The 115,343-nt window shown below is 39.3% G+C and carries 112 protein-coding genes, 1 tRNA gene and 1 pseudogene (2 of these 114 running past the window's edge); 30 read left to right on the forward strand and 84 right to left on the reverse strand.

The window, feature by feature from the left end; genetic code table 11:
- Positions 1 to 500, forward strand: partial view of a response regulator gene (locus EHQ59_RS05455; RefSeq protein WP_135618213.1) — the 3' end only. It extends 592 nt beyond the left edge of the window; only the last 500 of its 1,092 coding nucleotides appear in the window; its start codon lies off the left edge, out of view; its stop codon occupies positions 498 to 500.
- 14 nt (positions 501 to 514) lie between these two features.
- Here EHQ59_RS05455 and EHQ59_RS05460 read toward each other — a convergent pair whose 3' ends face one another.
- Positions 515 to 865: a hypothetical protein gene (locus EHQ59_RS05460; RefSeq protein WP_135618214.1), complete on the reverse strand. Its 351-nt coding sequence runs from the start codon at positions 863 to 865 to the stop codon at positions 515 to 517.
- Between the two features lie 226 nt (positions 866 to 1,091).
- On the opposite strand from EHQ59_RS05460, the gene EHQ59_RS05465 reads away from it, so the two are divergent.
- From EHQ59_RS05465 to EHQ59_RS05490, 6 genes are read left to right on the forward strand one after another with little or no spacing between them, the layout of a single operon-like run.
- A complete protein-coding gene (locus EHQ59_RS05465) occupies positions 1,092 to 3,998 on the forward strand; it encodes an LPS-assembly protein LptD (RefSeq protein WP_135618216.1) in 2,907 nt (968 codons plus the stop codon).
- Positions 3,999 to 4,000: 2 nt separating this feature from the next.
- On the forward strand, positions 4,001 to 5,401 hold the full coding sequence (locus EHQ59_RS05470; protein ID WP_135618218.1) for an undecaprenyl-phosphate glucose phosphotransferase: 1,401 nt from the start codon (positions 4,001 to 4,003) through the stop codon (positions 5,399 to 5,401).
- A gap of 8 nt (positions 5,402 to 5,409) precedes the next feature.
- The gene (gene gatC / locus EHQ59_RS05475; protein ID WP_135618220.1) at positions 5,410 to 5,694 is read left to right on the forward strand and encodes an Asp-tRNA(Asn)/Glu-tRNA(Gln) amidotransferase subunit GatC; all 285 of its coding nucleotides are present in this window, start codon (positions 5,410 to 5,412) and stop codon (positions 5,692 to 5,694) included.
- Entirely contained in the window at positions 5,691 to 7,157 is a 1,467-nt protein-coding gene (gatA, locus tag EHQ59_RS05480; protein WP_135618222.1) for an Asp-tRNA(Asn)/Glu-tRNA(Gln) amidotransferase subunit GatA, read from the forward strand. The genes gatC and gatA overlap by 4 nt, the downstream gene beginning before the upstream one ends.
- Position 7,158: 1 nt before the next feature.
- Positions 7,159 to 7,926 (forward strand): imidazole glycerol phosphate synthase subunit HisF, encoded by a 768-nt coding sequence (gene hisF / locus EHQ59_RS05485; RefSeq protein WP_135618223.1) that lies wholly within the window; start codon positions 7,159 to 7,161, stop codon positions 7,924 to 7,926.
- Positions 7,923 to 9,653, forward strand: coding sequence for a sodium:solute symporter family protein (locus EHQ59_RS05490; protein WP_135618225.1), 1,731 nt, complete (start codon positions 7,923 to 7,925; stop codon positions 9,651 to 9,653). Before hisF ends, EHQ59_RS05490 begins: the two co-directional genes overlap by 4 nt.
- On the opposite strand, the gene EHQ59_RS05495 is transcribed toward EHQ59_RS05490, so the two are convergent.
- From EHQ59_RS05495 to folD, 5 genes are read right to left on the reverse strand one after another with little or no spacing between them, the layout of a single operon-like run.
- Entirely contained in the window at positions 9,650 to 10,747 is a 1,098-nt protein-coding gene (locus EHQ59_RS05495; RefSeq protein WP_135618226.1) for a lipase family alpha/beta hydrolase, read from the reverse strand. The two genes, EHQ59_RS05490 and EHQ59_RS05495, sit on opposite strands and share 4 nt — an antisense overlap.
- Positions 10,734 to 11,507: a 23S rRNA (guanosine(2251)-2'-O)-methyltransferase RlmB gene (gene rlmB, locus EHQ59_RS05500; protein WP_135618227.1), complete on the reverse strand. Its 774-nt coding sequence runs from the start codon at positions 11,505 to 11,507 to the stop codon at positions 10,734 to 10,736. The genes EHQ59_RS05495 and rlmB overlap by 14 nt, the downstream gene beginning before the upstream one ends.
- Entirely contained in the window at positions 11,489 to 12,946 is a 1,458-nt protein-coding gene (gene cysS, locus EHQ59_RS05505; protein ID WP_135618229.1) for a cysteine--tRNA ligase, read from the reverse strand. The genes rlmB and cysS overlap by 19 nt, the downstream gene beginning before the upstream one ends.
- Entirely contained in the window at positions 12,943 to 13,911 is a 969-nt protein-coding gene (locus EHQ59_RS05510; RefSeq protein WP_135618231.1) for an acetylxylan esterase, read from the reverse strand. The genes cysS and EHQ59_RS05510 overlap by 4 nt, the downstream gene beginning before the upstream one ends.
- On the reverse strand, positions 13,895 to 14,770 hold the full coding sequence (gene folD / locus EHQ59_RS05515) for a bifunctional methylenetetrahydrofolate dehydrogenase/methenyltetrahydrofolate cyclohydrolase FolD (RefSeq protein WP_135618232.1): 876 nt from the start codon (positions 14,768 to 14,770) through the stop codon (positions 13,895 to 13,897). Before folD ends, EHQ59_RS05510 begins: the two co-directional genes overlap by 17 nt.
- A 55-nt stretch (positions 14,771 to 14,825) precedes the next feature.
- Here folD and asnS point away from each other — a divergent pair, with 55 nt between their 5' ends.
- Complete coding sequence (gene asnS / locus EHQ59_RS05520; protein WP_135618234.1) at positions 14,826 to 16,130, forward strand: asparagine--tRNA ligase; 1,305 nt, start codon at positions 14,826 to 14,828, stop codon at positions 16,128 to 16,130.
- A 58-nt stretch (positions 16,131 to 16,188) separates the two neighbouring features.
- Positions 16,189 to 16,992 carry a hypothetical protein gene (locus tag EHQ59_RS05525; RefSeq protein WP_135618236.1) on the forward strand — a complete coding sequence of 268 codons (804 nt, stop codon included), beginning with the start codon at positions 16,189 to 16,191 and terminating at the stop codon, positions 16,990 to 16,992.
- Here the strand turns inward: EHQ59_RS05525 and EHQ59_RS05530 are convergent.
- The 6 genes from EHQ59_RS05530 to EHQ59_RS05555 all read right to left on the reverse strand — a co-directional run bounded on the left by EHQ59_RS05530 (position 16,955) and on the right by EHQ59_RS05555 (position 23,991).
- A complete protein-coding gene (locus EHQ59_RS05530) occupies positions 16,955 to 17,818 on the reverse strand; it encodes a hypothetical protein (RefSeq protein WP_135618238.1) in 864 nt (287 codons plus the stop codon). The two genes, EHQ59_RS05525 and EHQ59_RS05530, sit on opposite strands and share 38 nt — an antisense overlap.
- A 5-nt stretch (positions 17,819 to 17,823) precedes the next feature.
- Positions 17,824 to 19,809: an ATP-dependent DNA helicase gene (locus EHQ59_RS05535; protein ID WP_135618240.1), complete on the reverse strand. Its 1,986-nt coding sequence runs from the start codon at positions 19,807 to 19,809 to the stop codon at positions 17,824 to 17,826.
- 116 nt (positions 19,810 to 19,925) lie between these two features.
- Positions 19,926 to 21,515 (reverse strand): sodium:neurotransmitter symporter family protein, encoded by a 1,590-nt coding sequence (locus EHQ59_RS05540; protein ID WP_135618241.1) that lies wholly within the window; start codon positions 21,513 to 21,515, stop codon positions 19,926 to 19,928.
- A 102-nt stretch (positions 21,516 to 21,617) separates the two neighbouring features.
- On the reverse strand, positions 21,618 to 22,013 hold the full coding sequence (locus EHQ59_RS05545; protein ID WP_015678327.1) for a helix-turn-helix domain-containing protein: 396 nt from the start codon (positions 22,011 to 22,013) through the stop codon (positions 21,618 to 21,620).
- A 101-nt stretch (positions 22,014 to 22,114) separates the two neighbouring features.
- Positions 22,115 to 23,632, reverse strand: coding sequence for an LIC12015 family putative lipoprotein (locus EHQ59_RS05550; RefSeq protein ID WP_135618243.1), 1,518 nt, complete (start codon positions 23,630 to 23,632; stop codon positions 22,115 to 22,117).
- Between the two features lie 35 nt (positions 23,633 to 23,667).
- Positions 23,668 to 23,991, reverse strand: a complete 324-nt coding sequence (locus tag EHQ59_RS05555; RefSeq protein ID WP_135618245.1) for a hypothetical protein — start codon at positions 23,989 to 23,991, stop codon at positions 23,668 to 23,670.
- 74 nt (positions 23,992 to 24,065) lie between these two features.
- Between EHQ59_RS05555 and EHQ59_RS05560 the strand changes: the two genes are divergently transcribed.
- Positions 24,066 to 24,422, forward strand: coding sequence for an STAS domain-containing protein (locus EHQ59_RS05560; RefSeq protein WP_135618247.1), 357 nt, complete (start codon positions 24,066 to 24,068; stop codon positions 24,420 to 24,422).
- A gap of 6 nt (positions 24,423 to 24,428) precedes the next feature.
- A complete protein-coding gene (locus EHQ59_RS05565; protein ID WP_135618249.1) occupies positions 24,429 to 25,175 on the forward strand; it encodes a diacylglycerol/polyprenol kinase family protein in 747 nt (248 codons plus the stop codon).
- Positions 25,176 to 25,272: 97 nt separating this feature from the next.
- Here the strand turns inward: EHQ59_RS05565 and EHQ59_RS05570 are convergent, their stop codons facing one another.
- From EHQ59_RS05570 to eno, 8 genes are read right to left on the reverse strand one after another with little or no spacing between them, the layout of a single operon-like run.
- On the reverse strand, positions 25,273 to 25,863 hold the full coding sequence (locus EHQ59_RS05570) for a hypothetical protein (RefSeq protein ID WP_244245399.1): 591 nt from the start codon (positions 25,861 to 25,863) through the stop codon (positions 25,273 to 25,275).
- Positions 25,838 to 26,371, reverse strand: a complete 534-nt coding sequence (locus tag EHQ59_RS05575; RefSeq protein ID WP_135618251.1) for a DUF4416 family protein — start codon at positions 26,369 to 26,371, stop codon at positions 25,838 to 25,840. The genes EHQ59_RS05570 and EHQ59_RS05575 overlap by 26 nt, the downstream gene beginning before the upstream one ends.
- A gap of 2 nt (positions 26,372 to 26,373) precedes the next feature.
- Positions 26,374 to 27,753 carry a TldD/PmbA family protein gene (locus tag EHQ59_RS05580; protein WP_135618253.1) on the reverse strand — a complete coding sequence of 460 codons (1,380 nt, stop codon included), beginning with the start codon at positions 27,751 to 27,753 and terminating at the stop codon, positions 26,374 to 26,376.
- Positions 27,753 to 29,138: a TldD/PmbA family protein gene (locus tag EHQ59_RS05585; RefSeq protein WP_135618254.1), complete on the reverse strand. Its 1,386-nt coding sequence runs from the start codon at positions 29,136 to 29,138 to the stop codon at positions 27,753 to 27,755. Before EHQ59_RS05585 ends, EHQ59_RS05580 begins: the two co-directional genes overlap by 1 nt.
- 28 nt (positions 29,139 to 29,166) lie before the next feature.
- Positions 29,167 to 30,186: a YheT family hydrolase gene (locus EHQ59_RS05590; RefSeq protein WP_135618256.1), complete on the reverse strand. Its 1,020-nt coding sequence runs from the start codon at positions 30,184 to 30,186 to the stop codon at positions 29,167 to 29,169.
- A complete protein-coding gene (locus EHQ59_RS05595; protein WP_012388690.1) occupies positions 30,173 to 30,781 on the reverse strand; it encodes a ClpP family protease in 609 nt (202 codons plus the stop codon). The genes EHQ59_RS05590 and EHQ59_RS05595 overlap by 14 nt, the downstream gene beginning before the upstream one ends.
- Before the next feature lies 1 nt (position 30,782).
- Positions 30,783 to 31,247: an FtsB family cell division protein gene (locus EHQ59_RS05600; RefSeq protein WP_135618258.1), complete on the reverse strand. Its 465-nt coding sequence runs from the start codon at positions 31,245 to 31,247 to the stop codon at positions 30,783 to 30,785.
- Between the two features lies 1 nt (position 31,248).
- The gene (gene eno, locus EHQ59_RS05605; RefSeq protein ID WP_135618260.1) at positions 31,249 to 32,550 is read right to left on the reverse strand and encodes a phosphopyruvate hydratase; all 1,302 of its coding nucleotides are present in this window, start codon (positions 32,548 to 32,550) and stop codon (positions 31,249 to 31,251) included.
- A 122-nt stretch (positions 32,551 to 32,672) separates the two neighbouring features.
- Here eno and lepA point away from each other — a divergent pair, with 122 nt between their 5' ends.
- The 4 genes from lepA (at position 32,673) to EHQ59_RS05625 (ending at position 37,497) form a co-directional block, all read left to right on the forward strand.
- Entirely contained in the window at positions 32,673 to 34,478 is a 1,806-nt protein-coding gene (gene lepA / locus EHQ59_RS05610) for a translation elongation factor 4 (RefSeq protein WP_135618262.1), read from the forward strand.
- Positions 34,479 to 34,602: 124 nt separating this feature from the next.
- On the forward strand, positions 34,603 to 35,661 hold the full coding sequence (locus EHQ59_RS05615) for a 1-aminocyclopropane-1-carboxylate deaminase (RefSeq protein ID WP_244245400.1): 1,059 nt from the start codon (positions 34,603 to 34,605) through the stop codon (positions 35,659 to 35,661).
- Entirely contained in the window at positions 35,661 to 36,644 is a 984-nt protein-coding gene (locus EHQ59_RS05620) for a glycosyltransferase family 2 protein (protein ID WP_135618266.1), read from the forward strand. Before EHQ59_RS05615 ends, EHQ59_RS05620 begins: the two co-directional genes overlap by 1 nt.
- 22 nt (positions 36,645 to 36,666) lie before the next feature.
- Complete coding sequence (locus EHQ59_RS05625) at positions 36,667 to 37,497, forward strand: hypothetical protein (protein WP_135618268.1); 831 nt, start codon at positions 36,667 to 36,669, stop codon at positions 37,495 to 37,497.
- Positions 37,498 to 37,558: 61 nt separating this feature from the next.
- On the opposite strand, the gene EHQ59_RS05630 is transcribed toward EHQ59_RS05625, so the two are convergent.
- Genes EHQ59_RS05630 through EHQ59_RS05640 form a run of 3 tightly spaced genes read right to left on the reverse strand, consistent with a single transcriptional unit; the run spans position 37,559 to position 40,932 of the window.
- Positions 37,559 to 38,290 carry a succinate dehydrogenase/fumarate reductase iron-sulfur subunit gene (locus tag EHQ59_RS05630; protein ID WP_167481378.1) on the reverse strand — a complete coding sequence of 244 codons (732 nt, stop codon included), beginning with the start codon at positions 38,288 to 38,290 and terminating at the stop codon, positions 37,559 to 37,561.
- A gap of 8 nt (positions 38,291 to 38,298) precedes the next feature.
- Complete coding sequence (locus tag EHQ59_RS05635; protein ID WP_135618272.1) at positions 38,299 to 40,224, reverse strand: fumarate reductase/succinate dehydrogenase flavoprotein subunit; 1,926 nt, start codon at positions 40,222 to 40,224, stop codon at positions 38,299 to 38,301.
- Between the two features lie 18 nt (positions 40,225 to 40,242).
- Positions 40,243 to 40,932 (reverse strand): succinate dehydrogenase cytochrome b subunit, encoded by a 690-nt coding sequence (locus tag EHQ59_RS05640; RefSeq protein ID WP_135618274.1) that lies wholly within the window; start codon positions 40,930 to 40,932, stop codon positions 40,243 to 40,245.
- A gap of 276 nt (positions 40,933 to 41,208) precedes the next feature.
- Between EHQ59_RS05640 and EHQ59_RS05645 the strand changes: the two genes are divergently transcribed.
- A complete protein-coding gene (locus tag EHQ59_RS05645; RefSeq protein WP_244245401.1) occupies positions 41,209 to 41,643 on the forward strand; it encodes a hypothetical protein in 435 nt (144 codons plus the stop codon).
- Between the two features lie 104 nt (positions 41,644 to 41,747).
- The gene (locus EHQ59_RS05650; RefSeq protein ID WP_135618276.1) at positions 41,748 to 43,934 is read left to right on the forward strand and encodes a bifunctional SulP family inorganic anion transporter/carbonic anhydrase; all 2,187 of its coding nucleotides are present in this window, start codon (positions 41,748 to 41,750) and stop codon (positions 43,932 to 43,934) included.
- A gap of 10 nt (positions 43,935 to 43,944) precedes the next feature.
- On the opposite strand, the gene EHQ59_RS05655 is transcribed toward EHQ59_RS05650, so the two are convergent.
- A complete protein-coding gene (locus tag EHQ59_RS05655) occupies positions 43,945 to 44,331 on the reverse strand; it encodes a DoxX family membrane protein (RefSeq protein ID WP_135618277.1) in 387 nt (128 codons plus the stop codon).
- 286 nt (positions 44,332 to 44,617) lie between these two features.
- Here EHQ59_RS05655 and EHQ59_RS05660 point away from each other — a divergent pair, with 286 nt between their 5' ends.
- The gene (locus tag EHQ59_RS05660) at positions 44,618 to 45,061 is read left to right on the forward strand and encodes a hypothetical protein (protein ID WP_244245402.1); all 444 of its coding nucleotides are present in this window, start codon (positions 44,618 to 44,620) and stop codon (positions 45,059 to 45,061) included.
- A 23-nt stretch (positions 45,062 to 45,084) separates the two neighbouring features.
- Here the strand turns inward: EHQ59_RS05660 and EHQ59_RS05665 are convergent, their stop codons facing one another.
- Positions 45,085 to 45,993 carry a Rieske 2Fe-2S domain-containing protein gene (locus EHQ59_RS05665; RefSeq protein WP_167481379.1) on the reverse strand — a complete coding sequence of 303 codons (909 nt, stop codon included), beginning with the start codon at positions 45,991 to 45,993 and terminating at the stop codon, positions 45,085 to 45,087.
- Positions 45,990 to 46,958: a hypothetical protein gene (locus EHQ59_RS05670; RefSeq protein WP_135618282.1), complete on the reverse strand. Its 969-nt coding sequence runs from the start codon at positions 46,956 to 46,958 to the stop codon at positions 45,990 to 45,992. Before EHQ59_RS05670 ends, EHQ59_RS05665 begins: the two co-directional genes overlap by 4 nt.
- A gap of 74 nt (positions 46,959 to 47,032) precedes the next feature.
- Here EHQ59_RS05670 and EHQ59_RS05675 point away from each other — a divergent pair, with 74 nt between their 5' ends.
- Positions 47,033 to 47,671: a phosphatase PAP2 family protein gene (locus EHQ59_RS05675; RefSeq protein ID WP_135618284.1), complete on the forward strand. Its 639-nt coding sequence runs from the start codon at positions 47,033 to 47,035 to the stop codon at positions 47,669 to 47,671.
- Here EHQ59_RS05675 and EHQ59_RS05680 read toward each other — a convergent pair.
- Positions 47,609 to 48,475 carry a fatty acid desaturase gene (locus EHQ59_RS05680; protein ID WP_167481380.1) on the reverse strand — a complete coding sequence of 289 codons (867 nt, stop codon included), beginning with the start codon at positions 48,473 to 48,475 and terminating at the stop codon, positions 47,609 to 47,611. The genes EHQ59_RS05675 and EHQ59_RS05680 overlap by 63 nt on opposite strands.
- Positions 48,476 to 48,602: 127 nt before the next feature.
- Here EHQ59_RS05680 and EHQ59_RS05685 point away from each other — a divergent pair, with 127 nt between their 5' ends.
- The 6 genes from EHQ59_RS05685 to EHQ59_RS05710 all read left to right on the forward strand — a co-directional run bounded on the left by EHQ59_RS05685 (position 48,603) and on the right by EHQ59_RS05710 (position 55,238).
- Positions 48,603 to 49,148, forward strand: coding sequence for a YybH family protein (locus EHQ59_RS05685; protein WP_244245403.1), 546 nt, complete (start codon positions 48,603 to 48,605; stop codon positions 49,146 to 49,148).
- A gap of 6 nt (positions 49,149 to 49,154) precedes the next feature.
- The gene (locus tag EHQ59_RS05690; RefSeq protein WP_135618290.1) at positions 49,155 to 50,495 is read left to right on the forward strand and encodes a B12-binding domain-containing radical SAM protein; all 1,341 of its coding nucleotides are present in this window, start codon (positions 49,155 to 49,157) and stop codon (positions 50,493 to 50,495) included.
- Between the two features lie 65 nt (positions 50,496 to 50,560).
- Positions 50,561 to 51,874 carry a B12-binding domain-containing radical SAM protein gene (locus EHQ59_RS05695; RefSeq protein WP_135618292.1) on the forward strand — a complete coding sequence of 438 codons (1,314 nt, stop codon included), beginning with the start codon at positions 50,561 to 50,563 and terminating at the stop codon, positions 51,872 to 51,874.
- On the forward strand, positions 51,852 to 52,928 hold the full coding sequence (locus EHQ59_RS05700; RefSeq protein ID WP_135618294.1) for a hypothetical protein: 1,077 nt from the start codon (positions 51,852 to 51,854) through the stop codon (positions 52,926 to 52,928). The genes EHQ59_RS05695 and EHQ59_RS05700 overlap by 23 nt, the downstream gene beginning before the upstream one ends.
- On the forward strand, positions 52,907 to 53,635 hold the full coding sequence (locus EHQ59_RS05705) for a hypothetical protein (protein ID WP_135618295.1): 729 nt from the start codon (positions 52,907 to 52,909) through the stop codon (positions 53,633 to 53,635). Before EHQ59_RS05700 ends, EHQ59_RS05705 begins: the two co-directional genes overlap by 22 nt.
- Positions 53,625 to 55,238, forward strand: coding sequence for a GH3 family acyl-acid amido synthetase (locus tag EHQ59_RS05710; RefSeq protein WP_135618297.1), 1,614 nt, complete (start codon positions 53,625 to 53,627; stop codon positions 55,236 to 55,238). Before EHQ59_RS05705 ends, EHQ59_RS05710 begins: the two co-directional genes overlap by 11 nt.
- 251 nt (positions 55,239 to 55,489) lie before the next feature.
- On the opposite strand, the pseudogene EHQ59_RS05715 reads toward EHQ59_RS05710, so the two are convergent.
- A pseudogene (locus EHQ59_RS05715) lies at positions 55,490 to 55,978 on the reverse strand (SRPBCC domain-containing protein).
- Positions 55,975 to 56,295 (reverse strand): ArsR/SmtB family transcription factor, encoded by a 321-nt coding sequence (locus EHQ59_RS05720; protein ID WP_135618299.1) that lies wholly within the window; start codon positions 56,293 to 56,295, stop codon positions 55,975 to 55,977. Before EHQ59_RS05720 ends, EHQ59_RS05715 begins: the two are co-directional and overlap by 4 nt.
- A 344-nt stretch (positions 56,296 to 56,639) precedes the next feature.
- Between EHQ59_RS05720 and EHQ59_RS05725 the strand changes: the two genes are divergently transcribed.
- Positions 56,640 to 58,106, forward strand: a complete 1,467-nt coding sequence (locus EHQ59_RS05725; RefSeq protein WP_135618301.1) for a flavin-containing monooxygenase — start codon at positions 56,640 to 56,642, stop codon at positions 58,104 to 58,106.
- 66 nt (positions 58,107 to 58,172) lie between these two features.
- Here EHQ59_RS05725 and EHQ59_RS05730 read toward each other — a convergent pair whose 3' ends face one another.
- From EHQ59_RS05730 to EHQ59_RS05740, 3 genes are all read right to left on the reverse strand, one after another.
- A complete protein-coding gene (locus tag EHQ59_RS05730; protein ID WP_135618303.1) occupies positions 58,173 to 58,769 on the reverse strand; it encodes an LBF_2127 family putative lipoprotein in 597 nt (198 codons plus the stop codon).
- 99 nt (positions 58,770 to 58,868) lie between these two features.
- The gene (locus tag EHQ59_RS05735) at positions 58,869 to 59,444 is read right to left on the reverse strand and encodes a L,D-transpeptidase family protein (RefSeq protein ID WP_167481381.1); all 576 of its coding nucleotides are present in this window, start codon (positions 59,442 to 59,444) and stop codon (positions 58,869 to 58,871) included.
- 188 nt (positions 59,445 to 59,632) lie between these two features.
- A tRNA-Asn gene (locus tag EHQ59_RS05740) sits at positions 59,633 to 59,705 on the reverse strand.
- A 222-nt stretch (positions 59,706 to 59,927) separates the two neighbouring features.
- Here EHQ59_RS05740 and EHQ59_RS05745 point away from each other — a divergent pair.
- Positions 59,928 to 63,554 (forward strand): vitamin B12-dependent ribonucleotide reductase, encoded by a 3,627-nt coding sequence (locus EHQ59_RS05745; RefSeq protein ID WP_135618304.1) that lies wholly within the window; start codon positions 59,928 to 59,930, stop codon positions 63,552 to 63,554.
- 212 nt (positions 63,555 to 63,766) lie between these two features.
- On the opposite strand, the gene gspN is transcribed toward EHQ59_RS05745, so the two are convergent.
- From gspN to EHQ59_RS05815, 14 genes are all read right to left on the reverse strand, one after another.
- Positions 63,767 to 64,729 (reverse strand): type II secretion system protein GspN, encoded by a 963-nt coding sequence (gene gspN, locus EHQ59_RS05750; protein ID WP_135618306.1) that lies wholly within the window; start codon positions 64,727 to 64,729, stop codon positions 63,767 to 63,769.
- A gap of 1 nt (position 64,730) precedes the next feature.
- The gene (locus tag EHQ59_RS05755) at positions 64,731 to 65,255 is read right to left on the reverse strand and encodes a hypothetical protein (protein ID WP_100717035.1); all 525 of its coding nucleotides are present in this window, start codon (positions 65,253 to 65,255) and stop codon (positions 64,731 to 64,733) included.
- Complete coding sequence (gene pilM, locus EHQ59_RS05760; protein ID WP_135618308.1) at positions 65,255 to 66,877, reverse strand: cell division protein FtsA; 1,623 nt, start codon at positions 66,875 to 66,877, stop codon at positions 65,255 to 65,257. The genes EHQ59_RS05755 and pilM overlap by 1 nt, the downstream gene beginning before the upstream one ends.
- A gap of 2 nt (positions 66,878 to 66,879) precedes the next feature.
- Positions 66,880 to 67,980 (reverse strand): type II secretion system minor pseudopilin, encoded by a 1,101-nt coding sequence (locus tag EHQ59_RS05765; RefSeq protein ID WP_244245404.1) that lies wholly within the window; start codon positions 67,978 to 67,980, stop codon positions 66,880 to 66,882.
- The gene (locus EHQ59_RS05770; RefSeq protein ID WP_135618310.1) at positions 67,943 to 68,614 is read right to left on the reverse strand and encodes a type II secretion system protein GspJ; all 672 of its coding nucleotides are present in this window, start codon (positions 68,612 to 68,614) and stop codon (positions 67,943 to 67,945) included. Before EHQ59_RS05770 ends, EHQ59_RS05765 begins: the two co-directional genes overlap by 38 nt.
- Positions 68,614 to 69,141, reverse strand: coding sequence for a prepilin-type N-terminal cleavage/methylation domain-containing protein (locus EHQ59_RS05775; RefSeq protein WP_135618486.1), 528 nt, complete (start codon positions 69,139 to 69,141; stop codon positions 68,614 to 68,616). Before EHQ59_RS05775 ends, EHQ59_RS05770 begins: the two co-directional genes overlap by 1 nt.
- Positions 69,119 to 69,751 carry a prepilin-type N-terminal cleavage/methylation domain-containing protein gene (locus EHQ59_RS05780; protein WP_135618311.1) on the reverse strand — a complete coding sequence of 211 codons (633 nt, stop codon included), beginning with the start codon at positions 69,749 to 69,751 and terminating at the stop codon, positions 69,119 to 69,121. Before EHQ59_RS05780 ends, EHQ59_RS05775 begins: the two co-directional genes overlap by 23 nt.
- Entirely contained in the window at positions 69,726 to 70,187 is a 462-nt protein-coding gene (locus EHQ59_RS05785) for a type II secretion system protein GspG (RefSeq protein ID WP_135618313.1), read from the reverse strand. Before EHQ59_RS05785 ends, EHQ59_RS05780 begins: the two co-directional genes overlap by 26 nt.
- Before the next feature lie 5 nt (positions 70,188 to 70,192).
- The gene (locus EHQ59_RS05790) at positions 70,193 to 71,419 is read right to left on the reverse strand and encodes a type II secretion system F family protein (protein ID WP_135618315.1); all 1,227 of its coding nucleotides are present in this window, start codon (positions 71,417 to 71,419) and stop codon (positions 70,193 to 70,195) included.
- Position 71,420: 1 nt separating this feature from the next.
- On the reverse strand, positions 71,421 to 73,097 hold the full coding sequence (gspE, locus tag EHQ59_RS05795; RefSeq protein WP_135618317.1) for a type II secretion system ATPase GspE: 1,677 nt from the start codon (positions 73,095 to 73,097) through the stop codon (positions 71,421 to 71,423).
- The gene (gspD, locus tag EHQ59_RS05800; RefSeq protein ID WP_135618318.1) at positions 73,094 to 74,851 is read right to left on the reverse strand and encodes a type II secretion system secretin GspD; all 1,758 of its coding nucleotides are present in this window, start codon (positions 74,849 to 74,851) and stop codon (positions 73,094 to 73,096) included. Before gspD ends, gspE begins: the two co-directional genes overlap by 4 nt.
- A gap of 1 nt (position 74,852) precedes the next feature.
- Positions 74,853 to 75,767, reverse strand: coding sequence for a general secretion pathway protein GspC (locus EHQ59_RS05805; RefSeq protein ID WP_135618320.1), 915 nt, complete (start codon positions 75,765 to 75,767; stop codon positions 74,853 to 74,855).
- Positions 75,768 to 75,796: 29 nt separating this feature from the next.
- Positions 75,797 to 76,717 (reverse strand): peptidoglycan DD-metalloendopeptidase family protein, encoded by a 921-nt coding sequence (locus tag EHQ59_RS05810; RefSeq protein ID WP_244245405.1) that lies wholly within the window; start codon positions 76,715 to 76,717, stop codon positions 75,797 to 75,799.
- Positions 76,718 to 76,813: 96 nt separating this feature from the next.
- Positions 76,814 to 77,137, reverse strand: a complete 324-nt coding sequence (locus tag EHQ59_RS05815) for a type II secretion system-associated lipoprotein (protein WP_244245406.1) — start codon at positions 77,135 to 77,137, stop codon at positions 76,814 to 76,816.
- Positions 77,138 to 77,302: 165 nt separating this feature from the next.
- Between EHQ59_RS05815 and EHQ59_RS05820 the strand changes: the two genes are divergently transcribed.
- Positions 77,303 to 78,748: an ATP-binding protein gene (locus EHQ59_RS05820; protein ID WP_135618325.1), complete on the forward strand. Its 1,446-nt coding sequence runs from the start codon at positions 77,303 to 77,305 to the stop codon at positions 78,746 to 78,748.
- On the opposite strand, the gene EHQ59_RS05825 is transcribed toward EHQ59_RS05820, so the two are convergent.
- From EHQ59_RS05825 to rfaE1, 28 genes are all read right to left on the reverse strand, one after another.
- A complete protein-coding gene (locus tag EHQ59_RS05825) occupies positions 78,749 to 78,949 on the reverse strand; it encodes a hypothetical protein (RefSeq protein ID WP_135618327.1) in 201 nt (66 codons plus the stop codon).
- 102 nt (positions 78,950 to 79,051) lie between these two features.
- A complete protein-coding gene (locus EHQ59_RS05830) occupies positions 79,052 to 79,396 on the reverse strand; it encodes a YraN family protein (protein WP_135618329.1) in 345 nt (114 codons plus the stop codon).
- Positions 79,397 to 79,503: 107 nt separating this feature from the next.
- Positions 79,504 to 80,691 carry an HD-GYP domain-containing protein gene (locus EHQ59_RS05835; protein WP_135618330.1) on the reverse strand — a complete coding sequence of 396 codons (1,188 nt, stop codon included), beginning with the start codon at positions 80,689 to 80,691 and terminating at the stop codon, positions 79,504 to 79,506.
- 34 nt (positions 80,692 to 80,725) lie between these two features.
- Positions 80,726 to 80,986, reverse strand: coding sequence for an EscU/YscU/HrcU family type III secretion system export apparatus switch protein (locus EHQ59_RS05840; RefSeq protein ID WP_135618332.1), 261 nt, complete (start codon positions 80,984 to 80,986; stop codon positions 80,726 to 80,728).
- Complete coding sequence (locus EHQ59_RS05845) at positions 80,983 to 81,684, reverse strand: hypothetical protein (RefSeq protein ID WP_167481382.1); 702 nt, start codon at positions 81,682 to 81,684, stop codon at positions 80,983 to 80,985. Before EHQ59_RS05845 ends, EHQ59_RS05840 begins: the two co-directional genes overlap by 4 nt.
- Positions 81,635 to 82,321, reverse strand: a complete 687-nt coding sequence (locus tag EHQ59_RS05850) for a ribonuclease HII (RefSeq protein WP_244245407.1) — start codon at positions 82,319 to 82,321, stop codon at positions 81,635 to 81,637. Before EHQ59_RS05850 ends, EHQ59_RS05845 begins: the two co-directional genes overlap by 50 nt.
- A gap of 116 nt (positions 82,322 to 82,437) precedes the next feature.
- A complete protein-coding gene (gene rplS / locus EHQ59_RS05855) occupies positions 82,438 to 82,869 on the reverse strand; it encodes a 50S ribosomal protein L19 (protein ID WP_167481383.1) in 432 nt (143 codons plus the stop codon).
- A gap of 8 nt (positions 82,870 to 82,877) precedes the next feature.
- Positions 82,878 to 83,531 (reverse strand): tRNA (guanosine(37)-N1)-methyltransferase TrmD, encoded by a 654-nt coding sequence (gene trmD, locus EHQ59_RS05860; RefSeq protein WP_135618339.1) that lies wholly within the window; start codon positions 83,529 to 83,531, stop codon positions 82,878 to 82,880.
- Entirely contained in the window at positions 83,521 to 84,057 is a 537-nt protein-coding gene (rimM, locus tag EHQ59_RS05865) for a ribosome maturation factor RimM (RefSeq protein ID WP_244245408.1), read from the reverse strand. Before rimM ends, trmD begins: the two co-directional genes overlap by 11 nt.
- Positions 84,047 to 84,277: a KH domain-containing protein gene (locus EHQ59_RS05870; RefSeq protein ID WP_012388646.1), complete on the reverse strand. Its 231-nt coding sequence runs from the start codon at positions 84,275 to 84,277 to the stop codon at positions 84,047 to 84,049. The genes rimM and EHQ59_RS05870 overlap by 11 nt, the downstream gene beginning before the upstream one ends.
- A 7-nt stretch (positions 84,278 to 84,284) precedes the next feature.
- Positions 84,285 to 84,542, reverse strand: a complete 258-nt coding sequence (gene rpsP / locus EHQ59_RS05875; protein WP_015675939.1) for a 30S ribosomal protein S16 — start codon at positions 84,540 to 84,542, stop codon at positions 84,285 to 84,287.
- 47 nt (positions 84,543 to 84,589) lie between these two features.
- A complete protein-coding gene (gene rpe / locus EHQ59_RS05880; protein WP_135618341.1) occupies positions 84,590 to 85,252 on the reverse strand; it encodes a ribulose-phosphate 3-epimerase in 663 nt (220 codons plus the stop codon).
- Position 85,253: 1 nt separating this feature from the next.
- Complete coding sequence (locus EHQ59_RS05885) at positions 85,254 to 86,273, reverse strand: PASTA domain-containing protein (protein ID WP_135618342.1); 1,020 nt, start codon at positions 86,271 to 86,273, stop codon at positions 85,254 to 85,256.
- Complete coding sequence (gene fmt / locus EHQ59_RS05890) at positions 86,270 to 87,238, reverse strand: methionyl-tRNA formyltransferase (RefSeq protein WP_135618344.1); 969 nt, start codon at positions 87,236 to 87,238, stop codon at positions 86,270 to 86,272. Before fmt ends, EHQ59_RS05885 begins: the two co-directional genes overlap by 4 nt.
- A gap of 9 nt (positions 87,239 to 87,247) precedes the next feature.
- Positions 87,248 to 89,200 carry a replication restart helicase PriA gene (priA, locus tag EHQ59_RS05895; protein WP_135618345.1) on the reverse strand — a complete coding sequence of 651 codons (1,953 nt, stop codon included), beginning with the start codon at positions 89,198 to 89,200 and terminating at the stop codon, positions 87,248 to 87,250.
- A gap of 1 nt (position 89,201) precedes the next feature.
- Positions 89,202 to 90,020 carry a hypothetical protein gene (locus tag EHQ59_RS05900; protein ID WP_135618347.1) on the reverse strand — a complete coding sequence of 273 codons (819 nt, stop codon included), beginning with the start codon at positions 90,018 to 90,020 and terminating at the stop codon, positions 89,202 to 89,204.
- A 1-nt stretch (position 90,021) separates the two neighbouring features.
- Complete coding sequence (locus tag EHQ59_RS05905; protein ID WP_135618349.1) at positions 90,022 to 91,374, reverse strand: sigma-54-dependent transcriptional regulator; 1,353 nt, start codon at positions 91,372 to 91,374, stop codon at positions 90,022 to 90,024.
- Positions 91,374 to 93,197, reverse strand: coding sequence for an LIC_11548 family sensor histidine kinase (locus tag EHQ59_RS05910; protein WP_135618350.1), 1,824 nt, complete (start codon positions 93,195 to 93,197; stop codon positions 91,374 to 91,376). The genes EHQ59_RS05905 and EHQ59_RS05910 overlap by 1 nt, the downstream gene beginning before the upstream one ends.
- On the reverse strand, positions 93,187 to 93,462 hold the full coding sequence (locus EHQ59_RS05915; protein ID WP_135618352.1) for an HPr family phosphocarrier protein: 276 nt from the start codon (positions 93,460 to 93,462) through the stop codon (positions 93,187 to 93,189). The genes EHQ59_RS05910 and EHQ59_RS05915 overlap by 11 nt, the downstream gene beginning before the upstream one ends.
- Positions 93,437 to 94,405 carry an HPr(Ser) kinase/phosphatase gene (gene hprK / locus EHQ59_RS05920; protein WP_135618354.1) on the reverse strand — a complete coding sequence of 323 codons (969 nt, stop codon included), beginning with the start codon at positions 94,403 to 94,405 and terminating at the stop codon, positions 93,437 to 93,439. Before hprK ends, EHQ59_RS05915 begins: the two co-directional genes overlap by 26 nt.
- A gap of 3 nt (positions 94,406 to 94,408) precedes the next feature.
- The gene (rpoN, locus tag EHQ59_RS05925; protein WP_135618356.1) at positions 94,409 to 95,830 is read right to left on the reverse strand and encodes an RNA polymerase factor sigma-54; all 1,422 of its coding nucleotides are present in this window, start codon (positions 95,828 to 95,830) and stop codon (positions 94,409 to 94,411) included.
- Entirely contained in the window at positions 95,831 to 96,538 is a 708-nt protein-coding gene (lptB, locus tag EHQ59_RS05930) for an LPS export ABC transporter ATP-binding protein (protein ID WP_039927891.1), read from the reverse strand.
- A gap of 49 nt (positions 96,539 to 96,587) precedes the next feature.
- The gene (locus EHQ59_RS05935) at positions 96,588 to 97,925 is read right to left on the reverse strand and encodes an LptA/OstA family protein (RefSeq protein WP_135618358.1); all 1,338 of its coding nucleotides are present in this window, start codon (positions 97,923 to 97,925) and stop codon (positions 96,588 to 96,590) included.
- A complete protein-coding gene (gene lptC / locus EHQ59_RS05940; protein WP_135618360.1) occupies positions 97,922 to 98,467 on the reverse strand; it encodes an LPS export ABC transporter periplasmic protein LptC in 546 nt (181 codons plus the stop codon). Before lptC ends, EHQ59_RS05935 begins: the two co-directional genes overlap by 4 nt.
- Before the next feature lie 13 nt (positions 98,468 to 98,480).
- Positions 98,481 to 99,326 (reverse strand): 3-deoxy-8-phosphooctulonate synthase, encoded by an 846-nt coding sequence (gene kdsA / locus EHQ59_RS05945; RefSeq protein WP_135618361.1) that lies wholly within the window; start codon positions 99,324 to 99,326, stop codon positions 98,481 to 98,483.
- A 1-nt stretch (position 99,327) separates the two neighbouring features.
- A complete protein-coding gene (locus tag EHQ59_RS05950) occupies positions 99,328 to 100,950 on the reverse strand; it encodes a CTP synthase (protein WP_135618363.1) in 1,623 nt (540 codons plus the stop codon).
- 63 nt (positions 100,951 to 101,013) lie between these two features.
- Positions 101,014 to 101,502, reverse strand: a complete 489-nt coding sequence (rfaE2, locus tag EHQ59_RS05955; RefSeq protein ID WP_135618364.1) for a D-glycero-beta-D-manno-heptose 1-phosphate adenylyltransferase — start codon at positions 101,500 to 101,502, stop codon at positions 101,014 to 101,016.
- Positions 101,499 to 102,518 (reverse strand): D-glycero-beta-D-manno-heptose-7-phosphate kinase, encoded by a 1,020-nt coding sequence (gene rfaE1 / locus EHQ59_RS05960; protein WP_425270122.1) that lies wholly within the window; start codon positions 102,516 to 102,518, stop codon positions 101,499 to 101,501. The genes rfaE2 and rfaE1 overlap by 4 nt, the downstream gene beginning before the upstream one ends.
- A 111-nt stretch (positions 102,519 to 102,629) precedes the next feature.
- On the opposite strand from rfaE1, the gene EHQ59_RS05965 reads away from it, so the two are divergent.
- Entirely contained in the window at positions 102,630 to 103,181 is a 552-nt protein-coding gene (locus tag EHQ59_RS05965) for an LON peptidase substrate-binding domain-containing protein (RefSeq protein WP_341867139.1), read from the forward strand.
- Here EHQ59_RS05965 and EHQ59_RS05970 read toward each other — a convergent pair.
- The 3 genes from EHQ59_RS05970 to EHQ59_RS05980 form a co-directional block, all read right to left on the reverse strand.
- Positions 103,165 to 103,836, reverse strand: a complete 672-nt coding sequence (locus EHQ59_RS05970) for an LIC11631 family protein (protein WP_135618367.1) — start codon at positions 103,834 to 103,836, stop codon at positions 103,165 to 103,167. The two genes, EHQ59_RS05965 and EHQ59_RS05970, sit on opposite strands and share 17 nt — an antisense overlap.
- Before the next feature lie 84 nt (positions 103,837 to 103,920).
- Positions 103,921 to 105,855: an AMP-dependent synthetase/ligase gene (locus tag EHQ59_RS05975; protein WP_135618368.1), complete on the reverse strand. Its 1,935-nt coding sequence runs from the start codon at positions 105,853 to 105,855 to the stop codon at positions 103,921 to 103,923.
- A gap of 135 nt (positions 105,856 to 105,990) precedes the next feature.
- Entirely contained in the window at positions 105,991 to 106,524 is a 534-nt protein-coding gene (locus EHQ59_RS05980) for a TlpA family protein disulfide reductase (protein WP_135618369.1), read from the reverse strand.
- On the opposite strand from EHQ59_RS05980, the gene EHQ59_RS05985 reads away from it, so the two are divergent.
- Positions 106,515 to 106,910, forward strand: coding sequence for a hypothetical protein (locus EHQ59_RS05985; protein WP_244245409.1), 396 nt, complete (start codon positions 106,515 to 106,517; stop codon positions 106,908 to 106,910). The genes EHQ59_RS05980 and EHQ59_RS05985 overlap by 10 nt on opposite strands.
- Here EHQ59_RS05985 and EHQ59_RS05990 read toward each other — a convergent pair.
- The 7 genes in view from EHQ59_RS05990 to EHQ59_RS06020 are tightly spaced (at most 22 nt apart) and all read right to left on the reverse strand, a layout consistent with a single transcriptional unit that may run on beyond the window.
- Positions 106,893 to 108,032, reverse strand: a complete 1,140-nt coding sequence (locus EHQ59_RS05990) for a glycosyltransferase family 4 protein (protein ID WP_135618370.1) — start codon at positions 108,030 to 108,032, stop codon at positions 106,893 to 106,895. The two genes, EHQ59_RS05985 and EHQ59_RS05990, sit on opposite strands and share 18 nt — an antisense overlap.
- Positions 108,026 to 108,895 carry a 3'(2'),5'-bisphosphate nucleotidase CysQ gene (locus EHQ59_RS05995; protein WP_135618371.1) on the reverse strand — a complete coding sequence of 290 codons (870 nt, stop codon included), beginning with the start codon at positions 108,893 to 108,895 and terminating at the stop codon, positions 108,026 to 108,028. Before EHQ59_RS05995 ends, EHQ59_RS05990 begins: the two co-directional genes overlap by 7 nt.
- A gap of 22 nt (positions 108,896 to 108,917) precedes the next feature.
- Positions 108,918 to 109,346, reverse strand: a complete 429-nt coding sequence (locus EHQ59_RS06000) for an LIC11625 family surface-exposed protein (protein WP_135618372.1) — start codon at positions 109,344 to 109,346, stop codon at positions 108,918 to 108,920.
- 19 nt (positions 109,347 to 109,365) lie between these two features.
- Positions 109,366 to 111,549, reverse strand: coding sequence for an ATP-dependent helicase (locus EHQ59_RS06005; protein ID WP_135618373.1), 2,184 nt, complete (start codon positions 111,547 to 111,549; stop codon positions 109,366 to 109,368).
- Positions 111,550 to 114,426 carry a BamA/OMP85 family outer membrane protein gene (locus EHQ59_RS06010; RefSeq protein ID WP_135618374.1) on the reverse strand — a complete coding sequence of 959 codons (2,877 nt, stop codon included), beginning with the start codon at positions 114,424 to 114,426 and terminating at the stop codon, positions 111,550 to 111,552.
- A 3-nt stretch (positions 114,427 to 114,429) separates the two neighbouring features.
- Positions 114,430 to 114,861 (reverse strand): ExbD/TolR family protein, encoded by a 432-nt coding sequence (locus EHQ59_RS06015; RefSeq protein ID WP_135618375.1) that lies wholly within the window; start codon positions 114,859 to 114,861, stop codon positions 114,430 to 114,432.
- A 7-nt stretch (positions 114,862 to 114,868) separates the two neighbouring features.
- Positions 114,869 to 115,343 carry the 3' portion of a MotA/TolQ/ExbB proton channel family protein gene (locus EHQ59_RS06020; RefSeq protein WP_135618376.1) on the reverse strand. The gene runs 143 nt beyond the window's last position, so only the last 475 of its 618 coding nucleotides appear in the window; its start codon lies off the right edge, out of view; its stop codon occupies positions 114,869 to 114,871.

Here is a 115,343-nt window from a genome sequence, read left to right on the forward strand (position 1 = left end):
TTACAGAAGAGTCAGAACGAATTGCAAAGATTGTCAAAAATTTAGTGTCCTATTCGCAATCGACCAACTCGCAGTGGACGTATTCAAATCTGGTGAGCATTTTAAGTGACACACGATCTTTTTTACACCAATACTTTTTAAAAGAAGGCATCCAATGTGAATTGGAAATGGGGGACATTCCTCATGTCTATTGCCAACCGCAGAAAATCAAACAAGTCCTTCTCAATCTCATCCAAGATGCAAGGCTTCGTGTGAACACAAGAGAAGACTCGATTGGCAGAAAAATTGCTGTTTCCCTCTCGATAACCGAAGACAACGGAAATGAATTTGTGGAAATCAAAATCAAAGACAATGGGGGAGAAGATCTGATGATGGGAATCTCCCAAATGAACTCCCTGGATGTCACAAGAAGTATCATTGCAGAACACAAAGGGAACCTCAGGCGGGATGATCTACAATCCGCTTGGATTTTCACCTTGCCTGTCGTGAAGCCAATTTAGTTTGGAAATAAGGACTAAGGATGACCCAAGAGAATGGGCTTTTTTTCCTGTTTAGGCATTTCTATCATTTTAAAGAACAACTCAATTCGGTTGGAATGCAACATCCAATTGTCTTCCGATAAAAGACCTGCTAAAAAGAAATTGAAATCTTTGTAGTGCGCAAAGGAAATTTGAGGGTTTTTCGTAAAATCCAGAAGAACGGCTAAAGCCAAACGATTGGCACTCTCCAGAGGTCCAAATCCATCCGTTGTGATTTGGATGGAAGGTTCCGGTACTTGGACACAGTGTTCTTCGATTCCCTCTCTAATTTTTAGAGTGTACCGCAGAGTACCAGGGATTCTTTCGCCAGAGTAGGTTTTCGCCATTCAAAACTCACCTATGCCCAAAGATTCAAGCCCTTAGATTATGTCCATTTCAGAGAAACTTATGCAACCTCTTTTTTGTATGGATGGAGGAGATTCTACCTCGAATTTCTACCTGGTTTTCCATTGATTTTTTCGATAGGTGTAAAACTGTCGTTCTATACTTCTGAAGCCCGCTGTGCAAAAATCCATTCGTTTTCTCATCCCTATTTGTTCTTTGCTCATCGGAATGGAAATTCTGGCACAGGATACGAATGGCTTAAAATTACTCTTTCCTGACCAAACTTTACTCTCAAAAAACCAACAAGAAGAAGAGAGAAAACAAACCACGGCTCAAATCCAACGAGGAATTGTGCGAAAATCCGTGGATGCGATGACGGACAGAGAAGTAGAAGACAATCTTCGTAACTTAGGATTGAATCCAACGGGAACAATTTATAGTAAACGGGAAAGACTTAGGGAAGCGTTAGTCCCACCCGAAGAACAACCGTTAACTCCCGAATCACTCCTCAGCTCTCAACCTAAAAAAGGTCCCCCGATTCAAATCCAAAACGCGGCGGAAGGGCAACTCTTAAACATTGATAAAACCAAAGGTGGTGTTCTTGTTTTAAGAGGGAAAGTTCGAGTCAAAATCAAAGCTGGTGAACTGGTTGCTGATTCTGTATCCATCGATTCGGCAAGGCAAGAAATCTATGCGGAAGGTGGTGTCGAGTACAAAGATGGAAATGCCAAAGTAGTGGGAGATCGTATGATTTACGATCTCAAACTAAACCAAGGTGTTGTATACAATTCGAAATTGAGTATGTTTCCCTCACACTTCATTGGGCAAAAAATCAAACGATTAGATGAAAAACGATATTTATTAGAGATGGGTTACTTTACTGCTTGTAATGCAGAATTGCCACATGAATCGTTTCAGGCAAAACGAATCATCATCCATGATGATCGTACGGTCGTAGCACAATGGGTATCTTATAAAGTAGGTGGAACCACTCTATTTATGTTCCCTCTCCTTTATAATTCGGAATCAGGAAATGGTGTTACCACACAATTTGGTAAAAACAATTCCCAAGGATACTTTTGGCAGAACTCATACCAATGGTCTGACTCTTATCCTAACAACTTATTTTTAGCAAATGGATATAAGTTTCGTTTTGATGTGTATGAAAAAACAGGACAAGCTGCCCAACTGGAGATGTGGAAACTCTCTCCAATCCTCAATTACAATATCAATTTAGGATATGCAAATTATAAAAATAACGCCATCACACCTGTTTATGAAGATCGATTTAAAAACCTTGGAATTGGAAATGTTGCCGTCACAAATAATGTAGATAAAGGAGAGATGTTTCCCAATTCAGGACTCCCTTACCGCAATACAGGCGTTAACTATGATCCATGGTGGAAAGCTGATTTAAGGTTAAACGCAAAATTTAATGATTTTTCAAAAGATGCTACACGTAACTTCCAAGTGCAATATGAAAACTACAGCAATCGATTGTTTGATTATGAATTTGGAAATCGTTACCAACCATCCAATTCCTTACAATCAATGTATACCTATCGAGATGTTCGGTTTGGTCTCATCCGTAACTTACTTAACTGGAACTTCAATTATACGGAAAACAGAGGAGATTTAAGTGTTGGAATTTCGATGAGTCGAACGCTTGTCTACCAAATCCAAGCCAATCAATACTTTGCAGCACAAGATACTTTACCTGCAGTTACTATTCGTAACTCAAGTAACATCGGTCTCGTTCCAGGAACAGCAAGTCCAATTTATTGGGATATGTTATTCCAAACCAATATCAACCGAATTTATGGTCCACCACAACAAAAGGTAAACCCAATCAATGGGGTTGTGGATCCTAGAAGCCAATTTCAAGACTATGTGTTACGTTCCCAAACCAATGTGATTGGGGAAACAGGACTTCGTTCTCCGATTGCAGTGGGAACGTATGTTTCTTTCACGCCTTCTGTTTATATGGGAGCAACAAAACAAACAGTGGAATTTCCTGGAACAGGCAGTGAATTAAATGGACCCGACCGAGATGTAAACCGTGCTTACGCAACATTACTCAAACAACAATCTTATCAATATGTGCGTCAATCCCATACGGTTCGTATGGGAATTCCAGAAATCTTTTTGTCTACCACCTATCGCCGTTTAGATGCTGATAAAGCAGAAGCAAAAGATCCGATCTTAGGAAATTTACGCCAACACGAAGCTGAATTGTCATTAGAAAGTTATGCATTAAATGATTGGGATATTTCTGTAAGAACCATTCGTGATTTAAGACAATTTTCTTCCGCGTACAATCCTGGACTTACAAATATGCAACGTTGGTATTATACTGTTGTAAGAGTGGGTGGTTTTTTTGATTTTGTTGATGGATTTACCACGAGACGACCTAGTTTACTCGAAAGAAAACGGAATTTTTATTCAGGTCTTTTCGTTAACAATGATTATGTTCACCATACTCCCCAAAATCGATCTTTATCAAACAACCTAACTTTATCTTATAAAATGGGTGGTTTTTCTTGGCCTATCATTCGAGCCTTCCGAAGTTTAGAAATTGGTTCTACGTGGTATCATGTTTATAAAGACAGTTTCCTCGACAGTTATCGTTTTTTCTTTAAAACAGATGTGAAAGTAACAAGATATACGGGTGTAGAACTTGAACTGGATTCCCGAGTCACTGAACCTTGGCGCTTAACTGCATTAGCACAAGGGCAGTTTTATGCCCTCAATACAAGTCCGGAATTATATACTTCACAAACAGGAACCAATTACGACCAAACAACAATTTGGGAAGACCTTGCGGCAGGAACGGGTGCCCAAGGACAAAATGAAAGGCAAAAAACTGTATTTAATATCAATCGGTTTATGATGACCTTAAAAATGGACCTACATAACTGGGAATACCGTTTGGGATATAGTATGAATTTACGGGCGTTACCTGGTGGTTTAACACTTAACAACCAATTAACTTTCTATGACCAATCCGTTTATTTATCTGTGAACCTCACCAACTTCAGTTTTGGAGATTCCGCATCCGCTCAAGCGACAAGAGTTCGTTTGTATCGATTTAGAAAACGTCCTTTGGATGGGACAACGACAGACTTAACGGAATAATTATGTTAAAAGAAAGAAGCCAATCCTTTAAACTTTTGTTTCTGGTTACTGACTTTTTTATCGGTTTAACTAGTTTTTTATGTGCTTATGTGATTCGGTACTATCTATCACCTGACTCAAGTTTTCAAATCCAAACCATTGAACCAGTTTACTATTTGATTTTAGGAATCGTTCTTGGGTTTTCTCAAGTGTTATCTTTTTTATCCATCGATTTGTATCATCCCAGAAGAGGTTTATCGTTTTCGGATGAATTATTTGCTATCATATCAGGTGTTGTTTTAAATTTACTTGTTGTACTTTCCTTACTTTTTTTCTTTCGAGGAGAAAGTTTTTCACGCCTTGTCATTGGTTATTTTGCTGTTTGTACTGTCGTTCTAACTTCTTTTTCTCATTTTGTTTTAAGAACCTTTATGCAATATTTAAGAAGTAAAGGTTACAATCTTAAGGCAGTTCTCATCATAGGAACGGGAAAATCTGCTATCAATTTTTCGAAAACATTAGGCAAACATTCGATTTACGGTTATACAGTAAAAGGTTTTGTATCTGGTAAAAAAAACCTCTCACCCAAAATCATTCAAACCGTTACAACGACAAAATCACTGGAATCCTTTGTAGAAAATAACCATATTGATTTAATCGTATATGCTCTTTCTCACGAAGAAGGGGATTCATTGAAAGACGTCATCGATATTGCAGACTTTCATGGAATTGATTTAAAAGTAATTCCTAGTTATGAAGAAATTGTAACTGCCAAAGGAAGAGTGGAAGTTCTGGATGGAATTCCTATCATTTCCATCCGAAATATTCCACTTCGTTTAGGATACAATTTGGTATTAAAACGAAGTTTTGATATTGTTTTTTCCTTAGTTTTTATACTCTTATTTAGCCCTTTTTATCTTCTCATTGCACTGCTTGTCAAACTAACAAGTAAAGGTCCCATCTTTTACAAACAAGAACGAGTTGGTTTGGACAACAAAGTATTTGGAATGATTAAATTTCGTTCCATGGTGGTACAAGCAAAAGAGAAATCAGATACACTTTGGACAGTCAAAGACGATCCCAGAGTTACTGCAGTCGGCGCCATTCTCCGTAAACTTTCATTAGACGAAACACCGCAATTTTTCAATGTCTTGTTAGGTGATATGTCAGTAGTGGGTCCAAGACCTGAACGTCCTTTTTATGTAGAAAAATTTCGAAACGAACACCACCAATACATGCGTAGGCATGCTGCAAAAGCGGGAATTACTGGTTGGGCACAAGTCCAAGGATTTCGTGGTGATACTTCCATTGAAAAGAGAATCGAAGCTGATATATTTTATATAGAAAATTGGTCATTGTTACTTGATATCAAAATCATTTTACTTACACCACTGAAAGCGATCATAGATAGGAATGCATATTAGGAAGCCATATGGATGAAAAAGAACTTAAAAACATTGCAAATTTAGCAAAACTCAATATCGAAGAATCCGAAATTGCTGGGATGTTAAATGATTTCTCTCGTATCGTACAATACGTTGATGAAATCAAAAACTTGGATACATCCAAAGTTGGTGATGATGAAATTTACGAACAAATTTTCTACGAACTTAGGAAAGATCTAAGCGAAAACGCTTTAAAACGAGATGATTTAGCTAAAATTGCACCTTCGTATGAAAATGGTTATGTGGTCGTGCCAAAGGTAATTGAAACATGAAAGATTTAATTTATTTATCCTATTCTGAAATCAAAAAAAAGTTAAATGATGGATCCTTATCATCAAAGGATTTGACATCTGCATATCTGAAACGAATTGAAGAAACCGATTCCAAAATCAAAGCATTTCTGGAATTGGACAAAACTAAAATCTTAAAGCAAGCGGATGAAAGTGATAAACGAAGAAAAGAAGGAAAACTTCTTTCTGAATTTGACGGAATCCCAATAGGAATTAAAGACAATATTTGTATCACAGGTGAGATCACTTCTTGTTCGTCCAAAATTTTAGAAAACTTTCGTTCCCCATATGATGCAACTGTGATCACAAGGTTAAAAGAGAAAGGGTTTGTCCTATTTCCTAGATTGAATATGGACGAATTTGCTATGGGATCTTCCACAGAGAATAGCGCTTTTCAAACTTCTAAAAATCCATTTGATCCAGAACGAATTCCCGGAGGATCTAGCGGTGGTTCGGCGGCAGCAGTCGCAGCTTCGATGTTACCAGTATCCTTAGGATCTGACACTGGTGGATCGATTCGCCAACCTGCTTCTTTATGTGGAATTTGGGGTTTAAAACCTACTTATGGACGAGTGAGCCGTTATGGACTTGTGGCATATGCTTCCAGCTTAGACCAAATTGGACCATTTTCCAATGATATGGAAGGAATCTCTGATTTACTTCAAATTCTATCTGGCCTCGATCCCAAAGACCAAACCACTGCAAAAGTAAATCCATTTGAAAGTAATTCTGTTGTTGAAATCGACTGGAAAGGGAAAAAAATTGGAGTGATGAAAACGGAAGAGTTTAATTTCTCCGAAGACGTAAACACACGTTATCTGGAAGTGTTGAAATCTTTAGAATCCAAAGGAGCAACTCTTGTCCCATTAGACTTTTCTCTCTTGAAGTTTGCAATTCCTGTATATTACCTCATTGCCACAGCTGAATGTTCCTCCAATTTAAGTCGCTTTGATGGAATTCGATATGGACTGCGAAAAGAAGGATCTGGAAAACTAGATGACCTTTATTCTGATTCTAGAACTGCTGGTTTTGGAAAAGAAGTCAAACGAAGGATATTACTCGGAACATTTTCTCTCAGTTCCGGATATTATGATGCATATTATGGGAAAGCACAAAAAGCAAGAGTTCTCATTCGTAAACAATATGCTGAGTTTTTTAAATCAGTAGATGTCATTGTACAACCAACTTCTCCAACTACAGCATTCAAAGTCGGAGAAAAAACCAAAGACCCGATCCAAATGTACCAAGCAGACATCTTAACAACATCGGTTAACCTAGCAGGTGTTCCTGCAATCAATTGCCCGGCTGGTTTAGATCAAAACGGATTACCGATTGGCATCCAATTGACTACTTCACATTTCGATGAATCAAAGTTACTTGGTTATGCTAAGTCACTTGCAAGTTTAGAACTTTGTAAAATTTCATTACCCAAAGAGATTCCATAATATGGACGAACTGACCAAAAGAGTGATTCCCTGTTTGGATATCAAAGGGGGAAGGGTTGTCAAAGGGGTTCAATTTGTAAATTTAATCGATGCAGGGGACCCTGTCTCCTGTGCGATTGCTTACGAAGAAAACAAAGCAGACGAACTTTGTTTTTTAGATATCACTGCCTCTTCTGACAAACGAGACATTCTTTTGCATTTGGTGGAAGAAGTAGCAAACAAACTATTTATCCCATTTACGGTTGGTGGCGGAATTCGAACAATCGAAGACGTTAAAGCTGTACTCAACAAAGGTGCTGATAAAGTATCCATCAATACGAGTGCATTCCAAAATTCAAAGTTATTAAAAGATGCCAGTGAAATTTATGGCTCTCAGTGTATCGTCTGCGCAATTGATGTGAAGTTCCATCCCGAACGAAAACGGTATGAAGTGTATCTCAATGGTGGTAGAAAAGAAACGGGTAGAGAGGCGTTGGATTGGGGAAGAGAGGCTTATGAAATGGGAGCAGGTGAAATTTTACTCACCTCCATGGACAAAGATGGAACAAAAGATGGTTTTGATATCACACTCATGAAAGCATTCACTTCCCATTTATCCATTCCCATCATTGCCTCTGGTGGAGCTGGAAATCCTGAACACATGGCTGAAGTGATTTTACGAGGTGGTGCAGATGCAGTACTTGCGGCATCCATTTTTCACTTTGGAGAATTTTCGATACAGGAAACGAAACAAACAATGAAAGAGATGGGAATCAAAGTGCGATTATGAGTTCGTTTCATCCACTGGATACCCTGTTTTTTATCCTACCATTTTTTGTTATCCTTGTTATCTTAATTCGCTTTCGATCTAAAAACCAATCGACAAAAGAATATTTCCAAGCGGAAGGAAGTTTGAGTTGGTTTGTGGCAGGAACCGCCATGGTAGCAACAACCTTTGCTGCAGACACACCTCTTGCCGTAACAGAGATTATACGAGGTCAAGGTATCTCTGGAAATTGGATTTGGTGGTATATGGCTGTCGGTGGGTTTGTCACTGTATTTTTCTTTTCCAAACTTTGGAAACGATCGGGAGCAAGCACTGACCTTGAATTAATTCAAATTCGTTATAGTGGGAAAGAAGCACATTTTTTAAGAGGATTTAAAGCCTTTGTCATCGGCTTTTTATTAAACCTAGTCATTCTAGGTTGGGTTAACTTAGCCATGTTAAAAATTATCCCGGTATTTTTTCCAGGTTATGATGCCTCTTTCATCCTGATTGCCCTTTTAGTCTTTAGCGTATTGTATACTTCCATCGCTGGACTTCGAGGTATTTCTTACATTGATGTATTTCAGTTTTTTCTTGCCTGGTTTGGTTGTATCTTATTTGCCTATTTTGCCATTCAACTTCCTTCCATCGGTAGCCTTGAACATTTAAAAACCCAAGTACCAGAGAATAAAATTCTCTTTTTTCCCAACGGAGAAAATGGCTCTTTACCATGGGACCATTTTTTGATACTATTAACAGTTCTTTGGTGGTCAAGTTGGTATCCAGGTTCTGAACCCGGTGGTGGAGGTTATATTGCACAAAGGATTCTTGCAACTAAAAATGAAAATGCTGCCCTAAAAGGAAGTCTTTGGTTTGTGATTGCCCATTACTTCGTAAGACCTTGGCCTTGGATTTTAGTGGCTCTCGTATCACTTGTGTTATATCCAAATCTAACGGAAGTGGAAAGTGGGAAAGGGTTCCTCATGGTTTTAAAAGAAGGGATGCCTAATGGTATGATGGGACTTATGCTCAGCGCCTTCCTTGCAGCTTATTTATCTACTTTGGCAACTCATTTGAATTGGGGTGCTTCGTATTTGGTAAATGATTTATGGAAACCAAATGCAAAAGGAAACAAACCTGATTCTTACTTTGTCAAACTATCCTATTACCTCCAATTGATCACAGCGGCTTTTTCTTTTGTTTTAGCGGTGTATGGAATGGACACTATCAAAGGGGCTTGGGTGTTTTTATTAGAAGCCTCTTCGGGGATTGGATTTGTTTTAATCTTTCGTTGGTATTTTTGGAGAATCTCTGCGTGGACAGAAATCCTTGCTTTGGTTCTCTCTCCCATTTTTTATCTTGTTTATTCACATTGTTTTGCAATTCCGTTTCCCTATTCGATCTTATATACTTCTTTCAGTTCCGCGTTTGTTCTGATCCTATCGAGTTATCTATTTCCAGAAACGAAATCGGATATCCTTTATTCCTTTTATGAAAAGACGAAACCTCCATACTTTTTATGGAAAGGTTTTTTTACTAAATATCCAAATTATACGCAAACCATTTATGATAACCAAATTTTAGTATCAGTTCTCGGAACTATGGCTGGTCTTTCGTTTGTCTTTGGTGGTTTGTATTCGGTGCAGTGTCTTTTGTGGAGGGAAGGGAACTTACTTTGGGGAATGGTTTTCTTTGGGATAGGAATCCTTGGCCTATATTGGGCCATACAAAAATCGCAAAACAAATCTTAAGGATAATTTCTGATTTCCGTAATGACTTGTGTAAATAAATTCAAACTTTTTGCATCATCAACATTCACTGTTTGGAAAGCCATCATGGAATGATCACAATCACTGATATTGATTTGTTTATAACTTAAGTTTCCAAGTCTCGCACTATTAGAAGTCACAATACCATCAGAGCTCGTAAAACCAGCATTATTTAAAATACTACAACCTGTGTTGTAATAAAATGTTTCCCCCATCGAACAATTACTCAAAATCCCAGCAAAACTGATGAATTTTTGATTTAGACTTGAGTTCAGATAAGAATCGTTGATCGCATCCAATACTTCATTACTAGCGCCTGTTAGATTTGTTTGTAAATTTCCATGATTGGTATATGCCAGTTCCTGGCCACCTTGGGTGTCGACTAAATAGGAACCTAACTCATTTACAAATGCATTGGAGCTAAAAAAACTTTTCGTCGCAAATGGTGAACCGAATTGAGGGCTTGCTAACGTGACCACCAAACGAACAAAAGGTAAAGATCCTGTTTCCTTGGCTAATGCCACTCTTGTCACAAGGCCACCCATAGAATGGGCAATGATGGCCACAGAATCGGAATCAGAAAAATGGCTCCGTAAGGTAGAATGAAACTGCCTTCCATTCACAAGAATGCTATTCGAAGTGCGATAGGTATACACATACAAATCAAATTCTGAATTCGCAGAAGCTTGTCCTTCTTGGAAATGAACCAATCCGTTTCTAAACGTATTTTTGATATTTTGGATTTTCTTTTCATCGTTTGTAATGGGATCGGAATCTCGTTCCGCAGGATTCCAACCATGAATGAGAACCAACTTCTTTTTGTTAGTTTTTGGAAACCATTCCGCATTTAAAAATTGTGAATTGGAGAGATCTCTGGAAGCTCCAGGAATAAATCCAAATAGTTTTTGATTGGGATTGGGAAGGATTCCGAGAAGTGCGAGAAGTAATACTTCATCATTTTTCTGTTTTTCCGAAACAAATTCCTTTCGGTAAAAATCATAAATACATGTTTGGAATAAAAAAGAGAAAATAAAGCAGTGAATTGCAAAAGAGTAGGTTCGCTTATTGCGAAACATGATGAAGCCTATCGAATGTAATTCCACATGCTACCACAACGTTGAGTGAGGTAACAGCTCCATACAAAGGAATCCTAGCAACATAATCCGCATCTTCGAGTAAAATTCTTTTGACACCTTCCCCTTCATTGCCCATGATCACTGCCATTTGTGATACATCAGGTAAAGTTTTCCAAATGTCTTCATCACCTTCTTCATCCGTTGCCAGAATCCAATATTCATTTTTCTTTAAAAATTCGATTCCATGTTTTAAATTGGCAACTCTGTAAATTTGCAAATGGTGAATCGCTCCGGCAGAAACTTTTTCAACAACAGGTGTAATGGGGGATGTATCCCGATCCGACATTAACACATGTTTTACGCCCATACATTCTGCTGTACGTAGTAGATTTCCCATATTGCCAGGATCTTGGATTCGATCTAAAATCAGAATAGGTCCTTCATTTGGTACAATGTTTTGTTTGAATTGTTCAAATCCGAGAGAGGAATACGATTTTTGTTTGGTACGAATGATCACATAACCTTGGTGGTTTTTGTCTTGGGCGATCCGATCCAATTCCCGGCTCGAGACAGTTGTGAACTTAATGGAATTGGGAATATAGGACTTAATTCTTTGTTTTTCTTCGTTCCCAATTCCATCTTTTACAATCACTTCTCGAATCGTTTTAACCCCTCGTTCGGGAGCCATTTGTTCCAATGATTCTAAAAATTCAAAAAAGTTACGTTTTCCAAAAAGTATTTCTACTGGGCTTTTTTCCATGTTGTTTTTCCTTCTTTAGTATCAGCGAGAAGGATCCCTTGGTTTTCCAACTCTTTTCGGATCGAATCTGCGGTAACAAAATCTTTGTTTTGTTTTGCTATTTTTCGTTTTTCGATTTGTTCCAAAATCCAATCTTCTGAAATTCCATTTAATTCTTCTTTTGGTTTTTCAAATTGGAAAACGGCAAATAAGGCATTCATTTTGAAAAACAATTGGAGACACTCTTTTTCGAATGTGAGATCCGAATCTGATGTTTTTTGGTCCAAGGATTGGTTTGCAATCCTCACAAGTTCAAATACAGTCGCCAATGCTTTTGGTAAATTCAAATCATCGGCAATGGCATTTAAAAAATCAACTTCCAGTTTTTGGATCTCTGGTAATGAAAACACAATTCCTTCCCAAGTGGCAGGGATTGGATCGGTTAAGATGTGAGATTCTAGTAATCGATAAATTGTATTTTGAATGCGATCTAAGGCTACTTTTGATTCTTCTAATTTGGATAACGAGAAATTCAACTTACTTCTGTAATGCGCCGAAATTAAATGGTAACGAATGACTCTCGATTCAAAACCTTTTTCTAATATATCTCGTAAGGTATAAAAGTTTCCCTTACTTTTAGACATTTTTTCCCCATCCACTAAGAGATGTTCGCAGTGAAGCCATGTGCCTACAAACTCTTCCTTGGGGTATGCTCCTGTTGTTTGTGCAAACTCGTTTTCATGGTGGGGGAATAGTAAATCAATTCCACCTGTATGAATATCAATGCCTGATCCATAAATTTTACGAATCATTGCGGAACATTCCAAATGCCAACCTGGCCTGCCTGTTCCAATCCTTGTATGCCAACATTTTTCGGTCTCAGACTTTTGGTTTTTCCAAAGGACAAAATCTCTTACATCATCTTTTTCATATTCGTCGGCATCATAACGAACACCAGACTTCATTCCAGAAACATCAATTTTTGATAACTCACCATACCTTTCAAACTTCTGAATGGAAAAATAAACATTACCATCCCGCTCATAAACAAGACCATTTTTTTGTAAGGTTTCAATAAGAGACACCATATCTTCAATGGATTCAGTGGCTTTTGGATAATGTTCTAATTTCTGAACTTGAAGTGTTTCTAAGTCTTTAAAAAAAGCGTCTGTCCATGGTTTGGTAAATTCTTCGACACTGATGTTTTGTTTGATGGATTCATTGATGATTTTGTCATCAATGTCAGTGATATTCATGGATTGGTTTAATTTGTATCCACCAAGTAGTAATGACCTACGAAGTACATCTACGAACAAAAATGATCGGATATTCCCAATATGAGCAAAGTTATAAACCGTTGGCCCACAGGAATAAATCGTTACTTGATTTACATCTTTTGGTTGAAACAGTTCTTTTTTACCTGATTTGGAATTCTGAAAGAAAAAGGGAATGGTTGTCATAGGGCAAAAATTTCTTTCACAAACTCTAAGTTCGCTTGTGGTTGTTTCTCTTTTCCTGCTTCATTTCCTTCTGTTGGATATAACTGCATCCTTTTATCACAATTCATATGATTAAACAAAGCAAATGTAGATTTTGGATGTGACATTTGGTCTTCCATTCCACAAGAAAAGAGGGCAGGGATTTTGATTTTTTTTGCAAAATTCATTGCATCAAAATAGGCGAGTTCTTTCTTATAATCGATTTTTTTCGTTGCTCGTTTCTCAAAAAAAGGAGTAAGTTCTCGCACCCAAGGGTTTCCTTTCAATGACATTTGTTCTTTATCAATATAACAAAAAGAAGGTGTTTCCAAAATTAATCCCTTGATCCGATCCGAATATGCAGCACCAAATACAGATAATGCGGAACCCAAAGACTTTCCATGTAAAATGATTTGGTCTCCATCAATTCCATCTGTTAGCCTTAAAAACTCAATGGTTCGAATGACATCCAAATAGAGTTTTCTCATATAAAACTCTTCTTTTTGGTCGAGTCCATGAGCAAAGTAATTGGGAGTCCAACCAATTGGAGATTTTCCTGTAGTTGGATCCACTGGCATTTGGATCATTTCCTCTCCATGACCTCGAAGGGTAATATGGAGTTGAGCCACACCTAAATCGGAATATCCTTTTTGGATTTCTTCTGGAGTCGCAAGATAATCATGAAAATAAACAACTACTGGACGGTTTCCACGTTTTCTGGGAATCGCCAATTTGCCATATAACACATGATTGTCGATACTTTGAAAACTAACATCGTTTAAAGATTCCCAAATAAAAGATCCTTTGAGAACTGTTTTATAAGTTGCTTTGATCGGGATTTTTTTTAATTCTCCGATTCCTGTTTTCCAAAAGGTATCTAAATCACTTGGTGGATCCAGTTTTGGAACTGTTTGAAAACATTCATCAAAACTAACGGTTTGAGACATGAGAATCCAACTTTGGAGAAAATTGACCTAAAAAACTATACATGGTTTGCAAAAGAAGAACTGATATGGTCATCGGTCCCACTCCACCTGGTACTGGTGTGTAATATGAAGACTTATCTTTTGCTTTGGAAACTTCAATGTCTCCTACATTCCCCACATTATAACCCGCATCCAAAATGACTGCTCCCTCTTTGATCCAATCCGCTTGGATGAATTCCGGTTTGCCAACTGCTCCTACCACGATATCGGCTTGTTTCACAAGTTCTGGTAGGTTTTTGGTTTTAGAATGACAAAGGGTGACAGTCGCATTTAAATTCGTTAACATAATGGCCATTGGCTTTCCTAAAATAGGAGACCTTCCCACAACCACTGCATGTTTTCCCGTTACATCAATTCCATATTCCTGTAATAACAAAACCATTCCGTACGGAGTGCACGGATAATACGCTTCGCTATCCATGGATAACTTTCCAAAGGAGATGGTAGTCACACCATCCACATCCTTCTCCAATGCAATTTCATCAAAGGCTTTTCTTTCATCAATTTGATGTGGGACAGGGTGTTGTAATAAGATTCCATTGACCGAAGGATCCGCGTTTAATTTGCGAATTTCCAGAAGAAGTTTTTCTGTGGTGGTCTCTTCTTTTAAGCGGATGTATCGCGAATTCATTCCTACTTTTTCACAGGCTTTCACCTTCATATTCACATAGGTTTCCGAAGCAGGGTTATTCCCAACAAGGATTGTCGCAAGGGTAGGAATTCCCTTACCATCTGCTTTTGCTTTTGCTAATGTTTCTTGGATTCGATTTCGGATTTTTTCGGAAATCGCTTTACCGTCTAATAGGATGCTAGATTTCATTCTGTAAGTTCAAAATTTCAGAGAAAATTGAACTGGCAAACAGAAAAAACCATCCATGATTCCAAGTTTAGATCCAAAAGAGTCCCAACCATCCCTCACACAAGTTTCCCTACCATTACGTGGTTGGGTGCAAGGCCTTCGTGGCAATAACCATGTCCAATTTTTACAACTACGGACGAATGGTGAGATTTACCAAGTTGTCTGTGAAAAAGAAAAACTAGGGGAAGACTTGTTCAAACAAATCAAATCCCTTCCACAAGAAACCTCTCTCGTTGTTACAGGAAATTGGCAAGAAAACCCAAAAGCTCCTGGTGGTGAAGAACTTCTTTTGTCCTCTTTTGAAATTGTAGGAACCTCTGCGGATTATCCCATCACACCCAAGGAACATGGACCTGATTTTTTACACAACCATAGGCATTTGTGGTTACGTTCCAAACGCCAACTTGCCATCCAACGGGTTCGCTCCGAATTGTCTTTTGCTATCCGTGAATTTTTCCGTAACGATGGTTACACCTTAATTGATACTCCAATCTTAACGGGATCCATTGGTGAGTCTGCTGGGACCCTTTTTTCCACCGAATATTTTGATTTGGGTCAAGCCTACTTAGCCCAAACAGGACAATTGTATTTGGAAACAGCTGCGTTTGCCCATTCGAAGGTATATTGTTTTGGTCCCACCTTCCGTGCCGAAAAGAGTAAAACGAAACGCCATCTCACTGAATTCTGGATGTTGGAGGCAGAAACCGCCTTCCTTGGCCAGGAAGGGAATTTAGACCTCCAAGAACGATTTGTGAAATCGGTTCTAAAAACCACGGTCGAACGAACCAAAGAAGACTTAAAAACCCTAGACCGAGATCCGTCTCCACTTTTGCAGTATTTGGAAAAACCCTTTCCCCGGGTGGATTATGGAGAAGCAATCCGCATCCTAAAAGAAGTGGGGGAAGTCATTGAATGGGGGGAAGACATCAACGCAGAACGCGAACAAATCCTTACCACTCATTTTGGAGGCGCCATCTTCATCCAAAATTTTCCTCGTGCGATCAAAGCCTTTTACATGAAACAAAATCCAAACGATCCCAAAACTGTTTTGTCAGCAGATCTAATTGCCCCAGATGGAATCGGTGAAATCATTGGAGGTTCTGAACGCGAAGAATCCTATGACAAAATTGTAGAACGTTTACAAGAAGAAGGTCTACCACCAGAAGATTATTCTTGGTATTTGGACCTACGCAAATATGGATCTGTGCCACACGCCGGTTTTGGAATGGGGCTTGAACGAGTGATCGCTTGGGTTTGTGGTTTGCCACATATCCGAGAGTGTATCCCGTTTCCTCGTATGATTTACCGATTGGCTCCTTAATTTTTTTTAGGGAAAAAATGCCATAAGACCGATCCTTTTAAAGAAAGAGAGGTACCTTATGGCACAACAAGCAACCCAAGTTTTAACAATATCCGTCGAAAAAGAAGCTTGGGAATTATTTGAAGTAGGTGCAAACGAAGATGTTGTGGTCCTCGCCAAACGCCATCCTGACCATTTTTATGTACAACACTTAGGGTATTTAGCTCTTTATGAACTGACTGGTCGTGCCACAATCCAAGCACCAAAAGGGATTTCCAATTTAGCACCCCTTGTAGATGCGATTCAAAATTTTGAATTGGGAAAAACGGGAGAGGCAGTTAAAAACCTAAACCTATATTTCCAAACCCAAACAAACCCACTTTGTTTTTCCATCATCCAAGTAGCGATCAAAATCTATTTCCGAAACGAAGCATATGAAGATGCTAAGGAAATCATCACTCGTTATAAAAAACAAAAGAATGATCTTTCCTTTCTCAAAGAAGAATTAATTTGTTCGTATTACCTCAAACGATATGACGAAGTCATCAAATTGTTTCGTGACAACATGAAACTTTTAAATGATTCCGACATTCACAAACTCGTAGGTATGGCGTTACTCTTTTTGGATCGTCACAAAGAAGCGAATCTCATCTTTGAAAACATTCCCAATAAATTAAATTTACCAAGTTTTGAAGAGAAACGTAAGATGTATGATTCAGTGTATCGTAACATTGCTGAGTTAGAAAAAAAATCCAGTTCTCTTGGTCATAAAGATTTAGAAGACATGGGTTTTGCGTATCTCTTCAATGGAGAATATGGCAAAGCAGAAAAAATGTTTTTGTCTCTTACTGCGAAACTAAAATCAAAACTCTGCAACGTGTAATGTTTTTTCTGGATTCGGGGTGGCTAAGAAATTTAGTCGCCTCATCCGTTGGGATTACAAGATCGGTTTGGTTTTTTCCTGATGTGGAAAGCGCCAATACAAAATAAGGATTTTTCCCCACCTTCGTTTCATACGCCTTTCCATTTTGATCAGCACGGTAAACAATATATCCCGTTTCAATGGCATAAGCATCTTTCACATAGAGTGGAGAATAGACATCAAGTCCACGGTCAGTTTGAATTTTTGGAAATAACGCACGTTTTACGGGAAGATGCCTTGCGTCCACTACAAGTCCAGTAAATTCTACTGGTATCATCTCTTCACTAAATTCAGGAACACGTTCAGTACCATATTCCATGGGGATATGTGCAAGGATTCCATCCTTACCTTTGATGGGTAAACTTGCTTTTGCTTCTAAAACATTTTTGACAAACTGAAAATCATATTCTTCTTTTTCAGCTCCAATATAAGAATTGAGTCGCAAACGTGCTTGTTGGTTGACTTGTGTGTATTCAAAAATTGTATAATCAGCGTTAAAGAGAATGGATTCTAGTCGTTGGCTAAGTCTTATTTTCAGTTTTTCTTTGGCTTTTTTTCTCGCCATGGAATGTGCTTTGCCTTGGCTAGTAGCAGTATTTTTTCCCGAAAACTCTGGATCATCTTCATCAAACACAATTTTGGGAATGGTTTCTTTGACATTGGATACAATGACTTGGTCAGTCCAATTGACCACAGAAGCATAAATGTCCTTATCCTCAATCGGTTTTGAACCCAAGGAAACAGAAACTAACGAGAAGAGTGAGAGACAAACAAAATAACGCTTCATACAATTCACTTCGGCAATAAATGGAATTTTCTTTCTAAATCATTGAATTCCGTAATGAGAGGAACGCCTTTCGGTAAACTTTGCAAGACGTTTTTTCCATAAGATTTTGTGTGAATTCGTGGATCGAGGATACTCACCATTCCTGTATCGGACCCGGAACGAATGAGCCTTCCAAACCCTTGCCTAAGTAGAAGACAGGTTTTTGGAACTTGCATTTCCCAAAATGGACTTTTGCCCTTTTTTTCCATGTCTTCCATCTTTGCCTGTAGAACAGGTTCCGTAGGCACTTGGAAAGGGAGTTTTGTCACGATCACATTTCGAAGTTTATCTCCCTTAATATCTACCCCTTGCCAAAAACTGGAAACACCAAAAAGGACACTATTCTCATTGGCAAGAAACTCTCGTTTGGCGGCAATAGGTCCCATTTCCGTTTGGGCAAAAATAGGATATGGTACTAAATGGCGAATCTCTTCATAGAGTTCTGTCAAAAGTTTATTCGAAGTAAAAAGTACAAATGCATCTCCCTCGGAAAGTTTCAAAAGCCTTGTGATCCAATACGATAAATCTGTTTTATTTCGTTTGGGGTCTATCACTGGATCTGCAATTTGTTTGGGTACAAACAATAGAGAGTGAGTATTGTATTGGAAGGGAGAATGAAGTGTTTTGGTTTTGACTTCAGTTGTTCCCACTTCCTTAAGAAAGTATTGGAAGTTACCTGCTGTTGGTGATAAGGTAGCAGAGGTCATCACCACAGAGTCCATATTGGGAAAAAGAGTATTTGCTAATATTTCATCTGTGTTTTTCGGTTGGGAAAATAAATAATAAAACGGATCTTTTGAAACTTGAGAAGGTGGTTCAATCCAAAATACCAAATTAGGATTTGCTTTTAAGCGAAAATCGTTCAGAAAAGAAGAGGCTTTTTTTAGATTTCCTGCGACCATTTCGATCCCCAGAGCCAATTCCTTTTCTTCCATGTCATCACTATCTTTTTTGTATTTGGAGAGTAATCCTTCCAAAACGGAAGCTAAATCACCTAACGTATCTTCTAATGCGCCATTATCTAGTTTAATTCGATCGGTATGACGTGTTGCAAATTGATTGAATTGTAATGGAATGGCAGATAATAACATGCGAAAAAAATCATTCGCATAACCAATACTTGCTTCCACAAGTTTAATGATGGATTCACTCGATTTTAGTTTTAAGACAATACCAGTTCTTTTTTCAGGAAAATATAAATAATGTAATAAGTTTAAAATGAATTCATATCGAATTTCCGAACCAAAGGCTTTGCCTACAATTTCAGGGAAAACATGCGCTTCATCAATGACCAACTGCGAAAAAGGAGGGAGTAGTTTAAAATCTCCAGCCATATGGCTAGCAAGGAGATGATGGTTTACAATCAGAATATTTGCTTTTTTCCATTTCTCTTTTTCTACAAAATAATAAGAGGAACTAAAATTGGGACAGTTTCTCCCCAAACAGTTGTCAGACTCCCGAGCTACAGAGGACCAAAACGAATTGGAAAGATAACCATCATATTCAGCTCGGATTCCACTTTCGGTTTGTTTTTCCCAATTCACAAAATATGAAATGGAAGATTCCATTTCAGGTCCAAAATCCCCACGTTCCATAATGCGGTTGTATTTACGTTTGCATAAATAATTACTCGCACCAAGTGCCACCATCGCATTGATGGGAACACCTAGAGCCTCTGAAACAAGGGGAATGTCTTTATAGAGCAACTGGTCTTGTAACGATTTTGTTTCCGTGGAGACAACCACCGTACATTCATTTTCAAGGGAAAACAAAGCACTGGGAATGAGATAGGCAAGTGACTTCCCAACTCCTGTGCCAGCCTCGATCACCCAATTGGTTCCCGTTTGGAAAGCAGACTCAATGGATTCCGACATTTCCATTTGTTCTCTACGAACTTCGTAATCTTTCCAAAGTTTCGGAAGTTGTTTGGTAAAAACTGTTTTTACGTCCAAATCTTAATGCCTATTACGGATGAGTAAAATCACACAAACTACAGTTAGACTTGTGACAGAAATTAAGGAAATCGACATGATAAGGATACCTTGCCAATTGAGCTCTGAAGTTGGCATTAAATTGTCACCCCTTTGTCTTTGCGATTGGTTAAGGCTTTTGTTACTAAAAAGTAGATAAAAACATAAATCAAAACTAGTGAGATCACAACAGACCTTGCCACAATTGCTTTTGTTTTTGCATCCTCCACACTTTTACCTTGGTTTTCTGCCAGAAGTCCCATCACTTCCGGATTCATTTTATCCAAGTATTCAGGAAGGTTCATATAACAAAACGAGACAAAGATAAATAGTAAAAACCAAGGAGTGATGTATTTCAAAACAAATTGAATGAGTTTAGGGAAGGGGATAAGACTTCCTTCGTTTGCATCTTTTACCCCACGATCCACACCAATTTTAAACACAAAGATAAAGATTTGGATCGAAGCCAAAATATAAATCATAATGGTTCCGATGTAAAAATCAGCAATATCTAACGCCGCAAAATCTTTATTAAAATAGATGATTGGTAAACACAAAACAAATGTGAATAAAAACAGTAATAATGAAGACTTACGTCTTCCGATGCGAAAACCCTCTTCTAAAAATAAAATCCCCGGTTGTAACATCGTAACCGATGAAGTGATGGCCGCAAGGAACAGAACTAAAAACCAAAGACCACCAAAAAAATTCCCACCGGGCATCATACCAAATACAGAAGGTAAGGCAATGAATCCCATACCAAAGGTTCCAAACTGTGTCACTTGCATTCCTAAAAACAAAAATGCAACGGGAATTGTAATCATTCCACCAAACACCACTTCTGCGAACTCGTTGAGGGAAGCAGAAGACAAACTTGATAACACAACATCATCTTTCTTTTTTAAAAAACTAGAAAATACAAGTGCAATACCAAATCCAGTGGATAAGGAAAAGAAAATTTGACCGGCAGCACTGATCCAAACTTTGGGTTCGGTGAGCTTAGTCCAATCCGGATTCCACATCACAGCAAGACCCGCTTCGATTCCAGGAATGGTCAGTACCCGAACGAGTATAATCGTCGCACAAATACCCATAAGAGGCATGGCAAATTTAGCGAAAGTTTCTAAACCTTTTGACAGACCTCGGTAAACAAGTAAAAAGTTAAATAAAACACAAAAGAGAAAGAATATGATGATAGGAGATTGGAAACTGGAACCATTTAGTCCCGCACCCGTTAAGGTCATAAAAAATTGGGAAGCATCCTCTGTCATACGATCTCGTGTGGTCGCAGAAAGTGACATTTGTCCTGTGAGAAAATAATACGCATATGCCAAACACCAAGATTCGATGAATACATAGTACACATAAATCATGACGGGAATCATGACTCCAATGGTGCCAGAAAGTTTGAGAGGGAAACCTTTTAGATATTCCCGAAAGATAAAAGGGGTGCTATGACCATGTTTTCCGCCCATCCTTCCCATGGTCCATTCCGCAAGGCAGACAGGAATCCCTAACAAAAGAAAACTAATGATGTAAGGAACCATAAAGGCGCCTCCACCGTTTTGTGCCGCTTGTCCAGGGAAACGTAAAAAATTTCCAAGACCAATGGCGCCACTGGCAACTGCTAAAATCAAACCGACTCGACTGGCCCAACCTTCTTGGTGTTCCGCTTGTCTCTCTTTCATCTGGGACTATTGAATGGTTTTGGAATTATGTGACAAAATCTTTTTGCCGAAGAGGTGAGAAAAAGCAAGGCTTAAAGTAGCCTTGCTTGGTTTGTTTTCAATTTAGCCTAAAAAAAGCTCGTTTTTTTCCATTTTGAGAACTTTTGATACCAGATTCTTAAAATCTTCTGGTGGTTCTAAAAGTCCAAGTTCCACTTTTGACAGAAACGGAGTCGAAACTTTTAATTTCTTTGCGAAATCGTATTGTTTGATTCCTAACTCACGTCGAACTGCCCAAAGTTTGTTTTTCAATCCATTGGAAAACTCAGGGTAGATGTCTTCCACAGCGCTTTCGTTAAAGAGTTTATCAACGGACGTTTTGAGATACTTTGCACAAGACGACTTGAATTTTTCAGTCGGATCTTGGGCACCAGTCTCAATTTTGGAAAGATAACTCGGAGATACCCCCAAAGCCCTTGCCATATCGTACTGTTTGATGCCTCTCTTCTTTCGAAGCATGTAAATGTGATTGTTCATTTATCCCCCCTAACAGTCAAAATATGTCAAATATGGCAAAATTCAATAAAAAAATTTTGCCATATTCCAAATCTTGTGAGAGATTACAGTGTAACTTCTTTTAGGCGATCGCTAGCGATCACTAAATTGTATGTAGTTTTGAGACCGGTAACTTTTTGCTCAATGAAAGAATTTCGTTGGGATCCTTCCATTTCAGACTTAATCCTTTCGCGAACTGCCGCATATGGTTTTGGAATTCGGTTTTGTGGATTTCTTGGGTCTTGGTCAGAATACGCATATAACTTTCCTGCCTCGTAAGCATCACGCATTTGCGCTTCTGTTACGGTTACAGGAATGGCTTTGATCTCATCTTGAAGAGATTTTAATGCCAAACTCACCTTCATTTTATCCAATTGCATGAGGTATCCAATTTCAGAGTCAATTCCTTGCACACGTTTGGATGTTTCAGCAATTTTACCTTGGAGGATTGTGGATTGGAATAAATTCAACATATCCCAAGTTTTTGCTTTTTCTGTTTTGTAATCTTGTTTGAGTTGTGAAGGAATTCCTTCGAAATCTGCAGTGAGATCTTTCCAAGTATATGTCTTTCCATCTTTGTAGGAGAATAGGATATAATCTGGAGTAAACTGTTTTGGATCTACATCATCTGGACCTGTGAATCTAGGTAGATTTTCTACTTTGATTCCACTTTCCTCAGTAATCTTTTTCAATTCTTTTTGATACAAACCTTGTTCATACTCTTTCATTGTATGCGAAGCAAATTGGTTTGCTTTGTCAGCTGTTTCACCTTCCGTAAAGTACGCGATACTTGCTTTTGTCTCTGCATCGTCATGAGATTTTCCGTATTCAATGGCTTCCTTTTTGAAATCATCAAACACAGATGTAAAATATTTGCCAAGTCGTTCTGGATGTACTTTTTCTGTGCCAATGGAACGAACTACATATGCAATTCTACCTTCACCTTGTTTGGCATAGGCGATGAATTTTCCTTCTTTGACAATTCTTACTTCATTTAAAATTTCTTCCAATGGAGTTTCTGCACAGTTCGTGCAAAAGGGTTCTAATTTTCCACCAATTGGCTTTCTTGTCATGTCATCAGTTTCTTTTGCAACTTCGATCGCAATATCTTTGTCGGACATTGAATTCAATCGATTGGCTAAGTCTTGAGCTTTTTTTAGATTTTCAGCTTCATTTTCTCCGCGAACAAGTGCTAATTGGAGGTTAATAAACTCTAATGGTTTTTCTTTTAATCCATTTTTCACATACTCACGCATATAAACATTGAGTTTCAAAAAATCTTTTACTAGAGCTTCAATTTTTGTTACGTCTGCTTCCGAAACTTTTTTGGAGGAAATGGCATCCTTTAATAAAATTTTTTCTAAAGCGATGCTTTCTAAAATTTTCACTTGGATGTCTGCACTAATTGGTTGTGGTTCAGAGTTACCTCGTTTGGAGGCTTCAATTACAAAATTCATCTCTCTACGTGTCACCGTACCACCATCAAACGTTGCCAGGATTTCTGTATCCTTGGAACAATTGAGGAAGGGGAGGAGAATTAAACCGAGTAAAACCACTCGGTATATTTGTTTGTTTCGAATCATTTGGGTTCCTTGTCTTTTACAGTCTTTAAAATTGATTAGTATTTGCGAACAGGGCGTTCTGGTTTTTTCGGTTCTTGCGGAGGGGAAATTACTTCTTTAGCCACTGCTGTCGGTTGTGAAGTTACGGAAGCCAGTGTCGATTTTCCGGGTTTCACCACACCACCTTGTTTTTCGACCCGAAGTCCTAAAATCTCGGTTTTTTGGTCTTCCAATTTTGTCATTTCGGATAAAAATGTTTCTTTTAGGATGGGAGAATATTCTCTGTCAGTAGCAAGCCTGTCTGTGAGTTTTTTTAATTCCACCACATCGCGGTCAAGTTCTTCCAGTTTTTTGTAAAGATGAGCAACAGTAACCTTCAAATCGCACTTCCTTCCAAAACTTTTATTTACTTGCAATAGAGTGCAAGAATGAAATAAGAAAATTAGAAAAATTTATGAGTTTAGACGATTTAGTAGTTTCCACTGAGAAAATTGATACCGTTTACGTAACCAAATTACAGGGAAATCTAAACAACTTCACCGCTGAAAAATGCATCAAATCGGTTACCAATTCCTTAAAACACGGATCGGTGATTTTGGATTTGGAAGAACTCAATATGGTCACAACCCAAGGTATCGTCGCATTTAAAACCTTAAATGAAGAAGCATTTTTACAAAAATACAAAATCATTCTCATCAATCTCCCGTTAAGCGTAAGACAAGCCTTTCTCATGGCAGGTGTTCGAAATTTATTCCCCATCGCAAATAATGAAGAAGCCGCATTTAAAATGGCATCAAGACCCAGTAGGTAATGGAACATGAATTCAGGATTTAATTTTTTTCGTAAGATTTGGCATGTATTAGGGCTTATCATTCCCGTGACTTTGTATTTGGATCCCTTCCAAGGTATGTTTGATTTGGTGTATGCCACAAGAGCCATTCTTGTCACTTCCCTTGGGATCTTTTTAATTTGCCTGATTCTGTTAGAAATCGTAAGGCTCACAAATGCGAGTTTTGAAGCATTTTTTTATCGTTACTTTGGGTTTCTGATGAAAGAATCAGAACGACAAAGGTTTAATGGAACCGTTCCCTATTTTTTAGCAAACCTTATCGTTGTTTGTTTTTTCCCTGCAGAGATTGCCATTTTAGCGATCCTATTTTTAGTCATAGGAGATCCGTTTGCGGCATTTGTAGGAAGTCGTTACGGAAAACACCGGTTTTATAATGGAAAATCCATTGAGGGAGTTTTTGGTTTTTTAATTCCTGCATTTTTGTTTTCGGTCCTTGTTTTGTATCTCATCACAAAGTCACATCCAGAAAGTTTTTTATCTTTGGTTGACCACCACGGGTTTACCTGGAAACCGATTGTCATTGTTTTGGTTTCGGTAATCGTATCCTGTGCAACGGAGTTTTTTTCGAATACAACCGCCAAGGGACTGATCGATGATAATTTACTCATCCCAGTGATTGGTGCAATTGCATTATCTGTTTTGTCGCTTTTGTATTTGGATTACACACCGATGGATTTTTTCTTTGATCCAAACGCATTGTACATTCAAAAATAAATAGAATCTTTAGTGATGGATTAAGACTTAGATGCAACCGTTCCGTTTCCTTCGATTGTGAAAGTCGTTTTTGACAGTCAAGAAATTGAACTTATGTTTATGGTTTCCACTGCAATCGAACAATTCTTTGTTTGGTGATGGGAGTATGTCCCGGAACTTTGACAAGATAGGTTAATGGGATCTCTCCCAAACTTTCGATTTGGAAAGGTTTGTCTGCGATTCCTGTGTGTCGAAATTCTTCTTTTAAGAGAGCACCCAGGTAATGAAAGGAAATTAGGACGTTCGGCTGAAACACGTTCCCTTCCATTCGTTCTTTGGAACTTCCATAGAGGAGATACGCATGATACTCTAACTTAAAGGCATCCGATGACAATCCATTCCAAGACTTGGCAAACTCCAAACGAATCCCAGGTGTTTCTCTGGCTGTGAAGTATAAAAAATTTCCAAAATCTTCATAACTTGGATTTTCTTTTTGAAATTTGGTTTTCTCTAAAAAAACGATATCGTTTTCCGTTTTCGGTTCCGTACATTCGAGGGCATCGTTAAAATTATCGCAGAATTGAAAACTCACTTCATCTTTGGTTTTGCAATGAACACTCAGAAAAATAGAAAAGACCCAGAATAGAGCGATGGACCATCGACTCACGAACCCAAACAAATGTTTAAGATTTGAATTTATTGAATTCATACGATTCTCGTAAGGTATTAAAAAAATATATCACTTCTCTTTCTTTGAAATAACTTTGGGTAGAAGGAAGAGGTAAAAGTTGCCCTCTGGAAAAATGATAAACAGTTTCGGCGTAAACCCCTTGGAACAAATACATCCGATGAAAATCATCTTTTGATTTCGCAATGACTATGTTATGCGAAGTGACATATCCAGGAATGAGCAGAGCACTTAGATCTTTTTTTTGTAACAAGGTTTGGAATTCCAAACAATCCTTTTTTTTCTCAACAATTTCTTCTCTATGGATTCTTTGTTTGAAGGATAAAACCTTGGTATACCTTCCAGGATAGGCAAACTCTCTTTCGGTTTCATCTGCGACCCATTTAGGCAAAAGCAATGATTCGTATAAAACTTTAGAAAATCGTTTTTCAGCTATAGACTTTAGTTCAAAAAAAGTATCTTCATTCTCATACGAAACGATCAGAAAAAAAGAAACTCCTTGTGGTCTTTCTAAAATCTCTTGTGGCATTGTTAGTCTTCAGTGACCCCAGTGATCGTAAAACCATCGAGTAACATATAAGGAACAAAAGAAGATTCTCCTAAAAGTTCCCCTTCTTTAGAGATGGCTTCAATTTGGTGTAAGGCATCAAAGGCATTCCCAACAATTTGCACCTCACGGACAGGAATTTTTTCCCCTGCCTCTAAAAGATAACCACCTTTCACAACTCCAGAAAAATCCCCCGAGGCTCCATCTTTTGTTCCAGAGATTCGGTTCACAAAAAGTGTTTTTCCTGGGAGTTTGAAAAACTCATCCTTCGAAGAACTGCCAGGTGCTATTTGTAATTGTTTGGGACCACAACCGGGTAGGCTTTGGGCGCCACCAGTGGCTGAGCCATTGGATTCCTTAAGACCCGCTTTTTTTGCTTCATAGGTATTGTAAAAATAAGATTCCAAAACTCCATCGGTAAGAACATTTTTCTTGGAAGTTGGCATACCCTCCCGGTCAAATCCAGTGGATCCCATATAAGCCTTGTTAGTAGGATCATCCCAAATCGAGAGAAGGGTAGAGGCTACTTTTTCTCCCAGTTTTCCTGCCATTTTCGATTTGCCTTTGCGTAGACTTGTTCCGTTTAAGGAACCAATAAAAAGACCAAGGAAAAAGGAATACACTGCATCCGGAGGGAGAAGCACTTTTCCTTGAAAACCAGAAGTGGGTTTTGCATATAAGGCACCCATACATTTGTTTCCAAACTCATGGAAGGCTTTTTTCCACAAGGATTGGAACTGGTCTTTTGTGAAACCACTGGCAGAATCATAATCGAAACTTCCAACTAGATCGCCATCCACACCCATTCCCATCACAGATGCTGAGAGTTCCGCACCCAGTTCATGAGCCATCACACCTTTGGAAGAAACAATGAGTTTATAACCTTTGCTAAGCGAAAAATCCCCTGAGTCAATATTGACTTTATCATAAAGATCACTTCGCCAACCGAGAGCCTCTTTCGCATAACCAACTAAATCTTCGATTCCCATGAAATCAAGTGTTGTGTCATAGGTATCAAAATGATTTGTAATCGTTCTCGCTTCTGGTAAAACTAAATCGACATCTGGTGTTGATTGGCTTTTGGCCAATTGGTATGCTTCTTCAATGGATGTATACAAACTCGGGATGTGGTTGGAAATGAGAAATCCCTGGTTTCCTTCATGGACCACTCGGATTCCAAACATATTTTCTTCTGTGGCTGTACAATTGTTTAGATCATTTTTTTCTAAACTTACATCTTCCGAATATCCATAACTGGAATAAATTTCTACTTGTTCCATCCCATTGGATTTTGCTTTCGAAATTAAATTGGTGAGTAAATCTTTTTGGTCGTTTAAGCGTTTTTCAATCGTTCCACGATCCATTATTTTCCACCTAACAATACTTTTGTGCGAATATATGGGCCACCTGCATCCACCTTCGCAGGTTGTCCTTTCCCGCAATGACCCGATCCCAAATCCCATTTAAATTCTTTAGAGACCATATCTACATTTTGTAAAACATCAAAGGCAAGACCAGAAACAGTTACCCCTTTCAATAGGTGAGTAATTTTTCCATTTTGGATGCGATAGGCTTTTTGAACGGCAAACATAAATTCTCCCGTCGCATCCGCTTGGCCGTTTTTGGCACCATCTAAATAATACCCATCTTTGGTACTAGCGATCATCTCATCCAAACTCGAATTTCCAGGAAGTAAAAATGTATTTCTCATGCGGATGAGTGGTACATCACCGTATTCCCAAGCTCTCGCAGAACCCGTCGGTGCCACACCAAATCGTTCGGCGGTTTCCCTATTGTGAAGGTAAGAGGTAAGGATTCCATTTTTGATGATGACTGTATTACTCGGAATGACTCCTTCATCATCCACAGGGATGGTTCCACCAGCTCCTTCATAAAATTCGGAAGACCCTGAGTCGCATAACGTCACCAAGTCGGAGCCAACGCGGTGGCCAATTTTTCCTTGTGCCACAGAGCCAGAGAGTACGAAGTCTGCTTCCACGGTATGTCCAATGGCTTCGTGAACCAGTAGGCCTACAATCGAAGGAGAAAGAATCACAGTCGAAAGTCCACCATCCGGTAATTCACTCGAGAGTAAATCCACAGCTGTCTTACAAGCCTCTTCTGAAATTTGAGAGGCAGTTTGGCTTCGGAAGAGACAATCCCATCCACCAGTCACTCCTATCGAATGAGAACCAGATTCTAATTTTCCTTCGTCTTTGGCAACAGCGGACACACGAAACTCTGGCCGAACCAAACTAAAAAAACTATCTGCCCCGTCTGTCGTGACAATGGCTTTTTCTTCATAAATTTCAGAATACCCACACCCAACTGACTGGAGTTTGCTGGATTGTTTTGCCGCTTCATTTTGGATATCAAGAACCATCTTTAGTTTTTCATCCACGGAACGAGAACGAAAGTCTTCGATCCCTTTCCCAATAAAATCACCGACGGCAAAATTTGCTTTGGGTAAATTTGGGATTTTGTCTTTGCGAAGAGCAGAGGAGAGCCTTGCTGCTTTTTTTGCGATTTGAATGGCATTTTGGATGGATGCTTTGGAGATTTCACTGGTAGAGGCAAAACCCCAAGTACCTGATTCTAACACTCGAACGCCAACACCCGTTCGTTTGCGAAGGGCCGTAGATTCCACACGCCCACGTTCTGCAAAAAAGGAACGACTTTCTTTGTGATGGTAACGTAATTCAACAAATCCAGATTCTTCTGATAAACATTCTTTTAATAGGTCACGCATCACACACCGTCCTGAATTCTATTGTAGTTTAAAAATGAGATTTGATTTTGGAATCAAAAAAATCGAGTAGGATCTTCGGTAACCATCTCCCTTCGGGATTTTCTGGAGATGGATCACTGATAAACCCAACATGTCCCCCTTTTTCGGTGAGAACTGTTTGTAACATGGGTAATGATTTCCAACGAATTTCATGCCACACTTCTGATGGCACAACAGGGTCATCGTCCGCATGGACAATGAGGCCAGGAATTTTAATTCCCGATAAATACTTCACACTGGAACATATATTGTAGTATTCTAGAACATTCGCATAACCAGAAACTGGTGCTGTAAAAAAATCATCAAAGTCAAAGAAGGACTTACTGCGAAGTACTTGTTCTTTTCGTTTTACAGTGATGTCATAAATTCCAGAAGCAACTTTTTCCTTCATGGTCTCTAAAAAATGATCTCTATAAAAATTACCAGCTCGTGAATCGATAAAATCACAACTGCGTTTTAAATCCAAGGGAGGGGAAGTCGCCGTAAATGCTTTCGCATAATGTTCTCGTTTTTCACCGAAAAACTTCAATACCATATTGGCAGATAAAGAAAACCCTGAAACGAAAATGGATTTTGTAAAATGATTATGAATGTATTTTAAGACAACTCCAATGTCTTCCGACTGACCTGCGTTATAAGGCTTCTTGGCAAGTCCCAAACCACGACCACAGTTTCTTAAATTCATCCGTATCACACCATAACCACGATTAAGTGCTTCTTTACCCACACTGACCATATAATGGGATTCGGAACTTCCCTCCATACCATGCACTAACATGATGTAAGATCCATTCCAAGGAGAAACTTTTTTTCGGACAACGGAAAGTGGAGGATTGTGTTCAAGCCACAAAAGATCCCCAGACCCATCGTTTGTGGGAATGAGGATACTCTCGGAATAATACTCATCCTCCAAAGCATTGTCTGGAGGAAACAGTACATTGTAGACAGTTTGAAGGTGACGACCTTCTAAAAATCTTCTAGGTTTAAATTCTTTGTTAGACGACGTCAATTGTGTTTACGATTTTATCCACGATGCCATAAGCAAGTGCTTGTTCTGCATCCATATAATAATCGCGATCAGTGTCTTCCACCAATTGTTCGTAGGATTTTCCACAAGCGTCCGCTAACATCTGATTCAATTTTTCTTTGGTTTTCACAATGTCCTGTGCATGGATGAGTAAATCCGTAGCAGGAGCTTGGATTTGTCCACCGATGGAAGGTTGGTGGATCATCACTCGACCATTAGGCCAAATGTAACGGTTTCCTTTTTTGCCACCAATGAGGAGAATTGATCCCATAGACGCAGCCATACCCATACACACAGTGTGTACTGGAGAGGAAATCATTTGCATGGTATCGTATACAACTAGTCCGGAGGTAACAACACCACCAGGGCTATTGATATAAAACGTAATTGGTTTTCCAGGATCTACCATTTCTAGGTACATCAACTTGGCAGTAAGTTCTTTTGAGGATTCATCAGTGACAGGACCCCAGAGAAAGATTTTCCGTTTTTCCAGGAACTTCTTTCCCATGTTTTTGTCGCTAATGAGGTCTTGGATGGTTTCGGTGATTTCTTTTTCTGGTGTTTCTTCTTCTGGCATATTAGTTCAGTCTTTTCTGGTTAGACGTATGAGGCAAGCGTTTCAGCTTGTAGTACACACCTAGAATCAGGAAAACACTGAAAGAAATAAAAAAGAAACGTAATAAAAAGAGTGGGGGTTCTTTCCACTCTCCTCCAAAGCCTGCAGCTCGAATCGAAGACGGGAGAACCTTTGGTTTGGCAACGGTTCTCTCTGGAAATTCTTCAAATTTTAGAACATGAGCGGTTTCGGAGAGTAAATAGTATTTACGTGCCTCTTGTTCCAAGGCATAGGCATCATTTTTCAGACGTCTTTCCTTTTCTTCAAGTCCCTGATTCTCAACAACTAACCTCTCTACTTCTGCATTTAGATTCGTGAGTTCTTTTTCCAAACGCATACGTTCCGCAATCCCTGACTCGGACAAAAGTCCGAGGTAGAGACAAGCACAAACATAGGTTAAGAGAAGAGAGGCTTTGGTTGCTGTCATATTATCTCAGGTTGTAAAACGTATTTACTCCACTGTAAGTTGCATTTTTTCCAAGTTCTTCTTCGATGCGAAGGAGTTCGTTGTATTTTGCAATTCTGTCCGTTCGGCTTAGGGACCCAGTTTTGATCTGTCCTGAGTTTGTGGCAACGGCGATATGGGAAATCGTTGCATCTTCTGTTTCTCCGGATCTGTGAGAAACAACTGCTGTATACTGCGCTTTTTTTGCCATTTCAATCGCACTGAGGGTTTCTGTGAGAGATCCAATTTGGTTCACTTTGATGAGAATGGAGTTACCAATCCCTTTTTCGATCCCTTTAGAGAGCTTTGTGATATTGGTTACGAACAAATCATCCCCCACAAGTTGGATCTTTTTCCCCAGTTTTTCGGAAAGTTTTTTCCAGCCTGTCCAATCGTTTTCATCCAGACCGTCTTCCATAGTAATGATCGGATACTTGGACACTAAATTTGAGTAGTATTCTACGAGTTCTTCGGCAGTCTTCTCTGGTTTTTTTTCGGCTTTGAGAACATACTTTTTCTTTTTCTCATCATAAAACTCAGAAGCTGCACAATCGAGACCAATTTTGATGTCGAGGTCTGGTTTGTACCCCGCTTTTTCGATCGCAGTTAGGATCACTTCGATCGCTTCACTATTGCTTGTAAGGTTTGGAGCAAATCCACCTTCATCACCCACAGCAGTGTTCAGACCTTTTCCTTTTAATACGGTTTTTAAGCTATGGAAGACTTCTGCACCCATCCGAAGTGCCTCACGAAAGTTCGGAGCAGACACTGGTAGGATCATAAACTCTTGGAAGTCGATGTTGTTATCCGCATGAGCACCACCGTTGATGATGTTCATCATGGGAACAGGAAGTTCACGAGCAAACGTTCCACCAATATAACGGTAAAGAGGAAGACCTGCGTGAGTCGCCGCAGCTTTTGCCACTGCCATCGACACACCCAAAATGGCGTTTGCGCCTAACTTAGATTTATTGGCAGTTCCATCTAGTGAGATCATGGTTCCATCAACGAGGAGTTGGTTGGTTGCCGAGAGGCCAAGAATGGATTTAGAAATTTTAGAATTTACGTTATCAACCGCTTTGAGAACTCCTTTTCCGGAGTATCTTTTTTTATCACCGTCACGAAGTTCCACAGCTTCGTGTTCCCCAGTGGAAGCCCCAGACGGAACCGCCGCGCGACCAAACGAACCGTCTTCCAAAGTGACATCCACTTCAACGGTTGGATTTCCTCTGGAATCCATAATTTCACGGGCTTTGACGGAACGAATGCTATCTTTTTGGGACATCGGGTATTGTTTCTCCTAAGGGATAATTTCCTCCCAGTCTTAGGAAATTTAAGCCTCTGACAATAAACTTTTTCGACAAAGAGCCTCGTTCCAGGAAAATGACTTAAAAAGAAGAGGGAACCGTGAACGAACGCCAAAAATTCACCCGCAATTTTTCCATCATCGCCCATGTCGACCATGGAAAGTCCACTCTGGCGGATCGTTTGCTTGAGATTGGTCTTGTAACGGACCAACGTACGAAAAAAGACCAAATCCTCGATTCCATGGACATCGAGAGGGAACGTGGGATCACGATCAAAGCAAACAATGCTTCCTTCGATTACCACGCCAAAGACGGAAATATTTATCACCTGAATTTAATTGATACTCCGGGCCACGTAGATTTTACGTACGAAGTGTCTCGTTCTCTCGCCGCCTGTGAAGGGGTCCTTCTCATTGTGGATGCAAGCCAAGGGGTAGAAGCTCAAACTCTTGCGAACCTATACCTCGCGATGGACTTAGACCTTCGCATCATCCCCGTCATCAATAAAATAGATCTTCCTTCTGCAGACATTGATAAATGTAAACTCATGATCGAAGAGTCTCTCGGTTTAAACCCAGAAGAAGCAATTCCTATCTCCGCAAAAACAGGTCTCAATGTACAAGAAGTACTCGAAGCCATTTGTTACCTTCTGCCACCGCCGGCTGGGGATGTGGATGCTCCACTCAAAGCTCTTATTTACGATTCCTTTTTTGATACCTATATGGGTGTTGTCGCAAAAGTTCGATTATACGACGGAAAACTCCGCAAAGGGGAAATGATCCACATGATGAACATTGGCCGTCAATTTACGGTCACAGAAGTGGGGATCAATAGGCTTTCCATGGTGGCTTGCGAAGAACTCCAAGCGGGAGACGTAGGGTATGTTGTCGCTGGGATGAAAAAGATGGGTGACGCCAAAACGGGAGATACCATCACTCATGCTAATCGCCAAACAGAGGAAGACGTAAAAGGATTTAAGGACGCAAAACCCATGGTATTTGCGGGACTGTTTCCGATCAACGGGGAAGATTTTGACGCCCTTGTGGATGCCATCGAAAAACTAAAGTTAAACGACTCTGCTCTCACCTTTGAAAGAGAAAATTCAGCGGCCCTAGGATTTGGATTTCGTGTAGGGTATCTTGGACTCCTTCATATGGAGATCGTTCAAGAACGTTTGGAAAGGGAATTTAACCTTGCCCTCATCACAACGGCACCATCAGTAAAATTTCGCATAACCACAACCAAAGACGATGTAATCGAAGTGGATAACCCAAGTAAATGGCCAGACCCCATTCTCATTGGAAAATCAGAAGAACCCTTTGTCAAAGCAACCATCATTGCCCCTGAATCCTACGTGGGAAATATCATGTCTCTCGTGATTGAAAAACGTGGGATCCATATGGATACCGTGTATTTATCCAAAGACAAATTGCAACTCACCTACGAACTTCCTTTGGCAGAACTGATCTTTGAATTTTATGACAAACTTAAGTCCTATACCAAAGGATATGCTTCCTTAGATTATGAAGAAGTGGGTTACCGGGATTCGAAACTCGTTCGGATGGATATCCTTGTGAATGGGGAACCAGTGGATGCACTTTCTTCCATTGTCCATAAAACAAAAGCGGAAGAAAGGGGAAGGGTCATCATTGAAAAACTAAAAGACCTCATCCCAAGACACCAATTTATGATTCCACTCCAAGCTGCCATCGGTTCCAAAGTGGTAGCTCGGGAAAGTATTTCAGCACTACGCAAAAACGTAACCGCAAAATGTTACGGTGGTGATATCTCTCGTAAGAAAAAACTCCTCGAAAAACAAAAAGAAGGAAAAAAGAGAATGAAACAAATCGGAAACGTGGAAATCCCACAAGAAGCCTTTTTGTCCATTCTCAAAACGGGAGATTAATCTTTCTTCAGTTTGCCTATGGTCTCTCTAGGCAAATGTTTGGGATTTTATTTCTACCAATTCGAAATGACCTCAATACAATCCCTCCTTCCCATTCGCCTAACGAAGTTCTAGTGGAATACAGATGGAAGCAAAATCTAGTCATCAACCAAAATTTCCAGATCGTTTTCCAGAACTTCCTCTTCGGTTGGCAAACCTTCCAGAATTTCCCAATTTTTTTATGATCCGTGACGACTTGCTTCCCTTGGGATTCGGAACCAAATGGCGTAAGGCTTTCGGGATTCAGGAAAATGCAAAAGAGAAAGCGGTAAAAGAGATCCTTCTTTGGGGGGCCGTACATGGGAATTACTTGGCAAGTTTTTCCACGATCTTTCGTTCCCTTGGATTTTTTGTGACAACCATTGGATACTCCAAAGATCCACACTTAAAGACTTATAATGAACGTTTGGTGCAATCTCATTCACACTCCTTTCATTGTTATGCGAATCGTAAACTTGCCCTCGAGGCTTTTGTGCAAATGAGTTCCCGATTTGCAGGACTTGTATTACCCGAATTTGGTGTGCACCCAAACCAAATTCTCGGTCTGAAACAATTATGGTCAAACCTGGAGACTAAAATCCAATCACTACTGAAAGATTCGGAATACAAAACATCTCCAAATGAACCACAGGCCATCCTAGTTTTGGAAATCGGTTCCGGAGTGAGTTTTCTTTCTGCGTATGATTACTTTCGAAACTCTCAGGTCCGTGTCCAAGGAGTGATGATCGGAGAAAAAAAAGACTCTTGGCTCTCTAGAACCAAGAAATTACAAATGAAACTAGGTTTGCAACCTGTTCCCATCCCAGAAGAGAATGTAATGGAAGTGGAAGGGAAATTGCCTTCTTCTTACTTAACGATTGGGGAAACTGAGAGAAACCAAAAAGAGAATCCGTATCAGGAAGCTCAGAAAGGGATGGGTTTTGGAAAAGGGCAAAACCATTACAAGGATTGGATCTTTGAGTTTTATCAGAAGAACGAGATAATACTCGAATCCATGTATAGTGCCAAAACTCTTTTCCATTTTCTCAAAATACAAAACGAAAGAATGGTATATGATTCAGGAATTCCCATTTTTTACCTCCACCAAGGCGGACAAATCCAACATTTGGACTTGGTGTTTCCAAAGACGAGGGTTTTGCCCTGATGACCCCAAACCTTCCCCTTGTTTCCATCCTCATTCCGACGCATAACAGACGTCACTTGATTGAACGTGCAATACTATCCGTTCTTCAGCAAAACTATCCGCATTGGGAACTTCATATCATCGATGATGGTTCCACAGATGATACTTGGTCGTATCTTTTGTCTTATCTTCCTAGTTGGAAACGACAAATCCAATCCTTTGGCAGATATGAAAAATCAATCCAACTCCACCAAACAGAACATAGGGGAGTGAGTGCGACTCGAAATTTTGGAATTGAGAAGTCTAGGGGAGAGTGGATCGCTTTACTCGATTCCGATGATGAATGGTATCCAGAAAAACTAAAACGGCAGATCCAATTTCACAAAGACCATCCTGAATTTTTATTCTCCCAAACGAAAGAAGTTTGGAACAAAAAAGGAAATCTTCAGGAGCCAAAAGGAAAATACCAAAAACTTTCAGGTCGATTTTTAAAAGAATCTCTCTCAATCTGTATGGTCACTTGTTCCAGTTTTATGGCACATAAACAAACCTGGGAGTCGATTGGATTTTTTCGGGAAGAAATGAGAACTTGTGAAGACTATGATTTATGGAATCGTATCCTACTCAGAGGATACTCCATTGGATTACTAGACGAAAACCTCTTAGTCCGTTACGGGGGACATGATGACCAGTTGTCAAACCAGTTCCAAGCCATCGAACGATTTCGACTGTATTCCTTACTGTCTACTGCAAACGAATTGAATTGGAATTCGGGAAAATTGAAAGAATGGAATCCAGAAAACCAGGAAGAAAACAAAGAAGACCGAAACCCCAAACTTCTATTGCGTGATGCCATTTTGAATCGATTGGACACCTTAATCCAAGGACGAGAGAAACGTGGGAAAGAAGTTCAATTTTTATACCACTACCGATCTCTCTTTTTGGAAAACAAACCCATTCACCAAAAGGAATTGTTGACTTTGTTAGATGACCGTTTATTCTAATGGAACCATTTTTTGAGGTTCTATGAAACGTATTTTGCCTGTTTTTCTCTCTTTGTGTTTTATATTCTTTTCCCTGCCTCTCACTTCGGACGAAAACCAAGGGCATGACATTCGATTTCGTGTCTCCGTCAATAATGTTCCTCATCCCACCCAAACCAATCCTTATTACCTCAGCCATATTTTGGAGGTAAGAATCTTTCGGCATCTAAACCTCGATTTTTCTCCGAGTGAAATGGAAGCGATTGTGGACTTTATGATCACCCATGCCTCCAAAGAACACCCAAACCAAATTTATTTGCCAGGGTTTGAGAAAGAGGAAGAACTCATCATTGGATTTCGTTATATAGAAAAAGAAGGGGATTTACTCTTTCTTGTGGTCACTAATTTTAATGTAGAAAAAAACAAAATTGATACGAGTGATTTACAAAAACAGTTAGCGACCATCTGCCAAGTAAAGGCAAATCGATTTGTTTATTTTGAAGATTTGTATTCAGACAAAAGAGCAAACGAATACAAAGAAGAAGGAAAACTATTAAGTTTAGCAAATTTATATTTGATGGACGAAGACCCAAATAACGATGAATTGGTGGCACCACTTCTCGAGACCATTTTAAAGGATGAAAATCGCCATCCCTTGGAAAAGTTTTATGCAATTCTCACAAAAGGCCAATTGGCATTAATCCAAAAAAACTTCCCTGTAGCAGAAGAAATCAAATCCAAATCTTCCACTTTTCTATCCCAATTGAAAGGGGAAGAGAAACAAAGAGCCGAATTTGTATTCAGATTGTTTTTAAAGGAAATGGAAACAATGAAAGCCTTTCAGAAAACAAATAACAAACTCTTTCAGATTTAGGCATAAAAAAACCCGGACAAAATCCGGGTTTTTCCAATTAACAAAGGAAACAGCAAGAGTTTTAGCTCGAAATGTATTCCTTATTGAGACGAGTGATGAAATTGACCGAAATTTCTTTTGGACAAGCAGCTTCACATTCGTATTGGTTTGTACAATTTCCAAATCCTTCTTTGTCCATTGCCTTCACCATTTTACGAACTCGTTCTTTTTTCTCCACCACACCTTGTGGTAAAAGAGCCAAGTGAGAAACCTTTGCCGAAACAAATAACATAGCCGATGCATTTTTACAGGCAGCAACACAGGCCCCACAACCAATACAAGTTGCCGCGTCCATCGCAAGATCCGCATCTACTTTTGGAATCGGAAGTGCGTTTCCGTCTGGAGCTCCCCCTGTGTTTACATTCACATAACCACCCGCTTGGATGATGCGGTCAAATGCCGATCTGTCTACCACGAGGTCTTTTGTGACAGGGAAGGCTTTGGCACGCCAAGGTTCGATGACAACAGTATCACCATCTTTGAACTTACGCATATGCAATTGGCAAGTAGTGGTTCCTTTTTCTGGACCATGAGGAACACCGTTGATCACCATCGAACAAGACCCACAAATTCCTTCGCGGCAGTCGTGGTCGAAAGCAATGGGATCATCTCCCTTTTTGATGAGGTCGTCGTTCACAACATCAAGCATTTCCAAAAAGGACATATGTTCGTTTACATTGTTTGCTTCGTAACTGACCATACGACCTTTATCGTTTTTGTCTTTTTGTCTCCAAACTTTAAGGTGTAACTTCATTGAATCCATTATTTGTAGCTCCTTACGGCTAAGTGGATGTTTTCGTATTCGAGTTTTTCTCGGTGTTCTACTGGAGTTTTTCCTTCTCCTTGGTATTCCCAAGCGGATACGTGGCAGAATTTATCATCGTTACGTTTTGCTTCGCCATCTTCTGTTTGGTGTTCTTCGCGGAAGTGACCCCCACAAGATTCTTCTCTTGTCAGTGCATCGAGACACATTAGTTCACCAAATTCTAAGAAGTCAGCAACACGACCTGCTTTTTCTAGTTCTTGGTTGAGTTCCGAACCAGACCCTGCTACTTTTACATTTTTCCAGAATTCTTCACGGAGTTCAGGGATTTTTTTCAAAGCATCTTTAAGGCCTTTTTCGTTTCTTGCCATACCACATTGGTCCCACATGATTTTTCCAAGAGCTCTGTGGAAATCATCAGGTGTTTTTTTCCCGTTGATGGAGAGGAATTTGTTGGTCATCTCACGTACACGTGCTTCAGCTTCTTTGAATTCAGGGCGGTCTGTGGAAATGTTTTTAGCACCTTCTTTGGCAAAATAATCACCAATGGTGTAAGGGATCACAAAGTATCCATCTGCAAGACCTTGCATCAGAGCCGATGCACCTAAACGGTTGGCACCATGGTCAGAGAAGTTTGCTTCCCCAAGGACATGAAGACCAGGAATATTGGACATGAGGTTATAATCTACCCAAAGACCACCCATAGTATAGTGAACCGCAGGGTAAATTCGCATTGGCACTTTGTATGGGTTCTCTCCCGTGATGCGCTCATACATTTGGAAGAGGTTGTCGTAACGGTCAGCAACGACGTTTTCACCCAATCGTTTGATGGAATCAGAAAAATCCAAATACACACCAAGGCGTTTGTCCCCAACTTTTGGGCCTACACCGAGACCATTGTCACAGGCTTCTTTTGCAGAACGAGATGAGATATCACGAGGTGCTAAGTTCCCGTATGAAGGATATTTTCTTTCTAAGTAATAATCTCTTTCTTCCTCTGGGATTTCGTGAGGAAGGCGAAGGTCATCTTTTTTCTTAGGAACCCAAACACGTCCGTCATTTCGGAGTGATTCCGACATGAGAGTGAGTTTTGATTGGTAGTCTCCCGATTGTGGGATACAAGTAGGGTGGATTTGAGTGTAACAAGGGTTTGCAAATGCTGCCCCTTTTTTGTAAGCACGGTAAGTTGCTGTTACATTGGATCCTTTTGCATTGGTAGAAAGGTAAAATACGTTTCCGTATCCACCAGAAGCCAAAATCACGGCATCCCCTGCATGAGAAGAAATCTCACCTGTTACTAAGTCACGAACAACAATTCCTTTCGCATGGCCATCCACTAACACGAGTTCCAACATCTCTGTTCTTGGATACATTTTCACTGCACCACGAGAGATTTGTTTTTCTAGAGCAGAGTAGGCACCAAGGAGTAATTGTTGACCTGTTTGGCCTTTTGCATAAAACGTACGAGAAACTTGCGCCCCACCAAACGAACGGTTGGCGAGTGTTCCACCATATTCACGAGCAAACGGAACACCTTGAGCCACACATTGGTCAATGATGTTTGTAGATACTTGTGCCAAACGATATACGTTTGCTTCTCTTGCACGGAAGTCCCCACCTTTTACAGTGTCGTAAAACAATCTGTAAACAGAGTCACCGTCGTTTTGGTAGTTCTTTGCCGCATTGATTCCACCTTGTGCCGCGATCGAGTGAGCTCTTCTTGGGCTATCTTGGAAACAAAATACAGATACTTGGTAACCAAGTTCGGAAAGAGTTGCTGCAGCGGAAGCACCAGCAAGACCAGTTCCTACGATGATCACTTTGTACTTACGTTTGTTAGCTGGATTGACTAATTTGATGTCTTGTTTGTGTTTGTCCCATTTTTGTTCTAATGGGCCTGATGGTATCTTTGAATCTAATTTCATATTCTCTCCTGAATCCCCTTAGCGAACATACCCGAGTAAAATCGAGAGTGGCATGGAACAATTTCCAACAAAAACGAGGAGTCCTAGTCCTGTGGAAATTTTTTGAATTGCGGGATTGTGTTTTGGGGCAAGGATTCCAAGTGTTTGTAACATCGAACCCAAAGCATGGGAAAAGTGTAAGGCCAAAAATACCATAAACACAATATAACTGATTGCTATCGTTGGGTCTTGGAATCCGAGGATGACCATAGCATACACATCATGCACTACATCACCATTCTTCAGAATGTATTCGTGAGTGTAGTGGTCAGGGTTTGTATACCCTAAAGTGAAATGTGCTAAATGGTAAACAAGAAACGTTAAAAGTAATAACCCACTATAAGCCATCGTGCGAGATGCAAACGATGCTTGAATGGTTGTATTCTTTGCATAAGAGACGGGTCTAGCAGAGCTGTTTTCTAGTTTTAGGAGGATGGCAGTGCAAACGTGTCCGAAAAAAGCCACGATGAGTCCAATCCGCGCTACCCAAAGAAGGGGTCCTAAATCTTTAAGAAACTTTGCATAGGTGTTTAATTTTTCTGGTCCTTGGAAAACTTGAAGGTTTCCGACCATGTGAAGGATCACGAATCCAAACCAGATAAATCCGGTAATGGCCATTATGATCTTCTTTCCAATTGAGGATCGAAAGAAGTCTAGACTCAACGTCATTGAAGAGCTCCTGTTAGAGTATAGGTGTAAATTTTTCTATTACGTCCAGATTTAGACAGATTCCACTTTCCGTAAATTCATAAATCTTAAGAGGATCAAAATGAGATTTTGAGTTTGTTTCTCAATAAGTATTAGAGCAATTTGGGGGTAAAAAGGGATTGAGTCCATTCCTGGAAAGGAAATCATTACTTCAGTTTGCAGATCATACCAAGGAAGAGAATCTTTCCACCTCTCATACCCACAATTTTCTTCTGTTTCCATTTTGTATGGATCTGTTTGTTCCTCTTATCTTGTGGCAGTTCCCGTCCGAAAACAAATGTTGAGGAAAGAAAGGACTATTTACGTGGCGTTGGATTGCCCATTCTTGTGTCCATCCAACCAAGGCATAACAGGGACAAAAAAGAGTTACAACTCTTCATCAAAACAGAAAACCTAACAAAGATTCCCATTTCGAAATTCCAAATTTTATTTTTTGCCAGTGACGGGAATCGTCAAATTTTGATTCCAGAAGAAAGTAAAACTCCAGAACTGATTTGTTCCATTCGAAAAAAAATCCAACCCCATTCGATTCACAAATGTTTGGTTGGCCCATTTGCTTATAGTCAATTATGGAATTCCATTCATGTGCAATCCATTTCCTTTACCACAGAAGATGAAGTGCGTCATGTCATTGATGAAGATGATTTGAACGATGTCATTCTCTGGTTGTGAATCCATTTTTTATTTTTTCCGTACAAAATGATACATTTCAAAAGACATACTCTTTCATTCGTGTTGACAGCTAGTTCCACCTCCATTATTTTTTCCTGACTTATATGTTTTCCAATCTCCGACAAGACATTCCTTCTGGACTCGTTGTATTTTTAGTGGCTCTTCCCCTTTGTTTGGGAGTAGCTTTAGCCAGCGGAACTCCTTTATTATCCGGTGTGATCTCAGGTGTAATTGGAGGTATTGTTGTTGGACTCATAAGTCACTCTAGTACCAGTGTGAGTGGTCCTGCCGCAGGTCTTGTTACCTTGGTCATTGCCGCTTTAGTCACTCTCGGGGACTATCGCAGTTTTTTACTTGCTGTTTTTTTATCTGGTCTCATCCAAATAGGTTTTGGTTTTCTTCGCGCCGGATTCATCGCCAATTATATTCCATCCAATGTGATCCAAGGACTACTTGCTTCGATTGGGATCATTCTGATTTTAAAACAAATTCCTCACGCAGTAGGATTTGATATTGATCCTGAAGAGGATTTCATCTTTTTCCAAAGAGACGGAGAAAATACATTTTCCGAATTATTGAATATTAGCAAATACTTTTCCTGGGGTGCTGTCATCATTGCATCCGCCTCTCTTTTGTTAATGGTAACTTACGACAGAATCAAATGGAAGGGATTAAAATTCATTCCTTCTCCCATCCTTGTGATTTTGGTGGGAATGTTACTGAATCAATGTTTCCAAATCTATTTCCCGGGAATTTATCTTTCAGAAAAACATTTGGTTTCCATTCCCAACATTCAGGATTGGGAAACCATTTTTGTATTTCCGAATTTTTCCAAAATCACTGATTCTTATGTATGGTATTATGCATTTACGATTGCTGCGTTTGCCACTTTGGAAACTTTACTCAATTTGGATGCGGTTGAACGAATTGATCCGCACAAACGTCTAGCATCGCCTAACAGAGAACTCGTTGCCCAAGGAATTGGAAATACTCTATCGGGCCTCATTGGTGGTTTACCCATCACTTCTGTCATCGTAAGAAGTTCGGTCAATATCTATGCGGGAGCAAAAACAAAAATATCTACGATATTTCATGGAGTTTTACTTGGCTCAAGTGTTGTTTTTTTTAGTTCCTTGTTTAACCACATTCCGTTGTCTTCACTTGCTGTGATTCTGATTGTAACAGGATTTAAACTCACCAATATTGCAGTTTACCAATCAATTTACAAAAAAGGTTTTTATCAATTTTTACCTTTTATCACCACCATCCTTGCCATCATCTTTACCGATTTACTCACGGGAGTGATCATTGGTTTATGTATCAGTTTTTTGTTTATCTTAAAAAATAATTACAAAAATCCATTTTCTGTCCAAACCGAAAACCTAAAAATTGGGGAAACCATTCGCATTGAACTTCCCAACCAAGTTTCGTTTTTAAACAAAGCATCCATCAAAGATACCTTATGGTCTTTGCCAGAAAGTGCCAAAGTGATTGTGGATGCCACAAACTGTAATTTTATCGATCATGATATCTTGGAAATCTTAGAAGAATTCAAATCCGTTGTCTCAGTCGAAAAAAACATCCAATTGAATTTGGTAGGTGTCAAAGAGAATTATGAGCTGAGTGACCAGATACAATTTGTGAATATTTTAGACAAAGACGCACAACAGAAATTAACTCCTGATGACATTCTAGAATTTTTAAAACGAGGGAACGAACGGTTTCGAAAAGGAAAGTGGTCAGAGAAATATTTCAAACACCAAGTGAATGCCACTGCCTTTGGTCAAAACCCAATTGCTGTCGTACTTTCTTGTATTGATTCTAGGACAAGCCCAGAGATTATTTTTGATGCAGGACTTGGTGATATCATCTCCATTCGAATTGCAGGAAATATTGTGAACCAAGAGATTTTAGGAAGTTTGGAATTATCCTGCGCCAAAATTGGAACTAAACTCATCGTAGTCCTTGGTCATTCCAATTGTGGGGCTGTCTCCAGTGCCATTTATGCATTGAAAGATGGAAACATTGCAAGCATCACAAACAAAATCCAAAAAGCCATTGATGATACCGATTCCATTGAACAGAAAATGAAACAAGGAAACGAACATATTTTCAATCATGTTGTGAAGGCAAATGTGATGAACTCAATCCATGAAATCTTAGAAACAAGTTCTTTTTTGAAAGAAAAAGTAGAGTTGGGGGAATATAAAATTGTCCCCGCATTTTATGATACTTCCTCTGGGGAAGTGGTCTTTTTAGAATCGGTTCCTGCGTTCACAAAAACCGAATGAAAAGTCATTTTTATCCTTTGTAAACTGGAACAAATAATGGTTTAAAGGCAGACCGATGGTAAAACCCGAGAAACGCATTTGCGACCAAAACAAAAATACCAACTGGCAGACCGTCATTTGCAATCATTAGGTGTACAAAAAAGATATTGACCACAATTGGAGCAAGAATCACTGAAGCAAGGGGTACAAAACGTCCTGTTAATAAGGCAATGGCACAAACTAGTTCCGTTATTTTGAGTAAGGTGATGAGATACCCAGATGCCTTAATCCCATCGTTGAATGTTTTCATATTTCCCGTCAATTCTGGTTCTTGTACTAAGTTGAACAAAACCGCAATGGAGGAAAAAAGAAACAAAGCCCCAAGTAAAATCCGAACTGTGTGGTAAAGTACTTTCATAACCTTCCTTTTTCTCTTTCCACTCAATTGGCGTCAATCTCTTCCGATGTCGAATGGATGGGTTCTCCTTGAGTTCATTTTTCAAAAAAACTGCAATAAATTCTTTGATTGGCGACATTGGTAGTATGACGCCATGAAAAATAGAATTTCAATTTCATTCTTTTTTGTTTTTCTATTCTTAGTTTCTTGCTCTTTCTTAGAAAACAAAAAGAGCGAAGGCCATCTCGTTTCCCAAAAACCAAATTCTTATTCTTTCCAATACCAATCAGAACTCACCCATCAATTCTTGAAAGTAGGACCGAGTTTGCAAATTTCCATTGGGCAATTTGCCGTCCAATCATTCTCCAGTTTGGTTGCAGAGACCTTTGCAAACCAATCCCTAACGGAAAAACAAACAAAAGATCCCTTGGAACCCAATTCCATTGTTCTCAATCGAATCCAGGTGAATCGGACAGTTGTATTTGAAGAAGGAACAACTAAATTCAAATATGCTACATTTTCCTCGATCGTCGAATTTTTATTAGTAAAACCATCTGGAGAAACGGTGCGGATCCTCGGACATTCTTTGCCAATCGAAATCCATCAGATTCCGTTTAGTCCTGAAGATGGTGAATCAGAAGGAAAAATCGCAGGTAGCCTCCATTCCGCTTTAGAAGAAGGACTGAATCAAATCTTCACCTTACAAGCGAAGGGAAACGAAAATGAAAGTCGCAATATGTTTCAAAGATAATGGCAGGGAAAGAAATTTAAGTTTTACTCTTTTTTCATACTCTCAAGGCAATCTGCGATGACACGAAAATAAGAATCTTGTTTCAAATGATCCATTTGGAGTTTCATCCCTTCTAAGGGTTTTAGATCTGCCAGTAAAAACCTACGAAATAAAAATCCAGCCAATTTCATCCGAAGGAAATTAAACACAGGAAATGTTTTTTTTTGCACAAGGATACCCGAAACCAAGGTGTAAGTGGGGAAGGGATTGAGTGATAATAAGAGTTGGCTTTTCACTTTCCCTAAATCAGATTCGATTGCAAACAAATGCCCGTTAAACGAACGAATTCTCACCTGAATTTGGTTTTTTGAAATCCACTTCATGATGCAATCCGAAAGTTTGTACCCTATGACTTGGGAAGTATATAGAAATTCTAAGATACGATTCTTTTTGTCCCAATGGAGAGTCGGACTTCCCATGAGTTTTCTTTTATGAACAAACTCCAAATGGTAGGGATCAAACGCATTGACCAAAATCGCATCTTGGGTTGCCATTACCTTTTGTGTTCGAAACGTTTCAAACATCTGTTTGTTTTCTGGAATGAGGGAGAAATCAGGAAATACAGGTTCAGGTTCCTCCCCGATGTATACGAAAACAGAACCAAAACGTTCCTTTGTTTTAAACTTTTTTTGTTCATACTGACCAAACGGGGAAGGTTTGGATTTTCCGTTACTTTGAAAACAAATTTGGTGTAAGGGACAGATGATTCCTTCTGTCGACAATCTTCCTGATTTTAGATTGGCTCCTAAATGAGAACAGTGCGCATCAAATGCAATGACTTCATTTTCTGAATTTCGAAAGAGAACAATTTCTTGTTTATCCGTTAAGAAGGAAACGATTTCAGATTTCGTAATCTCATTTGATTCTCCGACCAAATACCAAACTTCTTTCAAAACAACCAACCTTTCTGTAAGGCATGAAATAATTGGTGGAGAATATTGGATACTTTTGGTGTCCGAAAATAATGATCAGCACCCCAAACAGGAATGATTTTGGATCCAGGGATCATCGCATCCTTTAAAAGAGTAAATCCATCATTGGGACCAAATTGGGATAGATACTGATACCGCAATCGAATGGTACCTTTTAAATGAGCTTCGATCGGAAATCCTACAACAGATACAGTTGGAATCTGTTTCGGAAGTGCAAATGGTAAACTCAAAAACCTTGAACCTAGAGAAAAATCAGAAACGAATTCAATCGGAATCCCAACAACGTTTAACAACGATTTGCTAAAAAAAGTTTTTAATTTAGAATTGGAAACAAAACGTTCTACTAAATGTAAACCGCGATGAATACCACAGATGGATACCCATAATTGAACCTTTTTGGTAAGTTCGGGATACGATTCTAAAAAAACTCGAAAGTCTGAACTTCCTTTACTAAAGGAAAATACATACAATGGCTCTTTTTCCTTTTCGATACATTCCTTAATGATGTTTACATTTTCACTGATTTTGCCTTTGCTGAGAACAGGGATTTTCAACGTATTGAGTCCAAATTTCTTTGCAATTGCCAAAACAAGGGAACCATCTCCTGCATATTCAGGAAGTTCTTCATATAAACCAGCAGGTACCACAAGGACTTTTCCTTTGATTTTTCCAAACTTACCCGATTCCGGGACAAAGGATTCAAACTTCTCATAGAAGGAAGGATGTGGGGAACGATTGCGAACTACATCATATAAAAAAGCAGTCGCTAAATCAATTCCATCAGTATTGTGTACTTCTGTTATATGTGATTCCGTTATATCTTTGTATTTGAGGTGAGGTAAAATAGATTTCGCTTTTAAAAATAAATCGGTTTCATCCAAAACCATGGATGGAATTTCTTTTTGCAAAAATCGAATCAAAGACATAATGGATGAGCGGAATCAAAAAGGATTCGTCAAGAGATTAGAACCAAAAAAATTTGAGAAGTAAATCTTATTTTATGAAAAAACCGAATCAGAATCAGATTATTTCTTATTCGATCCACTTCGTTTGGTTAAGTTTACTATTTGTTTTCCTGTATGGATCTACCAATTACTTGGCTTCCCTAGAAGAACATCACTTAGAACTGTATTTAGAAATCGAAAAAGAAATTCCATTTTATCCCACTTGGATTTTGATTTATTTTTCCATTAATGGAATGTTTTTACTCCCTCTCTTTTATCTAAACAAAAAGAAATACCGTTTTTTATCATTTTGTTTTGCTTGGATTACCATCCTTGCTTCCCTTTGTTTTTACTTTTTCCCGATGCGACTTGGTTACCCTAAACAAGAAATCATTTCTAGTGTTCCGTTTCTTTACGAAGTCCTGTATTCTTTGGAATATCCACATAATTTATTTCCTTCCTTACATGTAGCGTATTCCTTTCTCATACTCCGAATTGTTTTACCAAAAACAAATTTCATTGAAACATGGATCTTTTTGATTTGGTTTTTTTTACTTCTAGGCTCCGTTTTGTTTACCCACCAACATCATCTCATCGATATCTTAGGTGGTTTGTGTTTAACGGAAATGGTTTTAAAACTGACGATGTACGGGAAGAGGAAGAGGTGGTGGCTCTTCCGAAGAAACAGGACCTAACCACATTCTCATATATTGTTTCCCATACATTCGACTTACGTTTCTCCTTTTTCCAAGAGTGGGCAAAAAAATCCAAGGGCATTCGGGAAATTCATGGTGTTCTCTGTCCCAATTTCCATATAATAAAATTTTTTCATGCCAACTTGATGTGGTTAGGTTAAAGGCTCCTTCCACCACTTTTCTTTCGGAAAAAGCATGTGTGATATATTGCCGTGTTGACCAATTGAAAGCAAAGGATCCATAAAGGATTCCAATTCCATAGGGATTCAAAAAACCAGAGGAAAGGATGAGTCCCCATCCTACTAAATTGATGAATGTTTCCAGTCGTATTTTCGGAATATCGGATGTCTGAAGATCCTCTAACATCAGTTTTGTACTCATCCGATTCTGAAAGAGTTTCCAATGCCTCGCATTCGGGAAAATTGCTACAAGTAAATTTCCAAGAATCGCGCTGGGCCAAAATAAACCGAGTAAAATGGAATACCATTGGAGAAATTTGATGAGACGGTTGTCTTTCGGAGAAATGAGATCAAAGGATTCATATTGAGTGCGATTGCAAGCATGGTGTTTCGAATGAGTAACACGGACCAACGTATAGGAAATGGGAAACAAAAATCCACTGAGGACTCCACCAAAATCATTCAGAAGTTTGTCTTTGTGGTAATTTCCATGAGAAGCTTCATGAAGAAGTGCATAATTAGTTAGGAGGAGAAAGGATACAGATACATGTGATACAACCGAAATCCAATGGAAGGGAGATTCCTTCGTGTAGTATAAACAAACAAAAACGAAAAAGTAAATCAATCCTTGTATGAAAAAATTTAATCTTCCAGGAATCCAATTTCTTATCTTGACAAATGATTTAATACTGATCCTCTCTAAAGTCCGTATGAAACTTCTCAGAATTTTATTCCTTTTTCCATTCCTTTTCATGCTCCATACCCAAATTTTTGCAGAAGACCAGGTTCACAATGAATTGAGAAAATTCAAAATTGAATTGGAAGACGCTTTGAAGGAAAAAGACATCTCAAAAATCCTTCCCTTCATCCATCCGAACGCTGTGGTGACCTTTGCCAATGCGGAAGCGGTTCGTGGCCCAGAAGGAGTTGCGAATTATCTGAAACGAATGTTAGATGGACCTAACAAAATCGTAAACAAATTTGGAACCACGATTTCAGTAGATGAACTAACAATTCTGTACGGAGGAGGAACAGTTGGGATTTCGTTTGGTGGTTCAGACGATTTTTTCGAACTAACTGAAGGTATTTCCTTCCATTCCAAAAGCAGATGGACAGCAACTTTAGTGAAAGAGAAAGGCAAATGGATGATTGCTTCAGCCCATGTATCCATGAATTTATTCGACAATCCACTTTTAACTGCTGCAAAAAATAGTATGTATTGGGTTGCTTCTTTCACGTTTCTCCTTGGATTGCTTTTGGGATTTCTCTCCACTCGATTGTTTTCCAAAAAAGGATAATCTCTTTTGGCAAAGCCATTCCAAATCGCTCTCATTTCCCCCAAAGGTCCACTTTATCGCCATCGAACAGGCATTTTCCAAAAGGACCTCCGGGCAGCCCCACTCACCTTAACCACATTAGCTGCCTTGGTCCCCAAAGACTTGGAAGCCGAAATCAAAATCTACGACGAAGGCATTGAAGACCTTCCTAGTCGTATTGAAGCAGATTTAGTAGGGATGACTGTCATCACAGGAAGTGCACCTAGAAGTTATGAGTTGACTGCGAAATTTAAACAAGAGGGAAAAACGGTAGTCCTTGGTGGTCCTCATATTACCTTATTACCCGAGGAAGCAAAACGACATGCAAATTCGATTGTCACAGGTTATGCGGAAGAAACTTGGCCAGAACTTTTATATGACTTCAAAGAAGGCAAATTAAAAGAACATTATTCCATGTCACCATCCTTTAGTTTGGAAAAAAAGGAACTTTTACCGTTTCCTAGAAGAGATATGTTAGATCAAAAAGGGTATAAAACACTCAATACATTCGAAGCAACAAGAGGTTGTATCCACAGTTGTGAATTTTGTGTGGTACCAGTAGCATGGGGAAGGAAACCTTACCAAAAACCGATCGAACATGTCATCGAAGATATCAAACAACGTAAAACGAAACAAGTTTTGTTTTACGATTTAAATTTAATCGCTGACAAGGATTATGCGAAAGAACTCTTTCGTGCCTTAATTCCTTTAAAGATTTATTGGGTAGGTTTATCCACTACACTCATTGGAAGAGACGACGAACTATTTGATCTGCTTGTGAGAAGTGGTTGCAAGGGGCTTCTCATTGGTTTTGAAAGTATATCCAAAACCACTTTAAAATCTACGAAAAAGTCATTTAATGATCCAGATGGATATGCGGAGTTAATTCGTAAACTGAGAAGAGCCGGGATTATCATCAATGGCACATTTGTATTTGGAAATGATGATGATGGCACAGAGAGCTTTGACGCAGTAAGAGACTTTGTCATTGAAAATAAAATTGGGCTTCCTAGGTTTTCGATCCTAACTCCATTTCCAGGAACTGGATTGTACAATCGATTGGAAAAGGAAAATCGAATCATCTCCAAGGATTGGAGTCGTTATGATGGACAACATGTAGTGTTCCAACCGAATAAAATGAGTGTCGAAGAATTACAATTCGGACATGAAAGGGTATGGAAAGAAGTGTATTCTTGGAAAGGAATTGGAAAAAGAGTGATGGGAAATTTCACAATGATTTTTCCGATAGTTCTTGCAGCAAACTCAGCTTACAGATATTATGCGCATAATCTATCTAGATTTTATACCTGCCGAGGGGGAATTGTTTGAGGTTAACGATCGTTCATCCCTGTATAGGAAGAATTCCTGGGAAAAAATACATCAAGGGTTGGCAAATGGAATCACTTCCAGCTGCCCATTTGGCTGGTTTAACACCGAAACACATTGAAGTAAAATTTTATGATGATCGGATGGAAAAGATTCCTTTTGATGAGCCTACAAACTTAGTTGCGATTAGCATCGAAACCTATACGGCAAAAAGAGCTTACCAAATTGCCACTGAATATAGACGAAGAAACATTCCTGTTGTGATGGGTGGATTTCATGCTACCTTAATCCCAGAGGAAGTTTCAGAATATGCGGAATCTGTTGTAGTAGGCGAAGCAGAAGCTGTTTGGAAAGATTTGATCTCTGATTTTGAAAGGGGAGAACTCAAACGAATTTATAAATCAGAAAAAAGGCCAGACATTTCTAAAATCCAACCGGATCGTTCTATCCTGAAAGGGAAACGATATTTACCCATAGGCCTTGTAGAAGCAGCAAGAGGTTGTACCTTCAAATGTGATTTTTGTGTGATCCAAACTTATTTTGAATCCACACAAAACAGGAAAGAAATTGAGACCATCTTAGATGAAATCAAAAGTATATCGGACAAAAGGAAATTAATCTTCTTTGTGGACGACAACATTGTCTCCCACCCAAAAGAAGCAAAAGCTTTTTACAAAGCCCTTATCCCTCTTAAAATTCGTTGGGTAAGCCAAGCTGCCATCACCATGACACATGATGATGAAATGTTGAAATTACTAAAAGAGAGTGGATGCCAGGGTGTCCTCATTGGGTTCGAATCTTTAAACAATGAAAATTTATTAAAGATGAACAAATCATTTAACACAACAAAGGGTGGAATCGAAGCCGCTGTCAACAAAATGAATTCTTATGGCATCAGGCTATATGCTACCTTTATTTTTGGATACGACAATGATACAATGGATTCGTTTCAGGAAGCTGTTCAATTTTGCATCAAACATAAAATATTTATGGCAGCATTTAATCATCTTACTCCATTTCCAGGAACACCTTTGTACAAACGATTAGAAGAAGAGGGGAAGTTGTTGTATCCCAAATGGTGGTTAGCTGACGAATATCGATATGGGCAGGTTCCTTTTCGGACCAATATGGATCCCGAGACAATTCAATTGGAATGTGTCAAAGCAAGGAAATCTTTTTATTCCTACTCTTCCATTTGGAAACGAATGTTTTCCAAAACCAATTCGGGAAGTTTTTTTATGTTACAAGCATACCTTTTCATCAATTTCTTATTAAGAAAAGAAGCATCTTTACGCGATTTGTATCCGCTAGGTGATGAATCCTTTCAAGGTGAATTATTAAAAGTAAAGGAAACTTCACTTGCCTTCCATAAAAATTCTTAGCGCCCAAAGAAATGATGACAAAGAGCTCGTCATTTTCAGTTCCAATTTCCCCTCGGAAGGTGGCTTAAAACTTGCGTTAGATCGTTCTCCATCTTATTTCGATTCACTTTCCCAAGAAGGATCTCATCCTAAAATCATCATCGGAAGAGAAACCAATTCGGGAGAGATGGTAGGCATTGGACATAGAACAGAATCTGATTTTTACTGGAAAGGAAAGAAAACCAAACTAGGGATCCTTTCTGGCCTTAGGCTTTTAAAACAATATCGTTCCGGGATCGCACTCGCAAGAGGGTATCAAAAGTTAAAAGAAATTCAAAATCGATATCCACTACCAGGTTCCCTCACAACCATCCAATCGGAAAACACAATTGCACTCAAGATCCTTACCTCAGGTAGAGCCTCTTTACCTAACTATCATTATCTGGATGAACTCATCACCTTTGTTTGGAAACCGAGAGTAGGGAAGGGGGAAAATCAATTTTCAATCCGAGATTTCTCTCAGACAAAAGAAGAATTGGAACTTTGGGAATCAAAGAGGATGAATAGTTTCTTAACTCCAATATTAAAAAATTCGATTTTTACAAAATCCCATTATTCACGATATGCCGTGTACAAAAACCAAACACTCGTTTCTGTATTTGGACTTTGGGACCAATCTAGTTGGAAACGATGGAGGGTATTAGGATACACTCCGCCATGGAAGTTGTTTCGATTGTTCTATAATCTTTGGGCAAAAATAAAACATTTGCCTTTCCTTCCCAAGGAAAAGGAACCTTTACATTATGTTTTTCTAAGCCAACTCAAAATCACAGAAATTGAGAACAAAGAACTTGAACCCATCTTAAAAACGATTCTAGAAAAATCAAAACAAGTTTATCCGAATGCGTATCTTTGTTATACAGTTTCCAAAAGAGATCCTTGGTTCCATTCCTTTCAAAAAATGCCGGCTTGGAAAATCAAAAGTCTAGGGTATTTTGTTCACTGGGAATCCGAGTCTCCTCTCAATCAAATCTCCGAAACAGGTTTTACAGAATGGGAAACAGGACTTCTTTAAACTTAGATTGTAAAATCGTTTCTCCCGAATCCTTAATTGATTCACAAATCCAACAAATGTATTCCTTAATGGAAGAGAATTATTTAGGAATGGAATTTCCTTCCTTTTGTTCCGACTTAATGGAAAAAACAAAAGTATTTCTCTTTCATAAAGAGGAAACAATCCAAGGTTTCACGACTTTAAAACTAAAAACACAGGAAATCGAAAACCAAACCATTCAGATTGCCTATTCAGGTGACACAGTCCTTTCCAAAAAATTTCGAGGTACACTATCCATACCGATCTATTGGGGAAGGTATATGTTAGAAGTATCTAAGGAAGAGATTCCTTTGTACTGGCTTTTGACTTCCAAAGGATTTCGTACGTATCGATACCTTTCTGTTTTTTTCAAAGTTTTTTACCCAAATCCTTTGATAGAAAATGAATCTTTAAAACGATATAGAGACCTGATCGCCTCACTTCAATTTGGCGAGGAATTTAACAAACAGACAGGGATTTTAAAAAGAAAAAAACAAGTCCAAACAATTCGAGACTTGGACTCGGAAGAAATTGCAATCACTCATACAAAAGATCCATACATCCAATACTTTGTGTCCCAAAACAAGAATTACCATCTGGGAGAAGAACTCGTTTGCCTGGCGCCATTTTCGAAATCAAATATCATTCCGATTATCTATCGTTACTTATTATCCAAACATGAATCATAATCAAATTTTAACCCATCTTTGGAAACTAGGTTGTTTTCCCTCCTACCAAACATTTCAAAAAAATAAAAATCATGTTTCCCAAGTTCAATCTCAAATCTTAAAAGACATTTTACGACTTTCAGAACAAACAGAATTTGGAAAAAAATTCAAGGTTCGCGCAAACTGGAATATCAAAGAATTTCAAAATAGGATTCCAGTTTCAGAATATACGGATTATGAAGAATTCTTAAACCGAATGATCCAAGGAAAATATTCTGTATTATCAAATTCCAAACTGAAAAAAATGGGAATGAGTAGTGGAAGTTCTGGAAAACATAAGTGGGTTCCATTTACAGAAAAATTAGCAAAAGAATATGCAAAATCAATCAGTGTTTGGATTTACGGATTGTTCCAGTCTCAACCCGAAATCAAGAAGGGAAAATTTTATTTTTCTGTTTCTCCTTCCGAATTTCCTACGTTTGAGGAAAGTAAAGTTCCCATTGGATTTGACGAGGATAGAGACTATCTAAATCCCATCGAACGTATGTTTGCAAAATCGCTTCTTGTCGTTCCAGAAAACATAAGTCAAATTCCCGATACCAATTTTGTTTTATACATTACATGTCTGTATTTACTGAACTCGAAGGATTTAAGTTTTGTATCAATTTGGCATCCTAGTTTTTGGATGTCCATTTTAGATCGGATCCAAAAAGACCATATACAAATACTCGCGGATCTCGAAAACGGAACCATCTCCGAACCAATCCAAATGTCCCAACCAAAAGAAGAATTTTCAAAACGCTATTCACAAAAAAATCCCAAAAGAAGTCAGGAACTAAGAGGAATGTTATCTTCTAAAGAGATCCATTGGTCAGATGTTTGGCCAAACCTGAAACTCATCAGTTGTTGGACTGATTCTTTTGCAAAAGAATCCTATTTACAAGTAAAGGAATTGTTTCCAAACGTTCCATTTGAAAGCAAAGGAATCCTAGCAACAGAAGCGGCAATTACCATTCCATTTTATGAAAACCGTTTCAACACCAAACATTTATTAGCATATACATCTCATTTTTTTGAATTTATGGATCCAAATGGAAACATCTTTTTACCTGAGGAATTAGAAATTGGTCAGGAATATGAAGTTTTGGTAACGACAGGTGGTGGATTTTATCGTTACCTCCTGGGTGATCGATTTGAAATGGTATCTCGATATGGTCAAATTCCAGAATTACGATTTCTCGGACGTAACGACGAGGTTTCTGATTTGGTGGGTGAAAAACTAAATGAAAATTTTCTTCGAGTGAGATGGAAACCGATATTAACCAAATTCCACTTACCGGAACGGGAAACCTTTCTCCGCGGAAACCTCTCCGAAAAAACTGCTTATTATGAATTGGTGACAACCACTGCACTTACCAATTCGCAAATCAAATCGTTAACAGATTCGCTCGAACTCGTTTTACATGAAAATCCACATTATGCGTATGCACGACGTCTTGGGCAACTAAGACCAGTTCAGTTCAAACACGTAGTGAAGGAAAAAGGGATCCAAGGGAGATTGTCTACGAGTAAAATGAAGATTCTAAGGGCACCGATACGAAAAGAAATCCCGAAGAGGATGTAAGATGTTTCACCCATATGAGGAATCGAAACTGTTACCGATGTGACTTTCTATACAACGTGGTACGAAACCTAATGCGACATAATACTAATTATGGGAAGTTCCTCACTGCATCACGTAATCATCTACAGAGAAACACTAGTCGTTGCATCATCTTAAAATCTACTCCAAAATTAGATAAGGAAACAATTCACTCATGTGCAGGTGATTTCCATGACCATGAAGCAATCGAAGACGGTGTATCCTTTGAGACCTTATGATTTTTGTAAGGTTTCCAAATACTTGGATAAATTGCCGACGTGTTGTTTTCCACCTTCAATCGCGCCATATTTCTGATTCACTCGTTCTAATTCCTGTTTGCTCTTAAAGACTTGGATCATGGTTAAGTTGGTTCCATCTCCTTGTGATTCAAAGAATATATCGGATTGGAAATCCACATCTTCGTCTCCCTCGCCATCACCAATATGTTGATAAGAAATCAGTTGAGATTTCTCAATCTTGAGGAATTGGATTTTATTTCGATAATCCTGTCCATCAGGTCCATGCATGATGAATTCGAAAATTCCTTCGCTTCTGAAATCAAAGGATAAAACAGTCAGAGTAAACCCATCTGGTCCCCACCATTCCTTCAAATGGTTTGGATCAGACCATACTTCAAATAATATTTCTTTGGGAACATCAAATTACTTCCGAAAAATAACTTTGTTATCATAAATTTCTGTAATTACGGGAGTTGAAGTCATATCTTTTTTCCTTTCTTTAATTTTAATGCATAACGTTCCAATCGATTCAATCGTTTGATTCCATTATCTTTGACCTTCTGAATGAATTCTTCCATTTCAGAAAAACCGTCCAAGTTGACTGAATAAATTCTTTTCTGCGCTTCTTTTTTTACTCTCAAAAATTGTAAGTCTTTTAACAATTTCAGATGTTGGGAAATTGCTGGTGCACTGATGGGAAATTGTTTTGCTATATCGGTGGAAGTCAGTTCACCATTTCTGGCAACTAAAAGGATAATTTCTCTTCTAGTTTCATCACTCAAAACAAAAAAAGGATTCATAAGGGTTAATTAATTAATAAACTTCTTAATTTAGTCAATACTTAATTAAGCAATATATTAAATACTTTTTTTTCCATACACAAGTTCAGAACAGTTTGCCCTATTCTTCGTGATTCCATTTTAGATATCATCCTTTGGAACATAGCCGATAACTGTTCGTTTATAATGCTTGCGATTTTAGAATGACTCTTATCATCCAACTTGAAACTGAATTACCTTTTTCACCTTCTTTGTGTTTTTTTGATTGCAAATGTTAGTAGAATTGATTGAATTTTCTTCCAATGATTAAAAACGGAACATCGTTCAACCCAATGAATTTCGGTGTTTAAGGAATGAGGGAAGAAATGACAAAACAAACGTTACGGGATCCGAAAGTCGTCATCATCGGAGCTGGAATGACGGGAATCCTACTGGCAATCGAATTGGATCGCATAGGAGTAAAAGACATCACCATCCTAGAAAAGAAATCGGACCTAGGAGGAACATGGCGTGAAAATACTTACCCAGGTGTTGCCTGTGATATCCCCGCCCATATGTATACTTATAGTTTTGCGCCAAATCCAGAATGGAGCCATAGGTTTGCTCATGGAGATGAAATCCATGCTTACTTCAAACGAGTGAGTGAAGAATTTAAGGTCACTCCCAAAATTCATTTCAATGAAGCGGTTACGGAAGCCACATACCAAAATGGAAAGTGGACCACAAAAACGTCCAAAGGACAAACATACATTTCTGACTTCTTAATTTCAGCAACTGGTATCTTACACCATCCCGCAAAACCGAATATCCCAGGACTTGAAAGTTTTCAAGGGAAATGTTTTCATACCGCGGAATGGGACCATTCAGTAGCATTAGAGGGAAAAAGAATTGGAGTCATCGGCACAGGTTCAACTGCAGCACAAGTGATTCCTGAAATGATTAAGGTTGGTAAAAAGGTTTCTGTTTTTCAAAGAACACCGCAATGGATTGTAAAAGTTCCAGATACAACCTATACAGAAGAAGATAAACAAAAATGGAGAAAGGAACCAAACATCCTCAAACGATTTCATAAGTGGTATACCTTTGCCGTGGAACAAACCTTCTCTAAGGCTGTGATTGGTAAAAAAATTCCTCACTTACTCATGAGTTTTTTGTGTAAACGGAATCTTCGTACATCCATAAAGGACCCAGTGTTACGTCAAAAACTGACTCCGAATTATCGAGTTGGTTGTAAACGTGTGATTGTAAACTCTACATTTTATGATGCCATCCAAAAACCAAATGCGGATTTGGTGACAGAAGGGATTGAAAAAATTACGGAAAAAGGTGTCGTTACAAAGGACGGCAAACTTCACGAATTGGATGTATTAGTGCTTGCGACAGGGTTCCATCCTTTTAACTTTATGCGCCCAATGAACCTAACAGGCGAAAATGGAATTTCGATTGAAACTGCCTGGAAAAAGAAAGTGCAGGCTTACAGATCCCTCTTCATTCCACATTTTCCAAATTTTGTTCTAATGCTCGGGCCAAACACCCCCATTGGAAATTTTTCTGTCATCGCGATGAGTGAAGTCCAAACCAAATATGTTTTAAAAATCATAGAAGATTGGAGAAAGGGAAAATTTAACGCAATTGATGCAAAAGAAGAAGCCTTACAACGATTTGCTGCGTATCTAAAAAAAGGAATGGTCGGAACCGTGTGGCTTGGAGGTTGCCAAAGTTGGTATTTGGATCCAGATGGAGACCCTGCGATGTGGCCCTATACCTGGAGTCGATGGGAAAAAGAAATGAAAACTCCTGATTACCAAGACTTTCGTTTGATTTCCCAATAATCATTTTTTTCAAAACCTAAACAACATTTTGCCGGTATTTGTTATGAATACCGGCTTTTTTAGCGATTAATTTTGACTCGATTGTAACCTCCCTTCTAAGTCTCGCAAAGCTTTGTCCATAACTAACAAGTTAGTAGATTCGATCATCTTTTCAATGTTAGCGGTTCTGAAAAATCCATAAATTTCAACAGTATATTCAGCTTCTTCCTGTAATGTATTGGATGTTATGAGTTTGGAACCCTTGTAAAGGCTATATTCAAATTGGACTTTGTAGGAGTGCTCGCGAATTTGTACAGGCCAGTAGGCAACCATTGGGTAAATGGCAGGCCAAGTCCACCAATAGTTGTAATTATCCGAATAACGAGGGGTAATTGTGACGTCAATGGCGTAATCATCAGCTGTAATTTTTGAGTTTTCATCGGGAATGGACACCTTATTAAACATCCGAGCCGATTTTAAATATTCAATGAAAACAGGTTTCCAACCTTTCACAAATCCTAAACGATCTGAAGTGATGATATCAAATTTGCCGATAAAAATTTGGTTTGGGTATTTGGCAATCGATTGAACTGTATCTTGTTTAGAAGGTGGAATTTGTCTGATGTCGACTTGGCAAGAAACAAAGAAGAATAAAAACAATAGGCTAACGAAGGAATTACGCATATTCTTTGTTATTCCTTTGGAACTAACAATTGTCAAGTTTAACTAATATTCTATTTAGATTTTTATTCAATGTTTCTTTCAAATAAGATGTTTTCCATATCAATTTTCAGTTGAGGAAGTGATGACGAGGTATGGATTTTTTTTCCCATCCAAAGTTTCTACCATTTTGAATAAAATGTCCCGGTTTACACCCACACAACCTGACGTAGGTTTGGTTTCTTTCCATGGATGCAGGAAAATCATACTTCCCATCCCAGGGAAACTCGGATTTGTATTATGTTCGATGACCACAAAGATCTCATAAATCTCAGAATCCCATAAAGAATGAGAACCCTTTTCTTTTTTTGAGACTAGTTGGTTATAGTGTTTTGATTTTGGATCATCATTCCAAAAGTGAAACTTTCGAATTTGAGTGTATTCTAAATGACGAATGGAATTTTTTCTTTTCCCAAGAATTCTTTTGATGGGAAAATACCCTTCAGGCGTAAATCCGTCGCCTTCTCGTTTGTGTTCGGATAGAGTCAGTCCACTGCGACCAAACCAAACAGGCACATCTTCTAAATCGGTTCGCCACTCACCGTCAACAAGGGTGAATAAGTGCAACTTTCCTTGTGTTTCCCCTGGTCGACCGATCACAATTACCACTTGTTCGGATTGGAAAAACGTGTGTGGCAAAGTAAATTTCGCAGGATTCCCTTCGGGAAATACGTCGAGTTTGGGCAAAAATAGGAATAAATAGAGAAAAAAACGAGGAATGGAAGGAAATTGGCACGAAAAAATTAGGGAAATGGAGGATTTTCTTTTGCGGAAACTGGAAAATGGGGTAAGATGGATGAATTCCAAATGGCGAATCAGAAGATCCGCTCCCCCTGCTGGGCTCGAACCAGCGACCCAATGATTAACAGTCATTTGCTCTACCGACTGAGCTAAAGGGGAATCTCGAATCTGTGACCATGCTACGGAGAAAGCCCGCTAGGTCAAGGAAAAAATTATGTCATAGCGACGAAAATTTTTGAAAAAATTCTAAAAAATCCGATCTCTTACTCTGAAAAAATAGATGTTTCCAACTTAAGATTCCTTCATTGTGACATAATCCTCTCCGCTTCTGGTAGAGGAAAAAATAGAAATTTTATATGTTGTTTGAGATGGGGTTCTTGCATGAAGATTGAGAGGCATTTTACCAAAGGGAACAAGGGTTTATACCCGAATTTAACATGGGTTCGTAAGGACTCAAAAATTACAAATACGGACGGGTCGGTTGTGTTTGAAGCAAACGGCGTCGAAGTTCCCGATTTTTGGTCGCAAGTGGCTACCGATATCCTCGCGCAGAAGTATTTCCGCCGCAAAGGTGTTCCCAAGTATCTCAAAAAAGTCCAAGAAAAAGGAATCCCAGAATGGTTACAACGTTCGGTTCCTGATGATGAAAAACTCGTCGCTCTAAACCCCGAAGACCGTTATGTAGGAGAATCAGATTCCAAACAAGTTTTCCACCGTTTGGCAGGATGTTGGACGTATTGGGGTTATAAATACGGGTATTTTACAGATGAAGATAGCGCTCGTGTTTTCTATGAAGAAGTAATCTTTATGCTCGCAAGCCAAATGGCTGCTCCTAACTCTCCACAATGGTTCAACACCGGTCTCCACTGGGCGTATGGAATTGATGGAAAATCACAAGGTCACTACTACGTTGATCCAAAATCGGGAAAATTAGTAAGATCCGCCTCTTCTTACGAACACCCACAACCACATGCTTGTTTCATCCAATCAGTCGATGATGATTTAGTGAATGAAGGCGGAATCATGGACCTTTGGGTCAGAGAAGCTCGCCTCTTTAAATACGGTTCGGGAACAGGAACAAACTTCTCCAACCTACGTGCAGCCAATGAATCCCTTTCGGGTGGTGGCAAAAGTTCAGGCCTTATGTCCTTCTTAAAAATTGGGGACCGTGCCGCAGGTGCGATTAAATCCGGCGGAACCACTCGACGTGCCGCAAAGATGGTTTGTCTTGATATGGACCACCCTGATATCGAAGAGTTTATCGATTGGAAAGTCCAAGAAGAGAAAAAAGTGGCATCCCTTGTCACTGGTTCCATTCTAAACAACCGACTCTTAAATGAAATAATGAGCGCTTGTGCTTCCGCCAAACAAACACTTGGTGAAGAAAAAGCATACGATCCGACTGCAAACGTTGAGTTGAAAAAAGCCATCCAAAAAGCTAGAAAAGCCTTTGTTCCAGACAACTACATCAAACGAGTGATTGATTTGTCAAAACAAGGATACAAAGACCTACTCTTTGAAGAACTCACAACCGATTGGCAATCTGAAGCATACAATACAGTTTCTGGACAAAACTCCAATAACTCCGTGCGAATCACAAATGAGTTTATGGAAGCGGTAGAAAAAGACTTACCATTCCACCTCATCAATCGCACAGAGAAGGATAAAGCTCTCAAAGAAGGTCGTGAACCAAAAGCGGCAAAAACCCTACGGGCTCGTGACCTTTGGGAAAGAATTGCTAACGCAGCTTGGAACTCAGCGGATCCAGGAACACAATACCATAGCACGATCAACGAATGGCATACTTGTCCAGAAGATGGAGCGATCAATGCCTCCAACCCATGTTCTGAATACATGTTCCTCGACAACACAGCATGTAACTTAGCTTCTGCGAACCTAGTTAAATTCTTAAAAGAAGATGGAACCTTTGATGTAGAAGGATACCGTTACCTAAACAAAATCTGGACCATCATTCTAGAGATTTCTGTTCTCATGGCGCAGTTCCCATCCAAAGAAATTGCAGAATTGTCTTACAAGTTTAGAACATTGGGGCTCGGGTATGCAAACCTTGGTTCCCTTCTCATGATCATGGGAATCCCTTATGATTCTCAAGAAGCGATGGCTGTGACTGGTGCGATTTCTTCCATCATGCATATGACTGCGTATGCGACATCTGCTGAAATGGCAAAAGAACTCGGACCATTTGCTGGTTACGAAAAAAACAAAAACCATATGTTACGTGTCATCCGTAACCACAGACGTGCTGCTTACAATGCACCAAAAGAAGAATACGAAGGTTTAACCATCACTCCAGTGGGAATTAACCCTTCTTTCTTACCGTCTTACTTACTCGAAGCAGCAAAAGAAGATTCCGACAGAGCCCTGGAACTGGGAGAACAATTCGGATACCGCAATGCACAAGTAACAGTGATTGCTCCAACAGGAACCATCGGTCTTGTCATGGATTGTGATACGACTGGAATCGAACCTGACTTTGCTCTAGTGAAATACAAAAAATTAGCGGGTGGTGGTTACTTTAAAATCATCAACCAATCCGTTCCTGCAGCATTGAAAAAACTTGGTTATAGCCAAGCAGAACAAGACGCGATTGTGAACTATTGTAAAGGTCATGCGACATTCAATGGAGCACCTGGTGTCAATACAGCACGATTGAAAGAAAAAGGTTTCACGGAAGATGTTTTGGAAAAATTAGAAAAACAACTTCCATTTGTTTTTGATATCCAATTTGCTTTCAACAAATTCACATTAGGTGAAGATTTCCTTGCGAAAACATTGGGAATCGATCCTTCCCTTTACAATTCCATGGGTTTCAATTTGCTTGAAACATTGGGATTTACGGCAGATGAAATCGCACAAGCAAATGATTATGTTTGTGGAACGATGACCATCGAAAACGCACCATTCATCAAAGAGAAGGATCTTCCTGTTTTTGATTGTGCGAACAAATGTGGTAAATACGGAAAACGTTTCTTATCTTATCAATCACACATCCGAATCATGGCAGCGGCTCAGCCATTCATTTCGGGTGCGATTTCCAAAACGATCAACCTTCCAGAAGAGGCAACCATCGAGGATGTAAAAAATGCATACCTCATGTCCTGGAAAGTGATGATCAAAGCAAACGCTCTCTACCGAGACGGATCAAAACTTTCACAACCACTTAACTCCGTATTTCAGTTGTTAAGTGCTGTGGGAGAAGAGGAAGAAGAACTAAGCACTACTTCCGCTCCAAAAACGGTAACAGAAGTAGCAGAAAAATTGGTGTATAAATACATCTCGGAAAGAAGGAAACTTCCACACCGACGTGCAGGATACACACAAAAAGCAATGGTGGGTGGTCACAAAGTTTATCTCCGAACAGGAGAATACGAAGATGGCCAACTCGGTGAAATCTTTATCGATATGCATAAGGAAGGAGCGGCATTCCGTTCCCTGATGAATGCCTTTGCGATTGCTGTTTCCCTTGGATTACAACATGGCGTTCCATTGGAAGAATTTGTAGAAGCATTTACCTTCTTCAAATTTGAACCAAACGGAATGGTATCAGGTAACCCTCATATCAAAATGTCTACTTCTGTAATCGATTACATCTTCAGAGAACTTGCGATCACTTATCTTGGTCGATACGACTTGGCACAAGTATCACCAGAAGATTTGAGAACAGACGAAGTGGGAAGAAAAGCAGAACCGGCTCGAGATACTGTGGGAAAGCAGGAAAGTAGCGGCCCTCGCACTCCGCTACAAGTGAATGCGATTTCCATGAAATCAGTTCTCGAAGATAAACCGGAAGCTGTGGCAGTGGCTGGAGCGCAAACGACTCAACCCACACAAGCACAGTCGGCAGCAGCAACACTTAAGATCATTGCGGAAGCAAGAACCAAAGGGTATACAGGAGATTCCTGTACAGAATGTGGTTCCTTCCAAATGGTTCGAAATGGAGCTTGCCTCAAGTGTATCTCCTGTGGATCCACAACAGGTTGTTCATAAAGAAAATCCAATCACCATCTAGTTTGCAAAAGACTCAGATGGTGAATCCAATGGAGACCGCAAATCAAGGGGTCACATTACGGATGAGGAAGTGGGAAAGAAGGGACCGAACATTCGGTCCTTTTTTTTGCTTTCAGGTGTTTTCCTTTCAAAGGAAAATCTGACTACTGTGGAAATGTTTGTGTTACAGGGATTTCAACGTTTGATGTAATTTAAGGTGTAGGTGCAGGTTCAATCGAACCGTCATCCTGTTTTGGAACTCCGCCACCTAATTGGTTTAAGTTGGGAAGGTCTACTTTGGGAGATGATAAAGTTCCGCGAACAGGAATACAGGTTTTGCCAGCTTCTTGTGGTAATAAAGCTACCATCCCTACTAAATCTTGCCTTTCTTGTGCAAATTTCTCTGTAAAAGAAAAACAAACCTTTAAGTCCAACTGGGAAAACGAAATGGTATCAGATAAACGCACCACACCTTGGAATTGGAACTTAGCCAAATTGGAATCAAGGTTTCCTCTTTCAATGAGAAGTTTTCCAGATCGAATTTTAAAAAGTAAATTTGCCCTTTTGATCTCGGTTCCTTTTAAAGATCCTAAAAAAGGAATGTCCATTGATTCCTTAATTTTTGCGCCAGAAACGGTGATTTCCCCTTCTCCATTCCATTTGGTGATCTTTTCATCTAACGGAGACAGGCGGATCGGTAAATCTAAAGTTTGGATCCCAATAGATAAGTCACTGCCCTCATAACTAAAATACCCAATATTGACATCCCCTTCCAAACGAGATTGGATTAACCCAAATAAGGAAATCCCAAGACTCACTTCTTCTGCTTTTAAAGAAGTTCCCGATGGAAAACTCATAACAAAACTATCAAAAGACTTTCGGCCAATCATGGGGAAATGGATTTCTTTTGCATCCATAAAGATTCCCGTTTCTTTGCCAGTTTTAATCAGGACAGACCGAACAATTTCATTCAGAGGGAATATAAAAATTGTAAATAATATAAAAGAAACAATGGAGATGGCGACAAGAGTGAGAACTTGTTTGCGATTGACTTTCGCGTGTTCTTCATCGTTGTCCTCTTCAAACTTCTCGGAATCATCTTCCAAAAGAGATTCCTGAATGGCCAAATCCTCTTCTAAATCAAAATCTTCCTCAATTTCGTTTTCTTTTGCCATTTTATTTTCCTTTCGACAAACGACTGTAGGATGAAACCTTTAGATTTACATCGTAAATCTCTTTTTCGGCAAAAGGTTTTCGAAAACTAAGTAGGTCTACTTTTGCTTGGATTTGTTTATTCTTTTCAATATCGTAAACGAGTTTGATGATATCTTGTAACAACACGGATCGAAAGGATACATCAATCGTGATTTTATTATAGTCCTTTTGGATGACATTACTTGTATCCTTCATCGTTTGGACTTTGTCTTTTAGATTATAACGTACCAAAATTTGATCCAATTTGGAATACATGACACTTACATCTTCTTCACTGCCACCAGATTGTAGACCACGCAAATAATTGTATTCACGGATCACTCTGTCGAGTTCTCCCGCTTGTGATCTTGTTTCAAAAATTTCATCCGACAAACGATTTCTTAGATCGGATAATAAAGTCACAATCGTATACACTCCAAGTAGTGATACAAAACTAATCAGACCAATGACAAGGACTCGTTCTCTATCATTCAAACGATCAAACATCAGGGTTCATCCTTTGGAGTCACAACATCCATTTTGATTTTAAAACTAACTTTGTATTTGTTCACACCCGTGATAAGACGTTTGTTTTGAATTTGAATATTCGTGAATTTTTCTGATTTCTCCAAAGCAGATTGAATGGTTCCAATCTCCCCAAACTCATTCACCCTACCGTAAATTTGGATTTCCTTTTCTTCAAAGTTAAACTGATCTAAAATAAAGGGTAAAACATCTGGTGATGGGAATTGTTCGGTTGCTTCATTTAAAACATCGAGAACACTTTCTTGAGATAAAAACAATCGGTAAATTTCAGTTTTTTTCCGTTCAGCTTTTAACTTTTTATTAGCCGCGTCCAGTGGATCTTCGTCTTCCCCTAACTCTCCACCAATTCCATTTTTGTATTTTTCCATTAATATCTGTTTGTTGGCGGCAATTTTACGTTTATCTAAAATGATACCAATGATAAACACACCGAAGAGAAGAATGAGGGATATACTGACCAAAATGATATGAGGTTTGAATGCTGCCAATTTGAAGCGATTGGTGTGAATTTTTTTTGCAAAACCAGTTTCTAAAAAATTCACTCGGTTTCGAGATTCAAAATGAACACCCGTGGCAACTGCCGTCACAAAACTAGGGTCATTGATTCCTAAAAATTCGTACCGCCCAATTTTGATTCCCAGTTTTTCTTCTAAGTAACCTGTTAAACTTGGGTAGAGGCTTGCTCCACCAGAAAGTAAAATGAGACTTGGTCTTTCTTTTTCGGGAAGAGAAAAAATACTATTTTCCACTTCATGAATGATTTGTTCGAGTTTTGCGAGGATGAATTTACGAAGGACCTTCAATTGGCTGTTTGTAATATGAAACTGGTTTAGAAATTTTGTTTCTTCTCCCTTTTCAATCGAATCAAATAAAAATCCAACTGGAAGTGATTCTTTCACTAACCTTGCGTCTTCAAAATCTATTTTTAAAAGGTTTGCGATCTCTGCCGTTACCTCTTCTCCACCGATATAGATTTGGCGAGTGTGTCTTAATTTCCCTTCATGTAAAACATTCAGAATGCTATACCTTCCCCCTAAATCAAGTTGCATGATGGAGTGATCTGCAACTAACAGGGGATAATTTTTTGAAATGAGAGAAGCAAGCACATAAGAATCTAAGGACAAACAACTTAAGGTCAAGTCCCCTTTGGCAAAGGGTTTTAGAGCTCGAAATAACTCCGAATGATGGACATTAAAGGTAATGACGTCTGAGTTTTCTTTTCCTGTTCTCCAAGTTTTACCAATGACTTCAAGTTCTTCCATAGGGTAAGGGACTAAATTTTCCACTTCAAATGGCAAAACTTCTTGGATGGCTTTTTCGGAAACCAATGGAACAGTGAGGTCTCTCACAAATAAATTATGAATTCCTAAATTGAGTAAAAATCGATTTTCCTCTGGGAAAAAACTTTGGATGAAACGAATGATATTGTATTCGAATGGGTCCCCTTCATTTTCATCTAGTTCCACGACGGGTAAACTTTCCGTCCTGAGGATGACCACTTTTCCTAAAACTTTTTTGAATAAAACACCCTTTAGGAAGGTAGAGCCGTAATCGATTGCAAGGTATTGGTCAAATGATAACATAATTAATCTTCAGTATAGTATAACATCTGGTTGTTGGTAAGATCAAATAATCCTGTTACCTTCCGAACCACTTTATCCTTAATAATCCCAACCCCTGTAATTTTATAAACTTCGCCCTTTGTTTTGATCCGGCCTCCAGAAACATCGGTTCCTTCCCCTGCCAGTTCCTTATACAAAGTGAGGTCCCCTGTGGTTTTCACTTGGAACTCAGGTTCTGTCTCCAGATCTTTCAATTCTTTAATATAGCCTCCTTTCTGCAACTTGAGTTTCAAAATTTTCATGGCGGCTTGTTTGGTCATAAAATCAGAAAGGGAAAGTAGGACAAAATAGGGTGCCGTGTTGATATTGATCCTGTCATCATAGGAATCACCCGCAGGCAAATAAGCTGTGATATTATTGGAGAGCACATAATCTTTATCGGAACGAAGGGCTCTTTCCTCTTCTGTCATAAAGTCTTTGGAATTATTTTTGTCGTAATCTTTTGGTTTTAAACTTTCATACACGATAGCGCGGTCATATCCCTTCACATTCAAAAGCTCTGAAAGGGAATAAAAAGGAGCATTTTTGATTTTTCTCGGTGGACTTAGGCGACTGTAATAATACTGTTCGGCCCCTCCCCCTGTTTCTGTATGGTTTTCGTCAATCCAATCCAAAATGGGGAAAATCATCTCTCGTTTCAGACCAAATTGGTAAAATAAACGAGTGACCATCTCAATGGTTCTTTGGTTCGGTTGGTCGTCATAAATTTTCACAAGGGAGTTGATATTGATTTTGCCATCTTCCGGACTCATCGTATAATAAATCACACCTCCCCCAAGGGGAATCGGAGGTGGGTCCATGGCTAGACCTGACTGGTATAAAACCTCTTCCGGAATTTTTTTTAAAGCACCAACTGCCCCCATAAACCCAGCCTTCGCCAACATATGAGCTCGAAAACCGTCTGCTTGTGCTTTCGCAACTTGGTATTCCGTGGCTGCATCATTATAGAATTTGATCGCAGTAAAGGAAGAAGCTGTACCAATGGCCATCACAAGGAGATAGACCATAAAACCTTGTTTCGGTTTTTTATTTGTAGAGAATAACCGGATGCGCAAGTGATTCATATTTAACAAAGGCACTCCCCACTAATGATATGATTTCAAACCGAATGAGTCTTGGAATTTTTTTTGTAGTACGGGAATTCCAATCATCAACCCATTTGTCACCGCGTTCCGAAAATTTCATTTGGAAACTTTTCACATTTTCAAGTAACACGTGTTCCACGCCGCCTTGCGTGGGGAAGTTATCCACCATTTCATCTTCCCGGCGAATTAGATAAGACAGTCCATCCACTTTTGGATTGGGCATTTTACGTAGATAAAACGAAACTTCACGGACAGACGCTTGCCCTTCTTCTTCAGAGTTGGGATTGGACGTCGCAAAAACAATCCGATCATTTCTTGCCCCAGTCACTCCTTCCTGTTTTCCCACAAATAAAATCCGTTTTTGATTATCAATAAAATAGGCTCTAGAAAGTGTTCCACGAATGTTTTCCATCGCATACAAAATGTCTTTTCGGTTCGCTCCCTTACTCGAAGCTCCCTTTTTGGAGATTTTATTGGCGGTATAAAACACAGAAAATATTCCCGTAAAAATCACAGCCATGATCATGATGACAATGGAAATCTCTACCAAGGTAAACCCATTGCGAAAAGGAATTTGATTTTCTTTGTTCGGGAACCTACACAAAACGTTCATTAGTATTTTGTGCTCCGGAATGTTTCTACAGTATATGTTTCTTTTTTGTTTCCATCCATATAAAAAATGGAAACTTTCACTCGAAAAACCTTTAAAACTCCCCCAGTTTCAAAACTTTTTTTCTGCCCTCGTTTTTTCATAAGGTCACTGAGGCCAACATCCTTATCCCCTAACATATCTTTTGGTGCTTTTTTACGAAGTTCTTCCGCGTTAGGACCACCTGCCAGTTTGAGTAAATCCATTTCTTCATCTTTGATTTCTGTTTCAAAGGTATAACCAGGAAATGCATCAATGGAACCTTTGGAAGTATCAGTTTGCATCGTTGTAGAAGAATCCACTTGTGCCATTTTGATTTTCGCTAGGTGAACAGCATTGGATAGTAAAACAGCTTTCTTTTGAAAGGAAATCCCATCGGCAATCCTAGCATATGTGAGAGTCATGACCATTGCTGCCATCGCCATGGCAATGGTAACTTCAATCAAAGTAAATGCAGAGCGGAATGAATTAACGAGGTTGAGTTTTCGCATTGGGATCAATTTGTTCATCTCGTTCATCCAAACCATAAGAAATTTTGGAGATTGAATTTGTTTCGGGTTCTGGAAAAAATTCTGTTTTATGGATTTTGATTCTTCCTCCATACCGATAAATCTGGATTGTCCGTTTGATTTCCGTATCAGAGCCTATGTATAAAAATAAATCGGTAGTGGTTCCTTGTGGCGTAAATACAATCCGAATTTTACCTTCGTTTCTTGGTTTGCCACCTAAGTCTCGTACGCTGACAATTTTAGAGTAAAAAGGAAGAATTACTTTTTTTAAAATCGGTTCTTCTTCCAATCCATTTTCATCTCGTTTGAGTAAAAAAAATTGGTATTCCCTTTTTTCAAAATCATATTCAAAAAGCACTGCTTGGTTTGTGAGTTGTGCTTTGTTATAACCAAACTTAAAGGATTCTTGTAATTTGACAGAGATGTCTTCGGTGCTTGGAATGATGAGGTTACGAAGAGAACCTCCCACGATTACCATGAGAAGTCCCAAAATCGAAATCACAACGACGATCTCAATGAGTGTGAGACCGTCGCGAATTCGTCTTTTCCGTTTCGGAAATTGTTTTTTATCGGAAAGCGGCTGGATAGTCATCAGGAGATAGGATATTGAAGTCTTTATTCTTTCCGTCTCCACCTTCTTTTTTATCTTCGCCGAGTGTGTAGATTTGAGGAACAGCTCCTTCAAATTTTAACACATAAGGAGTTTTCCATGGGTCCTTCAAAACTGCCTTTTCTCGAATGATGGGTTCGTAATCGTCCCCAATTTTGTCATCGTCTGGTTTTTCGATTAACGCTTGTAAACCTTGTTCTTCCGATGGGTATTTGTCATACACTTCCAAATAACGTTCTAATGCAGTTTTTAAAACCGCACTGTCATTTTTCAGTTTTAGCTTTTTTTCCCCTTCGCCTCGGTTACCGATACTCGAGTAAAGAATTGCCATAAGGGAACCTAAAATGAGCATCACCACTGTGATTTCGATTAGAGTGAGTCCCTCACGGATCTTTCTGTTTTTTCCTTTCATTTTCATAAACTCTACATCCCCTGGATTTCTTGAGTTAGTTTGTACATTGGCGTCATAATCGCCGCCATAATGGTAAAAATAATTCCACCCATTACAATGATCATCATAGGTTCTAAGGATTGGGTCAAAGATTTTATTGCTGTATCGACCTCAGATTCGTAGATTTCTGAGAGTTTATTCATCATTTCTGGTACTTTATCCGAAGCTTCCCCGGCACTCAGCATCCCTAACACCATCTGCGGAAGGACTTGTGACCCTTGTAAGGAATCCGATAATTTTCCACCTTCTTTGATTTTGATGATGGCCGCATCAATTTCTTCTTTAAATACAGTATGCCCAACAACGTCAGAAACAATATTCAGAGATACGATGAGTGGAACTCGGTTGAGAAGTAAAATGGAAAGGTTTCTTGCAAAGTTAGAAACTAGGATTTTTCGAAGAAGTGTACCGATGACAGGTAGTCCAAGTAAAAACTTATCCCAAACTTTTTTTCCTTCCGGGGAAGATTTCCACTTCATAAATCCAAGAAACGCAAAAGTAATGAGTCCTAAAATAAAATACCAATAATTGGTTAGTACATAGGATAAAAATATAACCCCACGTGTGAGAAGAGGGAGTTTGGCATCAAAAGAAGCAAATAATTGTTCAATTTGAGGGATCACCACGACAAGTAAAAAGATCGATACACCAAGGGATAGTAACCCCATAATCATCGGATAAATCATAGCCACTTGAACTTTTGATTTTAGTTCAGATGACTTTTCTTCCAATTCCGCTAACCGGTGCAAGGTGTTCTCGTAATTTCCTGTTGATTCACCCACAGAAATCAAACTAGGATATTGGTCTGGAAACACTGTTTTGTGTTTTTTCATGGACTCCGAAAGACTCATTCCTTCCGTGATGTCCGCTCGCATCTCAATCAAAACTTTTTTAAAATAGATATTTTCCACTTGGTCAATGATGGAAAGTAAACACTTATCCAGCGGGATCCCAGCTCCAATGAGTGTCCCCAATTGTTTACAAAAAAGTCCTACTTCTTTTCTTGGAATTCGATAGAGCAGTTTGGATAAAAAAGGGAACAATTCCCTTTCTTCTTTTTCCCGATCCTCTTGGATGGAACGAACATAGAGCCCTTTCGCCTTTAGTTTGTTACGTGCCGCCTGTAAATTGACCGCATCAATGATGTTTTTTTCTTCTTTTCCTTTTTTGTTAAAGGCAACGTAGGTATACAGTGGCATATTAAGATACCCGAAGCACTTCTTCTGGAGTGGTAACTCCCTCAATCACTTTGTACTTTCCATAAACTTGTAAGGTAGCAAGACCATTTTTTAGAGCAAGTTCCTTAATTCTGTTGGCATCCGCTCCCTGTAAAATCGCACGTTTGATTTCATCATTCATGGTAAGAAGTTCATATAAACCAGTTCGGCCTTTGTATCCCGAATTGAGACAAGAACTACAACCTTTGCCCCGAAATAGGACTCCATTTTTGAGTTCTTTTCTTTGGATGCCTAGACCCGCCAAATCCTTGTCAGTTGGTTTATAGGAAGTTTTACAGTCTTTGCAGATGACACGCACAAGTCGTTGTGCCATAAAACCTAAGACGGAACTTGTAATCAGATATGGTTCAATTCCCATATCCACAAGTCTTGTCACTGCTGAAGAAGCATCATTGGTGTGAAGGGTAGAAAATACCAAGTGACCTGTGAGCGAAGCTTGGATGGCAATCCTTGCTGTTTCTTCATCACGGATCTCCCCTACCATTACCACGTCCGGGTCTTGTCGTAAAATGGAACGAAGTCCCGCAGCAAAAGTCAGACCAATTTTTTCATTCATCTGCATTTGGGAAATTCCATCCATTTGGTATTCCACTGGGTCTTCACAAGTAATGATATTTCGTTCTTCGGTATTGATCTCCGAAAGTGCGGAATATAGGGTAGTTGATTTTCCCGATCCAGTCGGCCCCGTTACTAAAATAATTCCGTAAGGTTTATAAATGAGTTCTTTAAATTCTTTTAGAATTTGTGCATTAAATCCCATGGTTTCAATGGAATACTTTTGATCGGTTTTATTCAAAATCCTCATTACAATTCGTTCTCCGAATTGGCAAGGAATGATCGATACCCGGACATCCACATCCTTTCCCGCTAACCTAAGTTTGATCCTACCGTCTTGCGGAAGCCTGTTTTCCGCAATGTTTAGGTTCGACATAATTTTGATACGGGTGGATATTCCCGCCAAATATGATTTAGGTGGACTTAATACCTTTTGTAAAACACCATCCACACGATAACGTACAATCACAGATTTTTCAAAAGGTTCGATGTGAATATCGGAAGCCCTTTCAGAAACAGCCTGTGACAAAATCACATTCACCATTTTGATGATAGGTGCTTCGTTTGATAAATCTAATGCATCGGATTCAAAGGCATCAGAAAGTTCTCCAAAACTTCCATCCATCTCATCCATCATCTCTTTTGCTTCCGCAGTTGTTTTATCAAACTGCGAATGCACGATGCGCATGATTTCATTTTCTGTAGCGAGAACGAATTGGATTTCGTATCCTTTTAAGAAAGAACGCATATCATCCATGGGATGGAGGTCCGTTGGATCACTTGTAGCAACAAAAACCTTTTTTCCTTTCACAAGGAAGGGAACAATTTTGGAACGTTGTACTAGTTTGAGTGGGATTTTGCTAAAAATTTCATCACTGGCAACAAATTCAAGTTTGTCGTGAAACTCCATTTTATGGAGTTTCGCGAGTGCCTTTAGGATATCGGTTTCGGATGCGAGACCTTTTTTTTGAATGATATGAGTGATGGGAAGATTTGTTTTTTCCTGTTGTTTGGAAATATCCTCTAAATCCTTAATCGTAAGGATTCCATCTTCTAAAAGAATCTGACCTAAACTTTTTCTCATCTCAGTTTCTTTTCTCGTTCATCCACCATCCTTTCTTGTTCATTTTTCTTTTGGATGGTCATACGATCCGATTTATCACGATCATCTAAGATGTGTGGAGTTAAAAATACCATCAAATTCGTTTTACGATTTTGATTGGTGGTTCTTCTGAATAAAGTTCCCAGAAGTGGAATCTCCCCTAAAATTGGGATCTTTTGTACTTTCTTTTGTTTGTCATTGGAAAGTAGTCCCCCAATCACGATGGTTTGGATATTGTCCACAACGATGGTTGTTTTGATATCCCGTTTATTAAAGGTTGGGTTTCCACCGGTTGCTTCCGAAGAAATCCCCGCAACGTTTTTGATCTCTTGGTATAGGTCGAGAGTGATGCGATTGTTTTTATTGATGTGAGGTGTGAATTTAAGTTTAATCCCTGTTGGGCGGTATTCAAAGTTTGCCACTGTTACCGCATTGTCTCCACCAAGTCCCGCATTTCTATTTTGGGTACGAACGGGTACATCCTGGCCCACATTGATCTCCGCTTCTTGGTTGTCTAAGGTCAAAATTTGAGGAGCAGATAATACATTAAAATTTTCATTGGTTGAGTTTGCGTTTAAGATACCAATGATTTGTTGCCCACCACGTCTGATAAAACCAAGTGAAAATCCTGAAAGAGTGTTTACGTTTGTGGGACGACCATTTTTATCAATCACACCCCCTTGTGCCGCAAGACCAGTGTTAAACTGTCCATACGCAAGCTCTTGGTAACGCCAGTCGATACCAAAGTCATTTAAATCTGTAGAACTTAGCTCAACGATGAGCACTTCGAGTAACACCTGTTTTCTGGGAGTATCCAAAATTTTAATGATCTTTTTGATTTCTTCCCATTCCTGGGGAGTTGCTGTGACAATGAGTGAGTTCGATTCTTTGTGAGCAACTGCTTTGATTTTGTCTTGTTTTCCCGGAACTTTTGGAGCTTGCGCGACAGGTGGAGGTGTTTGTGGTTTCCCATCAGGACCGGCTTCCCCAGGTGGCCCTTGTGTTGGCGCCACAGGAGCATCTGGCATATCCAATTTGACAAGGATGGCCGCAAGTTTTTCAGCCTCATTGTATTCTAGGGTATAAATATGAATGTCACCCGCAGAAGAAATCGAACCCGGTCCATCTGCTCTTACATCTAAATTATCAACTAACTTCAGTAACTTGTTGATATCAGATGTGGAACCAGAAAAAATTAAAGTATTTTGGTTCTTGGGAATGATGATGTCGGTATCAGGACTTGTCACTCGTTTGAGAATGGGTTCGAGTTCAATCGCATTAGAAAATTCCAAAGGAACAATTTGTGTGATGGTTTTATTTAAGGCAACTTCTGAATCCGAAACGGGATCCTTTCCAATCCGAACAATTTGTGATTTGGCAAGAGCGTCTTTGATTTTTACAACTTTGATCAGGTCATTTTCTTCAATCAGACCAAACCCTTGTGTTTCCAAAACAGACTTCATGAACCCATAAGCATCTTCAATGCGAACTCGTTTTTGCGAGATGATGGTAACTTTTTTCCCTTTCACAGCATCATCAATTAAGATGTTCTTTTTGATGATGGCACTCATTCCCATAAGGAAATCTTTGAGTTCTGTATCTCTCCAATCTGCTGTAAAACTTGCTGGTTCTTGAGATGTTTTTGATTTTGGTTTCCCTTTCTCTTGTGAGAAATTAGGTGTCACAATTAAATAAAGGCAAATACAAAGTAAAAAGAATGGGAGACGATTTCTCATTTTAATTCCGAATGATAAATTCATATGTGATAATTTTGCCTTGTCGTTCTAAATCCACTGTAATTTTCGGAGCTTGTTTGATCGAACCCCAAATTTCCAACATCTTCTCTGTTTCATTGAGAGGCATTCCATTCACACGTTTGATGATGTCACCACCCCTCGCGCCAAGAGAATAAAAGACATGGTCTTTTGCCACTTGATAGATTTTGTAACCCTCGATCTTTCCGTCTACCAAATGAGGGCCAAATCGTGCATTTTTGTAGATGGTATTGGGATCTTTTAGTTTTCGATTCACGTCTTCTCTGGATAGAACTTTTTGAATCGTTTGGCTAGATGGTCCCAAATTGGAAACGGCACTTGCTTCTTTTGGCCGAATTCTCTCTTTTGCTTGCGCTGGTGTTTCCCCAATATTGACTCGAAGGCTAAGGCCCCCTTTTTTTAAAACCACGTAGTGTTGTTCGATGGTTTGCACTTTGTAACCACCTACCATTTCTCCCACTGCGTATTCTTCCGAGTCGTTGTTTTGTTTTTCACGGATGGTGACCCGTGCAAAAGACCAGTGGCCAGACAGAGTCCCTGTCACGAGCATTTGGTCATCGTCGCCATTGTCTTGAGCAATTTCGGGATCCAGTGGTGTTCCGTCCGCGCCACGTTTTGTGGCATCATTTGGATCATACACTTGGCCTCGGATGAGATTGCCTGTGACAATATCTTCATACGTGCTTACAGCAAGGATCACTTCTTGTCTTGTTTGTTTGGGACGCACTTGGCTTCCGACATTCATCCCTGTTTCTGTGGAAAAAAGAAGTAAAAGGACAAGTTTCAGTAAATAAGCGAGAGAAAAGGAAAATAATAAAACCGCCGGAATCAATGTAAAAAACTGACTCGATTGGATTCTTTGAAGGATTAAATTCATGCTCCCCACAAATCGGAGAAAAACTCCGATTACATTCCGGCTACTTCAGATTTGGGGAGTTTTGTCACATGTTTTTCAGTCATGCCGAGAGCTGATTCAGGATTCATAATTTTCCCGTTTCGGAACACTTCAAAATGCAAATGAGCGCCAGTCGCTGTACCTGTCCTTCCGACAAGTGCTACCACTCGACCCATCTTCACCGTTTCCCCAACCTCAACTAAAATCTGAGAACAATGGGCGTAAACTGTTTTATACCCATTTTTGTGTTGGATGGTAACGGAATTTCCATATCCACCGTTTCGACCGGTAAACACAACCTCACCATCGGCAGCAGAAAGAACAGGTGCCCCTACTTTTGCCGCCAGGTCAAGGCCTGAATGGTATACACGATTGTATTTGTTAAATGGATCTACTCGACGACCAAAACGAGAGGTCACTCGGCTTTGCGGAACTGGTAAAATAAAAATCTTTTTTAAAACGACACGAGAGGAAGAAGCATTTTTCACTTGGACTGGAACTTCCAAAACTTGCCCAATTTTCAATTGGTCAGATGTGAGGGAATTTGCTTTTTTTAGTTTTGCCACATCAATCGAAAAGGAACGAGCAATCTTTGATAAATTGTCCTTTTTTTGGACTGTGTATTTTTTTACAACGATCCCTGATTCGTGAACCACGGTATTACTCACAACGGGGGAAACATTGATGTATTTGGGAAGGTCAAGGGAAGCAAGTTCGACTTCTTCCTCTTCTCCTGTTTGGTTCACACCAACAGAGAATAGTTTTTGCACTTCTTGTTCTTGGGTTTGGTTGCCAAAGAGACGAAATACGGTGGAATCACTGTTGGGAAGGCTTTCATTGATTTCTTGTTGGAGTTTTTGGAAAGGATTAGCGAGTAAGCTTGGCCCCGAAACCAAAACAATCAGAAATGTTACAAATCGAAGTACCTTCACAGATATTCTATCGGGAACTGAACGGAAGATTCTTGAACAAGAAAGAAAGAAAGCAGGAAAATCAATAGAATAGAACAATGAGGGCATCCCAAACCTTTATTTCTTTGTTTTTTTGGCATTTTGTTCGACGAGTGTGAATTTTTGGTTCACCCACTCTTCTACGTCATCCAAATCATATTCTCTTTTTTTGATATCATCATTGATGATATAATCTGCCAGTTTCCCTACCGAAGACTCACGTGTCTCTTGGATCGGGTATACCTTCAATTTCAAAAGAGAGGGAGTTGATTCGATGTAGATCTTAACAAGGGTTCCTTTTTTCCAAACATCCGTTTGGGTAAATTTGATTTCCTCGCGAAGCGCATAAGTCTTTCCGTCATAGAACTCATTGATCTCCCTTAATCTTTCTTTTTTGATCAAACGTTGTGAACAGTGACTGAACACAAGGAGAAGAACGAGGGGAATTACACGAATGATACTACAAACCAAAGCAAACTCTCAGGAAAAGTCACCATACTGCCTTATTTATGAAAAGTCTTTTTTATTTTTTGAACCAAAAGCGGAAAAACGAGACCCAAAAGGAATGTGAGCCCCAAACGAGCAGAAGTTGGAAGTTTGCTGTATGAATGGAATGGATCGAGAGAGATCCAAGTGGAAGTGGGAATTCGAAGGGGATTTCCCCATTTTCAAATCTTAGGGAACGTTCCGCAAGACACCAAAGAGGCCAGAGATCGCATCCGTTTGGCTCTGGAGGCTTCTGGGTTCCAGTTTCCGATCGAAACCATCATCATCAATGTGAAACCGAGTCACATCCCCAAGAGACGGATTTCCCTAGACTTAGCCATGGCCGTTGGAATTTTACAAGCCACAGAACAAATCCAAACCAACTCCAAACAGATTTTGTATTTGGGAAACCTTGGCCTTGATGGAAGCCTTGTGGGCGGAAAGGAACTCCTACCCTATCTCTGGCAAAGGAACCAAACAAAGGATCACATCCTTTGCCTTCCTCGGTCGCTACAAGAAGAATCGTTGCCTGATGGAGAGTATATCTTTCTTTCCCACTTACAAGAATTAGATGTTTTCTCAAACCAAATTCCAGAACAAAGAAAACAGAATCCATCTTCAAAAGAACAAACCATTTGGGAGGAAGTGTATTTAGATCCTTACCAAATGAAAACCTTTCAAGGACTTTTGTATGCAGTTCTTGGAAATCATCATAGCGTGTTACTCGGAAGTCCTGGTGTTGGGAAAACCATGTTACACCGGTTACTCGAACCACTGCTTCCACCCCATTCCACTAAAGAAAGATCTCATTTGGGAATTTGGACAAGCAGTGGAGAATTTGAAACTCCCACAAACAAAAGGCCATTTCGATCACCTCATCATTCCACAACAGAGGTGGGTCTTCTCGGGGGAGGACTTCCCTACCAACCGGGAGAAATTGCAAAAGCAGAAGCAGGGATTTTATATTTAGATGAGGCTTTAGAATTTAAAGATCGGATATTAGAAAGTTTACGTTTGCCTATGGAAGATTCTTATATCGAAATTACAAGGATGAATGAAGTCACAAAAATCAAAACCGATTTCACTCTTCTTCTCTCTACAAATCCTTGCCCCTGTGGGAATTACCAAAGCCAAAACCATTGCCACTGTTCCCTACAAAAAATTCGTTTGTACCTACAAAAGATCAGTGGTGCATTTCTCGATCGCATCACCATTTTCCAAACATTATTCGAATCCTCATTAGATAGAAACATTCATTTGGAAGAAGAGAAACTAAAAGAGATTTTAAAAAATCGATTTGTATTTCGAAACGAAAGGAAACTGATTGAAGAAGAATCGCAAACTGTATTAAAACAATTGGATCAAACGAAAGAAACGAAACATCTTTCCCTACGAAAGAAAAAACAAATTGTTTCTCTCGCAAGGACGATTGCAGATTGGAACCTCTCCCCTAGAACAAAGGAAGTACATATTCAAGAGGCTTTGGATTATACTTTGGGATACCAGTGGATTTATAGCCTAGGTTGATTATTTGGAAATAAAATGGGATATTTCCATAGCGATCTTATTGATCGCATAATCCATATAGGCAGGATCATCGATTTTTTTCTTGTAGGTATCAAATTTCTTTTGGATGGTAGATGCCATTCCCCGTTTGCGTAGGAGGACTGGATCTGGTCCAAATTCTTCGGTTTCTGCTAAATTCCCAAATACAGTAAATTGACTCATGTGGTTACTTCCTTGTAACAATCAAACTCTCATCCTTGAGAGCGTTTCCCTTGTGGGATACAAAACCAATCGGTTCGGTACAAAATTCCCTTGATGAAGTATTTAGAAGATTGACGAATAAAAACGCACTTCCTTTTTTTCGGTGATATGGAGCAAATTAAAGCTAGTTGTTAGGTGGTAAAAGGCAGGATATTCAGAGATCAAATAGAAATATACCTTCCGCATTCGGAGACGTTTTGTCTCATGAAGGCATTCTTTGGGATGAAAGCCATTATTTTCCTTCCAAGTTTTGACTTCCGAACAATGCAGAGTTTCGTTCATGAGACTAATTATGTCAATTTCACCAAATCGTTTTCGGTAATTTTGAAAGAGTATGGTATGACCCAAAGACTGCAAATACTCCCTAGCAAGGGTTTCTCCTCGTTTACCGATGGTTACTTTTTGCATATTGATAATCCTGGGAACTTGAACTTTCGTAAACCCTAAAACCTAACAAAGAAAAACGGGGATAATCCTTAAATTCAGAAATCGATTCTAAAAAGAATACAATCGAATTAGTATATCTGCGAAAAAGGAATGGCTTGTTGGATGTATAAATTGAGATCTTTCATAAGATCTATAAATTCAAGGTGTTTGAGTCGTTTCCCGTCTGCATCTTTTGTGACACGGATTACGGGTCTAAGAGGTTTGTCTTTATTGGATTCAATGACCATTCCCATTCTGAGGTCAGAAAGAACGACACCGGACCCCACCGGAAACATAGAAAGTTTATTTAAAAAGAGTCTCACCATTTTTAAATCAAAACGGTTCACGTTTTCACTGATCATGATCTTCATTGCTTCATAAGGAAGAATGGCTGTTCGGTAGGGCCTTGGGTGAATCATGGCCGCAAACTGGTCTGCGATCATAAACACTTTTGTGAGTTCTTCGATTTGGTTGGCTAGGATTCGTTGTGGGTAACCGGATCCATCCACTGCTTCATGGTGTTGTAAGGCGACAATCGCAAGTGAGTTTTTTAATTTTAATCTTTGGGTAAGGATTTGGTATCCGGTGACTGGGTGGCGTTTGATCGTCTTTAGATCGAGTTCCGTAAGATTGCCTTTTTTCTCAGAAACTTCTTCAGGAACCGTAACCATTCCGATGTCTGCAAAAAGAGAAGCAAGAGCCAAATCAATGAGTTTGGGTCTAGAGAACTCTAAGAAGTTTCCAAGCATGACGGAAAAGAATGTCGCATAACAAATATGAGTGTATAAATAATAACCTGAATGGGAATGGGACAAAAGTAAAATGGGAATTTGTGCGTTTGTTTTGGTATGGTCGGCAATTCGTTCTGCAATTTCTCGAAACTCCCGAATCTCCGTATAACGGCCTTCTGATGCTGATTTGTATGTTTTTTGCACCAAATCAAAACAATCTTTAAAGACTGCATTAAATTCCACTTTGGAAGAATTGGCTTTCTCTAATAGGTATTTATACCTGGTGGAATTTTCATCATCTTGGTAAAAAGGAAGGTTCGTGTCAAAATAACCTGGTCCACTGGCGCCAGAAGATTTGTCATTTTGATCAGCCGTGACTTTTTCCCCATCAGTCAGGATGAAGGTGATCCCAAATTGAACCAGACGGTCTAAGTCTTGTTGTGTGATGGGTTGGTCTGCTCCAACAAAAACAGTATCCTTATCTAAGTAAAGAGACTTGGTAAACTTAGAACCAGCCTCTAAGTCACGTATGGAGATTTTCCGCATAATTGCGTAAATCTTAGTAAGAAGCGTAGAAACATCAATTGTTTTTCTTTTCTCTTTCCAAAACGAGAATCCGAAAGACGGAAGCTACCACTTCATACAATTCTCTTGGAATTTCTTTTCCATTAGGGAGATGTGCGAGTGTATTCACCATGATCTCATCTTTTACGATGAAAACCCCTGCTTCTTCGGCAATCCGAACTAAGTTTTTGGCAAGATTGCCTTCTGCCTTAGCCACTAGTTTCGGAGCATTCTGTTCTTTTGGGTTGTAGGCAAGCGCCACCATTTTCTCTTTCATCTATAATCCCCGTTATAGGAAGATTCTTTCCAGTCCTCAAAACTAAGATCACCAATTTGAGGGAAGACCCGTAATAAATCCTGTAACTTCTGTTTGAGGGAAAGGGACAACGTAGGATCAGAATTTCGATCCAATTCATTTGTCACAATCTCGATCCGTACTGGATTTGTTTCTTCTGGTTGGTAATAAAAAAAGATCCCATAGGGTCCAAACCCTTCCGCCTTCCAAAACACATAGAGAGTAAATCCTTTCTCTTTTGGTTCCACAACCATCTCCAGATTCTCTTTTTTTTCACGAGTGTGGTAAGAAACAAAACTTGGTTCCTTTGATTCCGAAAGAAGGTAATTCCAAATGCCTTTGTTTGAGGTGGCTTCCCCTGTCTGAGCATCATTCCTCGTCTGTTTTGTGAAGGTCTCCCAACGAGACAGTTCCTTTGCCCGTTGATTGAGAAACGGATGCGTTAGGAGTGTGTTTTCTCTCTGTGTGTGTGATTCAGTCTGCGTCTTCGATAGGGAAATTGATTTTGATTCTTTTGGAATCGGAATTTGTATTTTGGATCGGAGGGCCAAACTTCCGTTTGTTTCTACATGTTCTGGAAGTTGTTTCCCAATCGAACGTAGGAGTTGGGAGAGGGCATTCCCTGAGGAATTAAGTGGGGAAAAGAGAGGGCTCACTTCCTTCCCTTCGGAGAAAATCACAAAAACTCAACCTGTGGATGGGAGAAATTCCGAGTTTTCTGAGGGCGTCCCTGTGTTCTTCTGTTCCATACCCTTTGTGTTTGGCAAATCCATAGCCTGGGTACTTTCGATCCATCTGTTCCATGTACTCGTCTCGGTAGGTTTTCGCAAGGATGGAGGCCGCAGAAATCGATGGAACTAAATCATCTCCCTTAGGAATCGATAGATACCCTTCGATGGGGTTCTTGATTTTGAGTTTGTAGTTTCCATCCAAAAAGAGAAATGGTTTTCGGTTTGGATTTGCTTGAAGATCTCTTTTTTCGGCAAGCGAATCGAAATGGATTGGAGAACCATTTCTGAGATTTAGGTTTTGGGAAGGAGAGCTTATATTTCCATCTGGATTCGAAGGTTGCTTAGGAGAACGTTCCTTCGGCAAGGCACGGCCTATCCCATAAAAGATGGCTTGGTTGATATTGAACTTGTCGATGAATTTTGCACTGACAAAGGATACATGCGAGTACTGGACGTATTTTAAAATCTCCTTTCGGAGTTCGAGTCGTTTGGGTTCGGGGATTTTTTTGGAGTCGCGTAGACCTTTTAAGATCTCACCAGACTTGATTTTTTTTAACGTATCGAGATCGAAGGAAACGCAACCCACAGAGACAGGCCCTGCGAGTGTTCCACGACCTGCTTCATCAAAAGAGAAGGTAACAAATTCGGGGATTTGGAATTCAGGAAAAAACGGCCGTTTGATGGCCGTTAGATCGAAAGAAATTATGCGCTAGGTGCTTCCGCTGTGGCTGCTTTCGCTGCCTTAGAAGCTTCGTCCTGTCTCTTTTTGTCTTTGGCAACAATTGCTTGTCCACCTTTTCTTTCTTTGATACGTCCCGCTTTTCCTTTTTTATCACGGAGATAAAATAGTTTCGCACGACGAACAGATCCTTTTCGAACGAGTTCAATTTTTGCAATTCTTGGGCTATGAAGTGGGAAAATTCTTTCCACTCCGATATCGTAAGAAACACGTCTTACAGTGAAAGTTTTGCTTTGTGATTTGTTCGCAATGGAGATCACAATCCCTTCGTAAACCTGAACACGTTCTTTTCCAGATTCAACGATTTTGTAGTGAACTTTTACAGTATCACCAATTTCGAAATTAAGTTCGTTCTTTGCTTCGCCTGCGAGTGCTGTTTCTAGAATCTGATTCATGGCTTCCTCTAAGAATGATTTCTTGTTTTGCGGTTTTTTTGCCGCCATTTCCGGATCTCTTCATGATGTCCACCGAGGAGCACGTCAGGAACAGTCCAACCCATAAAATCATAGGGTTTTGTATACTGGGGGTATTCTAATTCTTCCGTTTCGTTGTGTGATTCTTCGAGAAGACTTTCTTCCTTCCCCAAAAACCCCGGTACAAACCGAGACAGGCAATCTGCCACAACGAGAGCAGCTAAATCCCCCGATGAAATAACATAGTTTCCAATGGCCACTTCCCTGTCAATTAAATGCTCCGTGACACGATGGTCGACGCCTTCATAATACCCGGAAATCAAGGTAAAGGTATCAGAAGATTCAAAAATTTCACGAGCCAGGGTTTGGTTAAAAAGTTCCCCCGAGGGGCTGAGTAAAATGACCTTTCCTTTTTTCTCACCCAGGGATTCTAGGGCACGATAAATGGGTCCCACTTGCAATAACATGCCTGGTCCACCACCGTAAATGGTATCGTCTACCTTTTGGTGTTTGTTGTCGGCAAAGTCTCGGAGATGGACGGTATTGATTTCCACAACGCCTTGTTTGACGGCTTTACCAGGAATTCCAGTATCAAAATAAGAAGTGATCTTTTCCGGAAACAGTGTGATGAAATTAAAGCGCAATCCACTGCTCCCATTCGATCATCTCAAGTGTTTTTGTTTCTAAATTCCAATCTCCCACAAATCGATTGAGAAAGGGAACCAGGATGGTTTCTCCTTCGCCTGAGGTGGGTTTACATTCTAAAATGGGATGAGCCGGGTTATCGATGACGTCAGTGACTTTGTAACCGAGTGGTGTTTTGGTTTCTTTGGAAATGATTCTGAGACCAATCAGGTCTTCTGTATACACTTCCCCATCCTGTGGTTTTGGAAGTTCTTCCTTCTTCCAAAGAATTGAGAAACCACGATACTTCACAACCGTCTCTGGTGTGTCATACCCTTTGATCTTTACGAGAAAATGATTTCCGTTCGATTTGATGGATTCAATCGCTATCGTTGTGGTATTGCCAAGTGGATCCCTGACAGTACAGGTGGTAGGAGCTTTTAGGGAACTCAGTGTTTCCCCATCTGTGAAAACTTTGATGAACCCTTTGATTCCATGTGAGGATCCAAAGACCCCCACTTTCACTAAACTTGGTTTAGTCGACAATTTCTAAAGTATAGTTTTTGCCTTGTTTGGTTCCCGCGGCTTGTAGCACCGTACGAAGAGATTTTGCAATCCTTCCGTTTTTTCCGATCACCTTACCGAGGTCTTTAGGAGCCACCCGAAGTTCGATCACAGTTTCTTCCTCTCCGGGTACTTGGTTGACAGCGACCTGGTCAGGTTGGTCAACGAGAGATGTCACGATATAACGAACTAAGGAATCCATTTACAGACTAACCTTTGAATTTTGACCAAACGTCGTCTTTTTTCAAAAGAGCAAGAACCGTGTCAGTTGGTTGTGCGCCTTTTTTTAACCAAGAAAGAGTTTTTTCTTCGTTGAAAGTTGCTTTTTTCACAGCAGAAGCAGTTGGGTGAAAGTGACCAATCGCTTCGATGAATTTTCCATCTCGTGGAGCGCGAATGTCTGCTGCAACAATGCGATAGTGCGGGTCTGCTTTTGTTCCCGTTCTTTGTAATCTTAATTTAACCAAGGAAAAATACCCCTTTTCTAGCGAGTTTTTTAAATATGGACGTTCTGTCAAGAGCGAGTTCTTGCACTTGCAGCTAGTTCCTTCAATTTTTTGCCCTGAGCATTCGGATCACCCGTTTTGTAGAGCCCAGAGCCCACAACCGTGATGTCCACACCCAGTTTTGCGAGTTCTTCCATATTGGATTCGTTCACTCCCCCATCCACTTCCAGTTCGATATTGTATGGTTTTGTGAGTTTTCGTACCGCAGCGATTTTCTCAAATCCGGATTTCACAAAGGATTGTCCATAAAACCCAGGATCCACTGTCATAAGAAGCACGAGATCTAGATAAGGCAAAATTTGCGAGATGGATTCGGGTGGCGTTTGGGGATTTAAGGAAACACCCACTTTGATTCCCGCCTTTCGGATCTCTTCGGCAAGTCGCACAGAGAAATTTGTCGTTTCAATATGGAAGGTAATGCAATAAGGCTTTAGATCAAAGTATTTCGGAACATGGAGTTCGGGGTTACTCACCATCAGGTGGACGTCGAGTGGGATGTCTGTGTGAGATTTCACTTCTTTGGTAAAGGCTTCCCCAAAGGAAATCTGAGGCACAAAATTCCCATCCATCACATCAATGTGGATGAGATCAATATTTTCCTGTTTGTAAGTAGGAAGTTCCTGGGAAAGACCAGTGAGTTTCGCGGCAAGAATGGATGCAGAAATTTTCATCTTAATATGTTCCTTTTAATTTCCAAACTTTAGCAACACCCGTTTCTTTTCCCACGAGTGTGACTTTTGTATTTACGAAACGATGGATGACCAAACGAACCATTTCATCTTCTTTAAGAGATTGGCTTGTTAGAATTTCCTTTTCGATTTCCACATCTTCGCCAGGCTTCGTATAACTTACCTTAGCCGAATAGACATCATCGTCGTCAATTTCGTATTCTAAAAATTCATAATCCTGTACAAGAGACGCTGATGGTTCTAGATAAAAAGCTCCAATTTCGGCACCTGTCGGTTTTAATTCATAAGAGGAAACAAGTCCATGCCCATCACGAAACTCGGGTTTTGTGGCTTGTTTGATTCGATAAGGAATTTTTTTTCTTTGCAGATAGTCTACGGCAAACGGAACAGGAGTTCCAACTAACTTGGATTCATCCGAACCATCTTTTAGACTTTGGTTGGATTTTTTATCTGAACTCGCTTCTGTTACGAGAAGGTAAATTTTTTCGCCGGAATGGGTTTCTTTTCCCGGAGCTGGGATTTGGTCAATGATGGTGTCAGCGGGTTCGTCTCCTACAGCAGGAACGTATGTGATCCCACCAATTTGTAAGGGAACGTAGACTTCGCCAGATAACACCTTTTCTAGAATTGCTTTGGCACGTTTTAAGTCTTGGCCTTTGACATCTGGGATTGTGACTCGATCAAATCCAATGTTGACGGTAAGATACAATTTGGATCCAGCTTCTACTTCTTTTCCCGCATCAATGGATTGGCTTAAGATGATCCCATCTGTTTTTTCCGGGATTCGTTCCGATTCCAAACGCACTTTGAGTTGCAAACGTTGGAGTTCGTTATGCACTTCAATGTAGTTTTTTCCAATCACATAAGGCATCATGACCTTTTGTTCTTCTTTGGTACGAACCACAACAACCAGGAAGGCAGCGACAAAAAATACTAAAAGTCCTAAGGAAACAAATAGAACATAACCACTGTAAGGTAAAATTTTAAGAAACTTTTCTTTCACGTAAATGATTCTCCGGCCAAAACCCGCGCCCCATTAAAAAATTCAAATCCCTTCATGGGTTTTTTCCCTTCGGGTTGTAAGGTATCTATACCAAGCAGGTTTCCGTCTCCACAGAGACAGAAAAGCCTTTTTTTCTGGTGAAGAAAAAAGGAACCTGGTTTTGTTCCTTCGGGAACAGGAATGGGTTCAAGACTCGCTTCGGGTAAAAAGGAAGTCACAAGGATGAGTTTTTTTCCCCGAAATTCGGTCGTAGCCAGTGGGTCTGGGTAGAGAGCACGGATTTGGTTGTGGATCTCGTTTGCCGATTTCGTCCAAAGAACGGGTCTTTGGTTTGCCGTGATTTTTTGGCAATGAGTGGCATCTTTTGCATTCTGAGGGGTTCCTGGCAAGCGTTCACCAGTAGACTCCACAGTTTTTAAGAGTTGGATGAGTTCTTCTCCCCCGAGAGATGTGATCTTTTGTAAAAGCGAACCTGTCGTTTCCTCGTTTGGGATCTTCCAAGACTTTTGGGAAATGATATCCCCCGAATCCACTTCTTTTGCCAAATATTGGATGGTAAACCCTGTGACTTCTTCTCCATGGAGAAGAGCACTTTGTACGGGCGAGGCACCTCTGTATTTGGGAAGGAGACTTCCATGTAGGTTGATACTCCCCCATTTGGGATCTAAAAACACAAGGTCTGGCACAATGGATCCATAGGCATAGACCACATGCACGGGAGACCGGTAAGAAAGAATTTGTTTTTGTGCCTCTTCATCCGTGCGAAGGCGAGGTGATTGGATCACAGGAATTCCTTTTTCTTCTGCAAGCATTTTCACTGGCGTGGGAGTGATGATTTGTTTTCTGCCCACGGGTTTGTCGACGTTTGTCACCACAAAATCCACCTGGATTCCCGCATCGAGAATCATTCGTAATAATTCTTTAGAATGTTCTGGGGAACCAAAATATCCAATGGAGAGTTTCATATGTTTTCCTTATACAAGTTCCAAAGGATCCAAATCATACTCGATGTAACATTTGTGATCTACTTTGAAGTTTTGTTTTGTTTCTTTTAACAGGGTACGAAGTGCCGTAATGGATTTGCTTTTTAGCAAAATATGATACCGAAAATTATTATCAATTTTATAAAAAGGACATTGAGTAGGTCCTAATAGAATGACCGAATCGTCTTTTTTTTCTTTTAAGAGCTCACCATACAAAACGGACTGTTTGTTTGCCACCTCTTCATATTTGGAACGAAAGACAAGTCTTGCAAGCCTTGCAAAAGGTGGATAAAATAAATCCTTCCGAAATTCCAATTCCCACTCAAAAAAAGCGGGGTAGTTTTGTTCCTTTGCCATTTTGAGCACTGGGTGATCGGGGTCATTGGATTGGATGATGACTTCTCCCGGTTTTTCCCCACGTCCCGCACGGCCTGCGACCTGAGAAACGAGAGCATAAGTTCTTTCGCTACTGCGAAAGTCTGGAACACCTAACCCATGATTGGCGTTAAGGATTCCCACTAAAGTAACATTCGCATAATCTAAACCTTTAGCAATCATCTGAGTCCCCGTGAGGATATCAAGTTCCCCTTCTCCTAATTTTTCAAGTACCGAACGGGTCACATCTTTATTTTTGGAACTATCTTGGTCGAGCCGTTCAATCCTTGCTTGTGGGAAATGGGAAAGTAAATACTCTTCGAGTTTTTGTGTCCCGGCACCAAAGAGTTCTAAATCTTCCCCCATCATTTGTTTTAAATTGCGAAAATTGGATTTGTAACCACATAAATGGCATCGCACGGTTTGGTCGGAATGGTAACAAAGAGTTGCCGTACACTTGGGACAATGGACAAACTCCTTTGTGTTAGGTGAAAAGATAAAAGGATTATAACCACGACGATTGAGTAGTAAAATGATTTGTTCTTTTTTTTTCAGTCGGTCTGCAATTTTAAATTGTAAGTCACCCACAATGAGATTTTTATCATCTCCTTTTTCTGCCATTTCCACATGGGGAAGTTTTGCCAGGGGACTTGCTCTATGTTCTAACTTAGAAAACCCAATTTGACCCGACTTGGCCAGGTAGTATAATTCCACACTTGGTGTAGCTGATCCAAGAAGGAGTTTTCCATTCGATTTTTGAATTCGTTGTAAGGCTACTTGGCGGGCGTGGTAACGGGGAGATCCGTTTTCTTTATAAGACCCGTCATGTTCCTCGTCCATAATGACAAGTCGTAAGTCAGAAACAGGTGCAAAGATTGCAGAACGCGTTCCAATACAAATTCTTTTTTTCCCTTCTTTTAGATCCAAGTAGTTTTGGAATTTTTCAGAGTTCCTTAAATGGGAATGTAATACGGCAACTTGGCCTGGAAATATTTTTTCAATCCTTGCAATCGTAGGATAGGTCAAAGAAATTTCGGGAACAAGAAAAATCACGGTTCCTTTGGGTGATTCTAAAATATCTCGCATCAAATGCAGATAAACTTCAGTTTTTCCACTCCCAGTGATTCCATATAACAGATGTGTGTTGAAAGAATTTTGCGACTTGATTTCCTGGAACGCTTTTCTTTGTGCCTCATTTAACGGAAGTAAAAGTTGGCTTTGGATGGTAAGTTCTTTTGGCTCTAGAATTTTTCTTTTTTTGCCTTTGGGCACCATGAGAAACAACGCTTCTCCAAGAGATGACAAATAATGATCCGCCATCCAATTGGCCAGATCCATTTGTTCTGTTGTGAGCACAGGTTCGGTGTCAATTTGTTTGAGAATGGATAAGGTTTCGTAATTTGGTTCGTTCCTATGGAGCTCGGTCACAACTCCATCCCATTCCTTTCCATTCAGAGGAACAAGGACTCGTATTCCTGGTTTTAAACCAGTCATTTCCCCTGGAACTTCGTAAGTTAAGGTTTTACTTTCCCAGGATAGATTGAGTGCAATTTCTGCATATTGGATCATTTTATAAGTATGGTTTTAGAATCGAAAGGTGAGAGATAAAACTTTCCTCTAAGTCTTGTTTTTCTTTTCCATATTGAAATAAGTTTGTTTCGGAATCTGCTTTTTTGGCTTTTTCTCCAAGAAACACGAGGGCTTCAGGTGACCTGGTTGTGAGTAAGGGAATTTTTTTTCCCTCTAAATCCCATTCGATGACTTTGCCCAATTGTTCTTTTGCTTTTTCGGCTCCAAAGAGTAACCTGGCAGATGATCCCAAAATCACAATGGCTTTGATCCCAAATTCCTCAACGGTTTCTTTCACATGGACTTTACAATTTTCCAATCGTGTATTCCAATCTGATTCTTTGGAATCTGTATGAGAAAACGTACAAGCAGGGTATTCTTCGTAATAAAATTCTTCATAGGAAAATCCAAAAACTGTTTTAATAATTGAATCCCAACTTACCTCCGTTAACTTATCTTTAAAAATTTGATTGGGCCTTGTTTTCGTGAATGGTTTTTCTTTGGCCGTGGTTGCTCCAGAGTAGTGTAAAACCAAAATGGGTTTACGACCTTTGTGTAAAAACTGTCTCACTCCACTCAGTTTTCCTTGGCATAATGTGCAGGAAAAATTGACCAGATCTCGATTGTTACGTTGGTTTTCCTTTTGTTGTTTTTTCTGATTCTCTATAGATTCCGGAACTTTTGATTTCCAAGGAAACACATAATCATTTGGATCTTGTTCGTCCTGGAAACGAAAGATAGAGACCGCTTGATTTTGGATGAGGAATTTTGTTTCTTTTAAGATATCGGTAAATGTTTCTAAAATTGTTTTTTGGTCCATATTATCCCTCAATCAGTTGGTCCACGGAAATATTGAGAGAACGTAACTTTCTGTACAAGTGTGTACGTTCGATCCCAAGTGCCTTCGATGTGCGGGTCACATTGCCTTCACAAATTTGTAAGGTTTTGATGATGTATTGGCGTTCAAATTCTTCTTTCGCATGTTTTAAATCACCTCTTGCTACCATTTCATTTGCTTTTTTGAAACCGTGCAAAGCTTCTTTGACATCTTTCGCTCGGATGGTATCACCTGGGACTAAGATACTCAATCGTTCAATGATATTGGCAAGTTCCCTTACATTGCCTGGCCAAAAATGAGAAGTGAGTGTCTCTAACCCTTCTCTGTCTATGGTTTTGGAAGGAAGTTGGTTTTCTGAAATGGATTTTTTTAAATAATAATCAGCAAGAAGTGGAATGTCTTGGTTTCTTTCCCGTAACGGTGGTAAGTCGAGCGGAATTACATTTAAGGCATAAAATAAATCTTCTCGGAATTTTCCTTCCCGGATGGCTTCTTCCACATTGGAATTGGTGGCAGCAATAATTCTTACATCCACTGGAATGGATTCTTTTCCACCCACTCGTTCGATCTTTTGATCAAGAATTGCTTTTAATACTTTGGATTGGAGAGATAAACTGAGATCACAGACTTCATCTAAAAATAGGGTTCCATTCTGCGCTTGTTCCCATTTTCCGATTTTCACATCGGTTGATTCTGTTGGAGATAGAAGTTCAGTCCCGAATAACTCTTGTTCCAAACTCTCTTCGGGTAAGGAAGCACAATTACATTCTATGTAAGGCTCCCCTTTTCGTTTGGAATTTTGATGGATGGATCTGGCAGTGAGTTCTTTCCCCGTTCCATTTTCACCATAAATAAACACACGTGCATTGGTTTCAGCGGCTTGGTAAACCGCAAACTTCACTCGGGTAATGGAAGGAGACTCACCTAAAATTTCATCCACTTCCAATTGGAATTTGGGAATCTCATGGTCTTTTGTTTTTTCAATGGACGATTCAATTGTTTGGATCACCTTTTCAATCGATAAAGGTTTTTCTAAAAAATCCACTGCCCCTTTTTTTGTGGCATTGACCGCAAGTTCTATGGTTCCGTGGCCTGAGATCATCACAATTGGCAGACTTGGGTAGAGTTTTTTACATTCTCCTAGGATTTGTAATCCATCTTCTTTTCCAACCCATACATCTAGTAAAACAAGAGAAGGCCTTTCCTTTGATAATGCTTTTAAAAGAGATTTACCGTTGGAAAAATCCTCAACGGAATATTCCTCATCTTCCAAAATCACACGTAGGGACTTTCGGATTTCCTTTTCATCATCTAAGATATAGATCAATTTTTGCATTATGAAAGTTCCAAAGGAAGTTCGATACGAAACTTACATCCACCTAACTTCGAGTTCTCCACCGAGATATGTCCATGGTGGTCGATAATTGTTTTTTGGACAATCGCAAGTCCGATCCCAGATCCATGTTTTTCCTTGGTAGAAAAATAAGGTTCAAATATTTTTTCCTTCCATTCCTCTTTCAGTCCAGGACCCGAATCGTCTATTTCGATGACAATACTTCTACGAAGAGCTTTCTTCTGTAATTTAGACATCACTCGGATTTTTTTCCGTTTTGTTTCCAATATATCCAATTCTTCTTTGGAATTTTCTTGTGATAAAATCGCTTCTACAGCGTTTTTAATCAGATTATTTACAACACCAAGAAACAATCGTTTGTCGAGAAATACTTCCGGTAGGTTTTGTGCAAGTTTCAGCTCAAATTCAATATCTGAAGTTCCTCGAAATAGAAGAACCGCTTCTTCCAAAATAGGATTGATGTGTTGGTTGATGAGAACAGGAACTGGCATTCTTGCAAATTCACTAAATTCTTTCACTAGGTGTTCTAAAACTCTTACCTGGCCAATGATGGTTTCAGTGGCATCAAAAATCACCGATTCCAAATTCTCTTTTTTAGGATTTTGGAATTTCCTTTGGATTCTTTGGGCTGAAAGTTGGATCGGTGTGAGTGGATTTTTAATTTCATGAGCCATTCGTTGTGCCACTTCTTTCCAAGCAGCAATCCTTTGGGTGTGCATAAGCTCATCTGATTTTGCTTTTAAGTCGCTCACCATCTGGTTAAAACTATCAATGAGAATTCCCATCTCACCTTCTTCCGTTTTTTCTAAACGAATGTCTGATTCACCGAGTGAAACTTTTTTAGTAGCGTTAGCCAAATTGATGATGGGTTTTGAAATTCTTCTGGCAAAGAAAAAGGAAAAAAGAATCGCAATGAGAAACATGGCGAATGAAAAACTAGCGATTGTCATACGAACACTAAATGGTATTTTTTCTTTCCACAAACTGACTTTTTCATACGTAGAAGTGGCATTGATGATATTCAAAACATCAGATTCGAATCCTCTGTGGATTCTTTCGGCAATGATCACAGTCCTTTCCCCTTCCAGGGAAAATTTTGCGACCATATACGCTTTGTCAGCGGCATAATAGCGACTTATATAAATTCCTTTTTCTTTCGACTCCAGGTATTCTAAGGAAGAAAGATTACGGTATAAATTTTTGGATTCAAACTGAACTTTCTCTTTTTCGATATATCCCAAATAAAATTCATTTTTTTCAAACAGTCCATTTTTGATTCCCTGTTGGAATATCGTGAAACTATCGGATTGCCCCTTTACGAGTAGAGTTCGAAATCGAGTGACAATCTCCAAAAAGGGAGTTTCGTTTTCCTTTTCGATGGAAGAAACAAAACTACTCGCGGAACGTAATGCATTGGAAATATCAACTCGGTAAAATCCTTCTATGAGTTTGCCAGTTAGATTCGAAGACAAAATAAAGATGGGAAGAGAGGGAACAAGAGCTACAAACAAAAAAGCAAGTGTAAGTCGATAACGAATCGAACTTCTGATTTTTCCCGTTTCCCTGTTTCGCCTGTTCCGATAAACATAACTTAGGATGAGGGATAAAATGAAAAATGGAATTAGAATGAAAACATAGGTATCTAATTTTGAATAAAAAGAAATGTCTTCTTCTTCTCTAAAAAATACAAGTTCTGAAAATCCGACTGAGATGGCTAAGGTTAAAAAAAAGATAAATATATCGCGTAAATAATACCGATTTTCATCGGATAAATTCGGTAAAAATCGTAAGAGTCTACTTGGCATTCGTTTCAAAATTCTGAAGAACTAAAGTCTCTAACGCTTGTAGTGCCTCCTCTTCATTTTTTCCATCCGCAATTACAGAAAAAACAGTGCCTGGACCAAGTGCTAACATCATAAGCCCCATAATCGATTTTCCATTCACTTCGATATCATCTTTTTTGACAAAAATTTCGCAGGGGAAACTCGCTGCGACTTTTACAAACAAAGAGGCTGGTCTTGCGTGAAGACCTGTGCTATCTTCTCTAATCTTTAATTGGATTTGTTTCAATGGTGCTCTGCTGTATATAGGTATTGAGTTTATTCGAAAATTCTTTGGCGCTATTTTTGCCCATTTTACGAAGTCTTTGGTTCATGGCTGCTGTTTCGACAATGATAGGAATATTACGTCCTGGTTTCACTGGAATTTCAATAAAGGGAACAGACACACCCAAAATTTCTTCCATACTTTGTTCAATGCCTGTCCGTTCATAATCACCAGAGGTTTGTTCTTCCCATTCTTTTAAGTTGATAATGAGTTCGATGAGTTTGTGATCTCTGACAGAACCAACACCAAACAAATCTTTGATATTGAGAATTCCAAGTCCTCGAATTTCCATATGGTGGCGAAGTAAATCGGAACAAGATCCAATCAAATAACTTTCACTTAAGCGACGAATCTCTACCATATCGTCTGCCACAAGACGATGCCCACGTTCAATGAGCTCAAGTGCTGTTTCACTTTTCCCTACACCCGACCGACCTGTGAGTAAGGTTCCAATTCCAAAGACTTCGATGAGTACTCCATGACGCATGGTTCTGGGAGCGAGAGCCCGGTCTAAAATTTGAGAGATTAACGTGATGAACCTGTGTGTGGCAATTTCTGTTTTGAAAAGAGGTATGCCTTTTTCTTTGGCTCTCTCTACAAAAGGAATTTGAGGTTCGTTGCCATGGGTATAAATAATACAATTGAGATGGAATTCGAAAAACTTGTCAGTGATCTCACCCAGTTTGTCTTCGGATAGAGAATTGAGATAGGCCCACTCCCCTTTGCCTAAAATTTGAATGCGATCATTGGCAAAAAAATCAAAAAATCCAGTGAGGGAGAGTCCAGGTCGATTGATCTCAGCACTATTGATTCGATTGGAAAGACCTGCTTCCCCTGTAATCAGAACCAGTTGTAAGTCTTCGTGATCTCGGAGAATGGTCTCCACTGTGATTCCTGGAACTGGCATTCTTTACCCCTTGAGTGAACTCATTCGTTTTCTTTCGTTGGAAGGTAGGATTCGCAAAACCTTTCGGTATTTTGCCACTGTTCTACGGGCAATTTCAATACCTTTTTTCTCCATTAGTTCCACAATGTCTTGGTCGGACAAAGGATTGTTTTCATCCTCTTCTTTGACCAAATTCCGAATGATCTCATGAATTTTTTTGGAACTCTCTTTTCCCCCTTCTGCTGACTTCACACCAGAAGAAAAGAACCATTTGAGTTCAAAAATGCCCCATGTAGTTTGGATGTATTTATTCGTTGTGATCCGAGAAATGGTAGATTCATGTAATCCAAGTTTTTCAGCCACTTCCTTTAGCGTGAGAGGTTTGATAAACCCAATCCCACCCCGGAAAAAATCCACTTGGAAATCAATGATACAACTCACTACTCTTTGTAAGGTTTGCCTACGTTGTTGGATGGACCTAATGAGCCACTGCGCAGAACTATATTTGGTTTGGAAGTATTCCTTTTCTTTGGGAGGAAGTTTGTGGTTTAGGAGTTCTTTGTATTCTTCTTGGATGGTTAACTTGGGCAACCACTCATCATTAATAAAAATGTTAAATTCGTTACCTACTTCTTTCACAACCACATCAGCGACCACATAGTCAATTTTTCGACCTTGGTAAGTGGTGGCAGGATAGGGTTCTAATTTTTTGATCAATCTTGCGAAACTTAGAATTTCTTCTTCTGTAATTTTTAAATTTTTTGCGATTTTTTTATAATCTACTTTCTCTAAATCAGACAAGAATTCACCAATTAATTGGTGTAAGATGGTGTTGTCTGGAAACAAAATACGTGCTTGGATGAGTAAGGTTTCTTGCATATCCTTAGCACCAATTCCGATGGGATCCAATTCATGGATGACTTGCAAAACCCTGCGCAGTTTTGGTTCCGGAAACCCCATCTCTTGGCAAAGCAAAGACAAGTCGTCTGCGATAAACCCTTTCTCATCAATCATACTAATGAGAACTTCTCCAATTTCAAACTCCAATTTGGTAAGTTTGATCAAACGTAATTGGTTCAAAAGGTGTTCTTCTAAGGTTTCCCCTCTTGTCGAAGATTCTATGTATTTTTGATTTCTATCACTTGCTTCGGAATCATATGTTCTTGGCCCTTCCAAAGAATAACTATCTTGCCAATTGACATCAGTACTTTTTTCGTGATTGAGTTTTTCCAAACGTTTGACTTCATCAACGGAAAAGAGCTCAGGCATTTTCGTTTTTTCATCTATACCCAACTCATCTAAAAGTGGGTTTTCCAATAATTCGTTTTGGATTTTATCCGAAAGTTCTAAAGTAGAAAGGGATAATAATTCAATGGACTGACGTAAGTCCTGGGTCATCACCAGCTTTTGTGTTTGGCGTTGTGAAAGTGAAGCCCCAAGTTTCATTTAGAGTTTAAAATCCTCACCTAAATAAATACGACGTGTTTCTGGGTCATTGATGAGATCATCTGCAGTACCAGAAATCAATATCCTTCCACTATACATAATGTATGCGCGGTCGGTGATTTTTAATGTTTCTCTTACGTTGTGGTCCGTGATTAAAATCCCAAGCCCTCGTTCTTTTAAAGATTGGATTACATTTTGAATGTCTTTGACGGCAATCGGGTCAACCCCTGCAAACGGTTCATCTAACAAGATAAAGTCGGGATTGGTCACAAGTGCACGTGCAATTTCACATCTTCGTCTCTCTCCACCAGAAAGAGTATATCCCTTTTGGTTTGCCACTCGCATGATCTGTAATTCCATTAAAAGTTCATCCCTTCGGCGAATGATTTCGTCTCCAGGCAAATTCATGGTTTCTAAAATCGCTTCCAAGTTTTCGGCAACAGTGAGTTTACGAAAGATACTGGCTTCTTGAGCAAGATACCCAACTCCCATTCTAGCGCGTATGTGCATGGGAGCTTTGGTAAGGTCTTCGTTATCAATATAAACATGGCCTTCGTCGGGAGTCACAAAACCAACACTCATATAAAAACTAGTGGTTTTGCCAGCACCATTGGGTCCTAAAAGCCCAACAATTTCCCCTTTTTTAATATAAAAACTGACTCCATCCACAACCTTACGTTTGTTATAGATCTTAACCAAATTCTCCATCCGAAATGTTTTTACATTCGGATCAAATTCCTTTTTTTTCACAGGAAGTTTACTTTTTTTCACCATTCGGGATTACCTTTAGCCCATCTGTTAATAAGGCTTTGTCCGATTTTGGATACAGTATGATTTTTCCAGCAGAGACCTTTGTTGCATCTCTCACAAGAGTGGGATTCCCTTCCAAAACAAGTTCATCTTTTTTTTCATAATAGGTAGCAAACTCACCAGTGGCTTTCGCGGATTGTGTTTCCACTTGGACATCACCGCGAGCCACTGTTTCATTGCGTTCGTCAAAACGTTCCAAAAACACAGAGGTCAGTTGACCCCGTTCCACCAAATCTTTTTTGTTTAGAAATACAATTTTGGGACTTTCGGAAAGATAGGAGTATCCTTTTTCTTTATCATAAAATAAAAGCCCTCCTTCCATACGATATCCATTCTCTTTATCTAAATAACTAACATTGCCTGTTGCTTTGATTTCTTTATTATTCTTTCGACTTTCCAAAAGATCTGCTTTAAATTCTGCGTTATTTCGAAACATGTTGGCATCCCCTTTCATTGCTGTCACAGTTTCTTTGCCTCGGTTCGTATGTGTGAGAGTTTTTCCTGAAAATAAAGTAAGCACTCTTTCTTTGGACACCACTTCTTTTTCTTTGTCTTTTTTGTTTTCGTAACTGACTTGGTATATGGTCGCATCACCATCCAATTGAATGCTTCCTTCTTTTACAAAATAAGAAAGAGTTTGGCCTATGAGAAAACGTGATTCCGAAAACAAAAAGGGTTCCCCTTTTAAATCGATTCGGTCTTCTTTTTCACTAAACAATGCATCTTCGCCGAAAACTTGGAATTCATCGGAGGTAACCACAACCTTACCTGCGAGTGATGTTTTTGCTTCTTCTAAATTACGAACAATGGATTGGCATTTGATTTTAACGATTTTACCGTCTTTTTTTTGAGTGAGAACAGGTTGGTTTTCTAAACTTACCGTTCCTGCCATCTTATCGTAAACACCTCGAGTGGCAGTCAGAGTCACTCCATTTTGAAAGTCTTCTACAATCACCTGGCCTTTTAAATTTCCAAGTAATGCTTCTTCCCCAATGATTTCAATTTCCCGAGCACTGAGTTTGATGGTTTTATGCATGATGTAGGCACCACCACCAAGGATAAATACCTTTACCGGAAATCCACTGATCACTCGTTCTTCTTGTGTGAGACTACTTCCACCCCAAACGATTGGTATCTTATCTTTTTTTTCTTTTTTGGTTTCGATGAAAGGAAGAGTATCCTCTTTTTTCAAAAAGTCTTCGGTTCCATATAAAATGGGAATGGGGGAAGCAAAACTGAGACTCACAAAACAAAGGAAACACAAATACCCATGGATTAATTTCATGGTTTATCCTTTAAGGGGTTTGTTCCCCCAACCGTGATTGCCTTAGGTTGGATGATGGTAAATTTATTCAAACTTTTATCGGCTCGTAGTCCTTTTCCTCGTATCGTTGTTCCATCAGAATACACAACAACATCAGCTTCCGAAAACAATGTTTTGTCTTCTAAATTATAAGTCAGTGCTTCCGATTCGATAAACTTACCATCGTTTGTTTTCAAACGCACTTTCCCTTCTAAGATTACGGTTTTTGTTTGGTGATTGATTTCTCCCCGATTGCCCGTCATCATCGAAGTCACTTTCCCTTTTTCAAATTGATTGAACTCAAATCCATAAACAATGGTTTTGTTTTCTTTCGGAAAAATATACGATTCATCACCCTTTAGTTTCCATTCCAACTCACCTGTTTCTTTGTAGGAAGAACGGCTAAATTGACGCATCGAAACCATGGATCCAGATTCTTTTTCCACTTCAATCCGAAGGTATTCCTTGTCTTTACAAGTGGAGAATCCCAAAAGCAAACACAATGTCCATACCTTCGTTTTCATAGAAAGTTTGTTTTTATGACTCTAAGAAATTTGTTTTCACCAATCGGTCCAACTCCAAAAGTTGGGTGAGTAGTGTTTTGGCTTTGGCTAAAGGGAATTGGGTTGTGGCGTCGGACAAAGCCTTTTCTGGATCAGGATGAACTTCCATAAAGAGACCTTCCACACCTACAGAAACCGCACCACGCATCATATGAGGGATGAACTCTCGTAGACCACCTGTTATGTTACCCGCGGCTCCTGGAAGTTGTGCCGAATGTGTTCCATCAAATACAATCGGGATACCATGTTTGTGCATCATCGGAATCCCACGAAGATCAAACACAAGATTCCCATATCCGAAACTGGCACCCCTTTCTGTGACCATGTATTTTTCAGATCCTGATTCTTGGATTTTTGTTTTAATATGCCTTGTGTCGTCAGGTGCCATAAACTGACCCTTTTTGACATTCACCCATTTTCCAGTTTCTGCTGCCTTAGCGATCAAATCCGTTTGGCGGCTTAAGAACGCTGGAATTTGGAAAATATCAACCGTATCTTTTAAAGGATCTACTTGGATTGTTTCATGGATGTCCGTGAGCACTGGGACATTGTATTTGTTTTTGATAAAATCAAGGAGTTTACGACCTTCGTCGAGGCCTGGCCCACGATAGGAATTGATCGAAGAACGATTGGCTTTGTCAAAGGAAGACTTAAAAATATAAACAATCCCTAACTCGTCACAGATGGCTTTCATCTCACCACAAACGCGATCGAGTAAATCTTTGTTCTCCATCACGCAAGGTCCTGAAATCAAAAAAAACGGATTACGGCCTCCGATTTTTTTTCCAAAAAATTCTCTTTCTTCAATTAAATCGTACATCTTATTCCTCCGATTTTTTAGCTAGTTTCGAAGCGGCTTTGATAAAACCAGCAAAGAGTGGATGGGGATCGGTTGGTTTGGATTGGAATTCCGGATGGAACTGCACTCCCATAAACCAAGGATGGTTTGGTATCTCTACAATTTCCACCAAACTTCCATCAGGTGAAAATCCAGATAAATTCATTCCTTTTTTCTCAAAATCATCTTTGAAACGTAATGTGAATTCAAATCGATGTCTATGACGTTCGGAGATGCGATCTGCTTTGTATTCCGAATGGGCCAGTGTACCTTTTTTTACAACACAAGGATAAGCGCCAAGTCGCATCGTTCCACCCATGCGTTCGATTTCTTTCTGTTCTTCAATCATGGAAATCACAGGGAATTCGACATTGGGTTTGAATTCTGTAGAATTGGCATCTTTATAACCAAGCACATGGCGAGCAAATTCAATCACGGCACATTGCATTCCCAAACAAATTCCAAAAAACGGAATTTGTTTGGTTCTAGCATATTGGATGGCGGCAATTTTTCCTTCGATGCCTCGTTCTCCAAACCCACCTGGAACAAGAACCCCATGAACACCTTTCAAAAGTTCTTTGATGTTTTTTGCATCTATATCTTCCGGATTGATTTTGACAACTTCCACTTCCACATCATTGGCAATTCCACCATGAGCCAAGGACTCATATACAGAACGATACGCATCTTGTAAGGAGATATATTTTCCAATTAACGCAACTTTTACGGTCTTTTTCGTATTACGAATTTTTTTAACCATATTTTCCCATTGGGAAAAATTGAGTTTTCGTAAGTCCATACCAAGAGCATTTAAAACCACTTCATCTAATTTATCTTCTCTGTACATGAGAGGGATTTCATAAATAGAAGTAGTGATATCAACAGCAGAAATCACGTTTTGTTCTTTTACGTTACAAAAAAGAGAAATTTTATTTTTCATCTCTTTTGACATTGGTTTATTGATACGGCAAATCAAAACATCTGGTTGGATTCCAAGAGCAAGTAATTCTTTCACAGAGTGTTGGGTTGGTTTGGTTTTTGCTTCCCCGGCAGCTGTAATCGTTGGGACGAGCGTTAGGTGAAGAAACAATACTTGGTTACTTCCATGTTCGTAACGCATCTGACGAATTGCTTCCAAAAATGGAATGGATTCAATGTCACCAACCGTTCCACCAATCTCCACGATCACAAAGTCTGTCTCTTGGTCTCGTGTTAGGTTGTAGATCCGATTTCGGATTTCATTGGTGATGTGGGGAACCACTTGCACCGTTCTTCCAAGATAATCCCCTTTCCTTTCTCTCTCTATGACAGCATGATAAATTTGACCAGTGGATACTGAATTTTTTCGTGAGAACTTGGATTTGGTAAATCGTTCGTAGTAACCTAAATCCAAATCTGTTTCGGCACCATCTTCGGTGACGTAAACTTCCCCATGTTGGTACGGACTCATAGTACCTGGGTCAATATTGATATAAGGATCCATTTTTTGTAAAGAGACGGTATAACCTCTCGCTTCGAGTAAACAACCGAGAGCGGCAACAGTGACCCCTTTCCCTAGAGAAGAAGAAACACCACCGGTAATGAATATATATCTGGTCTTGGACAAACTGGACCTCAAAAAAGAATGTTTTTTACAGACTGTCGGGATTTGGGTCCAAAATCAATACGTTTAGGAGGGAGATTTCGCTTTTTCTAAAATCTTCGTTGTGGATTTTCCCGAGACAAAGGGCAAAATTTGAATATCCGCTCCCATCTCTTTTAAAATTTGGTATTCTGGGAGGGTTTCCACTTGGTAATCCCCACCCTTGGAATGGATGGATGGTTTTACTTTTTTTAAAATCTCAAGGGGAGTGTCTTCCGAAAAACTGGAAACAAAATCAACCGAGGACAATGCGGCAAGAACCATCATTCGATCTTCACAGGAATTAATAGGACGAGATTCCCCTTTCAGTCGCCTAACGCTCGCATCTGAGTTCACACCAATCCAAAGAAGGTCTCCTAAATCACGTGCTTGTGCCAAATAAGAAACATGACCTGGATGTAAGATGTCAAAACAACCATTGGTAAATACAATTTTTTTGCCTTCGAGACTCTTTCGTTTGCTCTCTATGGTTTCATAGGGAATGATTTTATGGCTTAGATCACTAAAAAAACTCATGTGGTTTCATCCAAATATCCAAGATTTCGTAGGGCTTCTTCAATTTCTGATTGAGTCACTGTCGCTGCACCCAATTTACCCACAACAATCCCTGCACTCACATTGGATACAAGTGCCGCATCTCTAATACTCATACCTGTGGCAACAAACGCAGTATAGGTGGTTATCACAGTATCCCCCGCTCCTGTCACATCAAACACTTCTTTGGCAACTGTTGGGATATGATAAAACAGGTCGGTTTTACGTTCATAAATGGACATCCCTTTTTCACCCCTTGTGATCATCATGGCATCAGGTGTGAGTTTTTCTGAAATTTCACGACAGGCAGTTTCGATTTCTGCATCCGAACTCAGTTTTTTTCCCAAGGCCTTTCCCGCTTCGTGGTGATTCGGTGTCATGATATGAATATTTTGGTATAAGAAAAAATGACTCACTTGTGGGTCGACTGTCACAATTTTTTTTTCGGCATTACAAACAGTGATGATAGACTGGATCAGAGATGGTGTTAAATACCCTTTATCATAGTCAGACAAAATCACAGCAGAGGCATCTTTGATTTTCACTTGTAATTGTTTCAGAATTTCAGCTTCTTCCTCTTTGGTTAAAGGAACAATTTCTTCTCTGTCCACACGACACACTTGTTGGTGAGAGGCGATGATACGTGTTTTGAGAATGGTGGGAATTGTTTTGGATTTAAGTAAAACCAAATCTTCTTTGTTTACCGAATTGGAAAGTAAAATCGATTCTAAATTTTCACCAGCTTTGTCTAAACCAATCCTACCAAACACGATGCCATTCACACCGATGGAAGTGAGATTTTGTACGACATTCCCGGATCCACCTAAAGTTTGTTTTTCGTTTCGTACCCAAACCACAGGCACTGGGGCTTCTGGGGAAATCCGTTCCACTGAACCAATTAAATACTCATCTAAAATCAAATCCCCGATCACGAGCACTTTGGTTTCTGAAAGTTTAGCAAATGATTGTTTGAGAGAAGATTTTTTAATTTTCAACAAAGCCGAATCCTTGAATTGGTTTACAACTAAACATGGAATCTAAAACCTTTCTCTGTGTCAACCTTCCCCTTACCTCTCTTTCCTTTACCAGATGTATTTCTGTTTCCAGGTATGTTTTTGCCCTTACACATCTTTGAGCCACGGTATCGGATGTTATTAGATTTTTGTTTGGAAAATGGTGGGGAGATGGGAATGGCACCTTACCCCAAAGGATGGACTGGCAGTGGTTTACCACCGATCCCAGAAGTTGTGGGTTTTGGACACATCATCCAAAAGGAAGCACTACCAGATGGCAGATCCAATATCATCTTAGAAGGACTTGGGACAGCGGAAATTGTAAGTCTCGCCTCCACCGAACCATTTTATATCGCACAAGTTTCCAAAAGAGACCATGAACGAAACAAAAATGTGTCCCCTGATTTAAAAGAAAAAATCGAAGAACTACTTGTTCTCACCAAACGGATCTTACTTGCAGAAGGTGCAGAAGAAGATCTAATTCTCAAAATGAACCAAATTTTGGGGCACCCTTTCCCTGTAGATTTTATTGCTTCTCTCATCTACTTTGATTTCAAAACCAAACAAAGGATTTTAGAAACCACTCATTTGGAAACAAAAGCAGACCTACTCAAACAAGTATTAATGGGTCTTAATTTGGGTGAATGATCGATTTGTTTTTTAACTCGGCTACTAAAAATAGAAACGCAGGAAATTCTGAATTGTTTTCTCGATAAAACACACGTGGATTAGAATCTTTTGCATTTAAGTAAAGATAACTTGAGTTTTCTTTTCTAATGTATGCTCGATCCAAATAATGATTGGCTTGTGAATACAACAAAAAGTCTTTCATCAAATCACTGATCGCCACATCACCTTCCGATTGTTTGCCTGATGCCACAAAAAATAAAGAAGTGTAGTCACCATCTATTCTTTCAAAATGAAATTCAACTTCCCAATGACCTTTTTTTCCAAAACTGGTTTTGGGACTTGGATTTTCACCAACCAAGTTTGGAATAAAATCTAAGGTCTCCCAAGGGATTTGTTTTCCTAAAAAATTTTCTTTTGCTAAGTAAGAACGCCAGTGTTTAGAAAGCCCTCTCACTTTTAGTTTAGGCAATTGTAATTGTTCTCGTAAGTATCCGCGTAAGGTTAAAAAACCTAAAAATCCTAACTGGATTTGTGTGATGGATTGGAAGTCCCAAATTTCCTCTTCTTTGAGGGGAGATAAAAACAAGGAATCCATGGCATAAAAATCTTGGTGTTGGTAGGGATAAAATACACCAGCCGGGGAAGAAACAAAGGATCCATCTAAACGATTCACATTAAAAGTATCGACGGAAATGGGAAAAGAGAAGAGAATATTCCGCCCCAGATCCGAGGCGGAAACGTTTTGAGAAAGGAAAAACTAATCTGCTGCGTAAAGAGCGGCGATTTTGTCTTTGTATTTTTCTGTAATCAAGTGGCGTTTCATTTTGAAGAGGTTTGTCAATTCATCACCCACCTCAAATGGTTTTGTGATGAGAATGAAAGGTGTCACCTGTTCAAAAGACTTAAAGCCAGTTTTTGTGTTATTGAGAGCTTTGATTTCCTTTTTATAGAAATCTAGAACCTTTGGATTTTCGATGAGTTTCTGTTTGTCTGTCTCACCAATTCCATTTTCCTTCGCCCAATTCGTCAATTGGTCAAAATCTGGAACCACAATGGCACCCAAATTCTTTTGGTCTTGTCCAATCACCATACACTGAGAGATAAAAGGAGACTCCGTGAGTTTGTCTTCGATTGGAATCGGTTCCACGTTTTCCCCACCAAGGAGAACCACTGTATCTTTGGCACGACCTGTGATGGTGAGTGTTTTTTTGAAATTGAACATTCCAATATCACCCGTATCCATCCAACCGTCTTTTAGAACCTTTGCAGTGGTTTCAGGGTTTTTGTAATACCCCTTCATCACTTGTGGTCCTCGTATGTGGATCACACCTCTTTGGCCATACTTACCAGAAACCAATTTTTGGTTCGCATCCACATGTGTGAGAACTTTACCCACATCATCTCGAATTTGCACTTCGGTTTCCGGAGTGATGACACCCACAGAACCTTGCACCAGTTTCTTAAAAGTTCGAACAGAAATGACAGGAGACGTTTCCGTCATTCCATATCCTTCGAGAACATTAATTCCGATGTCATTGAAGAAAGCATCCACGTGTCTTTGGAGGGCACCACCACCAGAAACGGAGGCCTTTAATTCCCCACCAGTCGCCTCACGGATCTTGGAAAGAACCACTAGGTCAAGAAGGAAATACGGAATGGCAAGAACCACTGCGACCACAAAGTAATAAATCCCTTTCACTAAGGAAACGATTGGGTTACGTCCAACGTAATCCACTTGGTTCCCTTTGAGAAAACGTGTGGCTGCATTGAAGTGTTTGGAGAAAAAATAAGCCAAGTTAAACAATCCTCTACGAACGGCAGGAGTTTGTTTTGGATCATTGATTCTTGTATAAATTCCATTATAGATACTTTCCCAAAGTCTAGGGGCAGATGCCATAAACGTTGGTTTCGCTTTTTTCATATCATCGCGAAGATCACGTACGTTTGTATAATACGTAGCACATCCCGCAGCAATTGCTAAGTATTCAAATACTCTTTCGAATACGTGCCATACAGGTAGAATTGATAACATACGTTCGTCGGCATTGATATCAATCATACTTCCAAGAATAGCCCTAGTTTGGTGAATCATGTTACTGTGTTTTAACATTACCCCTTTTGGCATTCCTGTTGTTCCAGAAGTATAAATGATGGTGAAAAGATCATCAGGTTGGATCGCTTTCATCCGATCTTCTGCTTTTTTAGAACCTTTTGCTCTTAATTCTTTTCCTTTTTCAATTAGGTCGTAGAGTTTTAGAACACCAGTCGCTGTGGATTTTTTATCCAAGACGATCAGAGTTTTTGCAAATTCTAACTGAGAACGGTTCTTTTGGAACTTCTCTAACATTTTGTCATTTTCTAAGAAAACAACTTTTGCTTCACAGTGATTGAGAATATAAACAATTTCTGAATCCGTAATATCGGTCCCACGTGGAACATCAGCTGCTCCTGCCATAAGGATTCCATAATCGGTAACAATCCATTCCAATCGGTTGTCGGCAAGTAAGGCAACATTTTCCTTGGCATTCACACCTAAATCAATGAGTGCTTCTGCTAAGTTGATCCCTAGATCATAGACTTCTTTGAAGGTAACGGGTTTATAGGACTTCGATTCGTCTTTACTAACGAATGCGGGACGGTTCCCAAATTTTTCAGCACTCTGCTGGAAGAGTTCGGGCAAATTGGCTGGCATGATTCTGACTCCTTTCTGAAAAGAAAACGGTAAAAGGTATCTTTAAGGGACTTTTTTAACGAACATGAGTCAAGACATTTTCATTCTTGTCATTGAAATCAAGGAACGTTCAAACTTTTGTTTCGCATTGCACAATTATGGCAGTTCCGACTTCGCCCACACGTGGGAACGAATCACAAGACCTATTAGGTCTTCTTTTTCCAATCCGTACTGACGGTACACAATCTTTCCCGAACGATCAAATACAAGGACACATGGGATTCCCTCGACTTGATAAAAATCTGTCATTTTCCAGTCTTTATCCAGTAAGGTGGGATAACTCATTTTTAATTTAGACATGTCTTTTTGGATGTGTTCCAGTGGCTCTGATGTGTCGGTGTTGATTCCACGAAATACAAAATCAGAGGAAGAAACAGACTGTTTCCATTCATTGATCGTAGGCACAGCCTTCGCACATGGCTCACACCATGTTGCCCAAAAATCGAGGACAACCACTTTACCCCGAAAGTCAGAAAGAGACTCCATTTCACCAGAAATGGTTGGAAGTGGTTCTGGATAAAAATCTACTTTTCCGGTTGCAGGTTGACAAAAAAAGAAAGAAAGGAAAACGAGAAGATAAAATCTGGATGATAACTTAGGGATTAAATCAGTTTTTATTTTTGAATTCATTAATTTACAACTACTTCTCCAACTTAGACGAATGGAATGATTACGTAAAGGGAAACTGGAAGGGAAAAGGAATTTCGATGATCCCTTCTTTCACAGAACCGTATGAATCAGGGGACGAAACCATCGTTACATGGAAGTTCCAACCAAACCAAATCAAATCCCGTTTTTCCCGAGGAAAGTCCAAATACAATCTCACTTGGTCTGTGGATGGAGCCATCCTATGTGACCGGATCAAACTTTTTGCCAACACAGAAGACTGGGAATGTGAAATCCAAGCCATGACGAAAGATCGATTTCACTTACATGTAGTTCCAAGAGGTGACAAAAATAAAATTTTGTTTTCGGGTGTTGTGACCAAAAAAAAAGGATTACTCTCCCTCTTCTAACACCTTACGAAACACATCTTCTGTAATGTTTGCCGCATTTTCCCACCGAAAGGATTCCACGGACACATCAACTGGACTCGGATTTTGAAAAAACTGGTCGATGGTTTCTGCCCACTGTTTTGCATTTTCTTTTGTCTCTGTTGGTAGATAACGAACTCCCTCTTTTCCAATTTCATGAAACGTTGGAATATCCGAAACGATACAAGGAAGTTTATGGAAAAGTGCTTCCACCATCGGAATTCCAAATCCCTCATATTTACTCGCAAACAAAAATAATCCAGCTCGTTTGTAGAGATGTTGTAATTCAGAATCAGAAACTGAATCTAAAATAAAAATATCTTTGTACAACGTACGTTCTTGGATGAGTTCTTCAATGAATTCAGGTGACTCCCAACCAATTTTTCCCACGATCACCCATGGCCTGTAGTGATGAGGGTTTTTCTTTCGATACTCCCTGTATACTTCTAACAAAAAAGGATAATTTTTTCGCGGTTCAATGGTTGAGACAGATAAAACATATCCTGTTCCTAAATCTTTCACTCGGTTGGTTAGATTTGTTTCCAAAAGTTTTGTCATTTCTTCTGGATTCACACCAGGGTATGCCACCCCAGTTTGCTCTTTGGGATAACCAAACTTTTTACACATATCATCACTTGTTTGTTTGGAGATCGATAAAATGAAACTAGATCGCCTAACAGAATACCTTTGAAACAATCTTTGTTGGACTTTGGCGATCCAACGCATGGTATTCGGATACAAATACAATACCAAATCACAATACGTTAATACTGCCTTTAACTCCTTCGGTAAACAGGGAGGTAATACTTGTTGGGACCCCCAAAACAAATCCAATCGATGCGTTAATAAATAAAAAGGGATATATACATTATAATACAATCCACCTTTCCATTTTAAGAATCCGCCCCCTTCAACCCATTTCACATTCGGTAAATCCAAGACGGCTTTGTGATCAGGATGAATAGGCAAATGAGAAAAGAGTAAAAATTCATACTTTTCTTTTTTGGGAAAAGCTTTTAAGGTTTCAGCAATGAGGCGACCCACTCCGGAAACACGAGTGGATAAGGGTCTTGCATCCAAACCAATTTTATAGGTTTTTACCATCGTTCTTTTACCTTTAGTGAAAGTTGGTGGAAATCAATTTTTGATTCGAGGTATTGGACAGCTGATTTTTTTCCTGCGACCAAACCAAAACTCAGAGTTGTTTTTTGATTAAAAATATAAGGTTTGTCTTTCAGGGGAAAACAGATAAAATTTTCTTCATCTAACAAAGAAATTCCACCGCAGATATCCCATTCATTTTTCGGTTTTAAGGAAACAATTAAATCGATAAATCCAGCAGACAGTAGTCCAAGTTTGTAAGCAATACTTCCCATTGCGCGCAAATCGAAGTCTTCTGTCCAAAAAGGATCACTAAAAAGTCCTTCTTTCATTTCGGAAACAGAAACAAGCAAAATCGGTTTTTTCCGAATTTCTTTTCCCTCTTGTAACGGATGTAAAACGGAAGAACTCTCAACCATTAAAGTTCTAAAATTTTCTTCTGTGGAATAAGGAGCTTGGAGTTTTGCAAAAAAACTATGTTTGCCTTTGGAAAAAAACTCACCTGTCGCTGGATTAAAAATAATTCCCCAAATGGGATCTCCATTTCGAACAAGGCCAAGGCTCAGTGCAAATTGATCATTTTTTTTAACAAATTCCCTTGTGCCATCAATGGGATCTAAAATCCAAACCCATTCTTTGTCTAAACGAAGACTGGTATCCGTTTTTTCTTCTGATAAAAATCCATGGTTTGGAAATCGGTGTGAGATTTTTTCATTTAAAAACTCACTCGCATAAAGGTCCGCTTCCGTGACGGGATCATTTCCCCCCTTGTCACGAATTTCAAAATCTGTTTTATAAATGTTTAGGATGGAATCACCAACTTCTAAAACCCACCGCCATACTTCTTGAAATTCTTGTTCTTCCATTCCTTCCTATAAACGAATCTGATTAATTCTTTTTCTCTTCTTTATGTGCACCTGAACTTAAGTCCAGACCCTCTGGTTTTTCTAATACAATTTCTTCAGAAGGCAGAGTCACATAGGTCTCCGGATCCACTGGAAATTGGTATTGGAAATAATAGTTTTTATATTTTACGTAAAATGTGTTCGTTCCTTCCGGACGTTCTGTTTGTAAGTCTTGGAATTTTAAATCCTTTAACTCTTTTTTTGGATTTGCAAAACGTTTAGAGAGGGTACTTCTCACTGAATTCACCAAATTGGATTCAAAGTTTTTTTTCTTTTGTTCTTCGGTGAGTTTGGGGTTACGGAGATGATCTTCCAATCGTGTAAATTCTTCCGCTAAACCAGTGTTTTGTTGTGCTTGGAGTGCCAAACTCATAAAACAGAATAGAGTGAAACATTTTAATAACAAATTCATATCCTTACCCCTAATTTTCTCATGATATTATCTCTAATGGTGTATATGCCAATAAGAATTTTTTATCTAAATGAGCTCCAAACCGCACTTCTACTTTTCGATTGTCTCCAGAACCAGAAATATTTAAAATACGGCCTTCTCCGTATACTTTATGTCTTACTTTTGTCCCAACTTGGAAATCACCGGATCCTAGTTTTCCTTGAATGGACTCAAACTTTTCCTCTGATTTTTGATACCTTTCTGCTCGAGGTGTGGCTTCGGGCCTTCGCACTCCGAATTTAGATTCGGTGAACTCACCTTCCATATATTCTTTAGGAATCTCTTCTAAAAACTGAGACGGTAACCTTGCATCCACTTCCCCAAATTTCCTTGTGAAACGTGAATAACTAATGTCTAAATGTTTTCGTGCTCGTGTGATCGCCACATAAGCCAACCGTCGTTCTTCTTCGATTCCATCTGGTGAATCAATGGATAAAAAGTGAGGGAAGGTTCCCTCTTCCATACCCGCCATAAATACATGATGGAATTCTAATCCTTTCGCATTATGAACTGTCATGAGGATCACATAATCAGGAAGGTCTTTGGTATTTTCTTCACTTGTAATGAGAGAAATGGAACTTAAATATTCTTCTAAACTTGCTTCAGGATTTGTTTCTTCATACTCTTTGAGAGCATTCACAAACTCGTTGAGGTTGGAAAGTCTAGAAAATGAATCTTCGGTTCCTTCGTTTTCTAAAAACTCCCGGTATCCAGAATGTTCTAACACATCATAGGCGATTTCAGATGGAGTTTTTTTACCTAAGTCTTCCATTTCCGATTCAAACATTCTGTGAAGGGAAGACAATTTTTGTAAGGTGCCTTTTTTGATTTCAGGAACAGCTTTCCCTAAACATTCATATAAAGACAATCCTTCCTCCACAGAAAATTTTAGCAGTCGATTGACAGTGGTATCACCGATTCCTCTCGGTGGGGAATTGATGATTCGAAGTAAGGAAGTGGAATCCACTGGGTTCACTACAACAGAAAGATAAGCGATGAGATCTTTTACTTCTTTCCGATCGAAAAATCGAAATCCCCCAAAAATTTTATAAGGAATTCCACGTTTGCGAAGAGCCTCTTCAAAGTATCGAGACTGCGAATTGGTTCGATAAAAAATGGCAAAATTGGAATACTTTTGGCCTTTGCGAACACCAACTTGAATTTTTTGAACAATTCCTTCGGCTTCTTCAATTTCATTTTGAAAGGAAGTAAACTTAATTTTATCACCTAACGGATTCTCGGTGCGTAAAGTTTTGTTCGTACGTTGTTTATTATGAGAAATTAAGGCAGCAGCAGATTCAATGATCGTTCTAGTCGACCGATAGTTTTCTTCTAATTTGACGACTACGGCTTCTGGATAATCTTTTTTAAAATTTAAAATATTAGAAATATCAGCCCCACGCCAGGAATAAATGGACTGATCATCGTCTCCCACCACACAAAGATTTTTATGAAAGGAGGAAAGGGATTGTACCAAATGGTATTGGATTTTATTCGTATCTTGGTATTCATCTACCATGATGTATTTCCAAAGTCTTTGGTATTTTTCCAAAATCACTGGAAAATCACGAAATAAAATCACTGTCTTTAAAATCAAATCACCAAAATCCAAAGCGTTTCTTAAATCTTTTCGTTTTTCATATTCCAAAAAAACGGAAGCAATGGATTTTGTATAAGCATCATCCGCTTTTTTTTTGGCAAATTCTTCTGCTGTTAAGAATGAATCTTTTGCTTGGGAAAACTGATTGGCAAGGCTTGATGGACGAAACTCTTTTGTATCCATATCCTTGGATTTTAGAATTTCTTTGATCAGTGATTCTTGCATATCACTATCATACACTGTAAAATTGCTACCAAGTCCTAAAACTTTCCCTTCTCTTTTCAATAGATACAAACAAAGAGAGTGAAAGGTTCTCACAAATGGTTCATAAGTCCCATTTGGCAATAAACTGCGACAACGGTTTCGCATTTCTTCTGCCGCTTTATTGGTAAAAGTAACCGCTAAAATTTGATTGGAGTAAACTTTGTGATTTAAGATTAAATTGGCGATTCGATAGGTGATGACTCGGGTTTTACCAGAACCAGCACCAGCTAAAATCAGAAGTGGGCCATCAACAGTCTCAACAGCTAACCTTTGCTCATCGTTTAGACCAACTAACTCCACCTAGAAACGCATATCTCCGATACCAAATACGAATTGGAAACTATTATTATCTGGATACAATCCAAAAGGTCTATCTTCCACTCCCGTATAACGAATCCTTTGTGCAAAATACAAACGTAATGGTAATACCGGGATTTGAATCCTAAGACCAAAACCCCAAGAAAATCGAAAATTTGACATCGATAAATTTTTACTAGATAAAATCAGGTTTCCTGGATCGTTCACAACGAGTGGTGATTCAGGAAGTTTTTGTCCAAACGTATTATAATTTTCAAACAAATAAGTTTCTACTGGTTCGGAAGACCTTTGGGCTCTAACTAAATTATCATAATTTTTGAAAAATTCTTTTCTTTCCCCAACAGCTCGGTTGATTTCTTCAAACATGGAACCTGCATCAAAGAAAACAACAAACCATAACAATGATGGTTCGATTGGGAATCTTAACTCAGATGTAAATAATACCCGACTTGAGGCTCCATCCTTCCACTCATCTGGATAATATTTATCATCAAAAAACCAACCACGAAGAGATTCGTAACCACCGAGAAACAAACGATCTTGCACTTGGATGTATGGAATTCGTTCTTTATCTTGGCTTCCATATTTTGGTTTACGTTCAAATGTAAAAACAGAGGAAGTACGAAATTGTTGTACCACACGCCATCGCCTAAGTGCGTTTTTGCGAATGAGTCCAAAAAAAGTATAATCAAACCAAGTATGATAATATTCTAAAATAGGACTAAACTGGTCAAAATGGCTTTCTCCACCCAAATATTGACCCACGTTATCAACGGAAAAAATTAAATTAAAACCCTGCGTGGAGTTAAAAATATTATCACGGCTATCGTAGGCGATCCCGTTTGTCAATTGGGAACGGAACTGCCAACCTCGATCCACCTCAGCTAGGACTTGGTCTGATACAAGAGAAGTTGGTCGAGTCGATGCAAAAAAAGACGGAGAATAACGATGGAAGTGTGTCCAGTTGATTAAAAATCTGTGACCAATCCCCGCACTCACACCTACCCCAGTTCGTTCGTAAGAAGCAACTTCTTTGATCCCTTGGTTATTGTTTTCCGTAATGGAAGTAGCACCCACAAATAAAGTACGGGAGGAATAAAATGCAGAAAGGGTTAAAGACCAAGGTTTATCCATAAACCAAGGTTCTGTCCAAGACAATTGTAAATACCTTCGGATGGGACCAAATTCGATACGACCCGTGATTTGTTGTCCTGTTCCGTTTAAGTTATTTTCACCTAACTGCGTAAAGATGGAAAAACCAGTAATGGTTCCATAACCGCCACCCATTGATACAGTTCCTGTGGGTTGTTCCACAAGTTCAATGATCAAATTCATCTTGGTTTCATCGGAACCAGGTCTCATATTAAAGTTTACTTCCTTGAAGTAACCTAAGTTAAAGATCCTTTCCCTTGACCTATTTACAAGAGAGGAATTGAATAAATCACCTGGTTTGAATAACAACTCCCTTCGGATGACACGATCTTGAGTTTTTTTATTCCCTTTGATGATAATGTTTTCAATAAAAGCAAGATTGTTCTCACGAATGGTAAAATCAACGTGGATGAATTTTTTACCACGTAGTTTTGGTTCCGCTTCGTATAGTTTCCGAAGTTTTGCAATATTCAAACGACTGAACTCTTCCGTACAATCGGAAATGGCGTCGGTATTTCCTCGTTTATCACAATTTTCATATCGTGATAAAGAGGCATCACTCAGTTCGACAACCTTTCTTCTCGGAATTACCTGAGCAAATAAATACCCTTTGGCTGAATACGCTTCGTTGATGGTCGCTCTATCTTTTTGGAATTTGGATTCATCAAACACTTCTCCTACATCCGCAGGAGCAAATTCGTATTGGTCTTCTAAAAATTTAACTGGATAAACAGGAGCCCATTCTTCTTTGGGAGTTCCTACTGGGTTATTTTCTTTATTTAGAAATTGTGGCATCCCATTGGGAGCGATTGTCAAATCATGGTTAGTCGTATAACCATTGTAAAAGTATTGTTCCCCTTCAATAATTTTAAAATTAACGATGACAACACGTTTGTCTTTTTTCTTGGGATTTTCCCAACGAATTTCCCAATTGGTTCCTTCGTTACTGATTTCCGCGTCCACATACCCACGAGATTTTAAGTAGGCAGCGATTTTTTGTTTGTCCGATTCGAAAGCAGATTCCTTAAAAACACCCGATTCAATGATCCCACTTTCTTTTAAATCCATGATCCCTTGGAGATCATAGGTATCGATTTCATTGTTTCCGAAAATATTGACTTTACTTACGGGAATCTCTTCCCCTTCGTCGATGATGAACTTCACCTTTACCGTGTTGGTTTCCGGGTTTACAGGTTCTGTTTCAAATCGAACGTAAGCGAGAAAAAACCCCTCATCACGGTATTTCTTTAAAATGACTTCCTTAGAAAGTGTTACTTTTTTAGGTGTGATGACTTCATTTTCTTTTAATGGGATTTTATCACGTAAGTCAGAAGGGAATACCTCATCCGCTCCAATAAAATCGATGTCTTTTACACGAGGTCGTTCTTTGACAATGACTAAGATTTTTACTCCATCCCCATCTGCTTCCCCTTGGATATCGATGTGATAGAAAAAACCGGAAACAAACAAAGCCCTCATGTCAGCATTGAGAAGGCCTTGCGTTAATTGGACACCTGGTCGCATGTCCATTAGTTCTAAGATGTCGTCAGAGGAAGTATTGATGTTCCCCTTAAATTCAATTTTTGTAATGACTTTATCAATAAATACAGAGCGGTTAGACCATAAGGAAACCCACTCTGCTGATGTAATCAAAAGCAAAGACAATATGAATAGACTAATGAATTTTAATTTTTTTCGAATGTCCAAAAATTACTTAGATGTGCCTTTTACCATAGCTAAGTTAAAGCGACTCACACCAGCTGCATTCACAGCATCGATGACTTTAACAACGACTTGGTAGGACGCACCACCATCCCCACGAATGATCACTTTATTTTTCTTAGGATCCCTCTCCTTTTCTGGTCCTAAAAAACTATTAATTTTTTCAGTAAGGCCTTCCAAAGCAACCGGTTCGGAATTTTGATCCAAATAGATTTTGCCTTGTTTATCTACTGTAATCACCAGTTCATCTTTTTGTTTTTCTTTTGCTACACTCGAAGACCGTGGCAATTCTACCTTTAATGCAGTATTTTTTTCCAAAGTTGCATTCATTAAAAAGTAAATGACGATAAAGGAAATCACATCGATAAGAGGTGCCAATTCGATGTTATTAAAAGACTTTGTTGATTTACGAAACTTCATTCTTCGATTATCGTTTATTCAAATGAGGTAATACAAGATCCGTTACGTTTTCCATTTCCGTAATTTTTTCTTCCTTCATTCGATTGAACACATTATAAAAAATATATGCTGGAATCGCAATGGCAAGACCCATTGCGGTTGTGATAAGGGCTTCAGAAATCCCCACTTCAGCACCTTGAGTTCCTGCTCCTTCAGCAAAGGATCTTACGATTCCGATCACTGTCCCAAGAACTCCGAGTAACGGAGCAATGGTGGCAATGGTTCCAAGTCCCGTCAGGTAACGTTCCATTAAATAAATTTGGCGGAATCCCTCTTGTCGAATATCCTCTTCCCAAAACGCAACTCCTCGACGTTTGAGGTCAAATGCCATACGAAGTAAAGTTGCAGCAGGAGATTGAACTTCCTGGGTGAGAACATCTTTTGCATCATCCCATTTGCCTTCACGCGCTAGTTCCCTAACACGGCGGAAATGATCTTGTGAG

This window comes from Leptospira kemamanensis, assembly GCF_004769665.1.
GTDB lineage: Bacteria > Spirochaetota > Leptospiria > Leptospirales > Leptospiraceae > Leptospira_A > Leptospira_A kemamanensis.

Excerpts from the sequence above, each read along its gene's own strand:
- rfaE2 (WP_135618364.1), bottom strand. The coding sequence starts at position 101,502 with ATGAGTTTTTTTAGTGATCTAAGCCATAAAATCATTCCCTATGAAACC.
- EHQ59_RS05465 (WP_135618216.1), top strand. The coding sequence starts at position 1,092 with ATGGAAATTCTGGCACAGGATACGAATGGCTTAAAATTACTCTTTCCT.
- EHQ59_RS05650 (WP_135618276.1), top strand. The coding sequence starts at position 41,748 with ATGTTTTCCAATCTCCGACAAGACATTCCTTCTGGACTCGTTGTATTT.
- EHQ59_RS05900 (WP_135618347.1), bottom strand. The coding sequence starts at position 90,020 with ATGGACCAAAAAACAATTTTAGAAACATTTACCGATATCTTAAAAGAA.
- cysS (WP_135618229.1), bottom strand. The coding sequence starts at position 12,946 with ATGACAACCATTCCCTTTTTCTTTCAGAATTCCAAATCAGGTAAAAAA.
- EHQ59_RS05965 (WP_341867139.1), top strand. The coding sequence starts at position 102,630 with ATGTTTTTGCCCTTACACATCTTTGAGCCACGGTATCGGATGTTATTA.
- EHQ59_RS05570 (WP_244245399.1), bottom strand. The coding sequence starts at position 25,863 with ATGAATTCAATAAATTCAAATCTTAAACATTTGTTTGGGTTCGTGAGT.
- EHQ59_RS05905 (WP_135618349.1), bottom strand. The coding sequence starts at position 91,374 with ATGCAAAAATTGATCTATATCTTAGATGATGAAAAGGAAATCCGAAAG.
- EHQ59_RS05980 (WP_135618369.1), bottom strand. The coding sequence starts at position 106,524 with ATGAATTCAAAAATAAAAACTGATTTAATCCCTAAGTTATCATCCAGA.
- EHQ59_RS05870 (WP_012388646.1), bottom strand. The coding sequence starts at position 84,277 with ATGGATTCCTTAGTTCGTTATATCGTGACATCTCTCGTTGACCAACCT.
- EHQ59_RS05550 (WP_135618243.1), bottom strand. The coding sequence starts at position 23,632 with ATGATTCGAAACAAACAAATATACCGAGTGGTTTTACTCGGTTTAATT.
- EHQ59_RS05995 (WP_135618371.1), bottom strand. The coding sequence starts at position 108,895 with ATGGAAGAACAAGAATTTCAAGAAGTATGGCGGTGGGTTTTAGAAGTT.
- EHQ59_RS05530 (WP_135618238.1), bottom strand. The coding sequence starts at position 17,818 with ATGAAGCGTTATTTTGTTTGTCTCTCACTCTTCTCGTTAGTTTCTGTT.
- EHQ59_RS05630 (WP_167481378.1), bottom strand. The coding sequence starts at position 38,290 with ATGAAGTTACACCTTAAAGTTTGGAGACAAAAAGACAAAAACGATAAA.
- EHQ59_RS05635 (WP_135618272.1), bottom strand. The coding sequence starts at position 40,224 with ATGAAATTAGATTCAAAGATACCATCAGGCCCATTAGAACAAAAATGG.
- pilM (WP_135618308.1), bottom strand. The coding sequence starts at position 66,877 with ATGTTATCATTTGACCAATACCTTGCAATCGATTACGGCTCTACCTTC.
- EHQ59_RS05705 (WP_135618295.1), top strand. The coding sequence starts at position 52,907 with ATGGGAAACAGGACTTCTTTAAACTTAGATTGTAAAATCGTTTCTCCC.
- EHQ59_RS05490 (WP_135618225.1), top strand. The coding sequence starts at position 7,923 with ATGAGTTCGTTTCATCCACTGGATACCCTGTTTTTTATCCTACCATTT.
- EHQ59_RS06015 (WP_135618375.1), bottom strand. The coding sequence starts at position 114,861 with ATGAAGTTTCGTAAATCAACAAAGTCTTTTAATAACATCGAATTGGCA.
- EHQ59_RS05510 (WP_135618231.1), bottom strand. The coding sequence starts at position 13,911 with ATGTCTCAAACCGTTAGTTTTGATGAATGTTTTCAAACAGTTCCAAAA.
- EHQ59_RS05655 (WP_135618277.1), bottom strand. The coding sequence starts at position 44,331 with ATGAAAGTACTTTACCACACAGTTCGGATTTTACTTGGGGCTTTGTTT.
- rlmB (WP_135618227.1), bottom strand. The coding sequence starts at position 11,507 with ATGGAAAAAAGCCCAGTAGAAATACTTTTTGGAAAACGTAACTTTTTT.
- EHQ59_RS05725 (WP_135618301.1), top strand. The coding sequence starts at position 56,640 with ATGACAAAACAAACGTTACGGGATCCGAAAGTCGTCATCATCGGAGCT.
- hprK (WP_135618354.1), bottom strand. The coding sequence starts at position 94,405 with ATGCCAGTTCCAGGAATCACAGTGGAGACCATTCTCCGAGATCACGAA.
- fmt (WP_135618344.1), bottom strand. The coding sequence starts at position 87,238 with ATGAAACTCTCCATTGGATATTTTGGTTCCCCAGAACATTCTAAAGAA.
- EHQ59_RS05685 (WP_244245403.1), top strand. The coding sequence starts at position 48,603 with ATGCTCCATACCCAAATTTTTGCAGAAGACCAGGTTCACAATGAATTG.
- EHQ59_RS05625 (WP_135618268.1), top strand. The coding sequence starts at position 36,667 with ATGAAACGTATTTTGCCTGTTTTTCTCTCTTTGTGTTTTATATTCTTT.
- lptB (WP_039927891.1), bottom strand. The coding sequence starts at position 96,538 with ATGGAGAATTTGGTTAAGATCTATAACAAACGTAAGGTTGTGGATGGA.
- EHQ59_RS05595 (WP_012388690.1), bottom strand. The coding sequence starts at position 30,781 with ATGCCAGAAGAAGAAACACCAGAAAAAGAAATCACCGAAACCATCCAA.
- folD (WP_135618232.1), bottom strand. The coding sequence starts at position 14,770 with ATGAAATCTAGCATCCTATTAGACGGTAAAGCGATTTCCGAAAAAATC.
- EHQ59_RS05560 (WP_135618247.1), top strand. The coding sequence starts at position 24,066 with ATGAGTTTAGACGATTTAGTAGTTTCCACTGAGAAAATTGATACCGTT.
- EHQ59_RS05615 (WP_244245400.1), top strand. The coding sequence starts at position 34,603 with ATGGAAGCAAAATCTAGTCATCAACCAAAATTTCCAGATCGTTTTCCA.
- eno (WP_135618260.1), bottom strand. The coding sequence starts at position 32,550 with ATGTCCCAAAAAGATAGCATTCGTTCCGTCAAAGCCCGTGAAATTATG.
- EHQ59_RS05765 (WP_244245404.1), bottom strand. The coding sequence starts at position 67,980 with ATGAATCACTTGCGCATCCGGTTATTCTCTACAAATAAAAAACCGAAA.
- EHQ59_RS05720 (WP_135618299.1), bottom strand. The coding sequence starts at position 56,295 with ATGAATCCTTTTTTTGTTTTGAGTGATGAAACTAGAAGAGAAATTATC.
- EHQ59_RS05640 (WP_135618274.1), bottom strand. The coding sequence starts at position 40,932 with ATGACGTTGAGTCTAGACTTCTTTCGATCCTCAATTGGAAAGAAGATC.
- EHQ59_RS05495 (WP_135618226.1), bottom strand. The coding sequence starts at position 10,747 with ATGTTTCGCAATAAGCGAACCTACTCTTTTGCAATTCACTGCTTTATT.
- EHQ59_RS05910 (WP_135618350.1), bottom strand. The coding sequence starts at position 93,197 with ATGCCAAGTAGACTCTTACGATTTTTACCGAATTTATCCGATGAAAAT.
- EHQ59_RS05710 (WP_135618297.1), top strand. The coding sequence starts at position 53,625 with ATGAATCATAATCAAATTTTAACCCATCTTTGGAAACTAGGTTGTTTT.
- EHQ59_RS05785 (WP_135618313.1), bottom strand. The coding sequence starts at position 70,187 with ATGAAAATGAAAGGAAAAAACAGAAAGATCCGTGAGGGACTCACTCTA.
- EHQ59_RS05935 (WP_135618358.1), bottom strand. The coding sequence starts at position 97,925 with ATGAAATTAATCCATGGGTATTTGTGTTTCCTTTGTTTTGTGAGTCTC.
- EHQ59_RS05990 (WP_135618370.1), bottom strand. The coding sequence starts at position 108,032 with ATGGTAAAAACCTATAAAATTGGTTTGGATGCAAGACCCTTATCCACT.
- EHQ59_RS05580 (WP_135618253.1), bottom strand. The coding sequence starts at position 27,753 with ATGGATCGTGGAACGATTGAAAAACGCTTAAACGACCAAAAAGATTTA.
- hisF (WP_135618223.1), top strand. The coding sequence starts at position 7,159 with ATGGACGAACTGACCAAAAGAGTGATTCCCTGTTTGGATATCAAAGGG.
- EHQ59_RS06000 (WP_135618372.1), bottom strand. The coding sequence starts at position 109,346 with ATGAATTTGTTATTAAAATGTTTCACTCTATTCTGTTTTATGAGTTTG.
- gspE (WP_135618317.1), bottom strand. The coding sequence starts at position 73,097 with ATGAGAAAAAGTTTAGGTCAGATTCTTTTAGAAGATGGAATCCTTACG.
- EHQ59_RS05575 (WP_135618251.1), bottom strand. The coding sequence starts at position 26,371 with ATGCCACAAGAGATTTTAGAAAGACCACAAGGAGTTTCTTTTTTTCTG.
- EHQ59_RS05545 (WP_015678327.1), bottom strand. The coding sequence starts at position 22,013 with ATGCTTCGAAAGAAGAGAGGCATCAAACAGTACGATATGGCAAGGGCT.
- EHQ59_RS05770 (WP_135618310.1), bottom strand. The coding sequence starts at position 68,614 with ATGAACGTTTTGTGTAGGTTCCCGAACAAAGAAAATCAAATTCCTTTT.
- EHQ59_RS05755 (WP_100717035.1), bottom strand. The coding sequence starts at position 65,255 with ATGTTTGATCGTTTGAATGATAGAGAACGAGTCCTTGTCATTGGTCTG.
- EHQ59_RS05780 (WP_135618311.1), bottom strand. The coding sequence starts at position 69,751 with ATGACTATCCAGCCGCTTTCCGATAAAAAACAATTTCCGAAACGGAAA.
- kdsA (WP_135618361.1), bottom strand. The coding sequence starts at position 99,326 with ATGTACGATTTAATTGAAGAAAGAGAATTTTTTGGAAAAAAAATCGGA.
- EHQ59_RS05540 (WP_135618241.1), bottom strand. The coding sequence starts at position 21,515 with ATGAAAGAGAGACAAGCGGAACACCAAGAAGGTTGGGCCAGTCGAGTC.
- EHQ59_RS05585 (WP_135618254.1), bottom strand. The coding sequence starts at position 29,138 with ATGCGTGACCTATTAAAAGAATGTTTATCAGAAGAATCTGGATTTGTT.
- EHQ59_RS05470 (WP_135618218.1), top strand. The coding sequence starts at position 4,001 with ATGTTAAAAGAAAGAAGCCAATCCTTTAAACTTTTGTTTCTGGTTACT.
- EHQ59_RS05745 (WP_135618304.1), top strand. The coding sequence starts at position 59,928 with ATGAAGATTGAGAGGCATTTTACCAAAGGGAACAAGGGTTTATACCCG.
- rpoN (WP_135618356.1), bottom strand. The coding sequence starts at position 95,830 with ATGAAACTTGGGGCTTCACTTTCACAACGCCAAACACAAAAGCTGGTG.
- EHQ59_RS05670 (WP_135618282.1), bottom strand. The coding sequence starts at position 46,958 with ATGTCTTTGATTCGATTTTTGCAAAAAGAAATTCCATCCATGGTTTTG.
- EHQ59_RS05835 (WP_135618330.1), bottom strand. The coding sequence starts at position 80,691 with ATGCGGAAAATCTCCATACGTGACTTAGAGGCTGGTTCTAAGTTTACC.
- gatA (WP_135618222.1), top strand. The coding sequence starts at position 5,691 with ATGAAAGATTTAATTTATTTATCCTATTCTGAAATCAAAAAAAAGTTA.
- rpe (WP_135618341.1), bottom strand. The coding sequence starts at position 85,252 with ATGAAAATTTCTGCATCCATTCTTGCCGCGAAACTCACTGGTCTTTCC.
- EHQ59_RS05600 (WP_135618258.1), bottom strand. The coding sequence starts at position 31,247 with ATGACAGCAACCAAAGCCTCTCTTCTCTTAACCTATGTTTGTGCTTGT.
- EHQ59_RS05830 (WP_135618329.1), bottom strand. The coding sequence starts at position 79,396 with ATGCAAAAAGTAACCATCGGTAAACGAGGAGAAACCCTTGCTAGGGAG.
- EHQ59_RS05695 (WP_135618292.1), top strand. The coding sequence starts at position 50,561 with ATGGAATCACTTCCAGCTGCCCATTTGGCTGGTTTAACACCGAAACAC.
- EHQ59_RS05805 (WP_135618320.1), bottom strand. The coding sequence starts at position 75,767 with ATGAATTTAATCCTTCAAAGAATCCAATCGAGTCAGTTTTTTACATTG.
- EHQ59_RS05525 (WP_135618236.1), top strand. The coding sequence starts at position 16,189 with ATGGCACAACAAGCAACCCAAGTTTTAACAATATCCGTCGAAAAAGAA.
- gatC (WP_135618220.1), top strand. The coding sequence starts at position 5,410 with ATGGATGAAAAAGAACTTAAAAACATTGCAAATTTAGCAAAACTCAAT.
- EHQ59_RS05790 (WP_135618315.1), bottom strand. The coding sequence starts at position 71,419 with ATGCCACTGTATACCTACGTTGCCTTTAACAAAAAAGGAAAAGAAGAA.
- lptC (WP_135618360.1), bottom strand. The coding sequence starts at position 98,467 with ATGAAAACGAAGGTATGGACATTGTGTTTGCTTTTGGGATTCTCCACT.
- EHQ59_RS05840 (WP_135618332.1), bottom strand. The coding sequence starts at position 80,986 with ATGAAAGAGAAAATGGTGGCGCTTGCCTACAACCCAAAAGAACAGAAT.
- EHQ59_RS05775 (WP_135618486.1), bottom strand. The coding sequence starts at position 69,141 with ATGCGAAAACTCAACCTCGTTAATTCATTCCGCTCTGCATTTACTTTG.
- EHQ59_RS05675 (WP_135618284.1), top strand. The coding sequence starts at position 47,033 with ATGAAAAAACCGAATCAGAATCAGATTATTTCTTATTCGATCCACTTC.
- gspN (WP_135618306.1), bottom strand. The coding sequence starts at position 64,729 with ATGGCAAAAGAAAACGAAATTGAGGAAGATTTTGATTTAGAAGAGGAT.
- priA (WP_135618345.1), bottom strand. The coding sequence starts at position 89,200 with ATGATCCAATATGCAGAAATTGCACTCAATCTATCCTGGGAAAGTAAA.
- EHQ59_RS05730 (WP_135618303.1), bottom strand. The coding sequence starts at position 58,769 with ATGCGTAATTCCTTCGTTAGCCTATTGTTTTTATTCTTCTTTGTTTCT.
- EHQ59_RS05460 (WP_135618214.1), bottom strand. The coding sequence starts at position 865 with ATGGCGAAAACCTACTCTGGCGAAAGAATCCCTGGTACTCTGCGGTAC.
- gspD (WP_135618318.1), bottom strand. The coding sequence starts at position 74,851 with ATGAGAAATCGTCTCCCATTCTTTTTACTTTGTATTTGCCTTTATTTA.
- rplS (WP_167481383.1), bottom strand. The coding sequence starts at position 82,869 with ATGAATCAGATTCTAGAAACAGCACTCGCAGGCGAAGCAAAGAACGAA.
- EHQ59_RS05565 (WP_135618249.1), top strand. The coding sequence starts at position 24,429 with ATGAATTCAGGATTTAATTTTTTTCGTAAGATTTGGCATGTATTAGGG.
- EHQ59_RS05975 (WP_135618368.1), bottom strand. The coding sequence starts at position 105,855 with ATGCCAGCCAATTTGCCCGAACTCTTCCAGCAGAGTGCTGAAAAATTT.
- asnS (WP_135618234.1), top strand. The coding sequence starts at position 14,826 with ATGATTCCAAGTTTAGATCCAAAAGAGTCCCAACCATCCCTCACACAA.
- EHQ59_RS05825 (WP_135618327.1), bottom strand. The coding sequence starts at position 78,949 with ATGAGTCAATTTACTGTATTTGGGAATTTAGCAGAAACCGAAGAATTT.
- EHQ59_RS05620 (WP_135618266.1), top strand. The coding sequence starts at position 35,661 with ATGACCCCAAACCTTCCCCTTGTTTCCATCCTCATTCCGACGCATAAC.